Source organism: Curtobacterium sp. NPDC087082 (assembly GCF_044745045.1).
GTDB lineage: Bacteria > Actinomycetota > Actinomycetes > Actinomycetales > Microbacteriaceae > Curtobacterium.
In genome coordinates this window covers 388173-477127 of record NZ_JBIUZN010000005.1, presented here as the reverse complement: position 1 = coordinate 477127, position 88955 = coordinate 388173, and the positions used below count along the sequence as shown (strand labels likewise).

At 71.1% G+C, this 88955-nt stretch carries 90 protein-coding genes and 1 tRNA gene (1 of these 91 only partly in view); 40 read left to right on the top strand and 51 right to left on the bottom strand.

The features are described 5' to 3' along the window. Positions 1–422: 422 nt before the first annotated feature. From rlmN to ACIPEP_RS15825, 5 genes are all read right to left on the bottom strand, one after another. Positions 423–1655, bottom strand: coding sequence for a 23S rRNA (adenine(2503)-C(2))-methyltransferase RlmN (gene rlmN / locus ACIPEP_RS15845; protein WP_070416448.1), 1233 nt, complete (start codon positions 1653–1655; stop codon positions 423–425). Between the two features lie 40 nt (positions 1656–1695). Further along, on the bottom strand, positions 1696–2610 hold the full coding sequence (locus ACIPEP_RS15840) for a C40 family peptidase (protein ID WP_071295487.1): 915 nt from the start codon (positions 2608–2610) through the stop codon (positions 1696–1698). Between the two features lie 319 nt (positions 2611–2929). Continuing rightward, positions 2930–3808, bottom strand: coding sequence for an alpha/beta fold hydrolase (locus ACIPEP_RS15835; RefSeq protein ID WP_402717796.1), 879 nt, complete (start codon positions 3806–3808; stop codon positions 2930–2932). Then, positions 3808–4818: a helix-turn-helix domain-containing protein gene (locus ACIPEP_RS15830; protein WP_402717795.1), complete on the bottom strand. Its 1011-nt coding sequence runs from the start codon at positions 4816–4818 to the stop codon at positions 3808–3810. Before ACIPEP_RS15830 ends, ACIPEP_RS15835 begins: the two co-directional genes overlap by 1 nt. Next, positions 4815–4994: a hypothetical protein gene (locus tag ACIPEP_RS15825; protein WP_070416453.1), complete on the bottom strand. Its 180-nt coding sequence runs from the start codon at positions 4992–4994 to the stop codon at positions 4815–4817. Before ACIPEP_RS15825 ends, ACIPEP_RS15830 begins: the two co-directional genes overlap by 4 nt. Before the next feature lie 235 nt (positions 4995–5229). Here ACIPEP_RS15825 and ACIPEP_RS15820 point away from each other — a divergent pair, with 235 nt between their 5' ends. Both ACIPEP_RS15820 and ACIPEP_RS15815 read left to right on the top strand, forming a co-directional pair. After that, the gene (locus ACIPEP_RS15820) at positions 5230–5580 is read left to right on the top strand and encodes a GntR family transcriptional regulator (RefSeq protein WP_070416454.1); all 351 of its coding nucleotides are present in this window, start codon (positions 5230–5232) and stop codon (positions 5578–5580) included. After that, the gene (locus tag ACIPEP_RS15815) at positions 5577–6539 is read left to right on the top strand and encodes a DUF1648 domain-containing protein (RefSeq protein ID WP_402717794.1); all 963 of its coding nucleotides are present in this window, start codon (positions 5577–5579) and stop codon (positions 6537–6539) included. The genes ACIPEP_RS15820 and ACIPEP_RS15815 overlap by 4 nt, the downstream gene beginning before the upstream one ends. Positions 6540–6653: 114 nt before the next feature. On the opposite strand, the gene ACIPEP_RS15810 is transcribed toward ACIPEP_RS15815, so the two are convergent. Then, on the bottom strand, positions 6654–7430 hold the full coding sequence (locus tag ACIPEP_RS15810; RefSeq protein WP_402717793.1) for an SDR family NAD(P)-dependent oxidoreductase: 777 nt from the start codon (positions 7428–7430) through the stop codon (positions 6654–6656). A 103-nt stretch (positions 7431–7533) separates the two neighbouring features. Between ACIPEP_RS15810 and ACIPEP_RS15805 the strand changes: the two genes are divergently transcribed. Continuing rightward, positions 7534–9159: a hypothetical protein gene (locus ACIPEP_RS15805; RefSeq protein WP_402717792.1), complete on the top strand. Its 1626-nt coding sequence runs from the start codon at positions 7534–7536 to the stop codon at positions 9157–9159. Here the strand turns inward: ACIPEP_RS15805 and ACIPEP_RS15800 are convergent. The 6 genes from ACIPEP_RS15800 to ACIPEP_RS15775 are packed head-to-tail and all read right to left on the bottom strand — an operon-like array spanning position 9149 to position 15289. Next, entirely contained in the window at positions 9149–10066 is a 918-nt protein-coding gene (locus tag ACIPEP_RS15800) for a phosphogluconate dehydrogenase C-terminal domain-containing protein (protein WP_402717791.1), read from the bottom strand. The genes ACIPEP_RS15805 and ACIPEP_RS15800 overlap by 11 nt on opposite strands. Continuing rightward, positions 10063–10896 carry a sugar phosphate isomerase/epimerase family protein gene (locus ACIPEP_RS15795; protein ID WP_402717790.1) on the bottom strand — a complete coding sequence of 278 codons (834 nt, stop codon included), beginning with the start codon at positions 10894–10896 and terminating at the stop codon, positions 10063–10065. The genes ACIPEP_RS15800 and ACIPEP_RS15795 overlap by 4 nt, the downstream gene beginning before the upstream one ends. Next, positions 10893–11684 (bottom strand): triose-phosphate isomerase family protein, encoded by a 792-nt coding sequence (locus ACIPEP_RS15790; protein ID WP_402717789.1) that lies wholly within the window; start codon positions 11682–11684, stop codon positions 10893–10895. The genes ACIPEP_RS15795 and ACIPEP_RS15790 overlap by 4 nt, the downstream gene beginning before the upstream one ends. Then, complete coding sequence (locus ACIPEP_RS15785) at positions 11684–12169, bottom strand: ribose-5-phosphate isomerase (protein ID WP_071295477.1); 486 nt, start codon at positions 12167–12169, stop codon at positions 11684–11686. The genes ACIPEP_RS15790 and ACIPEP_RS15785 overlap by 1 nt, the downstream gene beginning before the upstream one ends. A 10-nt stretch (positions 12170–12179) precedes the next feature. Next, a complete protein-coding gene (locus ACIPEP_RS15780) occupies positions 12180–13898 on the bottom strand; it encodes a dihydroxyacetone kinase family protein (RefSeq protein ID WP_402717788.1) in 1719 nt (572 codons plus the stop codon). Next, positions 13895–15289 (bottom strand): MFS transporter, encoded by a 1395-nt coding sequence (locus ACIPEP_RS15775; protein ID WP_071295475.1) that lies wholly within the window; start codon positions 15287–15289, stop codon positions 13895–13897. Before ACIPEP_RS15775 ends, ACIPEP_RS15780 begins: the two co-directional genes overlap by 4 nt. A 188-nt stretch (positions 15290–15477) precedes the next feature. Between ACIPEP_RS15775 and ACIPEP_RS15770 the strand changes: the two genes are divergently transcribed. Both ACIPEP_RS15770 and ACIPEP_RS15765 read left to right on the top strand, forming a co-directional pair. Next, positions 15478–16218 (top strand): FadR/GntR family transcriptional regulator, encoded by a 741-nt coding sequence (locus ACIPEP_RS15770; RefSeq protein ID WP_070416464.1) that lies wholly within the window; start codon positions 15478–15480, stop codon positions 16216–16218. Between the two features lie 195 nt (positions 16219–16413). After that, entirely contained in the window at positions 16414–17109 is a 696-nt protein-coding gene (locus ACIPEP_RS15765) for a class I SAM-dependent methyltransferase (RefSeq protein WP_402717787.1), read from the top strand. On the opposite strand, the gene ACIPEP_RS15760 is transcribed toward ACIPEP_RS15765, so the two are convergent. The 4 genes from ACIPEP_RS15760 to ACIPEP_RS15745 form a co-directional block, all read right to left on the bottom strand. Beyond that, complete coding sequence (locus ACIPEP_RS15760; protein ID WP_402717786.1) at positions 17069–17992, bottom strand: sugar phosphate isomerase/epimerase family protein; 924 nt, start codon at positions 17990–17992, stop codon at positions 17069–17071. The genes ACIPEP_RS15765 and ACIPEP_RS15760 overlap by 41 nt on opposite strands. Continuing rightward, entirely contained in the window at positions 17989–19209 is a 1221-nt protein-coding gene (locus ACIPEP_RS15755) for a DUF993 family protein (RefSeq protein ID WP_402717785.1), read from the bottom strand. Before ACIPEP_RS15755 ends, ACIPEP_RS15760 begins: the two co-directional genes overlap by 4 nt. Then, positions 19206–20480 (bottom strand): Gfo/Idh/MocA family protein, encoded by a 1275-nt coding sequence (locus ACIPEP_RS15750; RefSeq protein ID WP_402717800.1) that lies wholly within the window; start codon positions 20478–20480, stop codon positions 19206–19208. The genes ACIPEP_RS15755 and ACIPEP_RS15750 overlap by 4 nt, the downstream gene beginning before the upstream one ends. 343 nt (positions 20481–20823) lie before the next feature. After that, the gene (locus tag ACIPEP_RS15745; RefSeq protein WP_402717784.1) at positions 20824–21864 is read right to left on the bottom strand and encodes a LacI family DNA-binding transcriptional regulator; all 1041 of its coding nucleotides are present in this window, start codon (positions 21862–21864) and stop codon (positions 20824–20826) included. A 248-nt stretch (positions 21865–22112) separates the two neighbouring features. Between ACIPEP_RS15745 and ACIPEP_RS15740 the strand changes: the two genes are divergently transcribed. The 6 genes from ACIPEP_RS15740 (at position 22113) to ACIPEP_RS15715 (ending at position 29533) form a co-directional block, all read left to right on the top strand. After that, positions 22113–23396: an extracellular solute-binding protein gene (locus tag ACIPEP_RS15740; RefSeq protein ID WP_071295471.1), complete on the top strand. Its 1284-nt coding sequence runs from the start codon at positions 22113–22115 to the stop codon at positions 23394–23396. A gap of 78 nt (positions 23397–23474) precedes the next feature. Then, positions 23475–24449: a sugar ABC transporter permease gene (locus tag ACIPEP_RS15735; protein ID WP_309779137.1), complete on the top strand. Its 975-nt coding sequence runs from the start codon at positions 23475–23477 to the stop codon at positions 24447–24449. Further along, complete coding sequence (locus ACIPEP_RS15730) at positions 24446–25366, top strand: carbohydrate ABC transporter permease (protein ID WP_309888178.1); 921 nt, start codon at positions 24446–24448, stop codon at positions 25364–25366. Before ACIPEP_RS15735 ends, ACIPEP_RS15730 begins: the two co-directional genes overlap by 4 nt. Beyond that, positions 25366–27057 carry a hypothetical protein gene (locus tag ACIPEP_RS15725; RefSeq protein WP_402717783.1) on the top strand — a complete coding sequence of 564 codons (1692 nt, stop codon included), beginning with the start codon at positions 25366–25368 and terminating at the stop codon, positions 27055–27057. Before ACIPEP_RS15730 ends, ACIPEP_RS15725 begins: the two co-directional genes overlap by 1 nt. Then, positions 27054–29051: a DUF6807 family protein gene (locus ACIPEP_RS15720; RefSeq protein ID WP_402717782.1), complete on the top strand. Its 1998-nt coding sequence runs from the start codon at positions 27054–27056 to the stop codon at positions 29049–29051. The genes ACIPEP_RS15725 and ACIPEP_RS15720 overlap by 4 nt, the downstream gene beginning before the upstream one ends. After that, positions 29048–29533: a tetratricopeptide repeat protein gene (locus ACIPEP_RS15715; RefSeq protein WP_070416470.1), complete on the top strand. Its 486-nt coding sequence runs from the start codon at positions 29048–29050 to the stop codon at positions 29531–29533. Before ACIPEP_RS15720 ends, ACIPEP_RS15715 begins: the two co-directional genes overlap by 4 nt. 13 nt (positions 29534–29546) lie before the next feature. Here the strand turns inward: ACIPEP_RS15715 and ACIPEP_RS15710 are convergent, their stop codons facing one another. Further along, positions 29547–30935, bottom strand: a complete 1389-nt coding sequence (locus tag ACIPEP_RS15710; protein WP_070416471.1) for a serine/threonine-protein kinase — start codon at positions 30933–30935, stop codon at positions 29547–29549. Positions 30936–31011: 76 nt separating this feature from the next. Next, positions 31012–32892 carry a family 43 glycosylhydrolase gene (locus ACIPEP_RS15705; RefSeq protein WP_402717781.1) on the bottom strand — a complete coding sequence of 627 codons (1881 nt, stop codon included), beginning with the start codon at positions 32890–32892 and terminating at the stop codon, positions 31012–31014. A gap of 89 nt (positions 32893–32981) precedes the next feature. Between ACIPEP_RS15705 and ACIPEP_RS15700 the strand changes: the two genes are divergently transcribed. After that, a complete protein-coding gene (locus tag ACIPEP_RS15700; RefSeq protein ID WP_402717780.1) occupies positions 32982–33584 on the top strand; it encodes a dihydrofolate reductase family protein in 603 nt (200 codons plus the stop codon). Here ACIPEP_RS15700 and ACIPEP_RS15695 read toward each other — a convergent pair whose 3' ends face one another. The 3 genes from ACIPEP_RS15695 to ACIPEP_RS15685 form a co-directional block, all read right to left on the bottom strand. Next, positions 33585–34067: a hypothetical protein gene (locus ACIPEP_RS15695; protein ID WP_402717779.1), complete on the bottom strand. Its 483-nt coding sequence runs from the start codon at positions 34065–34067 to the stop codon at positions 33585–33587. A 70-nt stretch (positions 34068–34137) separates the two neighbouring features. Further along, the gene (locus ACIPEP_RS15690) at positions 34138–34983 is read right to left on the bottom strand and encodes an ABC transporter permease (protein WP_402717778.1); all 846 of its coding nucleotides are present in this window, start codon (positions 34981–34983) and stop codon (positions 34138–34140) included. After that, positions 34980–35897: an ABC transporter ATP-binding protein gene (locus ACIPEP_RS15685; RefSeq protein ID WP_071295508.1), complete on the bottom strand. Its 918-nt coding sequence runs from the start codon at positions 35895–35897 to the stop codon at positions 34980–34982. The genes ACIPEP_RS15690 and ACIPEP_RS15685 overlap by 4 nt, the downstream gene beginning before the upstream one ends. A 156-nt stretch (positions 35898–36053) precedes the next feature. On the opposite strand from ACIPEP_RS15685, the gene ACIPEP_RS15680 reads away from it, so the two are divergent. Next, positions 36054–36602: a putative immunity protein gene (locus ACIPEP_RS15680; protein ID WP_402717777.1), complete on the top strand. Its 549-nt coding sequence runs from the start codon at positions 36054–36056 to the stop codon at positions 36600–36602. Further along, positions 36599–37009: an NAD(+)--rifampin ADP-ribosyltransferase gene (arr, locus tag ACIPEP_RS15675; protein WP_402717776.1), complete on the top strand. Its 411-nt coding sequence runs from the start codon at positions 36599–36601 to the stop codon at positions 37007–37009. The genes ACIPEP_RS15680 and arr overlap by 4 nt, the downstream gene beginning before the upstream one ends. 106 nt (positions 37010–37115) lie before the next feature. On the opposite strand, the gene ACIPEP_RS15670 is transcribed toward arr, so the two are convergent. Continuing rightward, positions 37116–37940 (bottom strand): helix-turn-helix domain-containing protein, encoded by an 825-nt coding sequence (locus tag ACIPEP_RS15670; RefSeq protein ID WP_092383866.1) that lies wholly within the window; start codon positions 37938–37940, stop codon positions 37116–37118. Between the two features lie 144 nt (positions 37941–38084). Between ACIPEP_RS15670 and melA the strand changes: the two genes are divergently transcribed. From melA to ACIPEP_RS15650, 4 genes are all read left to right on the top strand, one after another. Further along, the gene (melA, locus tag ACIPEP_RS15665; RefSeq protein ID WP_229086661.1) at positions 38085–39509 is read left to right on the top strand and encodes an alpha-galactosidase; all 1425 of its coding nucleotides are present in this window, start codon (positions 38085–38087) and stop codon (positions 39507–39509) included. 127 nt (positions 39510–39636) lie between these two features. After that, positions 39637–40941 carry an ABC transporter substrate-binding protein gene (locus ACIPEP_RS15660; protein ID WP_402717775.1) on the top strand — a complete coding sequence of 435 codons (1305 nt, stop codon included), beginning with the start codon at positions 39637–39639 and terminating at the stop codon, positions 40939–40941. Further along, positions 40925–41884 (top strand): carbohydrate ABC transporter permease, encoded by a 960-nt coding sequence (locus ACIPEP_RS15655; protein ID WP_070416479.1) that lies wholly within the window; start codon positions 40925–40927, stop codon positions 41882–41884. The genes ACIPEP_RS15660 and ACIPEP_RS15655 overlap by 17 nt, the downstream gene beginning before the upstream one ends. Continuing rightward, positions 41884–42762 (top strand): carbohydrate ABC transporter permease, encoded by an 879-nt coding sequence (locus ACIPEP_RS15650; RefSeq protein WP_258027681.1) that lies wholly within the window; start codon positions 41884–41886, stop codon positions 42760–42762. Before ACIPEP_RS15655 ends, ACIPEP_RS15650 begins: the two co-directional genes overlap by 1 nt. A gap of 42 nt (positions 42763–42804) precedes the next feature. Here the strand turns inward: ACIPEP_RS15650 and ACIPEP_RS15645 are convergent, their stop codons facing one another. Continuing rightward, positions 42805–43437 (bottom strand): TetR/AcrR family transcriptional regulator, encoded by a 633-nt coding sequence (locus ACIPEP_RS15645; RefSeq protein ID WP_402717774.1) that lies wholly within the window; start codon positions 43435–43437, stop codon positions 42805–42807. Positions 43438–43486: 49 nt separating this feature from the next. On the opposite strand from ACIPEP_RS15645, the gene ACIPEP_RS15640 reads away from it, so the two are divergent. Then, on the top strand, positions 43487–44443 hold the full coding sequence (locus ACIPEP_RS15640) for a zinc-binding dehydrogenase (protein ID WP_402717773.1): 957 nt from the start codon (positions 43487–43489) through the stop codon (positions 44441–44443). 169 nt (positions 44444–44612) lie between these two features. Here the strand turns inward: ACIPEP_RS15640 and ACIPEP_RS15635 are convergent, their stop codons facing one another. After that, on the bottom strand, positions 44613–44825 hold the full coding sequence (locus ACIPEP_RS15635) for a cold-shock protein (protein ID WP_070419121.1): 213 nt from the start codon (positions 44823–44825) through the stop codon (positions 44613–44615). A 14-nt stretch (positions 44826–44839) separates the two neighbouring features. Beyond that, complete coding sequence (locus ACIPEP_RS15630) at positions 44840–45949, bottom strand: fatty acid desaturase family protein (protein ID WP_402717772.1); 1110 nt, start codon at positions 45947–45949, stop codon at positions 44840–44842. Positions 45950–46117: 168 nt separating this feature from the next. On the opposite strand from ACIPEP_RS15630, the gene ACIPEP_RS15625 reads away from it, so the two are divergent. Then, positions 46118–47155, top strand: coding sequence for an LLM class flavin-dependent oxidoreductase (locus tag ACIPEP_RS15625; RefSeq protein WP_402717771.1), 1038 nt, complete (start codon positions 46118–46120; stop codon positions 47153–47155). A gap of 23 nt (positions 47156–47178) precedes the next feature. Here the strand turns inward: ACIPEP_RS15625 and ACIPEP_RS15620 are convergent, their stop codons facing one another. From ACIPEP_RS15620 to ACIPEP_RS15605, 4 genes are read right to left on the bottom strand one after another with little or no spacing between them, the layout of a single operon-like run. Beyond that, complete coding sequence (locus tag ACIPEP_RS15620; protein ID WP_402717770.1) at positions 47179–48102, bottom strand: S1C family serine protease; 924 nt, start codon at positions 48100–48102, stop codon at positions 47179–47181. Positions 48103–48118: 16 nt separating this feature from the next. Then, positions 48119–49108, bottom strand: a complete 990-nt coding sequence (locus ACIPEP_RS15615; protein WP_402717769.1) for a VWA domain-containing protein — start codon at positions 49106–49108, stop codon at positions 48119–48121. Next, complete coding sequence (locus ACIPEP_RS15610) at positions 49105–50019, bottom strand: DUF58 domain-containing protein (RefSeq protein ID WP_402717768.1); 915 nt, start codon at positions 50017–50019, stop codon at positions 49105–49107. The genes ACIPEP_RS15615 and ACIPEP_RS15610 overlap by 4 nt, the downstream gene beginning before the upstream one ends. Next, positions 50016–51134 (bottom strand): AAA family ATPase, encoded by a 1119-nt coding sequence (locus tag ACIPEP_RS15605; protein WP_402717767.1) that lies wholly within the window; start codon positions 51132–51134, stop codon positions 50016–50018. Before ACIPEP_RS15605 ends, ACIPEP_RS15610 begins: the two co-directional genes overlap by 4 nt. Before the next feature lie 139 nt (positions 51135–51273). On the opposite strand from ACIPEP_RS15605, the gene ACIPEP_RS15600 reads away from it, so the two are divergent. Both ACIPEP_RS15600 and ACIPEP_RS15595 read left to right on the top strand, forming a co-directional pair. After that, entirely contained in the window at positions 51274–52062 is a 789-nt protein-coding gene (locus ACIPEP_RS15600; protein ID WP_402717766.1) for a response regulator transcription factor, read from the top strand. After that, on the top strand, positions 52059–53330 hold the full coding sequence (locus ACIPEP_RS15595) for a sensor histidine kinase (RefSeq protein WP_402717765.1): 1272 nt from the start codon (positions 52059–52061) through the stop codon (positions 53328–53330). Before ACIPEP_RS15600 ends, ACIPEP_RS15595 begins: the two co-directional genes overlap by 4 nt. 12 nt (positions 53331–53342) lie before the next feature. Here ACIPEP_RS15595 and ACIPEP_RS15590 read toward each other — a convergent pair whose 3' ends face one another. Next, positions 53343–54716: an MFS transporter gene (locus tag ACIPEP_RS15590; protein WP_402717764.1), complete on the bottom strand. Its 1374-nt coding sequence runs from the start codon at positions 54714–54716 to the stop codon at positions 53343–53345. Between the two features lie 161 nt (positions 54717–54877). Between ACIPEP_RS15590 and ACIPEP_RS15585 the strand changes: the two genes are divergently transcribed. Both ACIPEP_RS15585 and ACIPEP_RS15580 read left to right on the top strand, forming a co-directional pair. Next, the gene (locus ACIPEP_RS15585; RefSeq protein WP_402717763.1) at positions 54878–55804 is read left to right on the top strand and encodes a helix-turn-helix domain-containing protein; all 927 of its coding nucleotides are present in this window, start codon (positions 54878–54880) and stop codon (positions 55802–55804) included. A gap of 168 nt (positions 55805–55972) precedes the next feature. Further along, a complete protein-coding gene (locus ACIPEP_RS15580; RefSeq protein WP_402717762.1) occupies positions 55973–57016 on the top strand; it encodes a LacI family DNA-binding transcriptional regulator in 1044 nt (347 codons plus the stop codon). A 63-nt stretch (positions 57017–57079) separates the two neighbouring features. Here the strand turns inward: ACIPEP_RS15580 and ACIPEP_RS15575 are convergent, their stop codons facing one another. Further along, on the bottom strand, positions 57080–58342 hold the full coding sequence (locus tag ACIPEP_RS15575; protein WP_336697907.1) for an MFS transporter: 1263 nt from the start codon (positions 58340–58342) through the stop codon (positions 57080–57082). A gap of 163 nt (positions 58343–58505) precedes the next feature. On the opposite strand from ACIPEP_RS15575, the gene ACIPEP_RS15570 reads away from it, so the two are divergent. The 4 genes from ACIPEP_RS15570 to ACIPEP_RS15555 are packed head-to-tail and all read left to right on the top strand — an operon-like array spanning position 58506 to position 62170. Further along, complete coding sequence (locus ACIPEP_RS15570; protein WP_402717761.1) at positions 58506–59540, top strand: Gfo/Idh/MocA family protein; 1035 nt, start codon at positions 58506–58508, stop codon at positions 59538–59540. Between the two features lie 13 nt (positions 59541–59553). Then, complete coding sequence (locus ACIPEP_RS15565; RefSeq protein ID WP_092383896.1) at positions 59554–60018, top strand: heme-degrading domain-containing protein; 465 nt, start codon at positions 59554–59556, stop codon at positions 60016–60018. Then, entirely contained in the window at positions 60015–61160 is a 1146-nt protein-coding gene (locus tag ACIPEP_RS15560; protein ID WP_402717760.1) for a Gfo/Idh/MocA family protein, read from the top strand. The genes ACIPEP_RS15565 and ACIPEP_RS15560 overlap by 4 nt, the downstream gene beginning before the upstream one ends. Continuing rightward, complete coding sequence (locus ACIPEP_RS15555) at positions 61157–62170, top strand: sugar phosphate isomerase/epimerase family protein (RefSeq protein ID WP_402717759.1); 1014 nt, start codon at positions 61157–61159, stop codon at positions 62168–62170. Before ACIPEP_RS15560 ends, ACIPEP_RS15555 begins: the two co-directional genes overlap by 4 nt. Before the next feature lie 130 nt (positions 62171–62300). Here the strand turns inward: ACIPEP_RS15555 and ACIPEP_RS15550 are convergent, their stop codons facing one another. The 6 genes from ACIPEP_RS15550 to ACIPEP_RS15525 form a co-directional block, all read right to left on the bottom strand. Next, positions 62301–62600 (bottom strand): Dabb family protein, encoded by a 300-nt coding sequence (locus ACIPEP_RS15550; protein WP_336697903.1) that lies wholly within the window; start codon positions 62598–62600, stop codon positions 62301–62303. Beyond that, entirely contained in the window at positions 62597–63538 is a 942-nt protein-coding gene (locus ACIPEP_RS15545; RefSeq protein WP_402717758.1) for a TolB family protein, read from the bottom strand. The genes ACIPEP_RS15550 and ACIPEP_RS15545 overlap by 4 nt, the downstream gene beginning before the upstream one ends. 39 nt (positions 63539–63577) lie before the next feature. Further along, positions 63578–63985: a cupin domain-containing protein gene (locus ACIPEP_RS15540; RefSeq protein WP_402717757.1), complete on the bottom strand. Its 408-nt coding sequence runs from the start codon at positions 63983–63985 to the stop codon at positions 63578–63580. A gap of 34 nt (positions 63986–64019) precedes the next feature. Further along, on the bottom strand, positions 64020–64799 hold the full coding sequence (locus ACIPEP_RS15535) for an SDR family oxidoreductase (protein WP_402717756.1): 780 nt from the start codon (positions 64797–64799) through the stop codon (positions 64020–64022). 11 nt (positions 64800–64810) lie between these two features. After that, positions 64811–65488, bottom strand: a complete 678-nt coding sequence (locus ACIPEP_RS15530) for a flavodoxin (protein WP_402717755.1) — start codon at positions 65486–65488, stop codon at positions 64811–64813. Between the two features lie 135 nt (positions 65489–65623). Beyond that, positions 65624–66472, bottom strand: a complete 849-nt coding sequence (locus ACIPEP_RS15525) for an aldo/keto reductase (protein ID WP_092383910.1) — start codon at positions 66470–66472, stop codon at positions 65624–65626. Between the two features lie 101 nt (positions 66473–66573). Here ACIPEP_RS15525 and ACIPEP_RS15520 point away from each other — a divergent pair, with 101 nt between their 5' ends. The 6 genes from ACIPEP_RS15520 to ACIPEP_RS15495 all read left to right on the top strand — a co-directional run bounded on the left by ACIPEP_RS15520 (position 66574) and on the right by ACIPEP_RS15495 (position 72392). Next, positions 66574–67464, top strand: coding sequence for a helix-turn-helix transcriptional regulator (locus tag ACIPEP_RS15520; RefSeq protein ID WP_402717754.1), 891 nt, complete (start codon positions 66574–66576; stop codon positions 67462–67464). Between the two features lie 15 nt (positions 67465–67479). Then, entirely contained in the window at positions 67480–68205 is a 726-nt protein-coding gene (locus ACIPEP_RS15515; RefSeq protein WP_402717753.1) for an SDR family oxidoreductase, read from the top strand. 46 nt (positions 68206–68251) lie between these two features. Next, a complete protein-coding gene (locus ACIPEP_RS15510; RefSeq protein WP_402717752.1) occupies positions 68252–69238 on the top strand; it encodes an aldo/keto reductase in 987 nt (328 codons plus the stop codon). A gap of 37 nt (positions 69239–69275) precedes the next feature. Beyond that, a complete protein-coding gene (locus ACIPEP_RS15505) occupies positions 69276–70259 on the top strand; it encodes an aldo/keto reductase (protein ID WP_092383918.1) in 984 nt (327 codons plus the stop codon). Positions 70260–70702: 443 nt separating this feature from the next. Beyond that, complete coding sequence (locus ACIPEP_RS15500; RefSeq protein ID WP_402717799.1) at positions 70703–70957, top strand: helix-turn-helix domain-containing protein; 255 nt, start codon at positions 70703–70705, stop codon at positions 70955–70957. Then, on the top strand, positions 70950–72392 hold the full coding sequence (locus tag ACIPEP_RS15495; RefSeq protein ID WP_402717751.1) for a type II toxin-antitoxin system HipA family toxin: 1443 nt from the start codon (positions 70950–70952) through the stop codon (positions 72390–72392). Before ACIPEP_RS15500 ends, ACIPEP_RS15495 begins: the two co-directional genes overlap by 8 nt. A 211-nt stretch (positions 72393–72603) precedes the next feature. On the opposite strand, the gene ACIPEP_RS15490 is transcribed toward ACIPEP_RS15495, so the two are convergent. Further along, entirely contained in the window at positions 72604–72774 is a 171-nt protein-coding gene (locus ACIPEP_RS15490; RefSeq protein WP_402717750.1) for a hypothetical protein, read from the bottom strand. Positions 72775–72899: 125 nt separating this feature from the next. Next, positions 72900–73169, bottom strand: a complete 270-nt coding sequence (locus ACIPEP_RS15485) for a hypothetical protein (protein ID WP_402717749.1) — start codon at positions 73167–73169, stop codon at positions 72900–72902. Between the two features lie 26 nt (positions 73170–73195). On the opposite strand from ACIPEP_RS15485, the gene ACIPEP_RS15480 reads away from it, so the two are divergent. Beyond that, entirely contained in the window at positions 73196–73594 is a 399-nt protein-coding gene (locus tag ACIPEP_RS15480) for a hypothetical protein (protein WP_402717748.1), read from the top strand. Between the two features lie 32 nt (positions 73595–73626). Here ACIPEP_RS15480 and ACIPEP_RS15475 read toward each other — a convergent pair whose 3' ends face one another. After that, positions 73627–74493, bottom strand: coding sequence for an HNH endonuclease (locus tag ACIPEP_RS15475; RefSeq protein WP_402717747.1), 867 nt, complete (start codon positions 74491–74493; stop codon positions 73627–73629). 101 nt (positions 74494–74594) lie between these two features. Between ACIPEP_RS15475 and ACIPEP_RS15470 the strand changes: the two genes are divergently transcribed. Further along, the gene (locus ACIPEP_RS15470) at positions 74595–75923 is read left to right on the top strand and encodes a hypothetical protein (RefSeq protein WP_402717746.1); all 1329 of its coding nucleotides are present in this window, start codon (positions 74595–74597) and stop codon (positions 75921–75923) included. Positions 75924–75932: 9 nt separating this feature from the next. Here ACIPEP_RS15470 and ACIPEP_RS15465 read toward each other — a convergent pair whose 3' ends face one another. The 8 genes from ACIPEP_RS15465 to ACIPEP_RS15430 form a co-directional block, all read right to left on the bottom strand. Beyond that, positions 75933–76550, bottom strand: coding sequence for a GIY-YIG nuclease family protein (locus ACIPEP_RS15465; RefSeq protein ID WP_402717745.1), 618 nt, complete (start codon positions 76548–76550; stop codon positions 75933–75935). Then, positions 76537–77727, bottom strand: a complete 1191-nt coding sequence (locus tag ACIPEP_RS15460) for a PIN domain-containing protein (RefSeq protein WP_402717744.1) — start codon at positions 77725–77727, stop codon at positions 76537–76539. Before ACIPEP_RS15460 ends, ACIPEP_RS15465 begins: the two co-directional genes overlap by 14 nt. Positions 77728–78063: 336 nt before the next feature. After that, positions 78064–78648, bottom strand: a complete 585-nt coding sequence (locus ACIPEP_RS15455; protein WP_402717743.1) for a hypothetical protein — start codon at positions 78646–78648, stop codon at positions 78064–78066. After that, positions 78638–79480, bottom strand: coding sequence for a hypothetical protein (locus tag ACIPEP_RS15450; protein WP_402717742.1), 843 nt, complete (start codon positions 79478–79480; stop codon positions 78638–78640). The genes ACIPEP_RS15455 and ACIPEP_RS15450 overlap by 11 nt, the downstream gene beginning before the upstream one ends. Before the next feature lie 38 nt (positions 79481–79518). After that, complete coding sequence (locus ACIPEP_RS15445; protein ID WP_402717741.1) at positions 79519–80076, bottom strand: hypothetical protein; 558 nt, start codon at positions 80074–80076, stop codon at positions 79519–79521. Between the two features lie 51 nt (positions 80077–80127). Further along, entirely contained in the window at positions 80128–80535 is a 408-nt protein-coding gene (locus tag ACIPEP_RS15440) for a hypothetical protein (RefSeq protein ID WP_402717740.1), read from the bottom strand. 43 nt (positions 80536–80578) lie between these two features. Continuing rightward, on the bottom strand, positions 80579–81283 hold the full coding sequence (locus ACIPEP_RS15435) for a hypothetical protein (protein WP_402717739.1): 705 nt from the start codon (positions 81281–81283) through the stop codon (positions 80579–80581). Between the two features lie 346 nt (positions 81284–81629). Further along, positions 81630–82133 (bottom strand): hypothetical protein, encoded by a 504-nt coding sequence (locus ACIPEP_RS15430; protein WP_402717738.1) that lies wholly within the window; start codon positions 82131–82133, stop codon positions 81630–81632. A 275-nt stretch (positions 82134–82408) separates the two neighbouring features. On the opposite strand from ACIPEP_RS15430, the gene ACIPEP_RS15425 reads away from it, so the two are divergent. Both ACIPEP_RS15425 and ACIPEP_RS15420 read left to right on the top strand, forming a co-directional pair. Further along, on the top strand, positions 82409–83788 hold the full coding sequence (locus tag ACIPEP_RS15425) for a hypothetical protein (RefSeq protein WP_402717737.1): 1380 nt from the start codon (positions 82409–82411) through the stop codon (positions 83786–83788). Next, positions 83781–84041 carry a hypothetical protein gene (locus tag ACIPEP_RS15420; protein WP_402717736.1) on the top strand — a complete coding sequence of 87 codons (261 nt, stop codon included), beginning with the start codon at positions 83781–83783 and terminating at the stop codon, positions 84039–84041. The genes ACIPEP_RS15425 and ACIPEP_RS15420 overlap by 8 nt, the downstream gene beginning before the upstream one ends. Positions 84042–84330: 289 nt before the next feature. Here ACIPEP_RS15420 and ACIPEP_RS15415 read toward each other — a convergent pair. Further along, positions 84331–84404: transfer RNA gene (locus tag ACIPEP_RS15415), tRNA-Pro, on the bottom strand. Between the two features lie 188 nt (positions 84405–84592). Here ACIPEP_RS15415 and ACIPEP_RS15410 point away from each other — a divergent pair. Further along, positions 84593–86092, top strand: coding sequence for a hypothetical protein (locus ACIPEP_RS15410; RefSeq protein ID WP_402717735.1), 1500 nt, complete (start codon positions 84593–84595; stop codon positions 86090–86092). 62 nt (positions 86093–86154) lie between these two features. Beyond that, the gene (locus tag ACIPEP_RS15405) at positions 86155–88293 is read left to right on the top strand and encodes a RecQ family ATP-dependent DNA helicase (protein ID WP_402717734.1); all 2139 of its coding nucleotides are present in this window, start codon (positions 86155–86157) and stop codon (positions 88291–88293) included. Positions 88294–88301: 8 nt separating this feature from the next. Here the strand turns inward: ACIPEP_RS15405 and ACIPEP_RS15400 are convergent, their stop codons facing one another. Continuing rightward, on the bottom strand, positions 88302–88643 hold the full coding sequence (locus tag ACIPEP_RS15400) for a hypothetical protein (protein ID WP_071303689.1): 342 nt from the start codon (positions 88641–88643) through the stop codon (positions 88302–88304). A 108-nt stretch (positions 88644–88751) separates the two neighbouring features. Continuing rightward, positions 88752–88955, bottom strand: the 3' end of a protein-coding gene (locus ACIPEP_RS15395; protein WP_309779102.1) for an oxidoreductase. It continues 666 nt past the right edge of the window; 204 of the gene's 870 nt are visible here — the last part of the coding sequence; the start codon falls outside the window, past its right edge; it ends in the stop codon at positions 88752–88754.

Genomic DNA, 88955 nt, shown 5'->3' with positions numbered 1-88955 from the left:
CCTCCACAAGTGAAGGCAACGGGGTCAATAAATTGGCATTGACAATGTGCACGCTGTTGAGTTCTCAAGGACCAGACGCACTCCCCACTCGACCCCGAAAGAGGTTCCGCCAGAGAGGCTTTTGGCTTTTGTTGCCCGGGGAAGAACCGTGGTGGACAAGATCTCCGGGTCTGTGACCAGGTGACCGTCTCGGCCGTTCCGTTCTCCGCCTCAGCGGCAACGAGTGATTACTTTACGCAGAGGTGAACGGCAGCACCAACCCGGGCCACATCCCGGGCGTGTCGGCTCTGCGAGGCCCGGAAACACGCGGATCGCGCGGTGCGGGCGGTGCCGACCTGCGCCGGGAACGACGGAAGGCACGGTGCGAACCCGCACCGTGCCTCCCGAACGAACCGAACCGGGCCGAACCGAACCGGACCGACCTACTCAGCCGCAGCCAACTGCCCGCACGCCCCGTCGATCTCCTTGCCGCGGGTGTCGCGCAGGGTCGTCGGGATGCCGGCGGCGTTGAGTCGGCGGACGAACTCGTCCTGCACGTGGACCTCGGACGAGGTCCAGACCGAGCCGGGCGTCGGGTTGAGCGGGATCGGGTTCACGTGCACCCACCCCTTGCCGCGCTTGTTGAGCTTCTCGGCGAGCAGGTCGGCACGCCATGCGTGGTCGTTCATGTCCTTGATGAGCGCGTACTCGATCGAGACACGTCGGCCTGTCTTGACGAAGTAGTTGTGGGCGGCGTCGATCGCCTCGTCCGCCTTCCACTTCGAGTTCACCGGGATGAGCTCGTCGCGGAGTTCGTCGTCGGGCGCGTGCAGGGAGAGCGCGAAGGTGACGGGGATGTCCTCGTCGGCGAGCTTGTTGATCGCGGGGACGAGCCCCACGGTCGACACGGTGATGCCGCGGGCGCTCATGCCGAGGCCGTTCGGTTGCGGCGCGACCATGATCCGGACGGCGTCCATCACGCGCTTGTAGTTCGCGAGCGGCTCCCCCATGCCCATGAACACGATGTTCGTCACGCGCTCGGCGTCGACGCGGTCCTTCCCGCCCTTGCGGGGATCACCGCCGAGCTCCCCCGCCGCGATGGCGGCGTTGGCACGGACGATCTGCTCGATGATCTCGGCCGTGGACATGTTCCGGGTCAGCCCGGCCTGCCCGGTCGCGCAGAACGGGCAGTTCATCCCGCACCCCGCCTGGGACGAGACGCAGAGCGTGATGCGCCCCGGGTACCGCATGAGCACCGACTCGACCAGCGCCCCGTCGTGGAGCTTCCAGAGGAACTTGATCGTGTCGCCCTTGTCCGTCGCCAAACGACGGGTCTCGGTGAGGAGGGGCGGGAGCATGCCCGCCACGAGTTCCTCACGCTGGGCGGCCGGCAGGTCGGTCATCTGCGCGGGGTCGGACGTGTAGTGCGTGAAGTAGTGGGTCGAGAGCTGCTTGGCGCGGAACTTCGGCAGCCCCAGCTCGACGACCTTCGCCTCACGCTCGGCGACCGTCATGTCGGCGAGGTGCACGGGCGGCTTGCCACGCTTCGGGGACGCGAACTGCAGCAGCGGCCGGCCGTCGGTCCCGGTGGCCTGCGTCCAGCCCTCGGTGCGCGGACGCACCTGCGGACGAGCAGAGCGCTGCTCTTCGAAGGGGGTGCGGGTCTCGGAGGCCATCACTCCAGTTTACGGGACGACGACGCCCCGCGGGTGCCGGTCAGCTGCCGGCGGGGAGCACCCGGGCGAAGTGGTGCGCCGCGGAGTACATCGGCACGATGTCGACGACCGCGCCGGGGTGCGGCGCCTGGAGCACCAGTCCGTCGCCGAGGAAGATGCCGACGTGGTCCTCGTTGTCGTACACGACGAGGTCGCCGGGCTGCGCCTCGGACTCCGGGATCGTCGTCGCGGCGGCGTCCTGCGTCGGGACGTAGTGCACGAGCGGGATCCCGACGGCCGCGTACGCGACCATCGTCAAGCCGGAGCAGTCGATGCCCTCGTGGCTCGCGCCGCCCTCGACGTACGGGTCGCCCATGTACTGCAGGGCGGTGGAGACCACGGTCGCCCGGTCGCCACCGGCGGAGAGGATCTTCGAGATCGCGTCCTCCGCCTGCTGGGTGCTGACGCCGAACTTCGTCACGATCGTCGGGTAGGACACCACGGTCGTGGTCGTCGTCATGCCGTCCGTCGACACCACCGGGACCTCGACGTCCCGGGCGACGGTGTAGGTCTGCGTGTGCTGCGAGGTGGTCGTCCCGTGGTGCGCGTCGGTCGACGGGGTCGCGGCGTTCGCCGGGACCGCGAGCGTCAGGCTCGAGGTGATGGCCAGTGCGGGCGCGAGGAGCACCGCTGCGCGCTTCGCGTTGGCAGCCCGGCGGACGTGCCGCGGGTCGACCGCCCGTTCGGCTCGGAGCGCTGCGGACCGGGACAGCACGGCCGCTCCGGCGACGGCCGTCGAGGCGACCGGGCGAGTGTTCGACAGGGACACGCTGCGCGCCGGCTTCTCGTGCTCCACGAAGGTCGAGCGGGCCACGGCGGGGCCGAACGCGGAACGACGTCCGCGGGGACGGCGCAGTTCGACGGCTTCGGTGGTGGCCGCGCCGTCGGGGGCTGCGGGCAGTGCGTGGCGTCCCATGGTTCCTTCCGGGTCGGACGAGCCGGCCCGAGCAGATGACGAGGCGACTCGGGAAGATAACGTATTGGTCACGAACCTGGGCCCCGCTGGGCACTCGCCGCGGGTTCCTGCAGTTCGTCACAGGCTCGGGCGTTCCTCGCAGCCCGTTCAGAACCGGCCCGCACCGCTCCGGACGCGGCTCAGGCGGGGGTGGGCCGCATGACGGCGGCGATCCGCGCCTCCCGAGCCCGTGCCAGGTCGTCGAGGCGGGCCGCCAGGGCACGCACCGACTCGTCGACCGGCGCGTCCCCCGAGATGTCCCCCGGCGACGGCCGGCGGGTCAGGGGCGACTGAGCCGCAGGTGGGCCCGCACCCGCTCCTGCACGGCGCTGGCGTCCGGGTGGTCCCAGAGCGCGAAGTGGGTGCCGCCGGGCAGGACGAGGAGCTCCGCTCCCGGCACCTCGTCCGCCGCCCGGACGCTGTTGGACGGCGGGACGTCGACGTCCGCGTCACCGTGCAGCAGCAGCGTCGGGGCACGGACGGCTCCGAGGTCGAGGTCGGTCACCGCGCCGAGGTTCCGGACGTCCGCCTCCCACCCGGCACGGTGCGGGCCCGCGGTGTTGCCGGTGCGGGCGAGGTCGAGCAGGAACGTGCGACGCTCCGGGTCGCGCAGGATCCCGCGGACGTGCTCGCGGAGCCGTCGACCGCGCAGGGAGCTCACGCCCGAGACCGCGAGGCGCACGACGACGCCGGGCACCAGTCGCGCGGCGGCCCGGGCGAGCGCGGCGCCGAGGAGGGTGCCGCCGACCAGGCGCTCCGGTGCGGAGACCTCCGGGGGCGTCCAGGGACCGGTCAGTCCGGCCGCCACGACGAGGGAGTGGACCCGCTCGGGGTGGCGGACGGTGAACCGGTAGGCGGCGGGGGCCCCGCCCGACCAGGCGAGCACCGCCACGCGGTCGATGCCGAGCGCGTCGAGGACCTCGGCGTACCGATCGGCCTCGTCGTCGAGCGAGTCGTGGCCGGGTCGGACCCGGGTGCCGAGGTACCCGGGACGTGAGAGCGTGACGACGCGGAAGTCGGCGGACGGCAGGAACCGCGCCATGATCTCGGCGACGTCGATCCCGCCGGGGGTGCCGTGCACGACGAGGACGGGAGCGCCCGCGCCGCGGACGGCGAACTCGGTGTCGTCGGTGACGACGGGACGCGTCTCTGGTGGCATCACCCGACGATATCCGCGGCGGCGATGAGTCGTCTCCGACCGCGGAGGGTGTCCCCCGGGTACTCGCCGTACATCGAGAAGTACGACCCCGAGAAGCGCCCCATGTGCCGGAAGCCGCAGGAGTGCGCGACGGTGGCCACGGAGGTCTCGCGGGGGTCCGCGAGCTGCAGGCCGAGGCGGGCCTTCTCGAGGCGCAGGTCGCGGAGGTACGCCATCGGCGTGCTGCCCTCGCGCCGTTGGAAGCCCTCCTGCAGGGTCCGGACGCTGACCTCGGCCGCGGCGGCGATGTCGGTGGCGGCGATGGTCCGGTCGAAGTGCGCGTACATGAACGCCTTCGCACGTTCGACCGTCCCGGCGGGCGCAGCGGTCCCCCGGCGGTCGGCATCGGAGCGGAAGGCGCCGAGCACGGCCTCGGCGAGCCGCAGGTCGAGCGCGGCCCGGTCGGCGTCGACCACGGCGACGTCGAGCAGCGGACGGGCGACCTCGCGCAGCACGGCCTGCAGCGGCGCGAGGCGTTCGGCGGACACGGTCACGGGGAAGGCGAGGGGCATAGGGGCGGCGTCGGTGCCCACGACCGCGACGGCCTCGAGGAAGTCCGCGTCGAAGTGCACGAGGTGCTTCGTCCCCGCCGGTGCCGAGACGTGGAAGGGGCGTCCGGCCGGGTACATCACGGGCACGCCGGCGCGGAGGAGCACGTCGTCGTCCACCACGATGCCGCCCTCGACCGACCACGCCAGCAGGTACTGCCGTTCGGGTGCGAGGAAGCCGGACCGAGCGGCGGACACCGACGACGTGCGGAGACTCAGGCGACCGTCCCCGGTGGCGCGGTACCGGAAGCCGAACGGCGACGAGGAGGGGGCGAAGGCCATGTCGTGGCCGTCGTACACGCCGCGGTAGAACTCGAGTGCTTCATCGGGGTCGGTGCCGCCCTGGAGGACTTCCCGGACGGAGGTCCGACGGACCTCCGCGGTCGAGGACTCCGCCGGCGGCCGGTCCGCCGCGGGGATCACCGTCGCTCCGGACCACCAGGCGATCGTTCCCCGACGAGGTCGGCGAGCGACGGCTCGGACTCGACGGGGACCGCCCAACCGCGGCGTGTTGCCCGTCGGAGGTGTCGGTACGTGGTCACCCGCACCGGCTGGACGTCGGCGTTCGACTCGTAGCTGCTCAGTTCCTGGCTGCTCATGGCGTGCTCCCTGCTCGCGAGCCCGGCTCCGCCTCGGCCTCATGGATGCCGACGTCCAGAACGGCCTCAGGGTCAAGGAGGTGCCATCGGAGCGTCGGGAGGACGCGGATCGATGCCGTCTTCTCCAGCGACGGTACGCGCGTGCCGGACAGCCCACGTGGACCGGACACCCAGCCCGCGCTATCCGGACGGAGCACTGTCGGCACGGACTGGATTGTTCGCATACAATGCAAACATGTTGATCACCGTCGACCCCGGCGCGCGGGCATCGCTCGCGGACCAGGTGGCCGCCCAGATCCGGCACGCGATCGCCCGCGGCGAATTCCGGAACGGCGAGCGGCTGCCGTCCGCGCGCGAACTCGCGGCCGCCGTCGACGTCAACATGCACACGGTGCTGCGGGCCTACGCCCAGCTGCAGGACGACGGGCTCATCGAGCTGCGCCGGGGCCGTGGCGCCACGGTGCTGCGGTCGGGCAACGCGTCGTTCGACCGGCTGCGGTCGCTGGTGGTGGAGCTCCGTGAGCAGGCGGAGACCCTCGGGGTCCCGCTCGACGACCTGTACGCGATGATCAAGGGGGCACGATGACGACTCGGACGATGGGGACCGGCGCACGACTGGCCGTGGTGGGACCGAGCGCGGCGGTGGCCGTCGCGCTGGTCGTCACGGCGCTCGTGCTCGGACCCGCGCTGCCGGCACGGGTGGCGACGCACTTCGGCGCGGACGGTGTGGCCGACGCCTGGGGGTCGCCGTGGCCGTTCTTCTGGGGGTCCCTCGTGGTGGCCCTGGTCGCCGCCGGACTCGCGGTGGTGGCGCTCGGACGCAGCGACCGACGGACGTGGGCGACCCTGCTGCTGGTGGCGAACCTCCTGAGCGGGTCCGTCGCGACCGCGTGGATCGCCGAGGCGATCGTGAACCGCGTCGACGACCCGACGTTCCCGGTGTGGTGGGCCGTCCTCACGCTCGCGGTCGGTGTCGCCGTGGCGGTGCTGCCGACGATCGCGCTCGTCCGGACGGCAGCGCCGGTCCCTGCGCACGATGTCCCTCCGTTGGACGTCCCGACGGACGCCCGGGTCGCCTGGCGTGCACGAGTCAGCAGCCCCTGGTTCGCGGGGATCGGCGTGGTCCTCGTCGTCGGCGGCGTCGTCGCGGCCTGGGCCACCGCGTCCGCGTCCGCCGACATCGGCGCGGCCGCGGTGTCGGGCGGGCTGCTCGTCCTCGCCGGGATCGCGGTGGCGGTGCTCGCGCGGGTCGAGTGCACGGTCGATCGACGCGGCCTCCGGCTGACCTCGACGTGGACGCGGATCCCCCTCGTGCGGGTCCCGCTCGAGCGCATCGAGTCGTGCGGGTGGGAGCAGGTGTCGCCCGGGCAGTGGGGTGGGTGGGGCTACCGGATCTCCGGCCGGGGTGTGGCGTACGTGGTCCGTTCGGGGCCGGGGCTCGTCGTCCGGCTCCGGGGCGGCGGAGCGCGGGTGGTCACGGTCGCCGATGCCGAGCGCGGTGCGGCGGCGCTCGGCGCGCTGCTCGCGGCACGCGGGCACGCCTGACCCCCGGAGCGCGTGCGCTCTTCGTGAGCAGAAATGGTCGGGTCGGTCGAGCGGACCCGACCATTTCTGCTCACCATCGAGCGGACGGGCGCGCGGCGCGGGCGCGGCGCGGCGCTACAGGCTCGTCATGCCGCCGTCGACGCGGAAGAGCGCGCCGGTGGCATAGGACGACTCGTCGCTCGCGAGGTACACCATGATCCCGGTGACGTCGTCCGGGGTCCCCGCCCGGCCGAGCGGCGTCCGCGACACGATCGCCGCGCGGGACTCGGGGTCGCCCGAGATCGCCTGGACGAGCGCCGTCTCGGTGTAGCCCGGCACGACGGTGTTGGCGCGGATGCCGTCACGGGCGTAGGCCATCGCGGTCGCCCGGACGAGCGCGTGGACGCCGCCCTTCGTGGACGAGTAGGCGGCGAAGTCGGCGCCCTCGCCGTTCAGGCCGGTCGGCGACCCCGTCACGATGACGGACCCGCCGGCACCGGCCGCGAGCATCGCCCGGACGGCGTGCTTCACGGTGAGGAAGGTGCCCGTCAGGTTCACCGCGAGCGTGCGGTTCCAGGTCTCGAGCGAGACGTCGGCGACCTTGGCGTCGTGGCCGAAGAGCTGCACGCCGGCGTTGGCGACGACGACGTCCGGCACGGCGCCGCGGGCGACCAGGGCCTCGAAGCCGGCCGCGACGCTCGACTCGTCCGCGATGTCCACGGTGAGCGCGATCGCCGAGTCGGCAGCGGCAGCCGCGGGCGCAGAGGCGGCAGCAGCAGTGGCAGCCGCGGCGTCGCGGTCCGCGTACACGACCCGTGCACCCTCGGCCACGAACCGGTCCGCGATCGCCCGCCCGATCCCCGATCCGGCCCCGGTCACCAGGGCGGTCTTCCCGGTCAGTCGTCCGGCCATGCGTGTGCTCCGTCCTCGGGGCGGCAGTGCCCCGGTCCTCGGAGCGACGTCGCTCCTGGACACATCATTGCGCAACCGGTTGACCGACTGGTAGCAAAGGGACATGACCGACGACGGTGCGTGGGCGGACTCGACCGCCGAGGACGTGCTCGCCGTCGGACCGTGGCGGGTGACCCTCCGCGGCGCCGAGCTCGCCGACGTCAGTCACGACGGGGTGCCGGTGCTGCGCGGCATCCGGTTCGTCACCCGCGACCAGGACTGGCGCACCGCCGACGACACCGTCACCCGCCGGACGACCGACGCCGCCGCCGAGGCCGAAGCCGACGCCGACGCGACCGACGAACACGGGCACGCGCGGGCCCGGGCCCGTGCCCGCATCGAGGTGACGGGCTCCTTCGACGACGCCGAGGTCCTCCGCACCACCCTCGACCTCACGATCGATGGCGACACCCTGCACGTCGACGCGACCGCCACCACGACGGCGCCGTTCCGCCGCAACCGCATCGGCCTGGTCGTCCTGCACCCGCCGACCCTCGCCGGCACCCCGTTCACGGTCCGTCACCCGGCAGTGCCCGCCACGGCGCACACGTTCCCGCTGTGGATCGCCCCGCACCAACCCGCGACCGACGTCGCCGGGTACGCCTGGACGACCGGCGGCACGGACTGCACGCTCGACCTCACCGGCGACGTGTTCGAGATGGAGGACCAGCGCAACTGGACCGACGCGTCGTTCAAGACCTACTCGACGCCGCTGGCCGAGCCCTTCCCCGTCGCGCTCGACGCCGGTGCCGTCGTCCACCAGGCGCTCACGCTGCGCGCGGTGCGACGACCGGGAGGCGCGCCCTCCCCCGCCCCGGACCTCGCCGCGCTCGACGGGCCGGCCCCGACCTCCGTGGTCATCCCGCCCCCGACCCTCCAGCTGCTGGCCGCCTCCGCCCCGGCCGCTGCGCGCCCGGACGACGAGGCACTCCCCGGCGGCGTGCCGATCCTGGTCGAGCCCGTCCTCGGCGACCCCGACGTCGCCGCGGTGCTCGCCTCCGCCAGGCGGGACGCCCGAGGCGCGCCGCTCGACGTGCGGTTCGTCACCGACGACCCGGCCCTGCTGCGCGCCGCGGTCGACGAGGTCCTGGAGTCCGGGCCGGTGGTGCGCATCGGCGCGTTCGACCCGTCGTCGCACGTGACGACCACGGCGCTGCAGCGGGCGCTCCGGGAGGCCGCGGCCGCGCACGGGGGACTCGACGTCGTGGCGGGGACACGCGCGCACTTCACCGAGCTGAATCGCACGATCGACCTGTTCGGCGACTGGGACGGCCCGCTCACGTTCAGCGTGACGCCGCAGATGCACGACCGCAGTCGTGCCCAGGTGACCGAGTCGATCCGGATGCAGCGCTGGGTGGCGATGAGCGCCTCCAGGCTGGCCGCCGGCAGGCCGCTCCACGTCGGACCGGTGACGATGCGTCCGCGGTTCAACGCCGTGGCGACGTCACCGCGTCGGGCCGTGACCGACGCGTCGGTCGAGGCCGGGTACGGGCCGCAGTCCGTGCCGGACGCGACGGATCCGCAGCAGCACTCCGCCGCCGCCGCCGCGTGGTTCGCCGCGGCCGTGCAGGCGCTCACGGTGCCGGGAGTCGCCTCGATCACGCTCGCCGAGGTGTGGGGACCGAGGGGAACGCCCCGCCGGAAGGGGGTCGGCGGGGCGTTCCGGTCTCAGGGATCGATCAGCGCTTGACGGCGTCGATCTTGAGCATCTTGGCGATGACGCTGTCGAGCTCGCTGTCGTCGAAGACCTGCTTCCAGTCCTCCTTGATGAGCTTCTCGCGGCCGTAGCCCATCGCGATGTGGCAGGCGTCCGAGAACGGGTTCGAGCCGCGCAGGCCGTTGGTCAACGCGATCCAGGTGTGGCCGTAGAGCATGGCGCGGGCGGCCTCGCGGGGCACGCCGACACCGGTGACGGTCTCCTCGAGGGCGTCGTTGAGGAAGTCGCCGATCATGCAGGCGATGGTCTCGACGAGCGTCGGCTCGAGGACGGCGAGCTGCTTCACCGTGACCCAGTGCACCTGGATGACGGGCGCGTACATGGTCGTGATGACGGCCTCGGCGACGGCCTTGGCGGCGTCACCCTCATCGCCGAGCGACTCCGACGCGTCGAAGGCGGCGATGACCTCCTGCGGGGCGGCGATGCCACCGAAGGTGTCGTCCCACTCCTCCTTGGTGGTGCGCTCGAGGAAGACCGACGGGTGGCACGGGTGCGCGACGGCGTAGTGGATGTCCTCGCGCTTCGCGAGCAGCCCGGCGTAGGCGGCGGCCGGATCGAGGGTCAGGATGCTGGCACCCGACTTCATGACGGGGACGAGCTGCTCGGAGATGGTGCCGAGCAGGACGTCCGGCACGGCGAGGATCACGACGTCGGCGACCTTGGCTGCCTCGACGCTGTCGGTGAGCGACCGGCCGAGGGCCTCGATGCGCTCCTGGCCGGCGGGCGAGGCCTCGCTGTAGAGCGTCGTGTACTCGCTCTTGGCGAAGTTGTTCGAGACGCGGGTGCCCATCTTGCCGCCGGCACCGATCACGGCGACGGTGACGTCGGACGTACCGGATCCGGCAGCGACGGTGTGGGGGGTGGTGACGGTGTCGGTCATGATTCCTTGCTCCTGATGTACTCGATGGTGTGTTCGGTCCACGCCGCCTCGATGCGGGTGGTGGTCTGTGCCGGGTCGCCCGTGGCGCCGAGGGCCTCGTCCTGCCAGGGCAGCCAGAACTCGATCACGCGATTGATGCCCCGTGCGTCGGGGTTGATCGCGGCGTGGACGGCGTCGTAGTCGAGGAGACCGGTGCCGGTGCGGACGCCGGTGTACTGGAACCCGACCCAGCCCGGTGAGCGGGTGAACCCGGAGTCCTTGACGTGCCAGTTGCGGGTGTACGGGGCGGCCGCGGCGACCACGTCGGCGGGGTGCTCCAGGCGCGCGACGGTGTTCGCCGGGTCGAGGCAGATCCCGAGGTGGTCGGAGCCGACGGCCCGGACGACGGCGACGAGGTCCTCGGTGGCGACGACCTCGTAGGTCTCGAGCGCGAGCGTCACCCCGGCTGCCTCGTACGCGGGGAGCGCCCGGCGCAGTCGGCGTTCGGTCTCGAGGGCGTCGGGCTGGTCGTCGCCGCTCGTCCACATGCTCCGCACGAGGGTCGCGCCGAGCGCCTGCGCGACGTGGAGGTACCGCGCGAGGTGCTCCGGGGCCGTGCCACGGGTGCCGACCTCGAGCGCGAGCCCGAGCTCGTCGGCCAGTGCCCGGATCGCGGCCAGTCGGTCGTCCGAGGCGGTGTCGAGCGGCAGGTGATCGCAGATCTGGAAGAGGTCGACACCGTCGTGCGCCGCTGCGTCCCGCATCGCGTCGTCGAGCGACATCGGGTCCGGCACGCGGTCGGACATCCGCCAGAAGTAGGCGTAGGTGGAGAGGCCGAGCAGGGAGGTCATGCGGTCGCCCCCAGCTGCGCGGCTTCGTCGAGGATGGTCCGGATGGCGGCGGGGTCGTGGGCGAACCGTCCGAGGAACAGCCCGCCGATGCGCCCCCGCCCACGAGTGAGCAGGCCCGGTCCGGCGCTGCCGCCGTAGATCGCGACGGAGCCGGCGAGCTCCGGCTTGGAGGCGAGGTACTCCTCGATCCCGGAGAGGACCGCGACGATGTGCTCGTCGGGCGCGGGCGCCGGGGCGCCGATCGCCCACACGGGCTCGTACGCCGCGATGACCGGCCCGGCGAGACCGTCCGCGGTCGCGGTCGCCAGGAACCGGTCGAGCTGCGCGGTCACGTCCGCCACGGCGGTCTCACTGGAGGCGCGGGTGGTCTCCCCGACGCAGATCAGGGGCCGCAGGTGGTTGCGGAAGGCGGCGTGCACCTTCCCGGCGATCTCCTCGTCCGTCTCGTGGAACAGCGAGCGCCGCTCCGCATGCGCGATCTCGACGAGCGCGACGCCGATCTCGCGCAGCTCCGCACCGGACACCTCGCCGGTGAAGGCGCCGGTGTCCGCCCAGGCCAGGTCCTGCGCGCCGAGCGTCACGGGGGCGTCCCCGATCACCTCGCGCACCGGGACGAGCGCGGGGAACGTCGGGATGACGAAGAGCTCGACGGCGCCGGACTGCACCGCGGGGTGGGTCCGGGCGATGTCGGCCACGGCGGCTGCCCACTCGAGCGTCCGGGCGTGGGAGAAGTACATCTTCAGCGACACCCCGATCGTGAGCGGGGCGGCTGCCGTGGACGCGGGCATCAGGCGTCGGTCCCGACCGGGGCCGACCCGTCGTACTGGCAGATTGCCTGCACCTTCTCGGCGCTCGCGGACGACGTGTCGAAGGTGTAGCCGAGCCACTCGCGCGCCATGCGCCGGGCGACCTCGACGCCGACGACGCGCTGGCCCATGCAGAGGACCTGGGCGTCGTTCGACAGGATCGAGCGCTCGACGCTGAACGAGTCGTGCGCGGTGACGGCCCGGATGCCGGGGACCTTGTTCGCGGCGATCGCGACGCCGAGTCCGGTGCCGCAGATCAGGATCGCCCGGTCCGCCTCGCCGTTCGCGACCATGCGTGCTGCGTCGACGGCGACGTGCGGGTAGGCGGTGTGCCCGTCCGCGTCGACGCCCACGTCGGTGACGCTGACCACGCGCGGGTCCGTGGCGAGGTCGGCCTTGATGATCTCCTTGTAGTCGAACCCGGCGTCGTCGGAGCCGACGACGATGCGGAACTGCTGCTCGGTCATGGGGTCTTCCTTACTTCTCGGAGAGCGTCGCGAGGACCGCGGCGGTGATGAGGGCGAACGAGATCGCACCGGCGTCGGGGGTGCCGACCGCGTCCTCGCCGTGGGTCCGGGCGCGGCCCATCCGCGGCAGCAGGTCGGCGGTGGCGTCGGCCGCGGTCGTGGCGGCGGCGGACGCGGCGGACCAGGCGGTGACCAGGTCGTCGCCGGCCGCGGTGCGGGCGGTGAGGACCTCGTCGAACGGGACGAGCGCGTCGACCATGGTCTTGTCGCCCGGGACGGCCCCGAACGCGAGGACGGCCTCGGCGGCCGCGTGCACGGCGTCGGCGACGGTGGTGGCCGTCGGGCGCGAGGTGTCCCCGAGGACGCGACCCAGTGCCTCCAGGGCCGCACCCCAGATCGCACCGGACGTGCCACCGGCCCTGTCGGACCACGCGTCACCGGCGATCGCGAGGACCGATCCGGCACCGGCGCCGCGTGCTGCGGCGTCCTGCGCCGCCGCGTCCGCGGCAGTCGAGCCGCGCTGCATGCCGATCCCGTGGTCGCCGTCGCCGGCCACGGCGTCGATGCGGCCGAGTTCGTCGGCGTGGGCGTCGATCGTCGCGCGCACGGCCGTGATCGCCGTCGCGATGCGGGTGGCGGACCCCCGGGACTCGTCGGTGCCGACGGTCACGGGGACGACCACGCCGGCCTCGAGGACGTCGGAGGACACGGGCTCCTGCGGGACGGCACCGCCCTTGCGGTAGGCGGGACTGTCGGCCGGGGCGGCCCAGAGTTCCTCGAGCTCGTCGTCGAGCCAGAACAGCGTCAGCGAGACGCCGGCCATGTCGAAGCTCGTGACGAGTTCGCCGACCTCGGGCTCGACGACGACTGCGCCGGCCGCGGTCAGTCGGCGCTGCACGGCGTCGAACACGACGAAGAGCTCCTCGTACTTGACGGAACCGAGGCCGTTGAGGATCGGGACGACGCGTGCTCCGTCGGCTGCGACACCGGACGGCAGCTCGGTGAGCAGCTTGTCGACGAGCAGGTCCGCCAGTCCGGACGCGGTGGGGACGTCGGCTTCGTCGATGCCGCGTTCGCCGTGGATGCCCATGCCGATCGCCATGCGGCCCTCGGGGACGGTGAACAGGGGTTCCTCGGCGCCGGGCAGCGAGCAGCCGGAGAACGCGACGCCGAACGATCGGGTGCGGTCGTTCGCCCGCTCCGCGATCGCCGTGACGGTGTCGAGGTCGTCGCCACGCTCGGCGGCGGCTCCGGCGACCTTGAACACGCAGAGGTCGCCCGCGATCCCGCGGCGCTTGTGGGCCTCGGCACTCGGGGCACTCGCGACGTCGTCGGTCACGCGGACCGTGCGGACGTCGATGCCGGCCGCGGTGAGTGCCCGGGCAGCTGCGTCGAAGTTGAGGACGTCGCCGGCGTAGTTGCCGTAGCTCAGCAGCACCCCGCCGCCGTGCTCGGATGCATTCGCGACCGCCGTGACCTGCTGGGCGCTCGGGCTGGCGAACAGGTTGCCCATCGCGGCACCGGCCGCGAGCCCGTGCCCGACGAGTCCGCCGAACGCCGGGTAGTGCCCGGACCCGCCGCCGACGACGAGCGCCACGGTCCCCTCGGGGCTGGTGGTCGAGCGGGCGACCCCGCCGTGGACCTTCCGCACCCGGGAGCGGTTCGCGGCGACGAAGCCGTCGACCATCTCGTCCGCGAAGTCCGCGGGGTCGTTGAACAGGCGGGTCATGCGTGGGACTCCTGGGTCGTGGTCGTCGCGGCCTGCGCGGCAGCGTCGGCGTCGCGTCGCTCGTTCCGCTTCGTGGTCCGGCCGAGGACGAACATCAGGACGCTCGACAGGACCATGAAGAACCCGACGATGAACATCGGCACCTGGTACCCGCCGGTCCACTCGCTGACGGCGCCGGTGATGTACGGCGCGGCGAACCCGCCGAGGTTGCCGACGGTGTTGATGAGCGCGACGCCCGCGGCCGCTGCGGCACCGGTGAGGAACTGCGTCGGGACGGTCCAGAAGTTCGGCAGCGCGGCGAAGATCGAGCACGCGGTGATCGCGATGACGGCGACCGTGGCGGCCGGGCTGTTCATGTAGAGGGCCACCGGGATGCTCAGACCGCCGACGAGGGCGGGGACCGCGATGTGCCACACCCGGACACCGCGCCGGAACGCGTCACGCGACCAGAAGTAGAGGACGACGGCGGCGGGGACGTACGGGATCGCCGTGATGAGCCCCTTCTGGAACAGGTCGAACGTGGTACCGAACTGCTCCTGGAAGCCGTCGATGATGGTCGGCAGGAAGAAGCTCAGGGCGTACAGACCGTAGATGAAGCCGAAGTACACGGCGGCGAGCATCCAGACGCGACCGGAGCCGAACGCCGCTCGGAGGCCGCCCTTGCCGTGCGCGTTCCCCTCCTTCTGGCTGTTCTCCTTCGCGAGGGCGCCCTCGAGCCAGAGTTTCTCGTCCTCGTCGAGCCACTTCGCCTGCGACGGCTTGTCCTTCAGCACGAAGAGGCACAGGATGCCGACGATGATCGCGGGGATCGACACGCAGAGGAACATGAAGCGCCAGCCCGCGAGGCCGCCGAGCAGTCCCTCGTGGGTCATCAGCCAGCCGGCGAGCGGCGAACCGATCACGCTGGTGAGCGGCTGCGCCAGGTAGAAGAGCGCGAGCATCTTGCCGCGGTGCCGGGCGGGGACCCAGGTCGACAGGAACAGGATCGCGCCGGGGAAGAACCCGGCCTCGGCGATGCCGAGCAGGAAGCGCAGGCCGACGAGCTGCGGGTAGTTCTGCACCCACGTGAAGAGCAGCGAGACGATGCCCCACGTGATCATGATGCGGGCGAGCCAGACGCGGGCGCCGAACTTGTGCAGCGCCAGGTTGGACGGCACCTCGAGCACGAGGTAGCCGATGAAGAACACGCCCGAGGCGAACCCGAACTGTGCGGCGGTCAGGCCGAGGTCGGCCTCCATGCCGTTCGGGGCCGCGAAGGAGATCGCGGTGCGGTCGAGGAAGTTGATGAAGAACATCAGCGCCACGAAGGGCACGATGCGGATCGCGATCTTGCGGATGGCCGTCTTCTCGACGACCGAGGTGGGGATGCCTCGCGTGGCGGGGATGTCCACGATGACTCCTGCTCGGGTGGGGTGGTGCTCCGGTCGGCTGCTGCGCCGGCGACGGAGGTGACGCATCGGTGCGCACGGACCAGTGTGCGCGGTCACTCCAAACTTGTCAACCGGTTGACCATTCGATGCCGCCGCGGTTCGGCAGGGAGTCCGACCGCAACCGGTTGACCGACCGGTACGCTCACTGCATGCCCGCGTTCAGCCCGGACGACCCGCTCAACATCCGCCTCGAACTCGAGTCGGTGCCGACGGGCTCCCCCGCCTCCGAGGTCGCCCGACAGCTCGTCTCCCTGCTGACCGCCGGCGACCTTGCTCCCGGTTCGCGGCTGCCCTCGGAGCGGGTGCTGGCCGAACGGCTCGGGGTCGGTCGGTCCGCCGTGCGAGAGGCCCTCGCGGCGCTCGAGATCCTCGGCATCGTGCAGATCCGCCCGGGTTCCGGCACGTACCTGCAGGGCGGGACCTCGGACCTGCTGCCGACGACCCTGTCGTGGGGGCTCATGCTCGCGTCGAACCGGACCCGGGAGCTGCTCGAGGTCCGGTCGTCGCTCGAACGCACCGCGGCGATCCTCGCCGCCCAGCGTGCGACGCCGGCGCAGCTCGACGAGCTCCAGACCTACATCGACCGGCAGCACCAGGCGCTCGACGACCCGGACGCCTTCATCGACGCCGACGTCCGGTTCCACGTGCTGCTCGCCCGCTCCGCCGGGAACGACGTGCTCGCCGACCTGCTGCAGAGCCTCCGCTCGATGCTCAGCGTGTGGGTCGGCCGTCGTGTCCGGACCCGCCAGGCCACCGAGGCCGCGTACGAGGAGCACCGTGCGATCCTCGAGGCGCTCCGGGCCGGGGACGTGCTCGCGGTGCAGCGGGCGATGGACGACCACATGGCCACGGCGAGCGCCCGCATCGAGCACGCCGGCCCCGCCGACTGACGGACGGGCCCAGCCACCGGCCCCGTGCGGGCGCTTCGTGAGCAGAAATGGTCAGGTCGGGGAGAGCGACCCGACATCTTCTGCTCACGATCGGGCGGCCAGGAGGCGCGGCGCGGCCCCGCCACGCACGGTGCGACGTTGCCGGGGTGGCAACACCGCTTGGGGTCCGGCCGGTCCGTGCGGTGGAGTGTGCGCATGCACACGCACGACGACAGCACCGCCAGCGAGTCCGGTTCCGCACGCAGCTGGTGGGAGGCCCGCTACGCCGAGCACGACGGGATCTGGTCGGGGCGGGTGAACGCGGTGCTCGCGGACGTCGCGTCGTCGCTGCCCGCGGGACGCGCGCTCGACCTGGGCTGTGGCGAGGGCGGCGACGTCGTCTGGCTCGCCCGGCAGGGGTGGGAGAGCACCGGGGTGGACCTGTCGGTGACGGCGGTCACCCGCGGTTCCCGGGCTGCCGTCACCGCCGGGGTCGAGGAGCGGACGGCGTTCGTCGCGGCGGACCTCGGCTCGTGGGACACCGCGGCGCGGTTCGACCTCGTCACGGCGTCGTTCCTGCAGTCGTGGCCGGTCGAGATCCCGCGTGGGGCGATCCTGCGGCGGGCGGCCGGGTTCGTGGCGGCCGGCGGGCACCTGCTCGTGACGGCGCACGCCGCGCCCCCGCACGGGGACCTGCCCGAGGAGATGCGGGCGTACCGCTTCCCGACGCCGGCGGAGGACCTCGCGGCACTGGGGCTCGACGGCGGGTGGGAGGTCGTGGCCGCCGAGCTCCGACCGCGCACCGCGGTGACGCCCGAGGGAGCGCCGCACGAGGTGCTCGACAGCGTGGTGCTGGTCCGCCGCCGCCCCCTCAGCGAGGCGGAGGCAGGGGCAGCGGCACCGAGGCCGTGAACGCCCGGACCACCCGGTCGACGACGTCCGTCGCCGGGGCGTCCCACACGGCCTGGTTGAAGATCTCCACCTCGACGTCCCCGGAGTACCCGGCGGCGCTCACGGCAGCGGTGACCGGCCCGAAGTCGATGTGCCCGTCCCCCATCACACCCCGGGAGAGCAGCGGGTCGGCGGCGATCGGGGTGAGCCAGTCGCACACCTGGTAGCTCGCGATCCGCCCGGCGGCACCGGCGCGGGCCACCGAGGCCGCGAGTGCCGGGTCCCACCAGACGTGGAACGTGTCCACGACCACGCCGACGGCAGCGGCCGGGAAGGGCGCCGCGAGGTCGAGGGCCTGCGCGAGGGTCGACACGACGGCCCGATCGGCGGCGTACATCGGGTGCAGGGGCTCGACGGCGAGCTGGACGCCGGCGTCGAGGGCGTGCGGAACGAGGTCGGCGAGGGCGTCGGCCACGCGGTCCCGGGCGTCGATCAGGTCGCGGGACCCCTCGGGCAGTCCTCCGGCGACGAGCACGAGCACCGGCGCGGACCCGGGCGCACCGGCCTCGGCCAACGCCGCGGTCTCGTCGATCGCCCGGCGGTTGTCGTCGAGTGCCCGCTGCCGTTCGGTGCCGGCCGGGAGGGTGAAGAAGCCGCCGCGGCAGTGCGAGGAGACCCGGAGGCCGGAGTCGGCGACCATCCGCACGGCCTCGGACAGCCCGACCTCGGCGACGGGCTCCCGCCACGTGCCGATCGCCTGGACGCCGGCGGCGCGGACGGTGTCGAGGGCGCCCCGGAGCGAGGCGTACTTGATCGTCGCCTGGTTGATCGAGAGCCGCGGATGCGGGGGTGCGGAGCCCGGGGCGGCACCGGCCCGCGTGGCGCGGACGACGGGGGTGCTCACGCGACCACCCCGGAGAGCGGGCGGTCGGCGGGGGTCGAGCCGCGCCTCCTGGCCGTCACGGGCACACCGGACACGGTGAGCAGGTCGTGCCACCGCGACGCCGCGAGCGACGGGTCGTCGAGCGCGCCGCAGGCGTTCGCGAGCCGGACGGTCTCGGACAGGTGCGGCAGGGAGCGGCCGGCGTGCTGACCGCCGACCATGGCGAAGGCACCCTGGTGGCCGTTCAGCCAGGCGAGGAAGGCGATGCCGGTCTTGTAGTGCCAGGTCGGGGCGCTGAAGACGTGGCGGGACAGGGCCTCGGTGGGGCCGAGCAGCGCGCGGAAGGCGGTCTCGTCGGGGAGGGCCCGGACGGCGGCGGAGGCGATCGGCGCCACGGCGGCGAACGCGCCGAGCAGGGCGTCGGAGTGCGTCCGATCGGTCCCGGCGATGAGGTCGACGTAGTGGAAGTCGTCGCCGGTGAACATCCGGACGCCGGCGGGCAGCTGGGAGCGGAGCGCGACCTCGGCCCGGGCGTCGAGCAGGCTCATCTTGATGCCGGCGACCTTCGACCCGGCGTCGCCCATGATGTCGAGCACGGTGTCGGGGCCGTGCTGACCGCCGAAGTAGCCGGCGAGGGCGGGGTCGAACGCCTCCCCCAGCCAGTGCAGGACGACGGGGGCGCTCGCCCGCTCGATGACCCTGCGGTAGACGCGGCGGTAGACCGCGGCCGGTGCGTCACTGCGTTGCGCCAGGCGCGCCAGGTGCCGGCTCGCCATGAGCACGACCCCCGCGCCGGCGTCCTCGGCGTGGTGGAGCTGGGCGACGTAGGCGTCGACGACCTGCTGCTCGGTGGCGACCTGGTCCGGGAGGTCGTCGGTGTTCACGCCGACGACGATGCGGCCGCCGACGGACTGCGCCTCGCGGGCGCTGCGGGTGATGAGCTCGCGCGTGGCGGCCGGGTCGAGCCCCATGTTCCGCTGCGCGGTGTCCATCGCGTCCGCGACGCCGAGGCCCCATGACCAGAGGTGGTGCCGGAACGCGAGGGTGGCGTCCCAGTCGAGGTCCGCCGGTGCACCCGGCGTGTTGTCGGCGGCGGTGCGCGGGACGACGTGGGCGGCGGCGTACACGACGCGCTCGGTGAGCGGGGCGGTCGGCTTCGCGGTGGCCGCCACGGCCGGCTCGCGCAGGTCGGCCCGGCTGGTCGTGCCGTCGGGCGCGAGCAGGGTCAGGGTGGTCATGCGCGTGCTCCGACGGTCTCGGCGTCGTCGGCGCGGTCGGCGCTGTCGGCGCTGTCGGCGCTGTCGGCGCGGTCGGTGCGTTCGGTGCGTTCGGCGTTGTCGGCGCGTTCGGCGCTGTCGCCCTGGAGGCGCGGCTCGGCCCCGGTGGGCAGGGTCAGCTCGGGCAGGTCGATGCGTCGTCCTTCGGCGCTCGAGCGCAGACCGGCCTCCGCGAGCGCCACGCCGCGGGCACCGGACAGCAGGTCGTAGGGGTGCGGGCGGCCGGCGACCAGGTCCTGCAGGAAGTCCTCCCACTGGGCGCGGAACCCGTTGCCGAACACCTCGTTGTCGGGGATCTCGAGCCACTGCGCCCTGTAGTCGCGGTCGTCCCGCAGGTCGGGGTTCCACACCGGCTTCGGCGTCGCCGTCCGGGGCTGGATCCGGCAGCCGAACAGTCCCGCGACGGCGCTGCCGTCGGTGCCGTCGACCTGGAACTCGACGAGCTCGTCACGGTCGACGCGGACCGCCCAACTCGAGTTGATCTGCGCCGTGATGCCGCCGGCGAGGTCGAACACGCCGTAGGCCGCGTCGTCCGCGGTCGCCGCGTACCCGGTCCCCTGCTCGTCGGTTCGCTCGTCGATGTGCGTGACCGCGCGGGCGTACACCGACTCCACGCGGCCGAACAGCTGCTCGAGGACGTAGTTCCAGTGCGGGAACATGTCGACGACGATGCCGCCGCCGTCCTCGCGGCGGTAGTTCCAGCTCGGCCGCTGCGCGGTCTGCCAGTCCCCCTCGAACACCCAGTAGCCGAACTCGCCGCGGACGGAGAGGATCCGGCCGAAGAACCCGGAGTCGATGAGCCGGCGGAGCTTCCGGAGGCCGGGCAGGTAGAGCTTGTCGTGGACGACGCCGTTCGGCACGCCGGCGTCGGCGGCGAGGCGGGCGAGCTCGAGTGCCTCGTCGGAGGTCTCGGCCGTGGGCTTCTCGGTGTAGACGGCCTTGCCGGCGGCGATCGCCTTCCGCAGGGCGTCGGCGCGGGCGCTCGTCACGGCGAAGTCGGCGAAGACGTCCCAGCGGGGATCGGCGAGGGCGGCATCGAGGTCGGTCGTCCAGTGCTCGAGGCCGTGCCGGGTGGCGATCTCCTCGAGCTTCGCGGCGTTCCGGCCGACGAGGATCGGTTCGACCTGCAGCCTCGTGCCGTCCGGGAGCGGGAGCCCGCCGTCGTCGCGGATGGCCAGGATCGACCGCACGAGGTGCTGGCGGTAGCCCATGCGTCCGGTGACGCCGTTCATGATGATGCCGATGGTGCGCGTGGTCAACGCGTGCTCCCTTGCTCGCTGTGGCCCGCTCGCCACCGTGGTGGAAAGCGCTTGCCGGAACCGTACACCACGGCCCGTGCCGACCGCACGCGCGTGTTCGGGTGTGTGCGTTCGGGGCCGGGCGTGCGGCGCGGGCGGGGGCGTGCGGGGCACGGGCCTGGGGCGTGGGCGCCCCGTGCCACTTCGTGAGCAGGAACGGTCGGGTCGCGCCACGGCACCCGACCGTTTCTGCTCACGATCCGGGCGGCGGGGACGGGCCCGGGCGACGAGGACGAGCGCGGGCGCGGGGCGCCCGGGCTCGGGGCGCCCCGGCCCGCTAGCGCGCCGTGCTCGCGCGCAGCACGACCTCGCCGTCGATGGCGCCGTCCGGCTCGAGCCCGAGGGCCCGCCGCACCGCCCGCTCCCCGATCTCCTCGAGGGGCAACCGCACCGTGCTCAGCGCCGGCACGACGTCGGCGAGCATCCGCACGTCGTCGAACCCCGCGACCCCGACGTCCACCCCCGGGACGAGCCCGCGCTCCCGGATCGCCGCGACCGCCCCCACCGCCATGAGGTCCGTGACCGCGAACACGCACCGCGGCAACGCCCCCGAGCCCGCCGCAGCCCGGTCGAGCAGCGACACCATCGCCCGGTACCCGCCGTCCCGCGTGAACTCCGACGGCACCACGGCGTCGTCGGGCACCCGGATCCCGTGGGCGGCGAGGCCCGCGACGAAGCCCTCGTAGCGGGCGTGTGCGGTGGCGAGCGACGGATCGCCGGCGAGCACCGCGAACGAGTCGTGCCCCTGTTCCACCAGGGCGCCGGCGAGCGCCGCAGCACCGCTGAGGTTCCGGATCACGAGTGGTTGCACGCCCGACACGCCTGCCACGGCGCCGTCGAGGTCGGACACGAGGGCCGACACCCCCGCGCCGGCCGCGACGAGTCCGGAGACGGCCGACGCCAGCTCGGCGCCACCACCGAGGCGACGGCTCACCGCGAGCACCACGGCCCGCGGCCGGAGCCCCGCGACGACGCCGAGGACGGCCGCCTCGCGCGACGGGTCCCCTCCCGTCGACGTGATCGTGACGACGAGCCCGGCGTCGTCGGCGGCGCGGATGGCCCCGGCGGCGATGGCCGCGAAGTACGGATCGGCGATGTCGCCCACGACGAGCGCGAGCGTCGTGGTGGTCCCGCGGGCGACGGCCTGGGCCTGCACGTTGGCGGTGTACCGGAGCTCCTGGGCCGCGGCGTGGACGCGGTCGACCGACTCCTGCCGGACCTTCCGCACGCTGCCGTTGAGCGCGCGCGACGCGGTCGCGAGCGAGACGCCTGCCCGCGCAGCCACGTCGGCCAGGGTGACCGAGCTCCGTTCGGGCATGTCGCGCCTCCAGTCCGTCGGCTCCGCGCTGTGTGGCGAGGGCTGTCTGTGGCGAGGATAGCGATTTCCCGCGCGCCGGGGCGGAGCCGCGGCGACGGACCGAGCCGTCACGTCACAATGTCCAAACATTCTGAAGGAAAGCGCTTGCCAGAATCACCGGGCGTCGTGTAGACCTTGTCTCCTCGGCCGAGACACCCCGAACGCTCGCCCACGGCAGACGCCAGTGGTCCCGAACGAAAGCAGTGACGATGAAGTCATCCAAGAAGATGCTCGCGCTCGCCGGCGGCATCGCCGCACTGGCGCTCCTGAGCGGCTGCGCCTCCGGCAGCGGTTCCGGCGACGGCGGCAAGGTCGACCAGCTGACCTTCTGGCTCTCCACGTCGACGGCGCAGGAGAAGGGCTACCAGGACCTCGCGACCGACTACGAGAAGAAGACCGGCGTCACGGTCAAGATCGTGAACCTGCCGTACGACGGGCTGCAGACGAAGCTCCGCGAGTCGGCGCAGGCGAACTCGCTGCCCGACGTCGTGCGAGCCGCGGGCATCGACCCGATCTGGACCGGCAAGACCGTCGACCTGGCCTCGATCGTGGACGACGACGCGAACAAGATCGACAAGGACATCATCGCGAAGGACGACGACGGCAAGGTCACCTCGATCCCGTCCGACGTCACCGCGGCGGGCCTGTTCGTGAACAAGTCGCTGTTCGACAAGGCCGGCATCGCCTACCCGACGGACCCGGCGAAGGCCTGGACCTGGGACGAGTTCCTGCAGGCCGCCGACCAGGTGAAGGCGAAGACCGGCGCGAAGTACGACCTGGTGTTCGACTCCTCGCCGTCCCGCCTGCGCGCCTACATGTTCACCAAGGGCACCGACTTCATGCAGCAGGAGAAGGACGGCTCCTTCCCGACCGACTCGAAGACCGTCTCGGCGCTGCAGGACTTCGCCGACATGAACGACGACTCCACGATGCCGAAGTCGGTGTGGACGAGCGGGCAGGACCCGAACGCCCTGTTCAAGAGCGGCCAGGTCGTCGCCTACTTCTCGGGCGTCTGGCAGTCGTCGGACTTCGCGTCGAACATCACCGACTTCGACTGGGCCAGCGCCGCGACCCCGGCCGACCCGACGCACGCCACCGAGATCAACTACGGCGGCAACATCGTCGGCTTCGAGAACTCGGACGCCCGCGGGACCGCGGCGAAGAAGTTCATCGACTACATGTACGAGCCGACGAACTACGCCAAGCTCGTGACGACGAACGGCTTCCTGCCGGTGGAGTCCGGGCTGGACATCAGCTACCCGTTCGAGTCGCAGGCCGCCAAGGACTCCTTCGCGCTCTACCAGAAGGAGATCGACGCGGCGGACCCGATCTCGAGCTCCTACGCCAAGGAGAGCGCGAAGTGGGCGGTCGAGGGCAAGGAACTCGGCACCGACCCCACCACCGCCGAGGTCGGCAAGCTCATCAACGGGCAGCAGTCGGCCAAGAAGACCCTCGAGACGATCACGAAGTACTACGAAGAGCACGTCGGATGACGGATCGGGGTCGGGTGCACGCACCCGACCCCGGCGTCTTTCCCCCCAGCAACACCGCGACGAACGAAGAGGATCATCGTGAGCATCCCCACCGCAGCCGGCGACGTGCAGACCGCCGTGCCCACCCCGGTGCCGCCCCGCCGGCCCGGCGCCGGGAAGACGACGAAGCGCCGCCGCTCCGGCGTCAGCAAGCCCGTCCTCGCCCCGATCCTCTTCGTCAGCGTCAACGCGGTGCTGTTCGTGGTGTTCTTCGTGTGGCCCGCGGTCATCGGCCTCGGCTACTCGTTCACCGACTACAACGGTGTCGTCGCCCCGAAGTTCATCGGGCTCGAGAACTACTTCGAGCTGTTCGCCGACGACACCTTCTACGCGGCGCTCCTCCGGACGTTCCTCTACGCGATCGTGGCGGTACCGCTCGGCTTCGTGCTCTCCCTGTCGATGGCGCTCATGCTCACGAGCCCCGCGGCGAAGGGCCGGAGCGTCGCCCGCATCGTCTTCTTCGTGCCGTGGCTCATCTCGCCGATCGTGACCGGCGTCATCTGGCGGTGGATGTTCGGCGAGAACTTCGGGCTCGCGAACTTCGTCATCGAATCCTTCGGCGGCAAGGCCGTCCCGTGGCAGTCGAACGCGGACCTGTCGCTGCTCGTCGTGGTGTTCGCCACCGCGTGGGCCGGAGCCGCCTTCAACATGCTGCTGTTCGTGGCCGCGATCCGGAACGTGCCGCAGTCCTACTACGAGGCGGCGTCCCTCGACGGCGCCGGCGCCTGGCACCAGTTCCGCTACATCACGCTGCCGAGCATCGCACCGACGTCGTTCATCGTGGTCCTGCTGTCGTCGCTCGGCGCCTTCAAGGAGTTCGCGACGATCCAGGCACTCAACGGCGGCGGTCCCGGCACCGACAACAACCTGCTCGTGCAGTACATCTACACGAACGGGTTCCAGAACGCCCACATCGGCTACGCGAGCGCGGCGTCGATGGTCCTCATGCTCATCCTCATGGCCATCGCGCTCATCCAGCTGGCCGTGAACCGTCGGACGGAGGCCCGCCGATGACCGCCACCCTGCCCAGCGCCTCCGGCGCACCCGCGACCGACGTCACGTCGGGGAACGCCAAGAACAAGAACACGACCAGGACCAAGCGCCTCGACGGCCCGCCCCGCCCCAGGGCCATCGCCGCCACCGCCCTGCTCTGGGTCTTCATCATCGCGTTCGGCTTCCCCGTGCTCTGGTTCGTCCTGAGCGCGTTCAAGCCCGGCGGCGAGCTGTTCTCCTACCCGCTCACCCTGTTCCCGAAGACGTGGTCGGTCAGCGGCTTCACGGAGGCCTGGGCGAGCTACGACTTCGCCCGCTACTTCGGCAACACCGTCATCGTCGCACTGGTCACCACCGTCCTCACCGTTCTGGCGAGCGCGGCGACGGGGTACGCGCTGGCGAAGTACGACAACAGGTGGCTCAAGGTCTTCTTCGTCTGCATCCTCGCGACGACGATGCTCCCGACCGAGGTCATCCTCGCGCCGACGTTCATCGTGATCCGCGACCTCGGCATGTACGACTCACTCGCCGGCATCATCGTGCCGTCGGTCATCACCGCGACCGGCATCTTCATGTTCCGGCAGTTCTTCCTCACTGTGCCGGACGACCTCGTCGAGGCCGCCCGCATCGACGGCGCGAGCGAGTTCGGCATCTTCTGGCGGATCATGCTGCCGATCTCCCGCCCGATCATGCTGACGCTCGCGATCTTCTCGTTCCAGTGGCGGTGGAACGACTACATCTGGCCGCTGCTCGTCCTCAACGACCCCCACCAGTTCACGATCCAGATCGCGCTGCAGAGCATCGTCGGCGCGGAGAACGTCAACTGGACGGTCCTGCTCGGCGCCTCGGTGATCTCGATCATCCCGCTCGTCCTCATCTACCTGGTCTTCCAGAAGTACGTGAACGGCGCGGACCTCAACGCGGGCCTCAAGGACTGATGGGCTTCCTCGACCTCGCCGGCACCGCGGCCGACGCCGACGCGGCCCGGCTCCGGCAGGCCACCGACGCCCCGGAGACGCTGCAGCACCGCGAACTCATGGCGCGCGCCCTCACCCTGGTCGGGGCGTGGGTCCGGAACGAGCGGACGGGAGGCGCGGCTCGCCCCACCGACGACGACCTCGCCACCGCGCACGGCTGGGTCCGGCACCTCGCCACCAGGCAGTCCCCCGGCGGCACGTTCGTCGGCGGCGACAACGTCCTCTCCCCGCCCGACTCCGCGTTCACGGTGAACGACGTGTGCGACGCCCTCGAGCTGCTCGCGCCGTACCGTGCGACCGTGCCGACGGCCGCGGCGCTGGCCGCCGACCTCGACGAGATCGTGCACCGCGCGACCCCGGCGTTGCTGACGGGTGGCGTGCACACACCGAACCACCGGTGGGAGATCGCGGCCGCACTCGCCCGCGTCCACCGGCTCCACCCCGACCCGGCCCTCGTCGAGCGGATCGACGAGTGGCTCGCCGAGGGACCGGACATCGACGCCGACGGCCTGTGGTCCGAGCGCAGCCCGAACTACGCCGCGGCGGTCTCGTGCCCGTCCTTCCTCGTGCTGGCGTCGGTGCTGGGACGGCCCGAGCTGCTCGACCCGGTGCGCCGCTCGCTCGACGCGACGCTCGCGCTGCTCCTGCCCGACGACACCGTCGAGACCGTGCAGTCCCGACGACAGGACCAGTCGCAGCCGTTCGGGATCGGACCGTTCGCACCCCTGCTCTGGCACGTCGCGGTGCTCGACGGCCGAGCCGACCTCGCCGCCGTCGCCGCCCGGGCAGCGGTCGCCGACACCTGGCAGCCCGGTGCGGTGGCGGCGCGGGCGATGACCGACCCGGTGCTCGAGCGCCCGCTGCCGGCGGGCGCACCGCTCCCCCGGGACACCTCGACGTTCCGGGCGGCACGGCTCGTCCACGTCCGCGAGGCCGACCGCGACGTCGTGCTCTTCGCCGGCTCGGACGTCCCGGCGGCAGGACACGTCCGCTCCGGGCTCGCGAACAGCCCGACGTTCCTGCGGGTACTCGCCGGCGCCGTCGTCCTCACCGACGTCCGGCTCTCGCGGGAGTTCTTCGGCCTCGGCCCGTTCCGCCCGACGAGGCTCGAGGACCTCGGCGCCGGCCGGTTCCGGCTGACCGAACGCGTGTCGGCCGGCTACCACCAGCCGCTCGCACCCGAGCACCGGCGGGCCGACGGTGACTACGCGCTCGCCGACGAGGGGCGGTTCTCGGCGTCGATGGCGTTCGGCAGCCGGACCGCCGACGAGGTGGCGCTCACGACGACGATCGACGTCACCCTGACGGCCGACGCGGTCACGCTCGACATCGAGACCGCCGGGGCCGACGTCCCGTGGTCGCTCCAGCTGACGTTCCGCGACGGGGGTACGTTCTCCGGTGTGAGCACCGATGCCGCCACCGCCGAACGCGTCCTCGTCACCGGGACCGCTTCGTACCACGTCGGCACCGACACCGTGACGTTCGGGCCGGGCAACGGCTCGGGCCCCGGGCAACCCGCGTTCTACGCGCCCGGCCAGGACTACGCGTTCCTCGGCGGGACGGACCGGCCGACGGGCTCGCACGTCCACGTCACCGGACGCGCGCCGGGCCGGACCCGTGTCGTGATCGGCACCCCGTCGGTGGGGTCGTGACCACGGAGCGACCGACGGCCGGCGATCCGAGCCGCACCGCGCCTCCCGGCATCGTCCTCGTCGGCGCGCGCGGCTACGGCCTGCACCACCGGGCGACCATCGACCGGCTCGTCGGCGTCGGGGCCTGCACGCTGACGGCCGTCGTCGACCCGACCCTCGACGCCGACGAGGACGGCTGCGTGCCGGTCGTCCACGACGTCGCCGCAGCGCGCGCGACCGGCCCGGTCGACGTCGTCGTGGTCGCGGCCCCGATCGCCGCGCACCTCCCCCTCGCCCTCGCCGCCCTCGAGAGCGGCGCCGACGTCCTCCTCGAGAAGCCGCCGGTCACGACGCGCGCGGACCTGGCCACCCTGCTCGACGCCGAACGACGCAGCGGGCGCGTGGTCCAGGTGGGGTTCCAGAGCCTCGGGTCGCACGCGCTGCCCGCACTCCGTGACGGGTCGCTCGTCGGGACCGTCCGGTCCGCCGCTGCCGTCGGCACCTGGACGCGCGACCAGGCGTACTGGGACCGCTCCGCCTGGGCCGGCCGTCGCCGGGTGGACGGGGTCGACGTCCTCGACGGCGTCGTCACGAACCCGCTCGCCCACGCCGTGGCGACCGCCCTCGCGCTCGTCGGCTGCCGTCGAGCCGACGAGGTGGCGCGCGTCGAGGTGGAGCTGTACCGGGCGAACGCGATCGAGGGCGACGACACCTCGGCCGTCCGGGTCACGACGACCGCCGGACGCGAGGCGACCGCGGCGCTCACCCTGTGCGGGCCGACCGAGGTCCTCCCGAGCGTGCGGGTCCGTGGCACGACCGGGAGCGCGGTCCTCGGGTACACGACCGACGAGGTCAGGATCGACGGGGTGACCCACGGCCTCGGGCGCACCGACCTGCTCGAGAACCTGCTCGCCCACCGGTCCCGCGGCGACGCGCTGCTCGTGCCGCTCGTGTCGACCGGCGCGTTCGTCGAGGTGCTCGAAGCCGTGCGGGCGACCGAACCGGTGCAGATCGACCACCCGTGGGTGACGTGGGACGGCGAGGGGCCCGCGCGTCGGCCGCTCGTCACGGACGTCGAGGCGGTCGTCGACCGCGCGGCGGACCAGGGCGCACTGTTCTCCGAGGTCGGCGCGCCCTGGGCGCACGCGGACCGCGACGAGGTGCTCGACGAGCTCGTCGTCGACGGCGTCGCGGTCGCGTCGGTCCTCGACGGCGCGGGGACGATCCCGACGTCGTCGCCCCGCCCGTACCTGCACCCGGTGCGGACCCTCGGCGGCACGGTCGTGAGCGCCCACCACCCGCCGGACCACGACTGGCACTGCGGCGTGGGGTTCGCGATCCCCGACCTCGACGGCGTGAACTGCTGGGGCGGACGGACGTACGTCCACGGCGAGGGCTACGTCTGGCGCGACGACCACGGCAGCGCCACGGTCGTGCACGCCGAGCACCACGGCCCCTCCCTGCGGCAGGAGGTCGTCTGGCGCGGTCCCGACGGCCACGTCGCCCTGCACGAGGACCGGGCCCTCGCCTGGCGGGCGGTCGACACCGGGTGGGAGCTCACGTGGTCGTCGTCGTTCCGCGTGCCCGGGGACGCGGTCGTCCGACTCGGCGGCCCCGGCAGCAACGGTCGGGTCGGGGCCGGGTACGGCGGCTTCACCTGGCGCTTCCCGCCGTGCGCCGACATCGCGGTCCGGACGGCGACGGCCAGCGGCGAGGACGCGGTGCACGGGTCGGTCGCGCCGTGGGTCGAGTGGTCGGCCGTGTTCGAGGGCGTCGGCGCCACGGTCCGGTTCGAGGCCCTCGACCACGACGACCCGTGGTTCGTCCGCGCCGCCGAGTACCCCGCGATCGGCTCGGCGCTCGCCTGGCGCACCCCGACGCTCGTGCACCCGGGGGTGCCCCTCGTCCGGTCGTTCCGAGCGACGGTGTCGGACGGCCCTGTCCGACACGGCCCGGTCGAGCACGGCCCGGTCGAGCACGGCCCGGACCGGTCCGCCAATACGCTGGTGGGATGAGCACCGAGGACTGGGAAGCCCGCGTCGCCGCACTCTGGGCCGACGACACCATCGACGACCAGGAGCGCATCGACCGCATGCGGGTCCTCGCCGACGCCGCACCCCACCCGGCGCTGGGCGCGTTCGAGCTCGGCGGGGCGAACGACTCCGGCGGCCACGAAGCCGAGGCCGACGTCCACTACACGGCCGCGACGGCAGCCGGGCTCGACACCGTGGACCCGACGAGGGCGGCGCAGATGGTCGTCCAGCATGCCTCGACGCTCCGCAACCTCGGCCGGGTCGACGAGGCGATCACGATGCTCCGCGATGCCCCCGAGCACCCGGCGACCGGCGCAGCGCCGAAGGTGTTCCTCGCACTCGCGCTGCACAGTGCCGGTCGCCACGACGAGGCGCTCCGGGTCGCGATCGAGGCGGTGGAGCCGACGCTCCCCCGGTACCACCGGTCGGTCCGGGCCTACGCGGCAGCCCTCACCGACGCCTGATCGCGACCACCCGTCAGGGTGCCAGCGGCAGCGCGTCGCTCGTCGTGCGGAGCGACTCCTGACGGATCTCGAGCTGGGTGACGGCGAGCGCGGCGAGGTCGTGCAGGTTCGCGAGGTCCGCCCCGGTCGTCTGGCGCGGCTTCGTGTCGAGCACGGCGAGCGTGCCGATCGGGGTGCCGTCGTGCTTCACGAGCGGGACGCTGACGTAGAACCGGATGCCGAGCGGGCCGGTGACGAGCGGGCTGTGCTGCATCTCGGGGTGCGTCTGGCCGTCCGGGATCACGACGGGCACCGGCACGGGGGCGAACCCGTTGCGGAAGTTGATGTGGCGCGCCGCGTCGTCGACGCCGGGGGCGATGTACGACTGCGACCAGGCACGGTCCTCGTCGAGCACCTCGACCAGGGCGATCGGGGCGTCGAACAGTCGCGCGGCCATCGCCGTCGTGCGCTGCAGCGCCTGTTCGGGCAGGCTGTCGAGCGTCGCTGGGCGGGCACGGTCGGCGTGCGCAGCAGCCTCGGCCACGGGCGGCGCCTCGACGACGTGGTCGGCGGCGGTGGTCTCCGCGATGACGACGTCGCGCAGCATGGTCACGAGATCGGCGCCGGCCGGGCGCGCTGCCGGGTCCTGCGCGGTCATCGCCCGGAGCAGGACCTTCCAGTGCTCGGGCAGCGGCTCGGGCAGCACCGGGTCGCGGGACAACCGCGCGACGGCGGACTCGACGAGCGACCCCGGGAACTCCCGACGGCGGGTGAAGCACTGCAGCAGCACGAGCCCGAGCGAGTAGACGTCGCTCGGCGGACCGACCTCGCCGCCCCGCGCCTGCTCGGGGCTGAGGTAGGCGGCGGTCCCGGTGGTCACGCCGTCGGCCGTCAGCCGCTCGACACCGGCGGCGAGCGCGATGCCGAAGTCGGTCAACCGGGCGCGTGCACGGTCGGAGTCGTTGCCGTAGTCGACGAGCAGGATGTTCGACGGCTTGATGTCGCGGTGCACGACACCGTGGCTGTGGATGTAGTGCAGCGCCTCGGCCATGTCGTAGCCGATCTCGGCGATGTGGCGGGAGGCGAGCGGGCCGACGGAGAGCCGGTCCTCGAGGTCCTGCCCGGCGACCAGCGCCATCACGAGGTACCGCTGGCGGGTGCCGTCGTGGCCGGTGACGACGCCGGTGTCGAGCAGGCTCACGAGGTTGTGGTGCTCGAGGGACGCCAGGACGCCGAGCTCGGCCTCCTGCCGGGCGACGTCGACGGTGCCGGCGTGGAACACCTTCACGGCGACGGGCCGGTGGAGGCTCTCGTCGACCCCGCGGTACACGACGGACATGCCGCCCTGGCCGATGGCGTGTTCGAGCCGGTACCGCCCGTCGAGCAGTGGGGCCGTGGACGCGGTGTCCTCGGTCGGACTCATCTGACCCTCGTTCTCGGTTCCGGCAGGCAACGATGCATCTTCGCATCCCGGCGGGGATCGTGTTCCGTCGACGCGCTCAGTGGCCCGTCGCCACCGTGCTCACCCGCAGGTCGTCGAAGGTGCTCGTGAAGCCCGCACCGCCGAGCGAGATCAGCCCGATCCGCGGCTCCGCCCCGAGGTCCGCCGTCCACGTCCCGCCGCGCACGAAGTGCCGTCCGTCGACGCTGGTGTACGCGGTGTAGCGGTGCTCCCCGGCCACGAACCGGTGCACGATCCGCAGCGTGGTGGTGTCCCCGACCGGCCCGACGACCATGTTCCCGTAGGTCGGGGCACCGGCCGGTTGCCCGGAGACCTGCTTGCCGAACTCCGTCTGCCGGGTGTCGAAGATCGAGTTCGAGGTCAGGCGGACGTAGTCGCTGTCGCTCCTGTACACGATGAGCCCGCCCTGCACGTAGTTCACGCCGTCGCCGGTCGCCGGGGTGTCGACCTCGACGGTTGTCTCGGCCACCCAGTCGCCCCGGGGAGCCGGTTCGGACAGGACCGAGGCGAGCGGTGTCTGCGGCGGGTGGATGTCGGCGTCCTGCGTCCGCCACCGGAAGGCGCCCCCGGCGACCGTCCACGTGGAGGCATCGGGCTCACGGGTCCAGCGGAGCGCCGGCGGCAGGGTCGTCCCGTCGAAGTCGGTGGACAGCGCACGGATCGTCCGACCGGGCACGTCGACCGGTGCGGCGGTGGCGCGGTACGTCGGCCGTTGACCGGGCTGCGCCACCGGCCCCGGTTGCACGCCGTCCGAGGGGCCGGCTCCGCCGCGGACCACGGGCCAGCCGTGCACCCAGTCGAGCGGGTCGATGAGCACGGGCCGCTTCGTGTAGGTGCCCTGGCCCGCGTAGTACGGGTCGTCCCGGTCGACGGCGTGGTAGATGATCCAGTCCTGCCCGGCGAGGTCGGTGACGACCGTGTTGTGCCCGGTGCCGACCCAGCGGTTGCCGTTCTGGGCGAGCAGGGGCGTGCCGCCCACCCGGGTGCTCGTGATCCGCACGCCGTCCTGGTCGGTGAACGGGCCGAGCGGGCTGCGCGACCGGGCGACGAACACGCCGTACCCGGTCAGGGCGCCGTTGCAGCAGTTCGTGGCGGACCCCATGAAGTACCACCAGCGGTCGTGCCGCATCAGGTACGTGCCCTCGTAGCGGTTGTCGATCGCGATCTGCCGCTCGGTCGAGGGGATCGACCGCAGGCCGTCGCTGCTCAGCCGGCGGACGTTCACCCCGCCGAAGTAGCTGCCGAAGTACAGGTACGTGCTGCCGCGGTCGGTGATGACCTCGGGGTCGAACTCCCACCGCTGCCCGGTGCCGTTCGGTGCCGCCTGCGGTGCCACGACGGGTCCGCCGGAGTCCGTCCACGGTCCGGTCGGGCCCGGGCTCGTCGCGACCCCCACGGCCGACCCGCCGCCGGTCGGTGCCGTGCCGCTGGGGGTGTCCGACGCCGCGTAGTAGAGGTACCAGGTGCCCGGACGCCCGTGCGTCCCGGCGCGGTACACGACGTCCGGCGCCCAGATGCCGTTCGCGTCGCCCACCCAGGCCGGCTTCGTGGGGAAGGCGTCGTCGACGTACGTCCAGTGCGTCAGGTCGGTGGACCGGTACGTCGGGACCCCGTGCTGCACGAGCGACCCGTCCGGGTTCTGCTCCGTCGCCGTGAGGGCATCGGTCGTGCAGTAGAGGTACCAGTTCCGGTCGCGTCCCACCCCGCGCACGACGGTCGGGTCGGCGCAGCTCGCCGCGGTCTGGCCGTCCGGCAGTGCGAGCGTCATCGGGTTCTGGTGGGTCGGCGCGGCACCGCCCCGTGCGGACGTGGTCTCCGCGGCGACGGCGGGCGCACCGCTGGCACCGACCTGGAGGAACGTGGTCGCGAGTCCCGCGACCGTCGCGATCGCGAGGACTGCTCTGAGTGACCGGCGCACGGTGGACCTGCTCTCGTCGTCGAGGAGCGTGCGGACGAGCGTGAGCGTACGCTCACGCCAACCGGCCCGTCCGACGAAGGAGTCGCGAGATGCCCGCACGGTTCGTGTACTGGATCAACGCCTCGCTCGACGGCTTCGTCGAGACCGAGGCCGGTGAGCACAGCGGCGTCGAGGGCCCGGAGTGGATCCGGATCGACGAGACCGTGCACCGCGAGTTCAACCGCCGCGCGCGGGCGATGACGCTGTCCGTCGAGGGCCGCATCGTCCACGACATGATGGCCCCGTTCTGGCCCGACGCCCGCACCGACGAGTCCCTGCCCGCGTACATGCGCGAGTACGGCGAGATCTGGACCGAGCAGCCGAAGGTCCTGGTCTCCCGGTCGCGGACGGCGGCGGACCACAACACGCGGATCATCGGCCGCGACGAGGACGCGATCGACGAGCTCGCCCGCATCCGCGCCGAGTCCGAGGGCGACGTCGGTGTCGGCGGTCCGAGCATCGCGACGCAGCTGCTCGACGCCGGACTCCTCGACGAGCTGATGGTCTTCACGCACCCCGCCGTCCTCGGGCGTGGGCGTCCGCTGTTCGACCCGCCGCCGTCGGGTGCGCGACCGCCGTTGGTCCTCGACCTGCTCGAGCAGCAGCGGTGGGACAACGGGGTGACGCTGCACCGGTACGACCTCCGGCGCTGATCAGCCGGCGGACGGTGCCGTCCCGACGATGACCAGCCGCCACGCGCTCGACCGGTCGCTGTCGAAGCCGTTGAACGCGACGGAGTCGACGTCCGTGCTCGCGAGCCGCGTCAGGCGGATCGGGTTCGGGCTGTCCCGGCAGGCCACGGGGTCGACGGTGAAGTCGCCGGATCCGCCCCGGGACTCGATGCGGACGATCCCCCGCATGTGCCCGTTGCCGAAGCACGAGAACTCGAGGTGGTCGATCGCCTTCGCGGCCGGGAACCGCAGCGTGACGCCGGTCCCGACCTCGGACGGTTCCTCGTCGCCGGGTTGGATGTCCGCGGTCAGCACGCCGAGGACGTCCGGGTCGGTCTCGGTCGCCGCCTCCTGCGCGCTCCGCCAGTCGGCGAGCGCCTCCTCGTCGACCGTCGGCGTCGCCGTGCAGCCGGCCAGCAGCAGCAGGACGGCGAGCGGCGGGACGAGGAGGTGGGGACGGTGCACGGTGCGAGCCTACGGAACTGGAGGCGCGGCGCCAGCTGGCACCGCGCCTCCAGTCCGGGGGATGGTGGCGTCAGACGTCGCGTCGGCGTGCCACCACCAGTGCGAGTGCGCCCACCACGGCCACCTCGGCCGCGAGCACGCCGAAGCCGCCCCAGCCGTTCAGGACGATGCCCTCCTGCGGTGCGGCGTCGCCGGCCGAGTAGGTGAACAGCTGCATCCCGGCCTGGTCGGGCAGGAACTTCGTGACGTCGAGGAGCCACTGCGCCTGCAGCACGCTCGCGATGAGCGACAGCACGATCGGGACGACGAGCAGGAGCCCGAGGGTGATCGCGATCCCGCCGGCGCTCGACCGGACGAGGAGTCCGATGCCGTACGCCAGCAGGGCGAGCAGCGTGACGTACACCGAGGCGCCGAGCAGCGGCATGAACACCGACGGATCGGCGAGGTCGGCGTGCACGCCCTTGCCCGCCTGCAGGGCTGCCGAGGCGAACACCCCGATCCAGATCGACACCGCGCTGACGACGAAGGTGGTGACCGCGAGGACCGAGGCCTTCGCGAGGATCACACCCGTCCGGCGGGGGTCGGCGGTGAAGGTCGAGCGGACCTGGCCGGTGCCGTACTCCCCCGTGATGATGAGCACGCCGAGCACCGCGACGACGAGTGCCGTCAGGGAGACACTGGCGGTGTTGATCGTCACGAGGGTGCCGTTGGCGGAGTCCTGGGCGACGGGCGTGCCGACGTCGAGGGCGTTGCCGATGAGCACGGCCATCGCGATCGTCACCACGACGAGGATCGCCAGGCACCAGATCGTGGAGCGGATGCTGCGGAGCTTGATCCACTCGCTGCGGACGAGCCGGCCGAAGCCGAGCCCGATCGTGGGTGGCAGATTCGTGGGCGGCTGGGTCGTGGCGGTCATCGGGTGCCCTCCGATCGGTACTCGACGTCGTCGCGGGTGAGCGCCATGTAGGCCTCTTCCAGGCTGGCGCCCACGGGTGTGAGCTCGTGCAGCGGGACGCCGACCTGTGCGGCGATGTTCCCGACCGTGGTGGCGTCCGGGCCGACCACCATGAAGGTGCCGTCCTCGCGCGGGGTCACGGACGCGTTCGGACCGATCGCCTGGAACAGCTGGTCGGGAGCCGGCGTCCGGACGACGACGCGGCTGCCGCCGGTGCCGCCGCCCGCGGCGACGAACTCCTGGATGGGGGCGTCGGCGAGGACCCGGCCGCGGCCGAGGACGACGACGCGGTCGGCCGTCTGCGCCATCTCGCTCATGAGGTGGCTGGACAGGAACACGGTGCGACCGTCGGCGGCCATGCGGCGGGCGAGCTGGCGCACCCAGAGCACGCCATCGGGGTCGAGGCCGTTGACCGGCTCGTCGAGGATGAGAGTCTTCGGGTCGCCGAGCAGTGCCGCGGCGATGCCGAGTCGCTGCCCCATGCCGAGCGAGAACCCGCCGACGCGCTTCTTCGCGACGGAGTCGAGGCCGGTCATGTCGATGACCTCGTGCACGCGGGACTTCGGGATCCCGTGGGTCGCCGCGAGCGAGAGGAGGTGGTTGTAGGCGCTGCGGCCCTGGTGGACGGCCTTGGCCTCGAGGAGCGCCCCGACCTGCCGGAGTGGGTCGCGGAAGGACGTGTACGGCTGCCCGTTCACGATCGCCCGCCCGGCCGTGGGGCGGTCGAGCCCCATGATCATGCGCATCGTGGTGGACTTCCCGGCGCCGTTCGGCCCGAGGAAGCCGGTCACGCTGCCCGGCCGCACGACGAACGAGACGTCGTCGACGGCGGTCTTCGGACCGTACTGTTTGGTGAGGTGCTCGACTTCGATCACGGCGGCCACGCTACGGGGACCTGGGAGTCGGCCGCGTCCACCCTGAGGGGGAGATGGGGTGGACCGCTCGGGGGACCCCCGACGAGTGCGGAGCGTGCCGCGCGTCGAGGCAGCCGCCGCCGGACCGGATTCGGGCCGACGTGGCACCGTGGAGGCATGCCGTCGCCGCAGTCGCTGACCGAGGCCGACCGGCGCATCGTCGCCGGGTGGGCGGCCGACTGCGCCGAGCGCGTCCTCCCGCTGTTCGAGCGTGAAGCCCCGACCGACGGCCGTGCCCGCGACGCGATCGAGCGGGCGCGGGCGTTCTCCCGCGGGGAGCTCGACGCCGCCGGGCAGATCCGTCGGCGCTTCGAGGCGGGCCGGGCCGCGAACGCCGTGACCCCGGCAGCTGCCGTCGCGGCGGCGCGTGCCGCAGCACAGGCGTCCGGCGTCGCGCACATGGGGGCACACGCACTGGGCGCTGCCGCGTACGCGGCGCGGGCTGCGGGACTGGCCGAGCCGTGCCTCCAGGACGCCGCGGCCCGCGAACGGGACCGACAGCTCGCGCTCGCGGGCGACGAGGTGCGCGACGCCCTCCGCCGCTTGCCGGCAATCGGGACGGACACGTCGGGGCCGCTCGGTCCGGGACTCCTCGCGCGGGGCGACCTCGGCGAGCACGTGCGAGCGCTGCAGCAGGCGATCGCCGGCGCTACCCTGACGCCGTGAGCGACGCACTGGCCGACGGGCCCTTCTTCCACGGGACCAAGGCGGACCTGCACGTCGGCGACCTGCTGACCGCCGGGTTCCGCTCGAACTACCGGCCCGAGGTCGTGATGAACCACGTGTACTTCACCGCGCTCCGTGACGGCGCCGGGCTCGCGGCCGAGCTCGCGGCGGGCGATGGGATCCCCCGGGTGTACGAGGTCGAGCCGACCGGCGCCTTCGAGGACGACCCGAACGTGACGGACAAGAAGTTCCCGGGCAACCCGACGCGCTCCTACCGCAGCACGGCGCCGCTCCGGATCACCGGCGAGGTGACGGACTGGCCGCGGTTGACGCCGGAGGCACTGCAGGCGTGGCGCGATCGGCTGGCGGCGCTGCGCGCGGACGAGCGGGGCGAGATCATCAACTGACCGCCGCGCCCTCGGACCGGGATTTCGCGCTGCGCGACAGTTCACGGGATCGGGGCGCCGTGAAGTGTCGGTCAGCGCGAAAACTCGCGCCCGAGCGAGCCCGCCGTCAGCGCGACCGCGCCCGGTACTCCCCCGGCGGCCCGCCGCACGCCCGGGCGAAGTGCGCGTAGAAGCTCGACTGCGACCCGAACCCCGCCGCGTGCGCGATCTCCGACGTCGTCATCGAGGTCGTGGCGAGCAACCGCTGCGCCTCGGCGACCCGGCACCGGGTGAGGTACTCGAGGATGGTCGTCCCGACGTCCTGCCGGAACACCGACATCGCGTAGTGCGGGTGCAGGTGCGCCGCCGCGGCCACGTCGGCCACCTCGATCGGCTCACGGAACCGGTCGACCACGAACCGCACCATGTCGATCACCCGGTGCATGGCGTCCGCGGTGCCGTGCCCGCCGCCCGGGCGGAGGTCGACGGCGTCCCGGTGGTGCCGCAGCAGCCGTCGGACGAGCGCCTGGGCCTCGAGGTTCGCGATGGTCTCAGCGCCCTCGTCCGCGAAGTCCCGCTGCCACGAGCCGAGCATCGACTCGACGTCACGGCCGGCGGCCTCGGTCGGCACGACGACCGGCCGGTTGAGCAGCATCGCGCCGAGGTCGTGGTCGGGCAGCCCCCACGCGAGCACCTCCCCGAGCGGGATGTGCACCCACCGGAACTCCCCCGTCCCCGTCCCGTCGCCGACGAGCTGGTGCGGGGTCCAGCCCCAGAAGAGCGCGATCTCGCCGGCGTGCACGCTGACCGGGGCGCCGCCGAAGCGGTAGTCGAGGTGCCCGTCGAGCACGAGGTTGATCTCGAGGTCGTCGTGCCGGTGGGACGACGGCATGAGCGGCGCCGGGCCACGGTGGCTCCAGTACGCCGCTTCCATCGTCTCCACATCGAGCACACCGCGAGCCTACGACAGCGACCCGCGGGCCCGACAGCGGCCTCCGGGCCCGACAGCGACCCGAGCGCGCCCATCCGAGGATCCTGGAACCCCGCCGTCCGAAGCCGGAGGCCCGCACCCGCACCCGCTTCCTACCGTCGTTGCATGACCAAGATCACCATCATCGGCGCCGGCGGCTTCGTCTTCCCGTTCCGCCTCATCGGCGACCTCGTCTCCTTCCCCGCACTGCAGGGCGCGACGCTGCACCTCATGGACCTCGACGCGGGCAGGGTCGCCCGCACCGCGAGCGCTGCCCGCGAGCTCGTCGCCCACCACGGCCTCGGCACCGAGGTCCTCGAGACCACCGACCGCCGCGAGGCCCTCGCCGGCGCGGACGTCGTCATCATCACGTTCCAGGTCGGCGGCGTGGAGTCGTACAAGTGGGACGTGGAGATCCCCCGGAAGTACGGCATCGACCAGGCCGTCGGCGACACCGTGGGACCCGGCGGCGTGTTCCGCTTCCTGCGCTCCGTACGCGCCTACGAGGACATCGCCCGCGACGCGCTCGAGCTCTGCCCGGACGCCCAGTTCATCAACTACGCGAACCCGATGGCGATGGCCACGGCGTTCCTCAACGCGAAGGGCCTGCGCACGGTCGGCCTCTGCCACAGCGTGCAGGGCACCACGCGCATGCTCGCCCGGACCCTCGACGTGCCGTACGACGAGGTCGAGTACGTCAGCGCCGGCATCAACCACCAGGCCTGGATCCTCGAGTTCACGCGGCGGAACGGCGAGGACCTGTACCCGCGCCTCCGCGAGGTGATGACCGCGAAGCACCGGCGCGGCGTCGCGGCGGCCGACCTGCACGACGACGACGGCGACCACAGCGAGGCGGCTGCGGCGGCGAGCAACTACGAGGGCGGCAACGAGCAGGTCCGCACGCAGCTGATGCGGTCGTTCGGCTACTTCGAGACCGAGTCGAGCCACCACGCGAGCGAGTACGTGCCGTACTTCCGCAAGGACCCGGAGACGGTGCTCGAGTACATCCCGGAGCGCTGGGACTACTACGAGATCTGCCTCGCCCACGACGAGCAGGGCGACGTCGACCAGCAGCTCGAGAAGCTCAAGGCCGACCTCTCCCCGTCGGTCGAGTACGGCGCGAGCATCGTCAACGCGATCGTCACCGGCGTCCCCGCGGTGGTCTACGGCAACGTCCCGAACCGCACCGGCGTGATCGCCAACCTGCCGTCGGACGCCTGCGTCGAGGTCGCCTGCCTGGCCGACGGCAACGGGGTCACCCCGATCTCGTTCGGCGAACTCCCCCCGCAGCTCGCGGCGATCAACCGGACGAACACGAACGTGCAGACGCTGGCGGTCCGCGCGGCGCTGACCGGCAGCGTCGAGCACGTCCACCACGCGGTCGCGCTCGACCCCCTCACCGCGGCGCACCTGACGCTCGACCGGATCGCCGAGATGACCGACGAGCTGCTGCACGCGCACGCCGCGCTGCTCCCGGAGTCGCTGCGTCCGGCGACCGCGGCACCGGCCGAGCAGGGAGCCGTCCAGGAGGCGCGACCCGCCCTCGTCTGACCGCCCCGTCCGCCGACGGGGCCGGGTCCACCGCGCGACCCGGCCCCGTCACGGACGCACCCGGACCCCGGGACGCGCACCGCGCCTCCTGGACCACCACGGCACCACGACCTCGAAGGAGAGGACCATGCCGACCCGACCACCCACCCAGCTGGCCCGACGCGGGTTCCTCGCGCTGGCCGGCATCTCGATGGCCGGCGCTCTCGCCGCCTGCGCCGGCCAGGGCACCGCTGCCCACGGCGGCACGAAGCACATCCGCCTGTCGACCTGGAACATCCCGTCCGACATCACGAGCTACCAGCAGATCGCCGACGAGTTCGTCGCGGCGCACCCCGGCACCAGCGTCGCCGTCGAGGTCACCACGGGCCAGTTCCACCAGTGGTTCATCACCCGGCTCGCCGCGGACCTCGCGCCCGACGTCATCCGGATCACCCCGCAGCAGATCGGCCGGTACGCCGCGAACGGCAGCCTCGTCGACATCTCCGGCTCGATCCCGAAGGACTACCAGCAGGACTACAGCACGCCGTTCTGGGCGATCGGTGCCCGGGACGACGGTGTGTACGGCGTCTTCCAGCACACCGACAACTTCATCACCTACTACAACCGCGAGGTCATGGACCGGATCGGGGTCACCCCGCCGGAGAGCCTCGCGGACGCGTGGACGTGGGACGAGTTCCTCGACGTCGCGAAGGAGGTCAAGCAGGTCACCGGCAAGTACGCGTTCGGGTACGGCTGGTCCGCGCCGGAGACCGCCTACCGGTGGCTGCCGTTCGTCTACCAGAACGGGGGTGCGTTCCTCGGCGAGGACGGTGCCACCCCCTCGATGGACACCCCCGAGGCGATCGACGCCCTGGCGTTCGGACGCAAGTGGTACGCCGACGGCCTCGCCACCACCGGCAACCTGTCGAAGAGCGGCGGCGGGGACGTCTCCCGCAACCTGTTCCTGACCGGGCAGATCGGCATGATGCTCAACAACCCGGAGTCGATCGTGCAGCTCGACACCGACATGCGGGACAACTGGGGCACGGCGCCGATGATCCGGAACGTCGGTGAGGCGAGTGACCTCGGCGGCAACGCCCTCGCCGTCACGAAGTCGAGCAAGCACCCCGAGCTCGCGGCCGAGCTCGTCGCGATGATCACCTCGCGGCCGAAGATGCAGCAGTTCTGCCACGACGGCAACTGGCTGCCGGCCCGCGAGTCCCTCGACGCGGCGGCCATCGGGTACGCCGCGAACTCGGACACCATGCAGCGGTTCATCGACCAGGGGTCGACCATCCCGCTGTCGATGGTGAAGGCCGAGAGCGGGCAGTACTTCTCGTCGCTCAACGCGGTGTTCGCCGACTACCTCGACCTGTGCCTGCTCGGGCAGCTCAGCCCGAAGGAGGCCTCGAGCCAGATGATGGAGGCGATGCGCAGTGTCACTGCGAACTGAGACCGCGCCGGTCCGGACCACGGCGTCGACCGCCCCGCCGACCGGTGGGCTCCCCGTCGGTGGTGCCGCACGACGACGCCAGGGCCGGTTCGTCCCCTGGGTGTTCGTCGGCCCCGCGGCGCTGCTGTTCCTCGGCTTCTCGCTCATCCCGATCGTGACCGCGATCGCCCTGAGCTTCCAGGACTCGAGCACCTCGCTCGGCGACGGCACCTGGGTCGGCGGGAAGAACTTCGTCGACATGGGCTCCGACCCGTTGATCGGGACGGCGCTGCGGAACACGCTCGTCTTCACGATCGGGACCGTCCCGACCGCGATGGCGATCGGCCTCGCCCTGGCGGTGGCGCTGAACCGACCGCTGCCCGGGCGTTCGGTGTTCCGTGCGCTCTTCTTCGTGCCGATGGTCGCCGCCGGCGTCGTGGTCGGCGTCATCATGTCGTGGATCTTCAACGGTGACTACGGCGTCGTGAACAACCTGCTCGAGGCGCTCGGTCTCGGCCGCGTGCCCTGGCTGACCGCGCCCGGCTGGGCGATGGCGACCCTGGTGATCGTCGTCGTGTGGACCCGGATCGGGTTCTGCATGGTGATCTACCTCGGCGCGCTGCAGTCCGTGCCCGCCGAGCTCAAGGAGGCAGCCGCGATCGACGGCGCCTCGCGGTGGGTGCGGTTCCGGACGATCACGTGGCCGCTCCTGCGACCGACGACGTCGATCCTGCTCATCCTCAACGTGGTGTTCTCGCTGCAGGCGTTCGACGTCATCTACGTGATGACCGGCGGCGGCCCCGGCTTCTCCACCACGGTGCTCATCCAGTACGTGTTCCGGTCCGCGTTCATCGACGCGCGGATGGGGTACGCCGCGGCGCTCGGGCTGGTGCTCGTCGCGATCCTGCTCGTGTTCACGCTGCTCCGGCAGCGGGCCAACAAGAAGGCTGAGGAGGCCATCTGATGGCACTGTCCGTTGCGGGGTCGACCCGCGCCTCCCGTCCGACCGCCGCGCGGCGGAAGCCGCGCCCGGGCCGCTGGGTGCTCGTCGCCGGACTCACCGCGCTGGCGATCCTGATGGTCTTCCCGCTGTACTGGATGGTCGTCTCCGCGCTCACCCCTGGCGGCCAGTCGCAGAGCGGCACGTTCTCGCTCTTCCCGACCCGGCCCACCTTCGAGAACTACACGCAGGTGTTCAGCACGCAGCCGGTCTGGCGGTGGCTCGGGAACTCCGCGCTCATCACCAGTGTCGGCACCGCGCTGAGCGTCGTCGTCTCGCTGATGGCCGGGTACGCCCTGGCGAAGTTCCGGTTCGTCGGGCGGGGGCTGCTCTACTCGGCGTTCCTCGTCACGATCATGATCCCGATCCAGGTCACCCTCGTGCCGAGCTTCCTCGTCGTCGCGAAGATCGGGCTCGTCGACTCCCCCTGGGCGGTCATCCTGCCGACGGTGTTCGACGTGGTCGGGATCTTCATCGCCCGGCAGTTCATGCTCGGGGTGCCGGACGCCCTGATGGAGGCCGCGCGGCTCGACGGCGCCGGCGAGTTCCAGACCTTCTTCCGGGTCGTGCTGCCGACCTGCGGTCCCCTCGTCGGGGTGCTCGTGATCCTCGGGTTCATGACCCGGTGGAACGACTTCCTCTGGCCGCTCGTCGTGCTGCAGGGCAACGAGAACCTCACCGTGCCGGTCGCGCTGTCGACGCTGACGAACAACCCGGCGTTCAGTTCGCCGTGGGGTGCAGTGATGGCGATCGCCACCGTCACGGTGCTGCCGCTGCTCGTGGTGTTCCTGGCGTTCCAGCGGCAGTTCGTGCAGGGCATCGCCTCGACCGGGATCAAGTAGGCCGCGGGCGCGCGGGCGTACCTGGTCGGGACGGCAGCACGGTCAGACCGCGGCGCGGAGCACGGCCCCCACGACGCGCGCGGGCTCGGGCAGCCGCTCGTTCGTGGCCGACGCCCGGAAGGAGTCGAGTGCGAGCGCGGCGAACCGCCGCGCGGCACCGAGTCGCTCGGCCGGGTCGTCCCCGCCCAGCCCCCGCGCCGCGAGCAGCACGAGGAGCAGGTCGTCGACGACGAAGTCCGGCCGCAACCGTCCCGCGGCCTTGGCTCGCAACGCCAGGCCCGCCATCGCGTGCAGGAGCTCGGCGCGGTGCCGGGCGAGCCGGTCGGACACCTGGCCCGCGGCGACGAGCGCATCGACGAAGCCCTGGTTGCGGGCGTTCAACTCGACGGTCCGCTCGACGACGGAACGCAGGCCCAGCCAGGGGTCCGGGTGCGCGGCACCCTCGAGGACGATGCTCCGGCAGAGCTCGAGCTCGTCCTCGAACGCGGCGTCGACGAGGTCCTGCCGGGTCGGGAACCGCCGGTAGAGCGTCGCCGGCCCGACCCCCGCGTGCCGGGCCACGTCACGCATCGTCACGTCGAGGCCGCGCGCGCCGAACAGCTCGCGGGCGGCCTGCAGCACGCGGTCGCGGTTCTCGCGCGCGTCGGATCGGAGGTGAGACGTCTCGTCGGTCATCGCTCCCACTTTAGTCAAGTGGACGCGGGCGTCCGTTAGCGTCGCGAGCATGCACGCAGTCACCATCCAGTCCTTCGGTCCGCCCGACGGCCTCGTCCCCACCGAGCTCCCCGAACCCGTCGCCGCGCCCGGCCAGGTCCTCGTCGACGTCGAGGCGATCGGCGTCGGCGGCGTGGACGCCGTCATCCGGCGCGGGACGATCGCGCGCCCCGGACTCGAGCCCGGGTACGTCCCGGGCAGCGAGGTCGCCGGGCGCGTCGTCGCCGTCGGGGACGAGCGGGACGTCGACTGGCTCGGCCGCCGGGTCTGGGCGTTCACCGGCGTCGGGGGCGCGTACGCCGAGCGTGTCGTCGCCGGGACCGGGGACCTCACACCGCTCGAGAACGGGTTCGACGCCGTGGACGCCGTCGCCCTGGGGTCGGCCGCCCCGGTCGCCCGGTTCGCGCTGGCGCACGCGCACCTCGCTCCGGGCGAACGGGCGCTGGTGCGCGGAGCCGCCGGCAGCATCGGGATCGCCGCCGTCGAGCTCGCCGCACAGGCCGGTGCCGCGGCGGTCGCGGTGACGACGGGTTCGGCCGAGCGAGGCGACCGGCTGCGCGGGTTCGGCGCCACCCACGTGCTCGACCGGCAGGGCGCGGGCGACGGGCCGGAGTCCTACGACGTGGTCATCGACGTCGTCGGCGGCCCCGCGATGCCCGCGTTCATCGACCGTCTGGCACCGAACGGTCGGCTGGTCCTCGTCGGCGCCGTGGCCGGCATGCCGCCGGCGGACTTCGGCGCGCACCTACTCCGCGGCTTCCAGCAGTCGCGGTCGGTCGCGACCTTCAGCCTCGACTCCGTGCCGCGGGACGCCCTGGCGTCGGCGCGGGCAGAGCTGTTCCGCGCGGCCGCCGCGGGGACCCTGTCCCCGGTCGTCGACGCGGTGCTGCCGCTTGCGGAGGCGGCGGAAGCGCACCGCCGCATGGACGACGGCGAGGTCTTCGGACGGATCGTCCTGACGCCCTGATCCCGGCCATGGAAAGACGGGAGGCGCGGTGCCCGCGGGCCCCCCCCCCCCCCGCCCCCCCCCGGCCCCCCCCCCCCCCCCCCGGCGCCCCCCCCCCCCCCCCCCCCCCCCCCGCCCCCGCGGCGGGGGCCCCGCGCCCCCCCCGCCTCCCGTCCGTCACCTGGTGACGTCAGCCGCGGATCACGGAGATCTCGTCGGCCTGCGGACCCTTCTTGCCGGGGCCGACCACGTAGCGGACGTGGTCGGTGTCCTCGAGCGAGCGCAGGCCCGTCGACGCGACGATGCTGGAGAAGTGGGCGAACAGGTCGTCCGACCCGTCGTCCGGGGTGATGAAGCCGAACCCCTTGTTGTTGTCGAACCACTTGACGGTTCCGGTGGGCATCAGAGCCACCCCTCTCAGTGGATGCGCAGTTGCGCGACCATCGGGCAGGCGAACGGGTCACGAGCGGCGAGCCCGACCCGGTTGAGGTACCGGACGACGATGCCGTACGAGCGCAGCAGGGTGGTCTCGGTGTAGGGCACGTCGAGCGTGTCGCAGTGGTCGCGGACGAGCAGGCGGGCCTGCTTCAGCGCCGGACGCGGCATCGACGGGAACAGGTGGTGCTCCACCTGGTAGTTCAGGCCACCCATGAGGAACGAGACCCACCAGCCACCGCGGATGTTGCGGGAGGTGCGGACCTGGCGCGAGAAGAAGTCGACCTTGGCGTCGTGCGCGATGGTCGGCATGCCCTTGTGGTTCGGGGCGAACGAGGCGCCCATCATCACACCGAAGACGGCGAGCTGGACGCCGAGGAACGCGCAGGCCATGCCGAAGGGCAGGAACCAGAACACGATCGTCAGGTAGATGCCGAAGCGGGCGACGAGCAGGCCGGCCTCGAGCCAGCGGTGCTTCACGTCGGCCTTCGTGCCGTTGCCCGTGACGATGCTCATCACGGCGTAGCGGTGCAGGTTCAGGCCCTCGAGCGTGAGGAGGGGGAAGAACAGCCAGCCCTGGAAGCGCATGAACGTCGTCATGAGCGGGCCCTTCACGGACGCGGCGTCCTCCGGCAGGAAGCGGATGCCGTCCGGCGCGATGTCCGGGTCCTTGCCGACGGTGTTCGGGTTGCCGTGGTGGCGGGTGTGCTTGTTCATCCACCACGAGTAGCTGAGGCCGACCATGAACGTGCCGAGCCAGCGGCCGGCGTGGTCGTTCCACTTCTGCGAGGCGAAGACCTGGCGGTGCGCGGCCTCGTGCGAGAGGAACGCGAACTGCGTGAAGAGGACGCCGAGGGCCCCGGCGACGATGAGCTGGAACCACGAGTCGCCGAGGAACGCGAACGCGACCCAGGCGAGGGCGAGGGTGCCGATGAGGGCGCCGAACAGGGACCAGTAGAAACCGGTGCGTCGGCGCAGGAGGCCGTTGTCCTTCACCTGCGCCAGCAGCGCGGAGTAGGTCGAGGTGCCCTTGCGGGGACCGGTGGCGGGACGGGTGCGGGTGTAACCCGGCGCGAGCGGAGTGGTGGTCATGAGGACCGACCTTCCGTTACGGATCGGTCCTTCAACCAATGCGAGTGAGTTCACGCGTTTGCGCTTGGCGCGACACTAGGGGCGGAACATGCGTGTTCGCCTGGGAGTCCGGTTTGCGTCGGTCCGTCTGCCACGATCTTCCGTCGGTCCGTCTGCCACGATCGACGCATGCCTCTCGACGGACGTCCCCTCGAACGCCTCGGCTTCCTCACCATCGGGTCGTTCGACCCGGCACGGCCCCGACTCGGTCACGAGGAGACCCTCCGGGTCATCGAGCGCGCCGAGGCCCTGGGCTTCGACAGCGCGTGGTTGCGGCACCGGCACGTGCAGCACGGCATCTCCTCCCCCGTCGCACTGATGGCCGCCGCCTCGCAGCGGACCTCCCGGATCGCGCTCGGGACCGCCGTCACACCGATCGGCGCCGAGAACCCGTTCCGGCTCGCCGAGGACCTGGCGACGGTCGACGTGCTCCTCGGCGGTCGTCTCAACCCCGGTTTCTCCTCCGGCACCCCGATGCACTACGACCTCTACCGGGACGCGCTGTACCCGGACACCGCCGAGCAGGAGGACTTCGGCGATGCCCGACTCCTGCGCTTCCGTGACCTCGTCCGGGGCGACCCGGTCGTCGAGGTCGCCGAGCAGCGCGGCATCGAGGAGTTCGCCACGACCGTCCAGCCGCAGAGCCCCGGCCTCGCCGACCGGCTCTGGTACGGCACGGGCAGCACGCGGTCAGCGGTGTGGGCGGCGCAGAACGGCTTCCACCTGCTCACCTCGAGCGTGACGCGGAGCGAGATCGGCACGGACTTCGCGACGAACCAACGCGCCCAGGTCGAGGCGTACCTGGAGGCGCACCCGTCGCCGGCGACCGCCCGTGTCTCGCAGGGTCTCGTCGTGATCCCCACCGACACGGCGACACCGGAGCAGGAGGCCCGGTACCGCGCCTACGTCGAGGGTCGGGCGGGTCGCGTCGGGGTGCCGATGGGGCCGGGGAAGCTGCTCTTCGCCGCCGACCTGGTCGGGACGTCGGCCGAGATCGCTGATCGGCTGCGCGCGGACGCCGGGTACCAGGTGGCCACGGAGGTCGCCTTCGCGCTGCCGTTCTCGTTCGAGGCGGAGGACTACGCGCAGATCATCACGGACATGGCGGAGCGGGTCGGGCCGGCGCTCGGGTGGGTGCCGGTGGCTGGGGCGCCGCACGGTCGCTGACGCCGTCACTCGCTGGCCTGCGGTCACCCGTTGATGATCTCCGTCGCGATCCGCGCGGCGTCGTCGATCGGGATCGCGAAGCCGATGCCGATGTTCCCGGAGCGGTACCCGAGGGTCGCGATCGAGCTGTTCACGCCGATGACGCGGCCGTCGAGGTCGACGAGTGGCCCGCCGGAGTTGCCCGGGTTGATGGAGGCGTCGGTCTGCAGGAGCGGCTGCGTCGACCGTTGCGAGGTGCGGTCGAGTGCGCTCACGATGCCGGACGTGACGGTGCCGTTGAGTCCGAGCGGCGATCCGACGGCGATGACCTGCTGGCCGATGCGGAGGTCGTCACTGACGCCGAGCTCGACCGCCGGGACGGCGAGGCCCTGGGCTTCGACGACGGCGATGTCGCTGTCCTCGTCGCCGCCGAGGACCCGGCCGGGGACCGCGCTGCCGTCGGGCAGCACGAGCGACACGCGTTCGGCGCCGTCGACCACGTGGTGGTTCGTCATGACGTGACCGGCATCGTCGATCACGAACCCCGAGCCCGACCCTGAGGTCGTCCGCACCTGGACCACGCTGCGGAGCATCCGCTGCGCAGCGGCCTCGGCATCGCCCTGCGTCGAGGTCGCGGACGGCGCCTGTTGCGTCTGTCGCAGCACGGTCGGCGCGCTGGTCGCGTCCGGGGCGACGAGGAGGGCGCCGGTGGTCCCGGCGGCTCCGCCGAGCGCGATCGCGGCGACGAGGATCCCGGCGGACCGCCGCCGTCGCCGCGGGCGCAGCTCGCCGGATCCGGTCGCGTCGGCGGGGGCCGGCTGCGGCTCCGGGATGGCGGGGAAGGCGGACGGGAGGCGCGGTGCGGGGGTGCGGCGCGCCTCCCGTCCGTCCTGTGGCACGTCGGGTGACCCGGCGACCCAGGTCTGCGGCCCGCGGGGCCGTCCGATGCCGTCTGGCTGGTTGGTCATGGCCTGTCCTTGTCGGTCAGATGATGCGGGAGGACCAGCGGAGGGAGAACGCGCCGGCGACGACGGCGAGGAGCAGGCCGAGCAGCGCCAGGTACGGCGTGATGTCGACGGGTTCGACGTGCCAACCGATGGAGGATCCGATGTCCTGGTAGACGTTCCGGAGCTCGTCGGTGCTCTCGGCGCGGTAGAACCGACCGTCGGTGTCGTCGGCGAGTTGCCGGAGCGTGGTCTCGTCGACGGGCACCGACTGCTGTCCACCCCAGAGGTCGGCGACACCGTCGGCGGTGCCGTAGGCGATGGTGGAGACCGGCAGTCCGGCCTCGCGGGCGGCCTGTGCTGCTGCGGAGGGGTCCCGGCCGGCGGTGTTCGCACCGTCGGAGAGCAGCACGAGTCGTGCGGGGACGCGCTCGGTCTCGTCGCCGGCGGACGGTGTCGGCGACGGTCCTGCGGCCGCTCCGTCGGCACTGATCCGGTCGACCTCGTCGACGGCCTCGAGCACGGCTTCGCCGATCGCGGTCCCACCGCCTCCGTCGTCCATCGCGGCGATCGCGTCGCGGACCGCTTCGTGGTCCTCGGTCGCCGGTGCGATGACCTCGGCACCGCCGGCGAAGCTGATCGCGCCGACGTTGAAGGTCTCGGGCATCTCGGCGACGAACTGCTCGGCGGCGGACTTCGCTGCCTCGAGGCGGTTCGGTCGCACGTCGTCGGCCTGCATCGACCCCGAGGTGTCGATCGCGACGATGACGGTCGCGCGTTCGTAGGGGACGCGGATGTCGACCTGGGGTTGCGCGGCGGCGACGCCGAGGCTCCCCAGCCCGAGCAGGACGAGCGCGGCGGGCAGGTGCCGACGCCAGCGAGGGCGCTTCGGTACGAGCTTGTCGAGCATCGGCAGGGTGGCGAACCGGACGGCGTAGCGCTGGCGGCGGCGTTGCACGAGCACGTACGCGATCGCGAGCGCGGCGACCGGGATCAGTGCGAGCAGCAACCACGGGGTGGTGAAGGTCATCGGGTCCTCCGGGCTGGTCGGGTGGGGGTGCGGTGCCGACGGTGGACGAAGCGGGTGAGGACCCGGGCGAGGTCGTCGTCGGTGCGGAGCACGAGGTGGTCGGCGCCGGCGCTGCGGACGGCCGCCGCGGTCGCCGCCCGGTGCGCGGCGGCGCCTGCGGCGTACGCGTCGCGGATGCGGCGATCGGAGGTGGAGACCTCGCGCTGGGCGCCGGATTCGGGATCGGTGAGCAGCACGTCACCGACGTCCGGGAGTTCGAGTTCCCTCGGGTCGACGGTCTCGACGACGATGACGTCGTGCCGGGCGGCGAGCTTCCGGAGCGGTCCTTCCCACCCGAACGGCCCGGACGGCTCCCCCGTGGGGTCGAGGAGGTCGGAGACGACGACGCGGAGGCCACGTCGGGGCGCCTGTGCGGCGAGCCGGGTGAGCGCCGCGGCGAGGTCGGTGGCGGAGACGCCGTCGCGGTCGTGGTCCGGGGCGCGGAGCATCCGCCGCGCGGCGATCCGTCCGGGGCCGGGAGCCTGCCACCGGACCCCGTCCCGTCCGACGAGGCCGACGCCGACCCGGTCGCCGCCGCCTCGCGTGAGCAGTCCGACGGCCGCGGCGACCCAGGTGGCGACGTCGGCCTTCTCGCGGGTCGTGGTGCCGAAGGCCATGCTGGGGGTCCGGTCGACGAGGACCCAGGTCTCGAGCGCGTGCTCGGCTCGGGTGAGCCAGACGTAGGGCTCACCGGCGCGGGCGCTGGCGTTCCAGTCGATCCGGCGGACGTCGTGGCCCGGCTGGTACCGGACGAGTTCCTCGGCGTCGCTGCCGGTGCCGACCGTGAGGCCCGGGTGGTCGCCCTGGAACGCACCGTCGATGCGCCGTCGGACGGTGAGGTCGAGGCGCCGGAACGCGAGCTCCTCGGTCATCGGCGGCCGCCGTCGTCGGACCGCGCCGCCGCGCGGTCGGTGGCGGGAGCGGCCGCGGCGGGGGGCTGCGCAGCTGGGGGGTACTGCGTTCCGTCACCCGCCGCGACCGCGTTCGGGTCCCCGGCTGTCGCGACGCGGGGCTGCGGCACGACCTGCAGCACGGTGTCGACCGCGGTCCGGGGGTCGACACCGTCGGCGACGGCGTCGAAGGTGAGGACGAGACGGTGCGCGAGGACGTCCGAGGCGACGTCCGCGACGTCGCCGGGGAGGACGTAGTCGCGCCCGCGCAGGAGTGCGAGCGCCCGCGCGGCGGCGACGAGTCCGAGTGATCCACGAGCGCTGACGCCGTACTCGAGCACGCCGTCGAGCGTGTGGATCCCGTACCGGTGCGGGTGCCGCGTGGCCATCACCAGCTGCACCGCGTACAGCGCGACGGCGTGGTGCACGAAGACCTGCTCCGCCTCCACCTGCAGCCGGCGGACCTCGTCGATCGTCAGGATCTGCTGCGCGACGGGCCGCACGGCGCTCATCCGCTGCACGATGGTGAGTTCCTCGAGTTCGTCGGCGTGGTCCACGTCGACCTTGAGCAGGAACCGGTCGCGCTGCGCCTCCGGGAGCTGGTAGACGCCGTCGTTCTCGATCGGGTTCTGCGTCGCGAGCACCAGGAACGGATCGGGCAGCCGGTGCGTCTGCCCACCGATCGAGACCTGCTGTTCCGCCATCGCCTCGAGGAGCGCCGACTGCACCTTCGCCGGGGCACGGTTGATCTCGTCGGCGAGGACCAGGTTCGCGAAGACGGGACCCCGTTCGACGTCGAACGTCTCGGTGGACGGTCGCCAGACCCGGGTGCCGACGATGTCCGACGGCATCAGGTCCGGGGTGAACTGCAGGCGGACGAAGTCCCCACCGACGACGGTCGCGAGGGTGCGGACGGCCAGGGTCTTCGCGACACCCGGCACGCCCTCGAGCAGAACGTGGCCGCGGGCGAGCAGGCCGATCATCATGCGCTCGACCATCGCGTCCTGTCCGACGATGACGTGCTTCACCTCGAAGAGCGCGCGTTCGAGGACGGCTGCTGCGGACGGGAACGGTGCTGCATGTGCTGCGTCGGTCATGGGGTGTCCTCCTGTCGTTCGGGTGTCCCCACTCCAGCGCGGAGGGGCGAAAACGACGGGAAGCCGGAGCGAAACCCGACCGAAAAGGGTGTTCCGGCAGTCCCTGTTGCCACGCAGCACGCGCGGTTAGGTTCTCTCCATGCGGGTGCTGCTGGTGGAGGACGAGGCCGGACTGGTCAGTGCACTCCGTGTCGCCCTCCAGCGGGAGGGCTACGCCGTCGACACCGCGCTGCGGCTGGCCGACGCTCGCGAGAAGCTCGCGGTGACCGAGTACGACATCGTCCTGCTCGACGTCAACCTGCCCGACGGCACCGGGTTCGACCTCGCCGACGACATCCGCTCCGGCCGGCTCGTCGCCGGTCCGTCCTCCCCGTCCGGTCACGAGCCCGGAGGCCCGGCCGACGTCACCGACGTCGGCCCGCGCATCCTCATGCTCACCGCCCGCGGACAGCTCCGGGACCGGGTGCGAGGCCTCGACCTCGGCGCCGACGACTACCTGGTCAAGCCCTTCGCGCTCGTCGAGCTGACGGCGCGGATGCGTGCGCTCACCCGCCGCGCCGGCGAGGCGGCGTCGTCGGTGCTCGTCGACGGCCCCGTCGTCCTCGACACCGCCCGGCAACTCGCCCGACGCGGCGACCGCGAACTCGCGCTCACGCTGAAGGAGTTCGGCGTCCTGCGCTACCTGCTGGGTCGGATCGGGTACGTCGTCCCCGCCGAGGAACTCCTCGAGCACGTCTGGGACGAGAACGCCGACCCGTTCACGCAGACCGTCCGGGTCACCGTCGGGACGCTCCGCCGGAAGCTCACCGTCGACGACGAAGACCCGGCGATCGAGACCGTCGTCGGCCGCGGCTACCGGCTGCGCGACCTCACGCCTCCGGTCGAGCACGAGGTCCTGGGGTCGCCGGCGGTCGGCTCAGCGTCGTGACCGCGCTCGATCGTGCGCGTCGCGAGTTCGGCGGCCGACGCTTCCTCCGACTCCCGACCTGGGCGCGCACCATCCGGATGCGGCTCACCCTGACCTACAGCGCGGTCCTCTTCGGCATCACGGCCGCAGCACTCGCCGCGGTCTACGTCGCGCTCTCGAGCACGGTCAGCGCCGCGCCCCTCAACCCGGTGACGATCAAGAAGTTCTACAAGACCGCCGACGGCACGATCGTCTACAAGCCCGGCGAGCAGTTCCAGGTCGCCGACCTCGAGACGGTGCAGCGGGCGGTCAACTACGCGTCGCTGCAGTCGCTGCAGACGTACTCGATCGTCGCCCTGGTCGTGATGTTCGCGCTGAGCCTCGTGATCGGGTGGTGGGTCGCGGGGCGAGCGCTCCGCCCGGTGGACGCCATCGCCAAGGCGACGCAGGAGATCACCGCGACGGACCTGTCCCGACGCATCGACGCATCGGGCCCTCCGGACGAACTGCACACGCTCGCGGACACCATCGACGGCATGCTCGATCGGCTCGACAGTGCGTTCCGCGCGGAACGGATGCTCGTCGAGGACGTCTCGCACGAGCTCCGCAACCCGGTGGCGGTCGTGCAGTCGAACGTCGAGGCCGTCCTCGCCGACGACGATGCGACGCCGGAGGAACGCCGCGCCGCTGCGACGGTGGTGCTGCAGTCGACGCACCGGATGACCCGACTGCTCGAGGACCTCCTCGCCACCGCGCGCGCACGCTCCGAGGCGTTCACCGACCGGGACGTCGACGTCGCCGAGCTCGCACGGGCCGTGGCCTCCGAGTACCGCGTGCTGGCGGACCGACGTGACCTCTCCGTGCACGAGCGCATCAACGGTGGCCCCGTCGTCTTCGCCGACCCGGATGCGCTCGCCCGGGCACTCGGCAACCTGTTGTCGAACGCCGTCCGGCTCGCGCCGACCGGTTCGACCATCACCATCGGCGTCGGGAGCAACCGCGGCTGGGCCTGGATCGCGGTGCGTGACGAGGGACCCGGCATCGCCGAGGACGAACGTGCCCGCGTGTTCGACCGGTTCTTCCGGAGTGCCGACGAGACGCATCGTTCGACGGGGACCGGGCTCGGGCTGTCGATCGCACGACAGATCGTCGAGAGCCACGAGGGCCGTCTGCGGCTGACCAGTCGCGCCGGTACCGGGTCGACGTTCACGATCTGGCTACCGGAGCGGGCGCTGCCCGGTGCACCCGCACGGTCGGAGGAGCCACCGACCGGCGACCCGGTCTCGTGATCTCCGACGTGGTCAGCGACGGCTCCCCGCGCGACGACGCGCACGGAGGTCCGACGGCAGCACGAGCACGAGCGTCGCGACGAGTGCGATCGCGAGCATGACCGAGCCGCCGGTGTAGGCGTCCGACACCCGGCCGGAGAGACTCGCTGCGCCGGCACCGACCGCGGTGAGGACCGCGACGCCGAGCGTGGACCCCAGCTGGTGTGCCGTGTTGACCAGGCCGGAGGCAGCGCCGGCGTCCTCGGCCGGAGCGCCCGCGATCCCGGCTGCGGTCAGCGGCCCGAAGCAGAGTCCCTGCCCGATGCCGAAGAGCACGAGCGGGCCGGCGAACCCGGCGAGGTAGCCGACGTCCGGCGTGATCCGACTGAGCCAGAGCACCGCGACGAGGACGACGGCGATCCCGACCGCGACCAGGACCGCGTTGCCGAACCTGCGGGTGAGGCGGGGGACGAACAGCGAGACGGCGAACTGCAGGAGCGTCATCGGGAGGAACGCGACGCCTGCCTGGAGCGCGGTCCAGCCGTACACACCCTGCAGGAACTGCGTCGTGAAGAAGAAGAACGCGATGCCGGTCCCGGCGAACAGCAGTCGGGCGATCGCCGCACCGGATCGGCCGGCGTCGGCGAAGAGGCGGAGCGGCATGATCGGGTGGACCGCGCGCCACTCATCGAGCACGAACACCGCGAGGACGACCACGCCGACGACGATCGGCACGAGGGTCGCCGTCGCTCCCCACCCGCGGTCGCCGCCGTTCACGATGCCGTACACGAGTGCGCCCATGCCCAGGGTGGACGTGATCGCGCCGAGCAGGTCGAAGCGTCCGCGCGTCGGCGCGACCTGCGGGAGGTACCGGACGGCGAGGACGATCATCACCACGGCGATCGGGACGTTGATGAAGAACCCGGCACGCCACGAGACCAACCCGGCGAGCGCTCCCCCGACCACCATGCCCAGGCTCGCGCCCACTCCGGCGGTGGTGCCGTAGAGCGAGACGGCTCGGGTCCGCTCCGGTCCCGCCGGGAACGTCGAGGTGATGAGCGACAGCGACGACGGCGCGACGACGGCCGCGCCGATGCCCTGGAACGCTCGGGCGGCGATGATCCACGCCTCGTTCTGCGCCGTCCCGACGAGCAACGACGCGAGCCCGAACAGCGCGAGCCCGACGACGAACACCCGCTGGCGTCCGAGGAGGTCGCCGGCCCGGGCACCGAGCAGCAGCAGGCCGCCGAAGACGAGCGTGTACGCGTTCTGCACCCACGAGAGCGCCGTCGGCGACAGGTCCATCCCGCGTTGGATCTCGGGCAGCCCGGTGAAGATGATCGAGTTGTCGAGGACGATCATGAAGTAGCTGACGAGGACGATGGCGAGGACGACTGTCCGGTGCACCACGCGTGGGGACGCGGGTCGTGCTGTCGCGGTGGGTGCGGTGTCGGGGGCGGCGGTCATGGACGACAGTCCATCGCGCTGCGCCGTCGGGCGGCAGTGACGGGCTTTCCCTGTACCAGCGGTCCCTCCTTCCCACCGTCGCAGGCGCGTAGCGTGGTGGGATGGACCAGCACCACGGCCCCGCGAGTGACGGCTCCCGGCACAGCATCGAGATCAGCGACTTCCTGCAGAGTCGGCGTGCCCGGATCACCCCGGAGCGCGCAGGCATCATCGGTGGCGGCCGTCGACGTGTGCCCGGGCTCCGACGTGAAGAGCTGGCGATGCTCGCCGGGGTCAGCTCCGACTACTACGCGAAGATGGAGCGTGGCCACCTGGCCGGGGTCTCCGCCGAGGTCCTCGACGCCCTGGCCCGCGCACTGCAGCTCGACGAGGCCGAGACCGACCACCTGCTCGACCTCGCCCGTGGGGACTCCCCCGGCCCGGTGCGACGACGCACGCCGAAGTCGACCGACCACGTCGTCCGCCCGAGCCTGCAGCGCTTCCTCGACACGATCACCGGCACGCCGACCATCGTCCAGGACCGCCGCACCGACGTCGTCGCGACGAACGCACTCGGCCGCGCGCTGCTCTCCCCGCTCCTCGACGACCCCGCGAACCAGGGCAACAACGCCCGCTTCACGTTCCTGAACCCGGCGTCGCGGAACTTCTACGTCGACTGGGAGCAGGGCGCTTCCAGCCTCGTCGCCTCGATGCGCAGCCACGCCGGCAAGAACCCGCACGATCGTGACCTGACGGACCTCATCGGCGAGCTCGTCACGCGCAGCGACGACTTCCGCCGCCGCTGGGCCGCGCACGACGTCCACTTCCACCGATCCGGCACGAAGCGACTGCACCATCCCGAGGTCGGCGACGTCGAGGTGGCCTTCGAAGCGATGCAGCTGCCGGACAGCCCGGGATGGACGATGTACGGGTACACGACCGTGCCCGGATCACCCAGCGATGAGCGCGTCCGGCTGCTCGGGAGCATCGCCGCGAGCGAGAGCGCCGCTGCGGCCGGCGCGACGACGGACACGACCGGGACGGTGTGAACGCCGCTCGCCGGTTCGTCCCCGACGGCATCGGGACCGTCACCCCTCCCCCTCCGGACGGCTGCGACCCGTCACCGGTCCGGACCTCGTCGTGACGCGTCACGAGCAGGTGCCACGCCGAGCGCGGCCCGCGACGTGCCGGCGGGGCGCTCGTGGGAGGATCGCAGCGTGACGACGGAGACCGACGGCCCCGAGCGGCGCCCGCACGGAACGGGGCGCCTCCCGACGATGCGCGACGTCGCCGAGCACGTCGGCATGTCCCGGCAGCTCGTGTCGCTCGTGCTCCGGGGAGCGCCGGGGCCGAGTGCCGAGTCCCGCGAACGGATCCTCGCCGCGGCCGCCGAGCTCGGGTACCGGCCGCACACCTCCGCTCGCCTCCTGCGCGAGGGGCGGACCCGGCTCATCGGCGCCGTGTTCAGCATGCGGAACCCCTTCCAGGTCCGGTTCGTGGAGCGGCTCTTCGCCCGCGCCGCCGAGCAAGGGTTCGGCGTCGCGCTCGGCCCCGCGGGTGCGGACCGCTCGACGGACGAGGTCGTGGCCGACCTGCTCGGCGAGCGTGTCGAGGCGCTCGTCGTGTTCAACCCGGACCCCGGCACGACCGCGCTCGAGGACGCGAGCCGCCTGGTGCCCGTCGTCCTGCTCGGCGAGTGGACGGACGCGCCGTACGCCGACAACGTGCACGTCGACGAGGCCGGCGGACTCCGCGCGGCCGTCGAGCACCTGGTCGGCCTCGGCCACCGCCGGATCGCCTACGTCGGCGGCGAGGACGGACTGGTCGGCCGGGACCGCGCCACCGCCTACCGCGGCGCGATGGCGGCCTGCGGCCTCGACGACGAGGTCGACGTCGTCCCGTCCGGCTTCAGCGAGGAGGGCGGTGCCGCGGCCGCCCGCTCGCTCGTCGCGCGCGAGTCGTTGCCGACCGCCGTCGTCTGCTGCGGCGACCAGTGCGCCACCGGGCTCCTCGCCGTGTTCGCGCAGCAGGGCGTCGAGGTCCCCGGCCGGGTGTCGGTGGTCGGGTTCGACGACAGCTACCTCGCGTCGCTCAGCTACCACCGGCTGACCTCGGTGCACCAGGACGTCGAGGCGACCGTGGACGCGGCGCTCTCGGCCGTCGTGGACCGGACCGACGGCGACGGCGGCGCGCGCCGTCGCGTCGCGACGCCCACCGGGTTCGTGGTGCGCGAGTCGACGGGTCCTGCCGCGAGCGCCTGACGGACGGGAGGCGCGGTGCGGGCCCGCACCGCGCCTCCCGTCCCTGACGAGGTCCCGCTGGACTCAGCGCACGCTGCGGATGGGCAGGACCACGGCCGCGCCGACGAGCGCGACGATCCCGGCGACCCACAGCAGCACCTCGTAGTTGTCGCCGGCGCCGACCCCGAGGAGCAGTGCCCCGAGGCCGGGTGCGATCGACTGCGGGAGCGAGTTCGCGATGTTCATCACACCGAGGTCCTTGCCGGGCTTGTCCGGTTCGGGCAGGACGTCGACGACCAGCGCGCTGTCGACGGCGACGTAGATGCCGTAGGCGAAGCCCATGACGACCTCGGCGGCGTAGAAGTGCGCGATGTCGTTCGCGAAGACGAGGACGACGAGGCCGACCCCGAACAGCACCGTGGAGCCCGCGACGAACACCTTCCGGCGCCGCAGCCGGTCCGACGCCCAGCCGGAGAACACCGTCCCCACGAGCAGCGCGATCGTGTAGAGCAGCACGCCGAGTGCGATCGCCGACGTGGCCCGCGCCGTGGTGAGTCCGATGTGGTCTTCCATGTAGAACAGGCGGAACGTCGTGAACAGGAACGTCGCGAGCGTGATGAGGAAGCGGGACCACCAGGCCATGCCGTAGTCGGGGTGCTTGATCGGGTTCGTCCAGAACGTCCGCAGGATGGTCAGCCACGAGAACGGCTTCGGACGGGTCTCGGGGAGGCGGTCGGGCGTGACGAAGACGTACACGACGACGCAGAGCACCCCCAGGACACCGGGCAGGATGAACAGCAGCGGCAGGTTCTGCACGAGCAGCACCGCCGCGTAGGTGCCTGCCAGGATCGCGACGTTCTGGGCGAAGCCGATGACGCTCGCGGCACGGCCGCGCTGCAGCTCGGGGACGTTGTCCGCCCAGCTCGCCATCATCGCGGAGAACGCGGCGTTCGACCCGAGCTGACAGATGAGCCACGCGACGGTCAGCGCGCCGACGTTCGGTGAGAACGCGACCATCGTGAGGCCGCCGAGCAGCACCAGGATGCCCGCGAGCAGCCACGGCCGGCGGCGACCCCAGCGCGTGCGCGTCCGGTCGCTGAGCGCGCCGAACAGCGGGTTGCCGATGATCGCGCCGAGGGAGCCGAGCGGGAGCGCGACGCCGATGACGGACGCCGGATCGGCGGGGTCGAGCGCCTGCGCCTTGAGCTGCATGCTCACGAAGACCGGCGACAGGATCGCCACGTAGATGCCGAACTGGGCGAGTCCGAGCGCGGTCAGGTACCAGGCGCTGACGTTCTGGGTCGGGGTGGCGGTGGTGAACGGGTGGGCCGGCAGCCGTGTCGACATGCGACTCCTCCTTGGGTCGTGTCCACGTCGTCCGGTCGGAACCCGATCATCGGTGATCGGGTTTGGCTCGTGCTAACCTGACGACGACGGCGATGTTATCTCGTGCCAAACGAGATTGCCACCACTCGTCGGAGATCCACGGCAACGCGAGCACTGGAGCACGATGATCCCCACGGTCCTGCCAGAACCCGACCTCTTCACCACCGGCTCGGGCGAGCCCGTCCTGCGATGGGGCATCGTCGGCCCCGGGTGGATCGCGGGCGAGTTCGCCACCGCGATCCGGTCCCACACCGCGCAGCGCCTGGTCGCGGTGGCCTCGCGCTCGCTCGACCGCGCGACCGCGTTCGCCACCGAGCACGGGATCGAGACCGCCCTCGGCAGCGTCGACGAGCTGCTCGCACGCCCCGACGTCGACGTCGTGTACATCGCGACGCCGCAGAGCGACCACGCCTCGACGGCGCTCGCAGCGATCGCCGCCGGCAAGCACGTCCTCGTCGAGAAGCCGTTCACCGTCACCGCCGCCGAGGCTCGCCAGGTCGCCGACGCCGCCCGCGCCGCCGGGGTCCTCGCGATGGAGGGGATGTGGAGCCGGTACCTCCCCCAGGCGTCCGTCCTCCGCACCCTGCTCGCCGACGGCGCCCTGGGCGAGGTCCGCAGCGTCCTCGCCGACCACGGCCAGGCGATCCCCTTCGGCCCGGACCACCGGCTGTTCCGCCCCGAGCTCGGCGGCGGCGCCCTGCTCGACCTCGGCATCTACGCGGTGCAGTTCGCGTCCACGGTGCTCGGCGCTCCGACGCGGGTCACGGCGCGCGGGGCGATGACCGAGTCCGGCGTCGACGCCTCCGGCTCCCTCGTGCTGGAGTACGCGGACCAGGCGCAGGCGCTGCTCCACACGACCATCGCCGCCCGGACGCCCACGACCGCGTCGATCGCCGGAACCGCCGGCACCATCGACTTCGCCGGACCCTTCTACAACCCCACGATCTTCACCATCTCGGCCGCCGCACACGGCTCGCCCGTGCAGCACTGGGAGGACCCGACACCGCTCCGGGGCTTCGCCGCCCTGGCGTGGGAGGCCACCGCGCTGGCACGCTTCGTCGGCGAGGGTCGTACGGAGTCCCCGCTGCACACCCTCGACGAGACGATCTCGATCCTCGAGACCATCGACACCGCCCGCGCGCAGATCGCCGCGGGCTGAGCAGGAGACGACGATGTCCGACCTCATCACCACCCTCGAACAGCAGGAGCGCGAGCTCGTGCTCGACACGTTCACCCACGACGACGCCTGGGAGCTCGGCCTGGTCCTCCGCGGGATCGCCGCCGACGCCGGACACGGTGTCGGCATCGACATCCGGCGCCCGGGACTCCGTCTCTTCCGCGCGGCACTGCCCGGGATCACCCCCGACCAGGACGTCTGGATCGACCGGAAGGCCGCGGTGGTGCTCCGGATGGAGGCCTCGAGCGCGCTGGTCGACGCCCGACTGTCCGCCGCCGGGGTCGACCCCGCCGCGATCGGCTGGCTCGGCTCGGACTACGCCGTGACCGGTGGCTCGTTCCCGATCCGGGTCCGCGGCGTCGGGGTCGTCGCGGCCGCGACCGCCTCCGGCCTGTCCTCGATGGAGGACCACGAACTCGTCGTCGCCGGGATCCGGGCGTTCCTCGAGGGGCGCCGGTGACGGCACTGCGCGTCGCGGTGATCGGATCGGGCATGATCGCGGCCGCACACGTCCGGGCTGCGCGGGACGCCGGGGCGGTCGTCGTCGGCCTGCTCGGGTCGTCGGCAGCGCGGTCGCGGGAGGTCGCCGAGCAGTGGGGCGTGCCGACCGGGTACGCGTCGCTCGACGACCTGGTCGCCGACGGCCCCGACGTCGTGCACGTGTGCACGCCGAACGACACCCACGTCGACTACGCCGTCACGCTGACCGCTGCCGGGCTGCACACGGTCGTCGAGAAGCCCGTCGCGACCACCCTGCCCGAGGCGCGTCGACTCGCCGATGCCGTCCGCGTCGCCGGCACCGTGAGCACGGTCCCGTACGTGTACCGCTACCACCCGATGGTCCGCGAGCTCCGCGCCCGGATCGCCGCCGGGACGCTCGGCCGCGTGCTCACCGTGCACGGGTCGTACCTGCAGGACTGGATGGTCGCACCCACGGCGTCGACCTGGCGGGTCGACCCGGCCCGGGGCGGCGCCTCGCGGGCGTTCGCGGACATCGGAACGCACTGGACGGACCTGGCCGAGTTCGTCACCGGGACCCGGTTCGCGGAGCTCACGGCCCGCACCTCGATCGCCTACGCCGAACGTCCGGACCCGTCCACGGCCGGCGCGTCGTTCGGCGGACCGGACGGCACCGCCGCGGCCACCGTCCCCGTCCGCACCGAGGACACCGCCGTCGTCAGCTTCGCCGGCGCCGACGGCTCGCTCGCCAACGCCGTGGTGTCGCAGGTCGCCGCCGGCCGGAAGAACCGCCTGTGGATCGAGGTCGACGGCACGACCGGCTCCGGGGTGTTCGACCAGGAGCGGCCCGAGTCGGTGTGGTTCGGCGGCGAGGACGGCTCCACGACCGTGCACCGTGCCGAGGGGTCCGTCTCCGCCGACCAGGCACGCCTCAACCGGACACCGGCCGGGCACCCGCAGGGGTGGACGGACGCGTTCGCCGCGTTCTGCGCCGACACCTACGCGGCCGTCCGCGGCGAGACCCCTGAGGGACTGCCGACGGTCGAGGACGGCGTCCGCTCGCTCGAGGTCGTCGACGCCGTGCTGCGCAGCGCCACGACCGGCCGGTGGACCGGCATCAGCACCGGAACGGAGACACGATGACGACCACGACCAACCCGGTCACCCTGTTCACCGGACAGTGGGCCGACCTGCCCTTCGAGGAGGTCGCACGCCTCGCCGCCGAGTGGGGGTACGACGGCCTCGAGATCGCCGCCTCGGGTGACCACCTCGACCTCACGCGCGCCGACGAGGACGACGCCTACCTGCGCTCGCGCCTGGAGGTCCTCGACCGGCACGGCTTGGGCGTCTGGGCGATCTCGAACCACCTCGCCGGGCAGGCCGTGTGCGACGACCCGATCGACTTCCGCCACCAAGCCATCGTCCGCCCGGCGATCTGGGGCGACGGCGACGGCGAGGGCGTCCGGCATCGCGCGGCCGCCGACATGCAGCGCGCGGCCCGGGTCGCCCGGAAGATGGGCGTGGACACCGTCGTCGGGTTCACCGGGTCGAGCATCTGGCAGTACATCGCGATGTTCCCGCCGGTCGGCCAGGACGTCATCGACGCCGGCTACCAGGACTTCGCGGACCGGTGGAACCCGATCCTCGACGTCTTCGACGGCGAGGGCGTCCGGTTCGCCCACGAGGTCCACCCGTCCGAGATCGCCTACGACCACTGGACGAGCGTCCGCGCCCTCGAGGCCATCGACCACCGCGACGCGTTCGGCTTCAACTGGGACCCGTCGCACATGGCGTGGCAGGGCATCGACACCGTCGGGTTCATCACCGACTTCGCGGACCGCATCCACCACGTCGACTGCAAGGACACCCGGATCCGTCCGGCGTCCGGCCGCCAGGGCATCCTCGGATCGCACCTGCCGTGGGGCGACCCGCGCCGCGGCTGGGACTTCGTGTCGACCGGGCACGGGGACATCCCGTGGGAGGACGCCTTCCGCGCCCTGCGGCACATCGGGTACACCGGGCCGATCTCGATCGAGTGGGAGGACGCCGGCATGGACCGCCTGCACGGCGCCGCCGAAGCGGTCGGGCACATCCGGTCGCTGCTCTGGCCGCAGCCGGAGGCCGCGTTCGACGCCGCCTTCAGCAACCAGTAGCGGTGGCCGTCACCGAGTGACGGACGGGAGGCGCGGGGGCCGCGGGCCCCCCCCCCCCCCCCCCCGGCCCCCCCCCGGGGGGGGGCGGGGCGGCGGGGGCCCCGCGGCCCCCGCGCCTCCCGTCATGTGCTCACGCCGGGAGCGGGACGAAGTCGAACTCCTGGAACGACGCGACCTCGTCCGCCCAGCGCGTGGCGACGAACCCCTGGTGCGCCGGGTGGGCGTCGTACGCCGCGTAGGCGTCCTGGTCGGCGAACGCCATCGAGAACTGGAAGCGGAAGTCACTCTGCTCCGACACCTGCCGCGACACCGTGAAGTCGCGCACGCCGGGGATCGCCGGCAGGGTGGCTCGCGCCGCGGCGAGGAACGCGGCCTCGCCGGCGGAGTCGGGCTCGTGGACGAGCGTGAAGCAGACGGTGTGGACGATCACGCGGCATCTCCGATGGGGTAGTCGACGAAGGCGAAGGCGGACCCGTCGGGAGCCCACCCGTTGACGTTGAGGGTGCCCTGTCCGCCGTCGAGCTCGACGACGGTCTCGGCTGCCTGCCAGACCTCGGGGCCCCAGGTGCTGACGGGTCCGGCACCGGTGACGAGGCGCAGCCGGACCGGCTTGTCCGCCGGGTGTCCCTCGGTGCCGGGTGGGAACGACAGGTAGACGGCGGCGTCGTCGGTCGGCGCCGGGTGCGGGAACCAGTTGACGTGCTCGTCGACGGTGAGCTGCTCGATGCCGGAGCCGTCCGGCCGGACCCGTGCGATCTGCGCGTGGCCGGGAGCGTCCTCGAACCGTTCGGTGTTGAACAGGATCCACCTGCCGTCCGGGGTCCACTCCGGGCCGTCCGCGGCAGCGGGCTCGGTCGTCACCGCGCGGTCGGCGCTGCCGTCGGCGGCCATCACCCGGATCGTCCCCGACGACCACACGGCGTCACCGGACGGATCGAGGTGCACGTACGCGAGTTCGGAACCGTCGGGGCTGACGCCGTGCAGGAAGTGCAGCCCGCCGTCGTCCGCGGTGACCCGGGTCGCTGCGCCGCCGGCGAGCGGTGCACTCCAGATGTGGAAGTCGTTCGCGCTGACGTGCACGGTGACACCGTCGGGATCGAGCACGTGGTCGTTGTTGAGCGGCGGGACGCCGGGGATGTCCACCGCGCTCGGGTCGGCGGAGCCGTCGGCCGGCATCGTCCACAGCACCCCGTCGGCGTTCAGGACGAGCCGGCCGTCGGCGGTCCAGTTCGGCGCCTCGTACAGGCGCTCGGCGGACTCGTGCACGGTGGTCACACTGCGGTCGGCACGGTTCCAGATCCGGATCCGGCAGCGCTGGCCGGGGGCGAGGAGGCGGCCGGGTGGGGTGGCTTCGGCGTCGTTGCGCATGGTTCCCTGCTGTCGAAAGAGGATTGGCTCGTGCTAATCCTAGAGCATGCGTCCCTCGTACTCGTCGTCGGTGATGTGTTCGAGCCAGGTGGTGCTCGTCGCCGGGTCGTCGCCGCGCTCCACCATGGCGATGTGCTCCATGAAGACACCGGGTGCCGCTGCGTGCCAGTGTTCCTCGCCGGGCGGCGTGTACAGGGTCTGGCCCGGGTGGACCTCGACGATCCCGCCGGTGCGGGTACCGAACCGGCCGATGCCCTGCGTCACCCGCAGGTACTGCCCCTTCTCGTGCGAGTGCCACGCGGTCCGGCCCCCTGGGGCGAAACGGACCATGGCGACCGTCATGTGCTGCCCGTCCTCGTGCGGGGTGGCGATCGGGTCGAGCCACACGTCGCCAGCGAAGCGCTCAAGCGGGTTCTTGCTGGTCGGGACCTCGGGTTCGATGTGCACGGTGCTCCTCCTGGTTGCTGTCGTCGGTGCGGGGTCAGGGGCGGTCGGGTCGACGGGTGCCGCGCTGACGAACGCGGTCGAGGTCGTCGACGACGCGCTGCGGCTCCTGGTCGAGCGGCAGGTTGTCCGCGTCACCGGCACCGTCGACCGAGTCGCGGTCGTCCGCCGGCAGCGCGGCGAACACGGGGCCGAGGTCCTGCTGTTCCGGCCCTCGATCGGCCACGAGTTCGAACGTCCGGTGCTCGGCGTCCGGACTGGTGAGGCTATCGACGAGGACCCGGGCGATCTGCCGCCGGGCGATGACGCCGTCGGCCGGGGTGCCGGTCTGGTGCGTGTCGCCCTGACGCGGGGCGATGTGGAGCTGATCGGCGTCGTTGTGGTCGAACCACCCCGGACGGACGATCGTGTACTCGTTCCCGCTGGCGCGCACGAGCCGTTCACCGCGGCGCTTCCACTCGGAGCTGTCGCGCAGCGCCGTGACACCGATCGTGGTCATCAGTGCGATCCGCACACGACGGCCCCGCAGGGCGTCGAGGACGTTCTTGACGGCCCCGTAGTTGACCGCTTCGGCGTTCCCGTTGTCGCCGTGGGTGAAGACGACGGCGTCGATGTCCGCGACGGCCTCGTGCAGGCTGGCGGTGTCGGTCAGGTCGCCGATGACGACCTCGGCGCCGCGGGCGAGTCCCTGGGCCTTGTACGAGGTCCGGGCGAGCGCGCGGGTCCGGTGTCCTGCGGCCAGGGCGGTCGCGACGACGTGACGGCCGACGCTGCCGGTCGCGCCGACGACGAGGACGGTGAGGTGCTGGTCGGTCATGGTGGTGCCTTTCAGGAGAGGCCGGCGGCGCTGAGCCACCGGTCGACGTCGGACCCGGTACCGCCGTCGCGGACGTCTTCGCCGCGGACAGCCAGGCCGTCGCCGACACGGGCGCCCGTGCGGAGGTCACGGTAGAAGGAGGCGGTGTTCCCGAGTCCACTCACCGCGTAGGACACGAACGGACGGAGCGACGTGTCGGACAGGTCGACCGCCTCGGCGAACGTCGCCATGATCATCGGCGGCTGCACGTTCCAGATCGGGCTGCCGAGCAGGACGGTGTCGTACTCGGCGAGGTCCGGCAGGTCGCCGGCGATCCGCGGGCGAGCGTCGCTGTCCTGCTCCTCGACGTTCCGACGCACGGTGTCGTCGTAGCGGTCCGAGTACGGTTCGGCCGCCTCGATGCGGAACACGTCGCAGTCGATGCGGTCGCGGATCAGGTCGGCCAGGACCTCGGTGTTCCCGGTGTCGAGTGTCCGACGGCCGCCGTTCCAGTAGTTCTCGCCGGCGCGCGAGAAGCACGCCAGCAGGATGCGGTGGTCGCGGTCGGTCGGTGGCACGGAGCTCCTCGGAGTGGTCGACGGGGCGGGGTCGGGACTGCAGGCGGCGAGGCTCACTGCTGCTGCGGCGGCCACGGCCGCAGCGCCGGCGCCGCGGATCAGTGCGCGACGCGTGAAGACGGGACGGGTCACGGCAGCGGTCCTTCCGGTGTCCGGACGGGAGGCGCGGTGCGGGCTGGCACCGTCCTCCCTCGCAGGCTCGGTCGGCGCGCCCCGCGCAACGCTTCGCGTCGCCGCTGAGCGGGGCGCGCCAGTCCGTCAGGGGGTTCAGCCCAGGCGACGGGCGCTGAGCCAGCGCACCATCTCCGGGTCCTGGTGGTCGAAGAACTGCGACTCGCCGGTGTGCAGCGCCGCGATCTGGGCCATCTGCGCCTCGGTGAGCTCGAAGTCGAAGACGTCGATGTTCTGGGCCATGCGGTCCGGGTTGACGGACTTCGGGATCGCGACGACCCCGCGCTGCGTGAGCCAGCGGAGGACGACCTGCGCGACGGACTTGCCGTGGTCCTTGCCGATGCCCTCGAGGACCTCGTTCGTGAAGAGGCCGTTCTTGCCCTCGGCGAAGGGGCCCCACGACTCGATCTGCACGCCCTCGCCGCGCATGAGCTCCTGGTAGTCGGTGTTCTGCTTGAACGGGTGCGTCTCGATCTGGTTCACCGCGGGGACGACCTCGTTGTTGATGATGAGGTCGAGCAGCTGGTCGGGGGCGAAGTTCGAGACGCCGATCGCACGGGCCTTGCCGGCCTTGTTCGCCTGCTCCATCGCGCGCCACTGCCCGTAGTAGTCGCCGAACGGCTGGTGGATCAGGTACAGGTCGACGTGGTCGAGGCCGAGCTTCCGGAGCGAGTCGTCGAGCGCACGCGCCGTGTTCTCCTCAGCGGGAGCGTCCTGGATCCAGAGCTTCGTGGTGACGAAGAGCTCGTCCCGCGGGATGCCGCTCTTCGCGATCGCCGCGCCGACGGCCTCTTCGTTGCCGTACGCCGCTGCGGTGTCGAGGAGACGGTAGCCGGCGTCCAGGGCAGCGCTGACGGCCGCCTCGGTCGCGTCGTTGTCGACCTGGTACACGCCGAAGCCGAGGATCGGCATCTCGATGCCGTTGTTGAGGGTCACTGTCTGCATGCACCCATCACACGCCGCTTCGCCTGCGCGTGGGAGTGACGGCTTATCCGTGTACTGACAGTCACTCCTCCGTGGCCGACCCTCGCCGTACCGTGGCCGCCATGGACAACCAGGCAGAGGTCAGCGAGTTCCTCCGGACCCGCCGCGCCCGGATCACGCCGGAGCAGGCGGGGATCATCGGAGGTGGTCGTCGCCGCGTTCCGGGGCTGCGCCGTGACGAGGTCGCGATGCTCGCCGGGATGAGCGTCGACTACTTCGCGAAGATGGAGCGCGGCCACCTCGCCGGGGTCTCCGCGGAGGTACTGGACGCACTCGCCCGCGCGCTCCAGCTCGACGAAGCCGAGACGGAACACCTGCTCGACCTCGCCCGGGGAGCTGCCCCCGCACCGATCCGGCGCCGAACGCGCGCAACCGACAGCAACACGGTGCGTCCGAGCCTGCAACGCTTCCTCGACACCGTCACCGGGACGCCGACCTGGGTGCGGAACCGGCAGATGGACATCATCGCCACCAACCCGCTGGCGCGAGCCCTGTTCGCCCCGCTCTTCGACAGCCCGTCCGGCCGTGGCAACAACGCACGCTTCTCGTTCTTCGATCCCGCGGCCCGCGCCTTCTACCCCGACTGGGAAGCGGGCGCCAGCAGCATCGTGGCGACGCTGCGTTCCGATGCCGGTCGGAGTCCGCACGACAAGGAGCTCACCAGCCTCATCGGTGAGCTCGTCACCCGCTCCGACGACTTCCGCATCCGGTGGGCGACGCACGACGTCCGGTACCACCGAACCGGGACGAAGCGCATCCACCACCCGGAGGTCGGCGACCTCGAGTTCGCCTACGAGGCCTTCGACCTGCCCGACAGCCCCGGCTGGAGCATGTACGCGTGCACGGCCGCCGTCGGCTCCCCCACCGAGGAGCGCCTGTCGATCCTCGGCAGTCTCGCGGCGAGTTCCGCCGCCGCAACGACCGCGCTTCCTCGCTCCGGCGACCAGAACTGACCCGAAAGGCACCCCATGTCGGAATCCGCCAACCGCGTCGCCGTCATCACCGGCGCTTCCTCCGGCATCGGCGAAGCGACCGCCCGAGCGCTGCACGCCGACGGCTACGAGGTCGCGCTCCTGGCTCGTCGTCAGGACCGGATCGACGCCCTCGCGTCCGAACTGGGCGAGGGCGCGATCGCGATCGTCGCCGACGTGACGGACCGCGACAGCCTCGTCGCTGCCGCAGCCCGCGTGCAGGACGAACTGGGTGGTGTGTCGGTGCTGGTGAACAACGCCGGGATCATGCTCCTCGGCCCGTTCTCCTCCGACCAGCGGGACGACTACCGTCGCATGATCGAGAGCAACCTGCTCGGAGCGATCACCGCGACCGAGGTCTTCCTCGACCAGATCACCAGCGGCGGCGGTGACATCGTCAACATCTCCTCCGTCGCCGGCCGCACGGCCCGAGCAGGCAACGGCGTGTACGCCGCCACCAAGTGGGGCATGAACGGGTGGTCCGAGTCCCTGCGCCAGGAGCTCCTGCCCGCCGTCCGGGTCACCCTGATCGAGCCGGGCGTCGTCGCGACCGAGCTCCCGACCCACATCACGCACGAGGCGACGAACGCGTCCGTCAACCAGATGTACGACCAGGCGACCGTCACCGCAGAGGACGTCGCCGAGGTCATCGCGTTCGCGCTGTCCCGCCCCCGGCACCTCGCGCTGAACGAGATCCTCCTCCGCCCCTCAACGCAGGTCTGACCCACACCGGCTCGATCGGGCGACGCCCGACGACGAAAGGAACCACATGCAGTACGCACGACTCGGCAACTCCGGCCTCCGCGTCAGCCGCATCGCACTCGGGTGCATGAGCTTCGGCGACCCCGCCAGCGGACACCTCCAGTGGTCGCTCCCCCAGGACGACGCGTTGCCGTACTTCCGGCAGGCACTCGACCACGGCATCACCTTCTGGGACACCGCGAACGTCTACTCGTACGGCGACTCCGAGCGGATCGTCGGCGAGGCGTTGCGCCGCTTCACCAAGCGCGACGAGATCGTGCTGGCGACCAAGGCCTACTTCTCCGACACCCCCGGCAGCGCGCCCGGCCTGAACGTCGCAGGGTTGTCCCGCAAGGCGATCATGCAGCAGATCGACGCCTCGCTCGCCCGCCTCGGGACCGACTACGTCGACCTCTACCAGATCCACCGGTTCGACCCGGAGACGCCCGTCGAGGAGACGATGGAAGCCCTGCACGACGTCGTCAAGGCCGGCAAGGTCCGGTACCTCGGCGCATCCGCGATGTGGGCGTGGCAGTTCGCGAAGATGCAGCACGCAGCCGACCTGCACGGGTGGACGCGGTTCGTGTCGATGCAGGACCAGTACTCCCTGCTCTACCGCGAGGAGGAGCGGGAGATGTTCGGCCTGCTCGCCGACCAGGGCGTCGGGAGCATCCCCTACAGCCCGCTCGCGAAGGGCCGGGTCGCACGCCCCGCCGGGGAAGGCACGAAGCGCTCGTCGGACGACCCCGTCGGGAACACCTTCTTCGCCGACACCGAACGGGACCGGCCGGTCATCGACGCGGTACAGCGCATCGCATCGGACCGCGGGGTCCCGATGGCGCAGATCGCGATGGCCTGGGTGCTGAAGAACCCCGTCGTCACCGCACCGATCATCGGCGCCACCAAGCCGCACCACCTCGACGACGCCGCCGCCGCGGTCGACATCGAGCTCACCGCCGACGAGGTCACCGCGCTCGACGAGCACTACACCGTCCGCGACGCCGGCGGGTTCTGAACGAACGCGGTTCCGCACCACCACCAAGGAGAACGACATGGAGTACACACGCCTCGGCAACTCCGGACTGACGATCAGCCGCATCGCCCTCGGGTGCATGAGCTTCGGCGACGGATCGCGTGGGGTCGGCTGGGCGCTGGACGCCGACGCAGCGGAGCCGCTGTTCCGGCAGGCGCTCGACCTCGGGATCACCTTCTGGGACACCGCGAACGTGTACGGGCTCGGCAGCTCGGAGCGGATCGTCGGCGAGGCGATCCGGAAGTACACCCGCCGCGAATCGATCGTGCTCGCGACGAAGCTGTTCAACCGGATGGGCGACGGACCCGGTGAGTCGGGATCGTCCCGCCGTGCCGTGATGGAGCAGATCGATGCGTCCCTGACACGGCTCGGCACCGACTACGTCGACCTGTACCAGGTGCACCGTTTCGACCCGAACACGCCGATCGAGGAGACGATGGAGGCGCTCCACGACGTCGTCAAGGCGGGCAAGGTGCGCTACATCGGTGCGTCGAGCATGTGGGCGTGGCAGTTCGCCAAGATGCAGGCGGCCGCCCGAGCGAACGGGTGGACCCCGTTCGTGTCGATGCAGGACCAGTACTCGCTCATCATGCGCGAGGAGGAGCGGGAGATGTTCCCGCTCCTCGCCGACGAGGGGGTCTCGAGCATCCCGTGGAGTCCGCTCGCCGCTGGTGTCACCGCACGTCCGTGGGGTCGGAAGAGCACGACGCGTGGAAGCGCGAACCCGGACACCGACCCGAAGGGACGCCCGCTGTGGCTCCCGGAGGACCGGTCGGTCGTCGACGCGGTGGAGCGGATCGCCCAGGCGCGTGGTGTCTCGATGGCGCAGATCGCGCTCGCCTGGGTCCTGCGGAACCCGGTCGTCGCGGCGCCGATCGTCGGTGCGACGAAGGAACACCACCTGGCCGACGCCGTGGCGGCGCTCGACGTGGTGCTCTCCGACGACGAGGCCGCAGCCCTCGAGGCAGGGTACGTACAGCGAGAGCCGACGTACTTCTCCTGACCGACGGTGCCGGGCCGAACACACCGCCCGCAACGAGAGAGAGGCTCACAGTCGACTGGCTGTGAGCCTCTCTCCATCCGGTCGGCTGTCTTAAGAACTCTCCGAAGCCTGTAGCGGTGCGGAGTCCGACAGGGCGATCAAGCGGCCTATCCTTCAGCAAGACATCGTCTATCCTCTGGCGCGACTGGCATGAGGCGCAACTGACCCCTGACCCGGGCATTCTCTGCCTGCCCCTTCATTCTCGTCGACCCGCCGACGGACGTCGACCACGCCCGACACTTCGCGCGCGAAGGCAGCAATAAGAGCAGCCAGCTTCTGGGCGCGGCGCCAAGAGCGGTCACGCCAGCGCACTCCCAGCAGTGCAACATACTTCCCATACGCCAGCAGGTGCAGTAAAGTTCTCTTACTGACCTAAGAGCACTATTCTTCCCACGGAGGTGACCATGCAGATTCCGATTCCACGCGAGTTCGCGGCGTTCGTGCGCCGCAACCGCGTCTCGCGGGGCCTGACCCAGGAGCAGCTCGCGGACATGGTCCACAAGAGCCGCCGCTGGGTGCACGACCTCGAAGCGGGCAAGGTCGACCCGTCGCTCGGCGCCACGATCGCCACTGCCGAAGCTCTGGGCTTCACCCTCTCGCTCGACCGGAGCGAAGGCTCTGCTGTTCTCGACGCGCTGTTCGAAGATCTCGATGGCTGACGTACTGGACGTATGGCTGGACGGCAGGCTTGCCGGGCAGCTCTTCCGCGGCGAAACAGACCAGGTCGAGTTCATCTACGACGAGGGCTACCAGGCCGATCGGGCGAGCACACCGCTGTCCTGGAGCATGCCCACGGCATCGCTGGCGCACGGGCCCGACGTCGTCATGCCGTGGCTCTCGAACCTTCTCCCCGACGCTGAAGAGGTCCGCGCCCGCTGGGCTGCGAAGTTCAACGAACGCCGGACTGATCCCTTCACGCTGCTCGCTCACATGGGCGAGGATGCACCGGGATCGGTGCAGGTCGTGCCGCTCGGCGCCGTGCCGAGCGATCTCGGATCGCTGTCGAAGCTCACCGACGACGACATCGCACGTCGGGTGAACGCAATTCTCGACGACCCCGACAGCTGGGTCGACGACAGCGATGCCGACGAGAGCCGGTTCTCGCTCGGTGGGAACCAGGGAAAGTTCGCGCTGGCCCAGATTGACGGCGAGTGGTTCGAGCCGAATGGCCGAGCACCGAGCACACACATCATCAAGCCGGGGATGGTCCTGGCCTCCGGCCGGACTGACGCACACGTGCAAGCCGTCGAGTTCGTCACGATGCGCGCCGCCCGAAGCCTCGGCGTGAGAACCGCGACGGTCGAAATCCTCGACTTCGCAGGCGTCCAGACGTTCGTGACGACCCGCTACGACCGCAGGGCCACCCCTGACGGTCTCGTGACCCGGGTCCACCAGGAGGACTTCTGCCAGGCGCTCGGTGTCTATCCGGCCCGCAAGTACGAGGAGGACGGCGGTCCGACAATGGCCGACATGGTGAAGCTCGTCGGCACCGCATCCTCGCTGACATACCGCCATCGGGATCTTGACACCCTGACGAGGCTGTTCGCGTTCAACCTCCTGGCTGCTGCCCCGGACGCACACGCCAAGAACCACAGTCTCATGCACCTCGGCAAGGTGACCCGTCTGGCGCCGGCCTACGATCTCATCTCAGCTCACGGGCTCTGGGACGAAAACCGCGTGAAGTTCAAGGCCAGCGCTGCCGTGAAGTACGGCAAGGAGCGCCAGTACCGGGCGTTCTCCGCCCGCAATCTCGCACGCACGGCAGACGTCCTCGACATCGACAGGAATGAAGCCGTGGAGCTGATCGAGACCATGGCCGATGATCTGCCAGCAGTGTTCGACGCTGCCGTTCGTAACCTGCCCGACGACCTCGTCGACGACCGGGTGGCAGCGATGCCGGCCCGCGCCGAGCACTTCGCCGCAGATCTCGTCCGACGCCTCAAGGGCGCCGATTTGTCACTCAGCACCCTGCCGAGATTCCAGGGCGGGAGCAATGTGCAGGCCGCGTCTCTCACCAGGACGTGGGAGCAGGGCCACTGGAGCAGCGGTCGGTGGGTGACAGGCCGATATCGAGGGAGGAGCTCGTCGCAGTAGGCGTCTTTCGTACGCCCGTCGCCTCAACGTCCGACTACGCGGCGGCCATGGCTGCGTTCGGGCCTCTGTGCCTGAAGGCTGGCAGATCCAGCACGCTCGCGTTGTCGACTGACCAGCGCTCCCCTGAACGACGAAGAGGCCCCCGTAACCATCTCGGCGTCGGGGTCTTCTCTTCGTGCGGGCGTCTTCAGCCTCGGCGCTGAGCCTCGACTTAGTCGTCGCCGCGGTACGCCCGGATCTCAGCGTCGGTCGCATCGAGTTGGCTGCCGGTCACAGGCTCGACCCACACGTACCAGGGGTCGATCACCGTTCGGTCTTCAGGCGTCTCGACGAGTCGCATCTGTCGGCCGGTGTCGGGGTAAGTCCTTCTTTGCTGGGTCATAGGCCCAGTTTACAGCCGATCTTCAGCTAACCTTCAGCATCGGCGCTGGAACTTGGCCATGAGCTCCGGCAGCTCGCCCGAGGTTGAGAGCACCCTGTGCGCTTCGCCGGGTGATGCGCCGGCAATCACCTCGGAATGCTCGGGGCGCGCGAGCATCTGATCGGCGACGGCGGTGCGACGAAGAGGTGTCGCGACAGGCTCGTGATCGTGGCGATGCGGGTCGTCACGACATGACGAGCAGCCTCGATCACGAGCGCCGTGTCGACGCTCGTGACGGCGCGCAGCGCGCCGTCTGGCTCGGCAGACACGGCAGCGCGTCGCCTGCCGAGCAGACTCTTCCAGTCGAAGCGGTTCCCCGTGGCGACAGCGTAGATCGGCGCCTCCGACAGGTTCATGCGTCGGTCCCTCGCAGGCTCAGCACATGAGCAACGATCGACTCCCTCGCAGGCTGACCTCCGTTCTCGTCGAGGAGACCGACGAGGACCTCATCGTGACCTGGGGCCTCGGCGAGCCGACCGGCGGTTCGTTCCATTACTTCGGCTACGGCCTCCGGTATTACGGCGTCGACGGCAACGGCGGGAAGATCATCGGCGTCCGGGTGTCGAACAAGCCCGAGGTCACCGCGTTCATCTTCGACAACGCCAGCGCCACCCAGTCCAACTACGTCGAGGACGCTGTGACGCTCCGCGAGGACGCGATCGTAGTCCGCTACCGCGACGCGTCGATCGGCCTCGACGAGATCGGGATCATCAACGCCTACAGCCACACCGACGGATACGACCGGGATCGCGACGCGCAGGTGTCGATGGTGCGTCGCTGACTAAAGGTCGCGCTTGCGCTCCGGAGCGTCGCTCAGTCGTCCGTCTGCATCGAGTGCGCGAAGTAGCTGTCTGGTCCGAAGCCGCCGTCGTACTCGTCGCCCGTGCCGTGGGGCAGAGGCAGCCCGTCAGCGTCATCCTCGTCGTAGCCAAGAAGATCATCCTGGTCAGCGATCGCGTCCTCCCAGTCCGGTCCGTACGCCTCGCGCATCTCGCGCAGGAGGTACGCCGGAAGCACCGCACCGGATTCCAGCAGGTCAGCAGGGCCATCAACGACCGAGTGCGCATCTCCGGCCGCTGAGGCCACCTCCTCGCGAAACACACTCCACGGCCGCAGGCCTTCCAGGCGGACGTCGTAGCGCTCTGGTGCCGCGGGATCGAACGTTACGTCGGTGCGGGACCGCTCGAGCTGCTCGAGGTTCCCGAACACGACCTTCAGCGACGATGCGATCTCGCTCTCGAACGTCTCCGGGAAGTCCGAGTCGCTCGCTGACCGAACAGCGCGGCGCACGTTCCCCTCGGCATGAAGCGCCCGCTGGGCAAACCAGAACACGCGATCTGCGAAGTCGGCGCATCGCTGCCGGAACTCAGCCCGGCGCTGCTGTGGGGCAACGTCACCGCCTCGACGAGCGTTATTGCAGAACGCGTGCACGAGTCGCAGGTTGGCCCACGTTCGAGCCCCGAACGTCGGAGCACCGAGCGGAATGATGTGATCCGCCTCCGGCGCGCCCGGATGCGGCTTCGTCAGCTCAAGGTCGACCTCGTCACCGCACAGATCGCACACGTTGCCCCAGCGTCCAGCGAGTACCCGCACCCGGACCGCATGCGTGGCCGCGTGCGCGGCCGCAGCGAACGCTCCGTCCCGGCCTTCACTTGCCGGCCACACAGTCTGAGCAGTCACAGATCGGAGCGTAGAGCGGGCGCCCGAACGGGTCAATGACAGGCAGCGCTCAATGAGTCGCAAAGATGACGATGTCGCACGTTCTCACTAAGGTGCGACTCGTGACCACGTCGACGTCCGCATTCGATCACGCTGTGCAGTTGGCCGCCTTCCAGACCCAGGGCGATGACCGGTTCCTCTGGGGCCTTGACAAGAGCGTCGGCGCAGCGTTCTACCTCGAAGAAGACCAGGCGCACGAGCAGCACCAGTACGTCAACGACCACGTCGTCTGCCCTGTAGCCGGATGCGCGGCGAAGCTCACGACGGTCCATAGCACCGTCAAGCGCGATCATCTGCGGCACCTCGGCAGCACCGGCGGCCACGGCCTCGAGTCGCTCTTCCACTCCCAGGGGTGCGCACTCATCCAGGCGTGGCTCGCGACGAAGTACCCGCTCTGCCACGTCAGGCGCGAGGAGTACGCCAGCCCCGAGGGCGAGAGCCGCGCAGACGTGCTGATCACCCATCCGTCGCGGCTCCGTGTTGCGTTCGAGGTGCAGTACTCGCCGCTGACCAACGACGCCTGGACAGAGCGACACCGCCGCTACGAGGCCAGAGAGGTCCGAGACGTGTGGCTCTTCGGCCACACCACGAACCACCTGAAGCTCGACGATGACGGACATCTGAAGACGAATCCTGCACTCGCGGCTGTAGCCGCTACCGGTGCCCCGCTTTTTTTCATCAACCCGACCACCGAGCAACTGGCGATCGCCATCGCACACCGCGAAGTTTTCTCGGCCGAGATCGGCGGCTACATCCCAGGAGAGCGCGTGCCAGTCCTCGGCGGTGCTGACGGCAGTTCCTTAGAGATGCACGACCTGGCCTCGATCCGACTTGGCAACCCGCAGCGGGAGCCTGCGCTGACGTCCGACCGGATCAACGAGCTGATCCGGAACGCGACCGCCCTCGATGCGCATAACGACGAGCAGCGCCGTCTTTACGCCCGGCAGCAGGACCTCGCCCGCAAGCGTGCCGAAGCCGAGCAGGCCACGAGGGAGAACCGGCTCCGCAAAGCGAAGGAGCGCCGCGAGCAGCAGGCTGACGAGATTCGCGCTGCGCTGGACACGCCAGCCCGCTGGGACAGCGAGCACCCTGCGATGCCGCTGATCTCTGCGTTCGTCGAGGGTCGCGCGCAGCGAGACCTCGGCACGCCCGACGACCTGGAGCAGTGGAAGTGCGTCGCATACTTCTTCCACGTCGCCATCAAGGAGCAGGAGATCTTCGCCACCAAGACGGTTGCAGACACGCTGTACAAGCACCGCATCCGCCTCGGCGCCGGTACGTACAAGACGATCGGGAGATGGCTCCATGCCCTCGTCGACGAGGAGTTCCTCTTCGAGGGCCGCGGCGACGATGGGTTCCCCGTGTACAAGCCCACCTACGCCGGCGCGTAGTGGTGACCCTCAGCTCTGCGAGAGCCGCCACGCTGCCGCCTCGGCTGCCATCGCCTTCCGCGCGACCTTCAGCCGCACGAGCTTGTTCGGGTTCTTGGCAAGGTTGATCACGGGCGTGAAGTGGCGGATCAGCTCGGTCTCGACGTCGAAGAGCTTGACCTGCATCGTGGCGGGCACCACCCAAACCGCCAGCGTCAGCCGCTCGTGCATCCAGGTGGTGAGCCGAGCGTCTCCGTCGCCTGCCAGCGAGTACGCGCTGAAGTACCCCGGATTCTCGAGGTTCCTCGGCACACCCTGCAGGTCGAGGCTCTTTCGAAGCAGCGCCGCGAAGGACCTACGCACGGTCGACCCGCCAGTTCGTGCTGTGCTCCCGGGCACCGCGGCGAAGTGATCCTTCAGATCCCGTGACACGAAGCTCTCCTCGGCTTTGCCGATGTAGAGCGGGACGTCCGGCGCGCTGTGGGCCTCTGCGTCGTCGTGAAGGCCCAGCTCTCGGTGTGCCTGGTCGTCGCCGTAGATCGCGTAGAGGCCCGGTCTCGCTGGCACGTGCGCCGGCGCATCCGTGATCGACCAGCGGACGCCGGTCAGCACTGCGACGGCGTCTGTGGCGAGGTCAGACAGCGTCACGAGGATCTCCGAGATCTGTCTCGAGCTCGAAGTCGAGCTGCACGCTCGTCGGATCAGCCGGTCGCGGCCGGCTGGGGTTGTCCTCGAGGACGATGTACGTGACCTCGAAAGCATCGGGGTCCTCGATGTCGATGTCGACGGTGAGTCGCGCTCGGACCTCGTCGGACTCGCCGAACAGGTCCCCAGCTTCGATCGAGAGGACCACGTCCGCCCGGCCTGTAACGGTGTCGCCGTCCGGTGCATCGAACTCGAAGTCGGACTCGAGGTCGTATCCGTAGATGGAAAGGTCCCCTCCGATCTCGGGAAGCTCGAACTGGACCCAGTCCGGCAGCCCGTAGTCGCCGCCGTAGGTCAATTGTTCGTCCATCGACTGACCAACCAGCTCGTCGAGAGCTTCTGTAGCCACGCGGACCAGCTCGGCTCGACGAGAAGCGTCGAACGCGTACCCGCGGAGCAGAGACGCCAACCCATGTGCTTCGTCGTCAGGTGGCGTCGAAGCGGCTAGCGCCTCGGCTGCCCGCGCCTCGGCTTCGGCGACCGCCGCACGGACGTCTTCGACGACGTTCGCGACCTTCTCGACCAGTACCAGACGATCTCGGGGAATGCCTCGTGCGTCGAGATCCTCGAGCAGGTGGCGATGCAACTCCTTCGGAGCGTCGTCGTCGATGAACCCCTTGTCCGCGGACACGAAGAAGACCGGGTCCACGGTCGCGTCCTCGTCCTCGTCCAACACGTCCAGGACGGTCTCCCAGATCACGGCGTCCCGGAAGCCGTAGGACTTCTTGCCGCCAAGGGTCTCCATGAACGGGCGGCGCGCTGCGAGATCGCGATTCACGAGCGCCTGAGTGCGGTCCTCTGGGACTGAGGTCACGCTCACGCCGCTTGTTGCGAGCAACCTGTCGCGCGAAGTATCCGTCTTCGCTCCGAGGCGGTCAAACGCCTCGTCGATCGCGGTCGCGCTGATGTCATCTCCGACCTCGCTCAGCACCACCTTGGCCTTGTCACGCTTCGACTTGAGGGTCTTGCGATCCTGCCGATCTAGTTCGTCAACGACGACCCGAGGTAGCACCACCCGGCACTTGCCCGACTTCACGAGATCGACGAGGTTCCTACCCGCGACTGACGTCATCCACTCGTGCCCGAAGAGCGCGTTCGTGTCCGGGACGACGGTGATCATCGCTCAATCATGCCGGAGCGTCGACATCAGGTCGTCCCGACGCGCTATCCCGACAGGTCAATCGCGCTCGTGACGCGCTGCTACCGCAGCGGCACTCCAGCGATGACGCAACGCCTGGTCGCTGACGAACACCAGCGGAGCATGTCCGACGCGCGTTCATCGTCCTTCGAGACCTGGCTCATGAAGCGCAGCGCCCAATCAAAAGCCCGCTGAGCGAAGAGGAGATGACAACATGTTCTCCTTTGGATCAGCGAGCGGACGCGGTGCGTCAAGAGGCAACGCAGATTCGCTCGAGGCCAAGCTCGCAGCACCGGCCAGTCGATCCTGATGTAGTGCTTAACGCTCAGGAAGGACCTCGTCGAGGACAGAGAAAACCCATCCTGTCAGCTTGCGCACATTCTTTTGAGTGGCTCCGGCGTGTAACGCGCTACTACCCGACGCATACGTCTCTCGAGTGATCTTTGCTATCAACTGATCAATGAGACCATCGAGCTCTCGCGCTTGCTCTTCGCTTCCGCGCTGCTTCTGAACTGCGTACCTGGTGCGTTCGGCCTGCGAAGGATTAGTTTTCGACCCTTGCGATATGCCTTTGAACCAGGGTTGCGCTCGCACCTCCTCGTCCGGCGCGAGCTTTTGAATGGCCGCCCGCATAACCTCTCGCAATTCGCCAGCCGGGCCCATGTAGCTCGAACGACCTGAGTCGTTCAGGTCCCTCAGGGCTTGATCCAAGGAGTCGGCCAGCGACGGGGAGAGATCGCCGAGCCGCGCCAAAACGTCAATCTCGCGGCCGGAAAGCGCAGCACGGGCCGGAACGACAACTTGCTTTGAAATGGATGGACGCTCTAGCTCCCGCACTCGGCCCTGGAACTCTCGAAGTCGTCGGAGGAGTTCCGGCGTCGGCACATCCCGGTTAGCGGTCATTCTCCTGGTCTTCATCGGCCTTCAGCACATACCGACGCATGCTGCGGAAGATGTCTTCAATAGTTTTTGTCTCGGCATCCGCCGCGATATGAATTTCGATGTTGATGTTTACGCCCGAAGAAATGGAAACCGCAGGCGAAGTAGGATGAGCAGGCGAGCTCTGCCCTGACGCGCTGGGTGTCGCAACGGCCTGCTGCTCAACCGACTTACTGGGACCTGGAGTGCCATCTCCATCTTCCGGGCCGACTTCACCATCAGCGGCACCCGCGAGATCGATGAAGCGCTTGCCAGAGATGTCCCGGAAGAAGCCGACTGCGCTAGCGCCTTTGACAATGAGCTCGAGGACCTCGTCGGCTCGTTCTGCCGGAACTCCCTTTTCCACGAGAACGTTCCGAGCGATGGAATCAACCGGGAAAGCGGCGCCGTCATAGTGCCGTAAGAACTCGCCAACGATACGAGGCTTGAGCACAGCTTCACGTTTTGCCGCGAGGTCATCGCCTTCGCTAGTGGGCCGAACAACTCGCATACCGAGTGGGGTGAGTCCGATCTCGGCGGCGTTGTAGGCTCCGGTCGTAAGCCCGTATGCAACAGCCGCACCGGTCACCACCCGGAAGTTACTTGAACTCGGCGTCATACCCATCCCGTCAGCGACGGAGAGCGGGCGGGTCGGCTTATAGGCGTTGTTGTCAGCGATGGTTTGGGCAACCTTCACGGCGTCGTCGAGCGACACGCTGGGGACATCATCCTGACGGAGGGCGGGCTTTCGCTGCTTCTTGACGACTGCGGGCATGGGCGCCGGGCTGCCGCTGGAGCCTTCGTCAACAGTGCTCATGAAACGGTCCAATCGTTGGGGATTATAGCGAATCTATCTCACTTTGCGGCTCCGATTCGCGTGACGCGCCGCGAAGGCCTCGAAACACTGATGCTGAGCTGGGGAGTCTCACAGGCGCTGGAGTCGATGGTGTCGCCGAGGATGTCGTCTCCTGTGTCGAGGAAGACGAGGCCATTGTCGAGCGCTGCATCAAGGCAAGCGCGCGTGGAACGCTTGAGGTGTCGCCATTGACGCGGGAGCCGGACTTTTGTCGCATCCAGGCTGCGGTACGCGATCGCGGTGTGCTCGACCCAGAACGCGGTGTCGCGACGGTCCTGCCGGTGATTCAGCTGCTCGACCATCGGCACCATCCGCACGAGGACTTCAGCTGCCGCCGCGCGTCGGCGTTGAGGCTCATCGTCTTGTCGCCGCTGAGTGTATCCAATAGCGCCGTCAATGAGGGTGCCGAGGGTTCCGCCGATGATTTCCCCTACGAACGCGATTCTCACGGTACCTCCGACATCTGGGCCGGACAGCGCGTAAGGCTTGTTGCGGCGGGCAGCTGGCAGATGGCAGCTGCCCGCCGCAACGGCGGAGCGCTGGATAGGCGGGAACACGACAAAACCCTCCCGGTCTGGGAGGGCTTCGTCGTGTTCGGTCTGGGTCGGCTATAAGGCGTTGGTTCGGAGCGGACACCGGGTGACCCGCCGCTTCACGCCGGAGTCCAGGGGGTTTTCGTTGCGGTCCTGCTTGCCCTCGTACCGGCGCAGGTCGATCTGGTCGGACCGCGCGACGTGGGTGGCGTCGAACGCAACGGCGAGGTCGCGGGGCGTCGCAGGAGCGTAGAAGCTGCCGACAGCGTGGAGTGCAAGCGGCCGAGTTGCGGCGGCGATCTTCGGGCGTCGCGCGGTCTGGTCGGCGCTGCGCCACTCGGCAAGCGGGTTCAGGATTTTATCGCTGATGTGCCGCGAGCGGACCACTGCGTCGTGGTTCTGGTTCGAATTGCTGAAGTCCGCGACGGCGGTCTCCGGCACGCGGCTGCTGTTGGTGCGGGGCTTGGCGTTGTCGTTGTTCATGGTTGTTCCTTCGGAAATGTTCTGGTGTGGACGGCGGGTATGACTAGCGGGTTGTGGTGGCGGGCGACTTGGGGCGGTCAGGAGTGGACGGTGTGAGGGGCCAGCCGATGGTGAGGGTCTCGTTCTCTTCGCCGGATCCCGGGAAGCGCCGGTAGTAAAGGGCTCCGTTCTGGTTGCGCGGTCGGGTGTGCTTAGGTGCGTCGGGTTCGCGGAACGTGGCGAGGTCCTCCCACGCGGTGGTTCCCCAGCGTCGGATCGCGAGTTCCAGCGAGCCGCCGGTGAGCAGGCCCGCCCGGAGGCGAGCGAGCGTCTGACGCTTCTCGACCCGGGTGTGTGCGTCGCTGGTGGCGTGCCAGTGCTGGTCGCGGAGCGCGTCTGCCGTGATGCCGAGCTGCTGGGCGACCTCGAGTTCATCGGCTTGCAGGGCGAGGTTTGCTGCGGCGGTGCGCGCCTCATAGACCTCATACATCGGCTCGAGATGCGCCGCCATCGCCCGGAACGAGGCAGCACTCGGGACCGGAAGCGGGATCGGGCGGTAGGAGCGGACGAAGGCGAAAAGATCGCCGACTGCCGCGGTGTTCTTCGTTGCAGCGCGGTACTGCCTGCGGGCATCGGGCTGTTCGTGGAGCTCGATCCACTTGGTGATCAGGTTCCGCGGAATTGTGTCGGCGTATGCATCGAGAGGACGGAGCTCGCGCAGGGTGTGCCGGTGCGCTCGACGGTTGGTGCAGTCGGTGATGACGGCCATGGTCTTTTTCCTCTATTTGTGGCTGGCGTGTGTGGCGTGCCGTGATGGTGGGCGAGCATGGCTGCTGTCCCGCACCGGCGATCTCTCGACGTGGATCTACTGCGATGCGCGGATGGTGCTTGTGCTCGCCCGTTCCGCTGGGCTTGTTGTCTCTATGCCGGGCACTTCTGACCGGCTGGGAGTGAACCTGTTGCGCCTGGCAGACGAGCACCGTCCCGCGTGCTATCCGAGGACCGGGTCAGGGGTGTGGTCTCGTCGTGACGTTGCTGCGGAAGGTGCTCGCCTGCCGTGTGGCCGGCTTCGAGGTCTCTATGCCGCTCGTTCGGGCCAGCTGGGAGGTTCGCGCTCAGTCGTTCGCGGTGGCGTCTGCGTGGAAGGTGGTGAGGTCCTTCCAGGTGGTTCCCCACTGGTCCTCGGCGGCCCGGTACTGCTCGCGGGTGGCGACCCCGGCGCGCAGGAGCGAAAGCAGCCGCCGTCCCGCCTCGACGATGGTCGGGTCGTCGCCCCAGTGCTGTCGGCGGAGCGCAGCGACGTCGTTGAATCCGGCCTCCGCGGCGGCGGCGGCTTCGTCGCGGTCGTACTGGAGCAGGAAGTGCTGCTCGGCGCAGCGCTGGAAGTCTGCGTCGGTGCGGAGCTTGCGGATGGTGGCGATCTGGAACGCGAACACGTCCGGCTCGTCCAAGAGCGGCTCGACGCCGTAGTGGGCGCGGAACCGTCGATTGCCGCCCGAGCCGGCGATGAGGTGGTCGTAGAGGTCGTCGATGCCGCGGCCGTTGAGGTCGAGCCAGTCAAGGACGATCTGCATCTCGCGGCGGCGCTCGGTGCGGTTGTGGTTCTGGTGGGAAGCCATGGTGTGGCCCTTTCGTACGGAGGTGGTCGCACCGGTTCGTGGTGCGCTCCCCCTCTGTGCGCTCTGCCGACGGCGAGCTGTGATCGCGGATCTGGGACCCCTGATCCACTGCGCTCACCTGGTGCGCTGATCAGGGCTTCCTCGTGTTCTGCGGTCAAGCGAGAGACGAGCCGCAGCCGGTCCCCGCAACCGCAAGGACGGCTGACTTCCTCCCCAGCCCAACTTGACGGTAGGCGGCGGCATAGAGGCAACTCCGTCATCGCAAGGAGTCCCTCTTGGACCACATCACTGCCACCCGGCTGGCCCGCTGCGACGCGTTCATCGCCGCTGCAGACGCTGAGCACGGCGGCCGCTACGACTACTCGCTGCTGCCCGACGAGTTCGTCAACGTCAAGACACGAGTACGGATCATCTGCCCGGAGCACGGTGTCTTCCTGATGGCGCCGCAGGACCACAAGGCGAAAACGGTGAAGGGCAGAGTGATCTCTGGGCAGGGCTGCCACGACTGCTCCACGCGTCGCGGACCGGCCGCGCGCCGCTTGCAACTCTTCCTCGACCGAGCGCGCGAGGTTCACGGGTCCCGGTATGACTACCGGAACGTCGACTTCGTCGACCAGCGGACCAGCATCCGCATCCGCTGCTTCGAGCACGGGGCCTTCAGCGCCATGCCGAAGAACCACCTCGCTGGTGAGCAGTGTGGGAAGTGCGGGGCCAGGGCGCGAGCAGAGTCCCTCCGCCAGGTCGACAACGCCGGCCAGTTCGGTGACCCCGCCGCATCGCCCTCGATAAGAAGCGCGCCGCTACCGAGCGACGGAACGAGAAGAAGCGTCTGGAGCGCGAGGCAGCAGCGTCGTTGCATGCTGTCTGAGTTTTCCTGTTCCTGGCCTCGAGCGACTCGATCCCCTGGCTCTCCCCGTTGCTTCGTCCCTACCGTCGAGATCGTCCACCCCAACTACAACGCTGACGCTGCTGGCAGCGAAGCGGCTGCCCCTGCTGAGTTGCGGAGTGGGCGAGCGAGAAGGAGCCGCATGCCGAACGCCGACAATGACCCGCGCCGCCGTGCGCGGCAACTCGCCGCCATCAGCGGCATGGCCAGCATTCCGCTAGCGGACCTGCGCGATCAGAGTCCCCCGGCCCTGCAGGCCCTCTACGCCGACTTGCAGGACGGCCAGGCGCTAATCCCGGGCCTGAAGATGGGGATCGGCGCTCTCACCGTGCAGCGCTGGAATCCCGCGTACGCGGCCAACGGTTGGACCCTCTACGGAGCGGACCTCACCCTGGACATGGGGCACCCGTTCGGGTCGATGTTCTACCGCAACGACGAGGACGGCCGGGTGCTGCGTATCGGGATGCAGTGGCATCCGCCGGTGCAGCAGCTCGAGTTCCCCGCCGTGCACCCGTCGAAGCCGGAGCTCACGTCTGACTGCACGGATGAGGAGGTTGCCGCGGTCGTGTTGGACGCGCGGAATCGAATAGGGACTCTTGTCGCGGTCAACGCGCAGATCGGGTCGTTCGTCGCCACTGAGGAGTCCGAGAACGCCATTCTCGACGAATCCGGGCTGGGCCTCGAGCGGCTTTCCGAAGACGACCCGCGGCTTGCTGACCATGATTCGCCCCGGCCGCGGAGGCCAGCCGGGGGCAGCGCTGATGAGTGACCGGCAGTGGGTGCAGAACATCCGGGACGAGCAGACGATCCTGTCGTTGCCGTTCGGGCTCGGGTGGACGATCGACATCACGCAGACGTTGGTCGCGCTCGCGGCGGCGGAGATGCCCGCTCGTGTGGAGGCGTTTGACCGGCTCCGGTTCGAGGACGGCCGGTCCGGGTTCTTGTCCACCCCGAACCCGACCGCCACGATCAACGACGAATCGGCGATGTCTACCGCTCGCCAGCTACGAACACACGGCTGATCACTGAACTGCCCATGCTGGCTCCTTCCTCAGGAGCTGGTGCCGTCGTGACTGCATACGAGACGCGTCGCCTAGCGTGAAGGCGTCGCCGTGGCCGACGCTTCATTGACATGGCGATACTTGTCGCGCCTGGAACCGAGAGCGCGCGCCTCGCGCGTTTTGAAACAGCAACAACAAGTGCCGCGCATCCCAGCATGAGCCCGGCGACAACGAAGAAGCCCACCGAGATTCTCGGTGGGCTTCTTCGTTGTGAGCAGTTCTTAAGACGATTACTAACTCGCCCCTCCGGTCGGGCTGACAGGATTTGAACCTGCGACCCCTTGACCCCCAGTCAAGTGCGCTACCAAGCTGCGCCACAGCCCGCGAGCCCCGAGGGACCCACGTCGCCCGCGTCCGACCGGAGCGCGGAGCAACCCGACCAGCATAGCGGACGCCGGACCCCTCCCGCGCCACGCGGTGTCGTCCCGCGCGAGTCGTCCAGCGCGTTGCGACCCCACACGACACCCGTCGGATTCCCAGGGTCTCCGCCGCCCGGCTCGTAGGGTGGCCCGATGCGTTCCGGTCCCACCTCCCGTGTCCTCCTCGCACTCGCAGCAGCCGGCCTGCTGCTCGGAGCCGCCGGGTGCACCGGGTCACAGACCGAGACACCCCGGCCGACCCTCGCGAAGGCGACGGCGGAGTCCGTGTCGGTCGCGGCGCAGTCCGACGCTGCCGAGCGGTCCGTCCGGACGAGCCGCGCGCTGTTCGCGTCCGCTCCCGGAGCCGTCGTCGCGCCCGCCGACGACGCCGACGCCGTGCGGTCCGCGGCGAGCGCCGCCGAGGCGGCCCACGTCCCGGTCCTCCTCACCGGGAAGGACGAGTCGACGGGGAAGGACGAGTCGACGGCGAAGCCGGCGGCGCACGAACTCGAGCGCCTCGGCGCCCGCTGGTACCAGGCCGAGGGCGACGTCGCGATCGACACCGACGTCCCGGAGCGGGACGCGCCGGACGGCGGGGACGCGCCGGAGCCGAGCCGCGCCTCCAGGCAGGCCACCGTCGTCGTGGCGGACGCGACCGCCGACGCCGCAGCCGTGGCGACCGCGAAGGCGGCGGGTGCCCGCGTCGTGACGATGCCGGACGGTGTGACGGACCCCGCGGCCGCGCCGGACGTGGTGACCGCACTGCACGAGCGGAGCGACCACCCGACGGTGCTGGTGGGGGCGGCGTTCGCCGACCTGCCGGACCCGGAGTGGACCGTCCGCGCCGCCGAGAACGGGTGGCAGCTGCCCGACGGCGGGCAACGGCCGTTCGACGGACACCGGTACGTGGCGCTCTACGGCGCGCCGGGAGCGCCCGCGCTCGGCGTCCTCGGCGAGCAGGACCCGACGGCGACGGTGCAGCGCGCGAAGTCCGTCGCGGCGTCCTACAAGGGGCTCGGCGACGTGCCGATCACGCCCGCGATGGAGGTCATCGCGACCGTCGCCGCCGGGGACGCCGGCGCGGACGGGGACTACTCCACCGAGCTGCCCGTGTCGACGCTCGAGCCCTACGTCGACGCCGCGCACGACGCCGGGATGCCCGTGATCCTCGATCTCCAGCCGGGGCGCGCGGACTTCCTGTCGCAGGCGAAGCGGTACGAGTCGCTCCTGTCGAAGCCGGGCGTGTGGCTGGCGCTCGACCCCGAGTGGCGGCTCGGGCACGACCAGGTCCCGCTCGAGCAGATCGGGAGTGTGCAGGCCTCCGAGGTGAACGAGGTGTCCTCGTGGCTCGCGGACCTGGTCCGCTCGAAGGGGCTCCCCCCGAAGGCGTTCGTGCTCCACCAGTTCCGGCTGTCGATGATCCAGGACCGCGCGTCGCTCGAGCAGCACCCGGAGCTCGACATGCTCGTGCACGTCGACGGACAGGGGTCGCAGCCGGACAAGCAGGCGACGTGGAAGGCGCTGCACGTCGGGGCGCCCGAGGGCATCCATTGGGGATGGAAGAACTTCTACGACGAGGACCAGCCGATGCTGACGCCGCAGCAGACCATGGCGGACGTGGCGCCGACACCGTCGCTGATCACGTACCAGTAGCGTTTTCCACAGACTGGAGGCGCGACCCACGTTTCGTCGGTCGGTGCTGACAGCATGGGGTCATGTCTGTTGCCCCACCACCTGCTCCGCCGTCCCCCGCGATCGCTGCGGAGGCGCAGGAGGCGCTGCACGCCCTGACCGGGCGGCCCGACGCGGTGTTCCACCCGGGGCAGCTCGAGGCGATCTCGGCGCTGGTGGAGCACCGGCAGCGCGCCCTCGTGGTGCAGCGCACCGGGTGGGGGAAGTCCGCCGTGTACTTCCTCGCGACCCTGCTGCTCCGGCGACGCGGGGGCGGCCCGACCGTGCTCGTGTCGCCGCTGCTCGCACTCATGCGCGACCAGGTCGCCGCGGCTGCCCGGGCCGGGGTGCGTGCGGTGTCGATCAACTCGGCGAACGCGCACGAGTGGGGTGAGACGCAGGCGGCGCTCGCACGCGACGAGGTGGACGTCCTGCTCGTCTCCCCCGAGCGGCTCAACAACCCGAGGTTCCGCGACGAACAGCTGCCGACGCTCATAGCCCGCATGGGCATGCTCGTCGTCGACGAGGCGCACTGCATCTCCGACTGGGGGCACGACTTCCGGCCGGACTACCGCCGGCTGGCCGAGCTCATCCGGTCGCTCCCCCACGGCGTGCCCGTGCTCGCCACCACCGCGACGGCGAACGAGCGCGTGGTCGAGGACGTCGCCGAGCAGCTGACCGCCGGCCCCGACGACCCCGTGTTCACCATCCGCGGGTCCCTCGCGCGGGCCTCGCTGCGGCTCGGCGTGCTGTCGCTGCCCGATGCTCGACAGCGGCTCGGCTGGTTACTCGCGCACCTCGGCGACCTGCCGGGCAGCGGCATCATCTACACGCTCACCGTCTCGGCGGCCGAGGACATCGCCCGGCTCCTGCGCGACAACGGGTACGCGGTCCGCGCCTACACCGGGCGTACCGACACCGACGAGCGCGAGCAGCTCGAGCAGCAGCTCAAGGGCAACGAGCTGAAGGCCCTCGTCGCGACGAGCGCGCTCGGCATGGGGTTCGACAAGCCGGACCTGGGCTTCGTCGTCCACGTCGGGGCGCCGTCCTCCCCCGTGGCGTACTACCAGCAGATCGGTCGTGCCGGTCGCGCCACCGACAACGCCGACGTGCTCCTGCTGCCCGGGCGTGAAGACCAAGAGATCTGGCAGTACTTCGCGAGCGCCTCGATGCCGACCGAGTCCCGGGCGTCCGCGGTGCTGAACGCACTGTCCCGCGACTCCGCGATGTCGACCGTCGCCCTCGAGGGACTGGTCGACATCAAGCGCTCCACCCTCGAACTCCTGCTCAAGGTGCTCGACGTCGACGGTGCCGTCCAGCGCGTCGCCGGCGGGTGGGTCGCGACGGGGCAGCCGTGGGAGTACGACGCGCCCCGCTACGATCGGGTCGCCGCAGCCCGCGCTGCCGAGGCCGCGTCGATGCTCGACTACGAGTCCACGTCGCAGTGCCGTATGCAGCTCCTGCAGCAGGACCTCGACGACCCGTCCGCCGAACCGTGCGGTCGCTGCGACAACTGCACCGACGCCTGGTACCCGACGTCGGTGTCGTCGTCGGACGCCTCGGGTGCCGCCGCGGCGCTCGACAAGGTCGGGGTCGAGATCGCCCCGCGCGCCCAGTGGCCGTCGGGCATGTCGTCGCTCGGCGTCCCCGTGCGCGGCAAGATCGGCGCCGACGAGCTCGTCCAGCCCGGACGCGCCGTCGCCCGACTCACCGACCTCGGGTGGGGTGGGCCACTCCGTGCCCTCTTCGCACCGGGGGTCCCCGATGCCCCGATCTCGCGGGAGCTCGTCGACGGGTGCGTCCGTGCGCTCAAGGACTGGCCGTGGGAGACCCGTCCGACCGGGGTCGTCGCGATGTCGTCGTGGTCACGGCCCGAACTCGTCGGGTCGCTCGCGCAGGCACTCTCCTCGATCGGGCGCTTGCAGTTCCTGGGCACCCTCGGTCGGAACGGTGGGACGCCGCGCGGCGACGGTGCGACGAACAGCGCCTACCGGTTGTCCGGGGTGTGGGACACGTTCGTGGTCGATCCGGCGCTCGGGGCCGCGCTGCAGTCGCACGAGGGGCCGGTGCTGCTCGTGGACGACCTCGTCGACAGTCGGTGGACGATGACCGTGGCGGGGCGCGAACTGCGGCGGGCAGGAGCGTCGGCCGTGCTCCCGTTCGCGTTGGCCACGGTCGCCTGACCCGGTCGTCAGCCGCTCGGGTTGCTCAGACCGTCGGCAACCCACTGCAGGAAGACGACGACGGCCACGTCGACCAGGAGCGTCCCGCCGGCCACGAACAACCCGGCCGCTGCGACGACGACCGCTGCCGGACGCGGCCCGGGCACCCGGAACAGGGCCACCACCGTGGCGAGGAGCGCGGCGAGCGAGACGATCCCCGTCACCACCCACCACGGTGGGAACCCCTCGGTGAACACGCGCGCCAGGCCGACCGCGTGTGCGACGCCGGCGATCAGTGCGACGGCCCCGGGCGCAGCCAGCCACCAGCTGCTCGCGCCGATCGTGCGGTCGCCGGACGAACGTGCTGTCATGTCGGACCTCCCCCGGACGCCCCGATGGGCGCCGCCCCGGCGGTCATCGTCGCACACCGGAGGCGCGGTGCGGGCCGGCACCGCGCCTCCAGTCCGCCGGGGCGCGGCTCAGGCGCCGATCGCGTCCAGCTCGGCGAGCGCGTCGGACGGCAGGGCGAAGCCCGCCGACGCGACGTTGTCGCGCAGGTGCGCGACGGACGAGGTCCCCGGGATGAGGAGCATGTTCGGCGAGCGCTGGAGCAGCCACGACAGCGCCACGGTCAGCCGCGACACTCCGAGCCGCTCCGCGACGGCGTCGAGCGCACCGGACTG

Excerpts from the sequence above, each read along its gene's own strand:
- rlmN (WP_070416448.1), bottom strand. The coding sequence starts at position 1,655 with ATGGCCTCCGAGACCCGCACCCCCTTCGAAGAGCAGCGCTCTGCTCGT.
- ACIPEP_RS15840 (WP_071295487.1), bottom strand. The coding sequence starts at position 2,610 with ATGGGACGCCACGCACTGCCCGCAGCCCCCGACGGCGCGGCCACCACC.
- ACIPEP_RS15835 (WP_402717796.1), bottom strand. The coding sequence starts at position 3,808 with ATGCCACCAGAGACGCGTCCCGTCGTCACCGACGACACCGAGTTCGCC.
- ACIPEP_RS15825 (WP_070416453.1), bottom strand. The coding sequence starts at position 4,994 with ATGAGCAGCCAGGAACTGAGCAGCTACGAGTCGAACGCCGACGTCCAG.
- ACIPEP_RS15820 (WP_070416454.1), top strand. The coding sequence starts at position 5,230 with ATGTTGATCACCGTCGACCCCGGCGCGCGGGCATCGCTCGCGGACCAG.
- ACIPEP_RS15815 (WP_402717794.1), top strand. The coding sequence starts at position 5,577 with ATGACGACTCGGACGATGGGGACCGGCGCACGACTGGCCGTGGTGGGA.
- ACIPEP_RS15810 (WP_402717793.1), bottom strand. The coding sequence starts at position 7,430 with ATGGCCGGACGACTGACCGGGAAGACCGCCCTGGTGACCGGGGCCGGA.
- ACIPEP_RS15805 (WP_402717792.1), top strand. The coding sequence starts at position 7,534 with ATGACCGACGACGGTGCGTGGGCGGACTCGACCGCCGAGGACGTGCTC.
- ACIPEP_RS15800 (WP_402717791.1), bottom strand. The coding sequence starts at position 10,066 with ATGACCGACACCGTCACCACCCCCCACACCGTCGCTGCCGGATCCGGT.
- ACIPEP_RS15795 (WP_402717790.1), bottom strand. The coding sequence starts at position 10,896 with ATGACCTCCCTGCTCGGCCTCTCCACCTACGCCTACTTCTGGCGGATG.
- ACIPEP_RS15790 (WP_402717789.1), bottom strand. The coding sequence starts at position 11,684 with ATGCCCGCGTCCACGGCAGCCGCCCCGCTCACGATCGGGGTGTCGCTG.
- ACIPEP_RS15785 (WP_071295477.1), bottom strand. The coding sequence starts at position 12,169 with ATGACCGAGCAGCAGTTCCGCATCGTCGTCGGCTCCGACGACGCCGGG.
- ACIPEP_RS15780 (WP_402717788.1), bottom strand. The coding sequence starts at position 13,898 with ATGACCCGCCTGTTCAACGACCCCGCGGACTTCGCGGACGAGATGGTC.
- ACIPEP_RS15770 (WP_070416464.1), top strand. The coding sequence starts at position 15,478 with ATGCCCGCGTTCAGCCCGGACGACCCGCTCAACATCCGCCTCGAACTC.
- ACIPEP_RS15765 (WP_402717787.1), top strand. The coding sequence starts at position 16,414 with ATGCACACGCACGACGACAGCACCGCCAGCGAGTCCGGTTCCGCACGC.
- ACIPEP_RS15755 (WP_402717785.1), bottom strand. The coding sequence starts at position 19,209 with ATGACCACCCTGACCCTGCTCGCGCCCGACGGCACGACCAGCCGGGCC.
- ACIPEP_RS15750 (WP_402717800.1), bottom strand. The coding sequence starts at position 20,480 with ATGAACGGCGTCACCGGACGCATGGGCTACCGCCAGCACCTCGTGCGG.
- ACIPEP_RS15745 (WP_402717784.1), bottom strand. The coding sequence starts at position 21,864 with ATGCCCGAACGGAGCTCGGTCACCCTGGCCGACGTGGCTGCGCGGGCA.
- ACIPEP_RS15740 (WP_071295471.1), top strand. The coding sequence starts at position 22,113 with ATGAAGTCATCCAAGAAGATGCTCGCGCTCGCCGGCGGCATCGCCGCA.
- ACIPEP_RS15730 (WP_309888178.1), top strand. The coding sequence starts at position 24,446 with ATGACCGCCACCCTGCCCAGCGCCTCCGGCGCACCCGCGACCGACGTC.
- ACIPEP_RS15725 (WP_402717783.1), top strand. The coding sequence starts at position 25,366 with ATGGGCTTCCTCGACCTCGCCGGCACCGCGGCCGACGCCGACGCGGCC.
- ACIPEP_RS15715 (WP_070416470.1), top strand. The coding sequence starts at position 29,048 with ATGAGCACCGAGGACTGGGAAGCCCGCGTCGCCGCACTCTGGGCCGAC.
- ACIPEP_RS15710 (WP_070416471.1), bottom strand. The coding sequence starts at position 30,935 with ATGAGTCCGACCGAGGACACCGCGTCCACGGCCCCACTGCTCGACGGG.
- ACIPEP_RS15700 (WP_402717780.1), top strand. The coding sequence starts at position 32,982 with ATGCCCGCACGGTTCGTGTACTGGATCAACGCCTCGCTCGACGGCTTC.
- ACIPEP_RS15690 (WP_402717778.1), bottom strand. The coding sequence starts at position 34,983 with ATGACCGCCACGACCCAGCCGCCCACGAATCTGCCACCCACGATCGGG.
- ACIPEP_RS15680 (WP_402717777.1), top strand. The coding sequence starts at position 36,054 with ATGCCGTCGCCGCAGTCGCTGACCGAGGCCGACCGGCGCATCGTCGCC.
- melA (WP_229086661.1), top strand. The coding sequence starts at position 38,085 with ATGACCAAGATCACCATCATCGGCGCCGGCGGCTTCGTCTTCCCGTTC.
- ACIPEP_RS15660 (WP_402717775.1), top strand. The coding sequence starts at position 39,637 with ATGCCGACCCGACCACCCACCCAGCTGGCCCGACGCGGGTTCCTCGCG.
- ACIPEP_RS15650 (WP_258027681.1), top strand. The coding sequence starts at position 41,884 with ATGGCACTGTCCGTTGCGGGGTCGACCCGCGCCTCCCGTCCGACCGCC.
- ACIPEP_RS15645 (WP_402717774.1), bottom strand. The coding sequence starts at position 43,437 with ATGACCGACGAGACGTCTCACCTCCGATCCGACGCGCGCGAGAACCGC.
- ACIPEP_RS15640 (WP_402717773.1), top strand. The coding sequence starts at position 43,487 with ATGCACGCAGTCACCATCCAGTCCTTCGGTCCGCCCGACGGCCTCGTC.
- ACIPEP_RS15635 (WP_070419121.1), bottom strand. The coding sequence starts at position 44,825 with ATGCCCACCGGAACCGTCAAGTGGTTCGACAACAACAAGGGGTTCGGC.
- ACIPEP_RS15630 (WP_402717772.1), bottom strand. The coding sequence starts at position 45,949 with ATGACCACCACTCCGCTCGCGCCGGGTTACACCCGCACCCGTCCCGCC.
- ACIPEP_RS15625 (WP_402717771.1), top strand. The coding sequence starts at position 46,118 with ATGCCTCTCGACGGACGTCCCCTCGAACGCCTCGGCTTCCTCACCATC.
- ACIPEP_RS15620 (WP_402717770.1), bottom strand. The coding sequence starts at position 48,102 with ATGACCAACCAGCCAGACGGCATCGGACGGCCCCGCGGGCCGCAGACC.
- ACIPEP_RS15615 (WP_402717769.1), bottom strand. The coding sequence starts at position 49,108 with ATGACCTTCACCACCCCGTGGTTGCTGCTCGCACTGATCCCGGTCGCC.
- ACIPEP_RS15610 (WP_402717768.1), bottom strand. The coding sequence starts at position 50,019 with ATGACCGAGGAGCTCGCGTTCCGGCGCCTCGACCTCACCGTCCGACGG.
- ACIPEP_RS15605 (WP_402717767.1), bottom strand. The coding sequence starts at position 51,134 with ATGACCGACGCAGCACATGCAGCACCGTTCCCGTCCGCAGCAGCCGTC.
- ACIPEP_RS15600 (WP_402717766.1), top strand. The coding sequence starts at position 51,274 with ATGCGGGTGCTGCTGGTGGAGGACGAGGCCGGACTGGTCAGTGCACTC.
- ACIPEP_RS15585 (WP_402717763.1), top strand. The coding sequence starts at position 54,878 with ATGGACCAGCACCACGGCCCCGCGAGTGACGGCTCCCGGCACAGCATC.
- ACIPEP_RS15575 (WP_336697907.1), bottom strand. The coding sequence starts at position 58,342 with ATGTCGACACGGCTGCCGGCCCACCCGTTCACCACCGCCACCCCGACC.
- ACIPEP_RS15570 (WP_402717761.1), top strand. The coding sequence starts at position 58,506 with ATGATCCCCACGGTCCTGCCAGAACCCGACCTCTTCACCACCGGCTCG.
- ACIPEP_RS15565 (WP_092383896.1), top strand. The coding sequence starts at position 59,554 with ATGTCCGACCTCATCACCACCCTCGAACAGCAGGAGCGCGAGCTCGTG.
- ACIPEP_RS15555 (WP_402717759.1), top strand. The coding sequence starts at position 61,157 with ATGACGACCACGACCAACCCGGTCACCCTGTTCACCGGACAGTGGGCC.
- ACIPEP_RS15545 (WP_402717758.1), bottom strand. The coding sequence starts at position 63,538 with ATGCGCAACGACGCCGAAGCCACCCCACCCGGCCGCCTCCTCGCCCCC.
- ACIPEP_RS15535 (WP_402717756.1), bottom strand. The coding sequence starts at position 64,799 with ATGACCGACCAGCACCTCACCGTCCTCGTCGTCGGCGCGACCGGCAGC.
- ACIPEP_RS15525 (WP_092383910.1), bottom strand. The coding sequence starts at position 66,472 with ATGCAGACAGTGACCCTCAACAACGGCATCGAGATGCCGATCCTCGGC.
- ACIPEP_RS15520 (WP_402717754.1), top strand. The coding sequence starts at position 66,574 with ATGGACAACCAGGCAGAGGTCAGCGAGTTCCTCCGGACCCGCCGCGCC.
- ACIPEP_RS15515 (WP_402717753.1), top strand. The coding sequence starts at position 67,480 with ATGTCGGAATCCGCCAACCGCGTCGCCGTCATCACCGGCGCTTCCTCC.
- ACIPEP_RS15510 (WP_402717752.1), top strand. The coding sequence starts at position 68,252 with ATGCAGTACGCACGACTCGGCAACTCCGGCCTCCGCGTCAGCCGCATC.
- ACIPEP_RS15505 (WP_092383918.1), top strand. The coding sequence starts at position 69,276 with ATGGAGTACACACGCCTCGGCAACTCCGGACTGACGATCAGCCGCATC.
- ACIPEP_RS15500 (WP_402717799.1), top strand. The coding sequence starts at position 70,703 with ATGCAGATTCCGATTCCACGCGAGTTCGCGGCGTTCGTGCGCCGCAAC.
- ACIPEP_RS15495 (WP_402717751.1), top strand. The coding sequence starts at position 70,950 with ATGGCTGACGTACTGGACGTATGGCTGGACGGCAGGCTTGCCGGGCAG.
- ACIPEP_RS15490 (WP_402717750.1), bottom strand. The coding sequence starts at position 72,774 with ATGACCCAGCAAAGAAGGACTTACCCCGACACCGGCCGACAGATGCGA.
- ACIPEP_RS15485 (WP_402717749.1), bottom strand. The coding sequence starts at position 73,169 with ATGAACCTGTCGGAGGCGCCGATCTACGCTGTCGCCACGGGGAACCGC.
- ACIPEP_RS15480 (WP_402717748.1), top strand. The coding sequence starts at position 73,196 with ATGAGCAACGATCGACTCCCTCGCAGGCTGACCTCCGTTCTCGTCGAG.
- ACIPEP_RS15460 (WP_402717744.1), bottom strand. The coding sequence starts at position 77,727 with ATGATCACCGTCGTCCCGGACACGAACGCGCTCTTCGGGCACGAGTGG.
- ACIPEP_RS15455 (WP_402717743.1), bottom strand. The coding sequence starts at position 78,648 with ATGACCGCTAACCGGGATGTGCCGACGCCGGAACTCCTCCGACGACTT.
- ACIPEP_RS15450 (WP_402717742.1), bottom strand. The coding sequence starts at position 79,480 with ATGAGCACTGTTGACGAAGGCTCCAGCGGCAGCCCGGCGCCCATGCCC.
- ACIPEP_RS15440 (WP_402717740.1), bottom strand. The coding sequence starts at position 80,535 with ATGAACAACGACAACGCCAAGCCCCGCACCAACAGCAGCCGCGTGCCG.
- ACIPEP_RS15435 (WP_402717739.1), bottom strand. The coding sequence starts at position 81,283 with ATGGCCGTCATCACCGACTGCACCAACCGTCGAGCGCACCGGCACACC.
- ACIPEP_RS15430 (WP_402717738.1), bottom strand. The coding sequence starts at position 82,133 with ATGGCTTCCCACCAGAACCACAACCGCACCGAGCGCCGCCGCGAGATG.
- ACIPEP_RS15420 (WP_402717736.1), top strand. The coding sequence starts at position 83,781 with ATGAGTGACCGGCAGTGGGTGCAGAACATCCGGGACGAGCAGACGATC.
- ACIPEP_RS15410 (WP_402717735.1), top strand. The coding sequence starts at position 84,593 with ATGCGTTCCGGTCCCACCTCCCGTGTCCTCCTCGCACTCGCAGCAGCC.
- ACIPEP_RS15405 (WP_402717734.1), top strand. The coding sequence starts at position 86,155 with ATGTCTGTTGCCCCACCACCTGCTCCGCCGTCCCCCGCGATCGCTGCG.
- ACIPEP_RS15400 (WP_071303689.1), bottom strand. The coding sequence starts at position 88,643 with ATGACAGCACGTTCGTCCGGCGACCGCACGATCGGCGCGAGCAGCTGG.